Annotated in this window: 123 protein-coding genes, 2 tRNA genes and 1 riboswitch (1 of these 126 cut by a window edge); of the genes, 79 read left to right on the top strand and 46 right to left on the bottom strand. The window is 47.4% G+C overall.

Features of this window, described 5'->3' with window-relative positions; genetic code table 11:
• Both K7B07_RS03250 and K7B07_RS03245 read left to right on the top strand, forming a co-directional pair.
• Positions 1-226, top strand: the final stretch of a protein-coding gene (locus K7B07_RS03250) for a PASTA domain-containing protein (protein ID WP_223707401.1). It extends 611 nt beyond the left edge of the window; only the last 226 of its 837 coding nucleotides appear in the window; the start codon falls outside the window, past its left edge; its stop codon occupies positions 224-226.
• A 30-nt stretch (positions 227-256) separates the two neighbouring features.
• Positions 257-565: a rhodanese-like domain-containing protein gene (locus K7B07_RS03245; protein ID WP_223707399.1), complete on the top strand. Its 309-nt coding sequence runs from the start codon at positions 257-259 to the stop codon at positions 563-565.
• 54 nt (positions 566-619) lie between these two features.
• On the opposite strand, the gene K7B07_RS03240 is transcribed toward K7B07_RS03245, so the two are convergent.
• Positions 620-1,267 carry a hypothetical protein gene (locus tag K7B07_RS03240; protein ID WP_223707397.1) on the bottom strand — a complete coding sequence of 216 codons (648 nt, stop codon included), beginning with the start codon at positions 1,265-1,267 and terminating at the stop codon, positions 620-622.
• A gap of 312 nt (positions 1,268-1,579) precedes the next feature.
• Here K7B07_RS03240 and K7B07_RS03235 point away from each other — a divergent pair, with 312 nt between their 5' ends.
• From K7B07_RS03235 to K7B07_RS03220, 4 genes are all read left to right on the top strand, one after another.
• Positions 1,580-3,223: a pyruvate dehydrogenase complex dihydrolipoamide acetyltransferase gene (locus tag K7B07_RS03235; RefSeq protein WP_223707395.1), complete on the top strand. Its 1,644-nt coding sequence runs from the start codon at positions 1,580-1,582 to the stop codon at positions 3,221-3,223.
• Between the two features lie 82 nt (positions 3,224-3,305).
• Entirely contained in the window at positions 3,306-3,668 is a 363-nt protein-coding gene (locus tag K7B07_RS03230) for a CoA-binding protein (protein ID WP_223707393.1), read from the top strand.
• A gap of 16 nt (positions 3,669-3,684) precedes the next feature.
• A complete protein-coding gene (locus K7B07_RS03225) occupies positions 3,685-4,224 on the top strand; it encodes a YceI family protein (RefSeq protein ID WP_223707391.1) in 540 nt (179 codons plus the stop codon).
• A 15-nt stretch (positions 4,225-4,239) separates the two neighbouring features.
• The gene (locus K7B07_RS03220; protein ID WP_223707389.1) at positions 4,240-5,427 is read left to right on the top strand and encodes a lipoprotein N-acyltransferase Lnb domain-containing protein; all 1,188 of its coding nucleotides are present in this window, start codon (positions 4,240-4,242) and stop codon (positions 5,425-5,427) included.
• Positions 5,428-5,433: 6 nt separating this feature from the next.
• Here K7B07_RS03220 and K7B07_RS03215 read toward each other — a convergent pair whose 3' ends face one another.
• Positions 5,434-6,435, bottom strand: coding sequence for a beta-ketoacyl-ACP synthase III (locus K7B07_RS03215; protein WP_223707387.1), 1,002 nt, complete (start codon positions 6,433-6,435; stop codon positions 5,434-5,436).
• 130 nt (positions 6,436-6,565) lie between these two features.
• Between K7B07_RS03215 and ruvA the strand changes: the two genes are divergently transcribed.
• Positions 6,566-7,150 carry a Holliday junction branch migration protein RuvA gene (ruvA, locus tag K7B07_RS03210; protein ID WP_223707385.1) on the top strand — a complete coding sequence of 195 codons (585 nt, stop codon included), beginning with the start codon at positions 6,566-6,568 and terminating at the stop codon, positions 7,148-7,150.
• Between the two features lie 53 nt (positions 7,151-7,203).
• Here the strand turns inward: ruvA and K7B07_RS03205 are convergent, their stop codons facing one another.
• The 6 genes from K7B07_RS03205 to mutS all read right to left on the bottom strand — a co-directional run bounded on the left by K7B07_RS03205 (position 7,204) and on the right by mutS (position 14,688).
• Positions 7,204-7,668 carry a VOC family protein gene (locus K7B07_RS03205; RefSeq protein ID WP_223707383.1) on the bottom strand — a complete coding sequence of 155 codons (465 nt, stop codon included), beginning with the start codon at positions 7,666-7,668 and terminating at the stop codon, positions 7,204-7,206.
• A gap of 99 nt (positions 7,669-7,767) precedes the next feature.
• Positions 7,768-8,838, bottom strand: coding sequence for a fatty acid desaturase family protein (locus K7B07_RS03200; RefSeq protein WP_223707381.1), 1,071 nt, complete (start codon positions 8,836-8,838; stop codon positions 7,768-7,770).
• A 105-nt stretch (positions 8,839-8,943) separates the two neighbouring features.
• Entirely contained in the window at positions 8,944-9,687 is a 744-nt protein-coding gene (bshB1, locus tag K7B07_RS03195; RefSeq protein WP_223707379.1) for a bacillithiol biosynthesis deacetylase BshB1, read from the bottom strand.
• A 240-nt stretch (positions 9,688-9,927) separates the two neighbouring features.
• Positions 9,928-10,971, bottom strand: coding sequence for a TlpA family protein disulfide reductase (locus K7B07_RS03190; RefSeq protein ID WP_223707377.1), 1,044 nt, complete (start codon positions 10,969-10,971; stop codon positions 9,928-9,930).
• A gap of 270 nt (positions 10,972-11,241) precedes the next feature.
• A complete protein-coding gene (locus K7B07_RS03185) occupies positions 11,242-11,967 on the bottom strand; it encodes a hypothetical protein (RefSeq protein ID WP_223707375.1) in 726 nt (241 codons plus the stop codon).
• A 96-nt stretch (positions 11,968-12,063) separates the two neighbouring features.
• Complete coding sequence (gene mutS / locus K7B07_RS03180) at positions 12,064-14,688, bottom strand: DNA mismatch repair protein MutS (protein ID WP_223707374.1); 2,625 nt, start codon at positions 14,686-14,688, stop codon at positions 12,064-12,066.
• A gap of 147 nt (positions 14,689-14,835) precedes the next feature.
• Between mutS and K7B07_RS03175 the strand changes: the two genes are divergently transcribed.
• The 7 genes from K7B07_RS03175 (at position 14,836) to K7B07_RS03145 (ending at position 20,364) form a co-directional block, all read left to right on the top strand.
• A complete protein-coding gene (locus tag K7B07_RS03175) occupies positions 14,836-15,441 on the top strand; it encodes an outer membrane beta-barrel protein (RefSeq protein ID WP_223707372.1) in 606 nt (201 codons plus the stop codon).
• Positions 15,442-15,535: 94 nt separating this feature from the next.
• On the top strand, positions 15,536-16,063 hold the full coding sequence (locus tag K7B07_RS03170; protein ID WP_223707370.1) for an RNA methyltransferase: 528 nt from the start codon (positions 15,536-15,538) through the stop codon (positions 16,061-16,063).
• A 29-nt stretch (positions 16,064-16,092) separates the two neighbouring features.
• Positions 16,093-17,025: a UbiA-like polyprenyltransferase gene (locus K7B07_RS03165; RefSeq protein WP_223707369.1), complete on the top strand. Its 933-nt coding sequence runs from the start codon at positions 16,093-16,095 to the stop codon at positions 17,023-17,025.
• Positions 17,026-17,091: 66 nt separating this feature from the next.
• Positions 17,092-17,505 (top strand): Holliday junction resolvase RuvX, encoded by a 414-nt coding sequence (ruvX, locus tag K7B07_RS03160; protein ID WP_223707367.1) that lies wholly within the window; start codon positions 17,092-17,094, stop codon positions 17,503-17,505.
• A gap of 125 nt (positions 17,506-17,630) precedes the next feature.
• The gene (locus tag K7B07_RS03155; RefSeq protein WP_223707365.1) at positions 17,631-18,866 is read left to right on the top strand and encodes a hypothetical protein; all 1,236 of its coding nucleotides are present in this window, start codon (positions 17,631-17,633) and stop codon (positions 18,864-18,866) included.
• A gap of 111 nt (positions 18,867-18,977) precedes the next feature.
• Entirely contained in the window at positions 18,978-19,553 is a 576-nt protein-coding gene (def, locus tag K7B07_RS03150) for a peptide deformylase (RefSeq protein WP_223707362.1), read from the top strand.
• 7 nt (positions 19,554-19,560) lie between these two features.
• Positions 19,561-20,364, top strand: a complete 804-nt coding sequence (locus K7B07_RS03145) for a phosphatidylinositol-specific phospholipase C/glycerophosphodiester phosphodiesterase family protein (RefSeq protein ID WP_223707361.1) — start codon at positions 19,561-19,563, stop codon at positions 20,362-20,364.
• 5 nt (positions 20,365-20,369) lie between these two features.
• Here K7B07_RS03145 and K7B07_RS03140 read toward each other — a convergent pair whose 3' ends face one another.
• Positions 20,370-20,990, bottom strand: coding sequence for a carboxypeptidase-like regulatory domain-containing protein (locus K7B07_RS03140; RefSeq protein ID WP_223707359.1), 621 nt, complete (start codon positions 20,988-20,990; stop codon positions 20,370-20,372).
• Positions 20,991-21,241: 251 nt separating this feature from the next.
• Between K7B07_RS03140 and rpsJ the strand changes: the two genes are divergently transcribed.
• The 24 genes from rpsJ (at position 21,242) to K7B07_RS03020 (ending at position 35,649) form a co-directional block, all read left to right on the top strand.
• On the top strand, positions 21,242-21,547 hold the full coding sequence (gene rpsJ / locus K7B07_RS03135) for a 30S ribosomal protein S10 (protein ID WP_008584585.1): 306 nt from the start codon (positions 21,242-21,244) through the stop codon (positions 21,545-21,547).
• 280 nt (positions 21,548-21,827) lie between these two features.
• Positions 21,828-22,445: a 50S ribosomal protein L3 gene (gene rplC, locus K7B07_RS03130; protein ID WP_223707357.1), complete on the top strand. Its 618-nt coding sequence runs from the start codon at positions 21,828-21,830 to the stop codon at positions 22,443-22,445.
• Between the two features lie 35 nt (positions 22,446-22,480).
• On the top strand, positions 22,481-23,119 hold the full coding sequence (gene rplD / locus K7B07_RS03125) for a 50S ribosomal protein L4 (RefSeq protein ID WP_223707355.1): 639 nt from the start codon (positions 22,481-22,483) through the stop codon (positions 23,117-23,119).
• A 28-nt stretch (positions 23,120-23,147) separates the two neighbouring features.
• Positions 23,148-23,447 (top strand): 50S ribosomal protein L23, encoded by a 300-nt coding sequence (gene rplW, locus K7B07_RS03120; RefSeq protein ID WP_090388148.1) that lies wholly within the window; start codon positions 23,148-23,150, stop codon positions 23,445-23,447.
• 160 nt (positions 23,448-23,607) lie between these two features.
• The gene (gene rplB / locus K7B07_RS03115) at positions 23,608-24,447 is read left to right on the top strand and encodes a 50S ribosomal protein L2 (protein WP_223707353.1); all 840 of its coding nucleotides are present in this window, start codon (positions 23,608-23,610) and stop codon (positions 24,445-24,447) included.
• A 43-nt stretch (positions 24,448-24,490) separates the two neighbouring features.
• Positions 24,491-24,760: a 30S ribosomal protein S19 gene (gene rpsS / locus K7B07_RS03110; protein ID WP_018630051.1), complete on the top strand. Its 270-nt coding sequence runs from the start codon at positions 24,491-24,493 to the stop codon at positions 24,758-24,760.
• A 38-nt stretch (positions 24,761-24,798) separates the two neighbouring features.
• Entirely contained in the window at positions 24,799-25,278 is a 480-nt protein-coding gene (gene rplV, locus K7B07_RS03105) for a 50S ribosomal protein L22 (protein ID WP_223707351.1), read from the top strand.
• A gap of 9 nt (positions 25,279-25,287) precedes the next feature.
• Positions 25,288-26,046, top strand: coding sequence for a 30S ribosomal protein S3 (gene rpsC / locus K7B07_RS03100; RefSeq protein ID WP_223707349.1), 759 nt, complete (start codon positions 25,288-25,290; stop codon positions 26,044-26,046).
• Between the two features lie 96 nt (positions 26,047-26,142).
• Positions 26,143-26,565, top strand: a complete 423-nt coding sequence (gene rplP / locus K7B07_RS03095; protein WP_223707347.1) for a 50S ribosomal protein L16 — start codon at positions 26,143-26,145, stop codon at positions 26,563-26,565.
• Between the two features lie 14 nt (positions 26,566-26,579).
• Entirely contained in the window at positions 26,580-26,801 is a 222-nt protein-coding gene (gene rpmC, locus K7B07_RS03090; protein ID WP_223707345.1) for a 50S ribosomal protein L29, read from the top strand.
• 33 nt (positions 26,802-26,834) lie between these two features.
• On the top strand, positions 26,835-27,092 hold the full coding sequence (rpsQ, locus tag K7B07_RS03085; RefSeq protein WP_223707343.1) for a 30S ribosomal protein S17: 258 nt from the start codon (positions 26,835-26,837) through the stop codon (positions 27,090-27,092).
• Positions 27,093-27,219: 127 nt separating this feature from the next.
• The gene (gene rplN / locus K7B07_RS03080) at positions 27,220-27,588 is read left to right on the top strand and encodes a 50S ribosomal protein L14 (RefSeq protein WP_223707341.1); all 369 of its coding nucleotides are present in this window, start codon (positions 27,220-27,222) and stop codon (positions 27,586-27,588) included.
• 71 nt (positions 27,589-27,659) lie between these two features.
• Positions 27,660-28,019 (top strand): 50S ribosomal protein L24, encoded by a 360-nt coding sequence (gene rplX, locus K7B07_RS03075; RefSeq protein ID WP_223707340.1) that lies wholly within the window; start codon positions 27,660-27,662, stop codon positions 28,017-28,019.
• A 32-nt stretch (positions 28,020-28,051) separates the two neighbouring features.
• On the top strand, positions 28,052-28,621 hold the full coding sequence (gene rplE, locus K7B07_RS03070; protein WP_262903493.1) for a 50S ribosomal protein L5: 570 nt from the start codon (positions 28,052-28,054) through the stop codon (positions 28,619-28,621).
• Positions 28,622-28,709: 88 nt separating this feature from the next.
• Complete coding sequence (gene rpsN, locus K7B07_RS03065) at positions 28,710-28,979, top strand: 30S ribosomal protein S14 (RefSeq protein WP_223707338.1); 270 nt, start codon at positions 28,710-28,712, stop codon at positions 28,977-28,979.
• An 89-nt stretch (positions 28,980-29,068) separates the two neighbouring features.
• Complete coding sequence (rpsH, locus tag K7B07_RS03060) at positions 29,069-29,467, top strand: 30S ribosomal protein S8 (protein WP_223707336.1); 399 nt, start codon at positions 29,069-29,071, stop codon at positions 29,465-29,467.
• A 93-nt stretch (positions 29,468-29,560) separates the two neighbouring features.
• Entirely contained in the window at positions 29,561-30,115 is a 555-nt protein-coding gene (rplF, locus tag K7B07_RS03055) for a 50S ribosomal protein L6 (protein ID WP_223707334.1), read from the top strand.
• A gap of 120 nt (positions 30,116-30,235) precedes the next feature.
• Positions 30,236-30,592, top strand: coding sequence for a 50S ribosomal protein L18 (gene rplR / locus K7B07_RS03050; RefSeq protein WP_223707332.1), 357 nt, complete (start codon positions 30,236-30,238; stop codon positions 30,590-30,592).
• A gap of 26 nt (positions 30,593-30,618) precedes the next feature.
• A complete protein-coding gene (rpsE, locus tag K7B07_RS03045) occupies positions 30,619-31,137 on the top strand; it encodes a 30S ribosomal protein S5 (protein ID WP_223707330.1) in 519 nt (172 codons plus the stop codon).
• A gap of 81 nt (positions 31,138-31,218) precedes the next feature.
• Positions 31,219-31,398, top strand: coding sequence for a 50S ribosomal protein L30 (gene rpmD, locus K7B07_RS03040; RefSeq protein WP_223707328.1), 180 nt, complete (start codon positions 31,219-31,221; stop codon positions 31,396-31,398).
• Between the two features lie 116 nt (positions 31,399-31,514).
• The gene (gene rplO / locus K7B07_RS03035; RefSeq protein WP_223707326.1) at positions 31,515-31,964 is read left to right on the top strand and encodes a 50S ribosomal protein L15; all 450 of its coding nucleotides are present in this window, start codon (positions 31,515-31,517) and stop codon (positions 31,962-31,964) included.
• 74 nt (positions 31,965-32,038) lie between these two features.
• Positions 32,039-33,379, top strand: a complete 1,341-nt coding sequence (gene secY, locus K7B07_RS03030) for a preprotein translocase subunit SecY (RefSeq protein WP_223707324.1) — start codon at positions 32,039-32,041, stop codon at positions 33,377-33,379.
• A gap of 69 nt (positions 33,380-33,448) precedes the next feature.
• Complete coding sequence (map, locus tag K7B07_RS03025; protein ID WP_223707322.1) at positions 33,449-34,258, top strand: type I methionyl aminopeptidase; 810 nt, start codon at positions 33,449-33,451, stop codon at positions 34,256-34,258.
• A 47-nt stretch (positions 34,259-34,305) separates the two neighbouring features.
• The gene (locus tag K7B07_RS03020; RefSeq protein ID WP_223707321.1) at positions 34,306-35,649 is read left to right on the top strand and encodes a UDP-glucose dehydrogenase family protein; all 1,344 of its coding nucleotides are present in this window, start codon (positions 34,306-34,308) and stop codon (positions 35,647-35,649) included.
• Here K7B07_RS03020 and K7B07_RS03015 read toward each other — a convergent pair.
• Complete coding sequence (locus K7B07_RS03015; RefSeq protein WP_223707320.1) at positions 35,646-36,848, bottom strand: NAD(P)/FAD-dependent oxidoreductase; 1,203 nt, start codon at positions 36,846-36,848, stop codon at positions 35,646-35,648. The two genes, K7B07_RS03020 and K7B07_RS03015, sit on opposite strands and share 4 nt — an antisense overlap.
• An 84-nt stretch (positions 36,849-36,932) precedes the next feature.
• Here K7B07_RS03015 and K7B07_RS03010 point away from each other — a divergent pair, with 84 nt between their 5' ends.
• Positions 36,933-39,404 (top strand): ligase-associated DNA damage response DEXH box helicase, encoded by a 2,472-nt coding sequence (locus K7B07_RS03010; protein ID WP_223707319.1) that lies wholly within the window; start codon positions 36,933-36,935, stop codon positions 39,402-39,404.
• A complete protein-coding gene (gene pdeM, locus K7B07_RS03005) occupies positions 39,388-40,044 on the top strand; it encodes a ligase-associated DNA damage response endonuclease PdeM (RefSeq protein WP_223707316.1) in 657 nt (218 codons plus the stop codon). The genes K7B07_RS03010 and pdeM overlap by 17 nt, the downstream gene beginning before the upstream one ends.
• A 14-nt stretch (positions 40,045-40,058) precedes the next feature.
• Here the strand turns inward: pdeM and K7B07_RS03000 are convergent, their stop codons facing one another.
• The 3 genes from K7B07_RS03000 to K7B07_RS02990 form a co-directional block, all read right to left on the bottom strand.
• Positions 40,059-40,412, bottom strand: coding sequence for a hypothetical protein (locus tag K7B07_RS03000; RefSeq protein ID WP_223707315.1), 354 nt, complete (start codon positions 40,410-40,412; stop codon positions 40,059-40,061).
• Between the two features lie 83 nt (positions 40,413-40,495).
• Positions 40,496-41,794 carry a hypothetical protein gene (locus K7B07_RS02995; RefSeq protein WP_223707313.1) on the bottom strand — a complete coding sequence of 433 codons (1,299 nt, stop codon included), beginning with the start codon at positions 41,792-41,794 and terminating at the stop codon, positions 40,496-40,498.
• 161 nt (positions 41,795-41,955) lie between these two features.
• Complete coding sequence (locus K7B07_RS02990; RefSeq protein WP_223707311.1) at positions 41,956-42,399, bottom strand: Hsp20/alpha crystallin family protein; 444 nt, start codon at positions 42,397-42,399, stop codon at positions 41,956-41,958.
• Between the two features lie 238 nt (positions 42,400-42,637).
• On the opposite strand from K7B07_RS02990, the gene K7B07_RS02985 reads away from it, so the two are divergent.
• The 4 genes from K7B07_RS02985 to K7B07_RS02970 all read left to right on the top strand — a co-directional run bounded on the left by K7B07_RS02985 (position 42,638) and on the right by K7B07_RS02970 (position 46,479).
• On the top strand, positions 42,638-43,054 hold the full coding sequence (locus K7B07_RS02985; RefSeq protein ID WP_223707310.1) for a BrxA/BrxB family bacilliredoxin: 417 nt from the start codon (positions 42,638-42,640) through the stop codon (positions 43,052-43,054).
• 154 nt (positions 43,055-43,208) lie between these two features.
• Positions 43,209-44,495, top strand: a complete 1,287-nt coding sequence (locus tag K7B07_RS02980) for a prolipoprotein diacylglyceryl transferase (RefSeq protein WP_223707308.1) — start codon at positions 43,209-43,211, stop codon at positions 44,493-44,495.
• A 171-nt stretch (positions 44,496-44,666) separates the two neighbouring features.
• Entirely contained in the window at positions 44,667-45,524 is an 858-nt protein-coding gene (locus K7B07_RS02975; RefSeq protein WP_008585204.1) for a sigma-70 family RNA polymerase sigma factor, read from the top strand.
• A 67-nt stretch (positions 45,525-45,591) separates the two neighbouring features.
• Entirely contained in the window at positions 45,592-46,479 is an 888-nt protein-coding gene (locus K7B07_RS02970) for an SDR family oxidoreductase (protein WP_223707306.1), read from the top strand.
• Positions 46,480-46,482: 3 nt separating this feature from the next.
• On the opposite strand, the gene K7B07_RS02965 is transcribed toward K7B07_RS02970, so the two are convergent.
• Genes K7B07_RS02965 through K7B07_RS02955 form a run of 3 tightly spaced genes read right to left on the bottom strand, consistent with a single transcriptional unit; the run spans position 46,483 to position 49,479 of the window.
• Positions 46,483-47,076 carry a DUF1684 domain-containing protein gene (locus K7B07_RS02965; RefSeq protein ID WP_223707304.1) on the bottom strand — a complete coding sequence of 198 codons (594 nt, stop codon included), beginning with the start codon at positions 47,074-47,076 and terminating at the stop codon, positions 46,483-46,485.
• Positions 47,077-47,085: 9 nt separating this feature from the next.
• Entirely contained in the window at positions 47,086-48,015 is a 930-nt protein-coding gene (gene ctlX, locus K7B07_RS02960; RefSeq protein WP_223707302.1) for a citrulline utilization hydrolase CtlX, read from the bottom strand.
• Between the two features lie 33 nt (positions 48,016-48,048).
• Positions 48,049-49,479 (bottom strand): arginine deiminase family protein, encoded by a 1,431-nt coding sequence (locus K7B07_RS02955; protein ID WP_223707300.1) that lies wholly within the window; start codon positions 49,477-49,479, stop codon positions 48,049-48,051.
• Positions 49,480-49,585: 106 nt separating this feature from the next.
• Here K7B07_RS02955 and K7B07_RS02950 point away from each other — a divergent pair, with 106 nt between their 5' ends.
• The 12 genes from K7B07_RS02950 (at position 49,586) to K7B07_RS02895 (ending at position 60,806) form a co-directional block, all read left to right on the top strand.
• Positions 49,586-50,464 carry a DMT family transporter gene (locus tag K7B07_RS02950; RefSeq protein ID WP_223707298.1) on the top strand — a complete coding sequence of 293 codons (879 nt, stop codon included), beginning with the start codon at positions 49,586-49,588 and terminating at the stop codon, positions 50,462-50,464.
• An 89-nt stretch (positions 50,465-50,553) separates the two neighbouring features.
• The gene (locus K7B07_RS02945) at positions 50,554-51,432 is read left to right on the top strand and encodes a PPK2 family polyphosphate kinase (protein WP_223707296.1); all 879 of its coding nucleotides are present in this window, start codon (positions 50,554-50,556) and stop codon (positions 51,430-51,432) included.
• Between the two features lie 154 nt (positions 51,433-51,586).
• Positions 51,587-52,597, top strand: a complete 1,011-nt coding sequence (locus K7B07_RS02940) for a c-type cytochrome (protein ID WP_223707294.1) — start codon at positions 51,587-51,589, stop codon at positions 52,595-52,597.
• Between the two features lie 23 nt (positions 52,598-52,620).
• Complete coding sequence (locus tag K7B07_RS02935; protein WP_223707292.1) at positions 52,621-53,085, top strand: DsrE family protein; 465 nt, start codon at positions 52,621-52,623, stop codon at positions 53,083-53,085.
• A gap of 26 nt (positions 53,086-53,111) precedes the next feature.
• Positions 53,112-54,023, top strand: coding sequence for a molybdate ABC transporter substrate-binding protein (locus K7B07_RS02930; protein WP_223707290.1), 912 nt, complete (start codon positions 53,112-53,114; stop codon positions 54,021-54,023).
• Positions 54,024-54,099: 76 nt separating this feature from the next.
• Positions 54,100-54,693 carry a TetR/AcrR family transcriptional regulator gene (locus K7B07_RS02925; protein ID WP_223707288.1) on the top strand — a complete coding sequence of 198 codons (594 nt, stop codon included), beginning with the start codon at positions 54,100-54,102 and terminating at the stop codon, positions 54,691-54,693.
• Positions 54,694-54,754: 61 nt separating this feature from the next.
• A complete protein-coding gene (locus K7B07_RS02920) occupies positions 54,755-56,023 on the top strand; it encodes a TolC family protein (RefSeq protein ID WP_223707286.1) in 1,269 nt (422 codons plus the stop codon).
• Between the two features lie 12 nt (positions 56,024-56,035).
• Complete coding sequence (locus tag K7B07_RS02915; protein ID WP_223707284.1) at positions 56,036-56,929, top strand: HlyD family secretion protein; 894 nt, start codon at positions 56,036-56,038, stop codon at positions 56,927-56,929.
• 2 nt (positions 56,930-56,931) lie between these two features.
• A complete protein-coding gene (locus K7B07_RS02910) occupies positions 56,932-57,846 on the top strand; it encodes an ABC transporter ATP-binding protein (protein WP_223707282.1) in 915 nt (304 codons plus the stop codon).
• The gene (locus K7B07_RS02905) at positions 57,843-58,583 is read left to right on the top strand and encodes an ABC transporter ATP-binding protein (RefSeq protein WP_223707281.1); all 741 of its coding nucleotides are present in this window, start codon (positions 57,843-57,845) and stop codon (positions 58,581-58,583) included. Before K7B07_RS02910 ends, K7B07_RS02905 begins: the two co-directional genes overlap by 4 nt.
• 1 nt (position 58,584) lies before the next feature.
• Positions 58,585-59,691, top strand: coding sequence for an ABC transporter permease (locus tag K7B07_RS02900; RefSeq protein ID WP_223707279.1), 1,107 nt, complete (start codon positions 58,585-58,587; stop codon positions 59,689-59,691).
• The gene (locus tag K7B07_RS02895; protein ID WP_223707277.1) at positions 59,688-60,806 is read left to right on the top strand and encodes an ABC transporter permease; all 1,119 of its coding nucleotides are present in this window, start codon (positions 59,688-59,690) and stop codon (positions 60,804-60,806) included. Before K7B07_RS02900 ends, K7B07_RS02895 begins: the two co-directional genes overlap by 4 nt.
• 423 nt (positions 60,807-61,229) lie before the next feature.
• Here the strand turns inward: K7B07_RS02895 and K7B07_RS02890 are convergent, their stop codons facing one another.
• The 5 genes from K7B07_RS02890 to K7B07_RS02870 all read right to left on the bottom strand — a co-directional run bounded on the left by K7B07_RS02890 (position 61,230) and on the right by K7B07_RS02870 (position 64,715).
• Positions 61,230-62,498 (bottom strand): MFS transporter, encoded by a 1,269-nt coding sequence (locus K7B07_RS02890; RefSeq protein WP_223707275.1) that lies wholly within the window; start codon positions 62,496-62,498, stop codon positions 61,230-61,232.
• Between the two features lie 15 nt (positions 62,499-62,513).
• Entirely contained in the window at positions 62,514-62,741 is a 228-nt protein-coding gene (locus tag K7B07_RS02885) for a hypothetical protein (RefSeq protein WP_223707274.1), read from the bottom strand.
• Positions 62,742-62,781: 40 nt separating this feature from the next.
• A complete protein-coding gene (locus K7B07_RS02880) occupies positions 62,782-63,372 on the bottom strand; it encodes a TetR/AcrR family transcriptional regulator (RefSeq protein ID WP_223707272.1) in 591 nt (196 codons plus the stop codon).
• Positions 63,373-63,460: 88 nt separating this feature from the next.
• A complete protein-coding gene (locus K7B07_RS02875; RefSeq protein WP_223707270.1) occupies positions 63,461-64,081 on the bottom strand; it encodes an FMN-dependent NADH-azoreductase in 621 nt (206 codons plus the stop codon).
• A gap of 61 nt (positions 64,082-64,142) precedes the next feature.
• The gene (locus K7B07_RS02870; protein ID WP_223707269.1) at positions 64,143-64,715 is read right to left on the bottom strand and encodes a Crp/Fnr family transcriptional regulator; all 573 of its coding nucleotides are present in this window, start codon (positions 64,713-64,715) and stop codon (positions 64,143-64,145) included.
• Positions 64,716-65,396: 681 nt separating this feature from the next.
• On the opposite strand from K7B07_RS02870, the gene K7B07_RS02865 reads away from it, so the two are divergent.
• Both K7B07_RS02865 and K7B07_RS02860 read left to right on the top strand, forming a co-directional pair.
• Positions 65,397-66,284, top strand: a complete 888-nt coding sequence (locus K7B07_RS02865) for a helix-turn-helix domain-containing protein (RefSeq protein WP_223707267.1) — start codon at positions 65,397-65,399, stop codon at positions 66,282-66,284.
• A gap of 455 nt (positions 66,285-66,739) precedes the next feature.
• Positions 66,740-67,003, top strand: a complete 264-nt coding sequence (locus K7B07_RS02860; RefSeq protein WP_223707265.1) for a hypothetical protein — start codon at positions 66,740-66,742, stop codon at positions 67,001-67,003.
• Positions 67,004-67,071: 68 nt separating this feature from the next.
• On the opposite strand, the gene K7B07_RS02855 is transcribed toward K7B07_RS02860, so the two are convergent.
• Both K7B07_RS02855 and K7B07_RS02850 read right to left on the bottom strand, forming a co-directional pair.
• Positions 67,072-67,701 (bottom strand): NAD(P)-dependent oxidoreductase, encoded by a 630-nt coding sequence (locus K7B07_RS02855; RefSeq protein WP_223707263.1) that lies wholly within the window; start codon positions 67,699-67,701, stop codon positions 67,072-67,074.
• Positions 67,702-67,767: 66 nt separating this feature from the next.
• Positions 67,768-68,544 carry a helix-turn-helix domain-containing protein gene (locus K7B07_RS02850; RefSeq protein ID WP_223707261.1) on the bottom strand — a complete coding sequence of 259 codons (777 nt, stop codon included), beginning with the start codon at positions 68,542-68,544 and terminating at the stop codon, positions 67,768-67,770.
• A 681-nt stretch (positions 68,545-69,225) separates the two neighbouring features.
• On the opposite strand from K7B07_RS02850, the gene K7B07_RS02845 reads away from it, so the two are divergent.
• Positions 69,226-69,747 (top strand): hypothetical protein, encoded by a 522-nt coding sequence (locus tag K7B07_RS02845; RefSeq protein ID WP_223707260.1) that lies wholly within the window; start codon positions 69,226-69,228, stop codon positions 69,745-69,747.
• A gap of 43 nt (positions 69,748-69,790) precedes the next feature.
• On the top strand, positions 69,791-70,336 hold the full coding sequence (locus tag K7B07_RS02840; protein ID WP_223707258.1) for an SMI1/KNR4 family protein: 546 nt from the start codon (positions 69,791-69,793) through the stop codon (positions 70,334-70,336).
• Between the two features lie 135 nt (positions 70,337-70,471).
• Here the strand turns inward: K7B07_RS02840 and K7B07_RS02835 are convergent, their stop codons facing one another.
• On the bottom strand, positions 70,472-70,573 hold the full coding sequence (locus K7B07_RS02835) for a helix-turn-helix domain-containing protein (protein ID WP_223707257.1): 102 nt from the start codon (positions 70,571-70,573) through the stop codon (positions 70,472-70,474).
• 138 nt (positions 70,574-70,711) lie between these two features.
• Here K7B07_RS02835 and K7B07_RS02830 point away from each other — a divergent pair, with 138 nt between their 5' ends.
• On the top strand, positions 70,712-71,131 hold the full coding sequence (locus tag K7B07_RS02830; RefSeq protein WP_223707255.1) for a contact-dependent growth inhibition system immunity protein: 420 nt from the start codon (positions 70,712-70,714) through the stop codon (positions 71,129-71,131).
• Between the two features lie 266 nt (positions 71,132-71,397).
• Positions 71,398-71,485: transfer RNA gene (locus tag K7B07_RS02825), tRNA-Ser, on the top strand.
• 81 nt (positions 71,486-71,566) lie between these two features.
• On the opposite strand, the gene K7B07_RS02820 is transcribed toward K7B07_RS02825, so the two are convergent.
• The gene (locus K7B07_RS02820; RefSeq protein WP_223707254.1) at positions 71,567-72,700 is read right to left on the bottom strand and encodes an FAD-dependent oxidoreductase; all 1,134 of its coding nucleotides are present in this window, start codon (positions 72,698-72,700) and stop codon (positions 71,567-71,569) included.
• Positions 72,701-72,792: 92 nt separating this feature from the next.
• On the opposite strand from K7B07_RS02820, the gene K7B07_RS02815 reads away from it, so the two are divergent.
• Together K7B07_RS02815 and K7B07_RS02810 are read left to right on the top strand one after the other, a co-directional pair.
• Positions 72,793-73,746: a helix-turn-helix transcriptional regulator gene (locus K7B07_RS02815; protein ID WP_223707252.1), complete on the top strand. Its 954-nt coding sequence runs from the start codon at positions 72,793-72,795 to the stop codon at positions 73,744-73,746.
• A 25-nt stretch (positions 73,747-73,771) separates the two neighbouring features.
• A complete protein-coding gene (locus K7B07_RS02810) occupies positions 73,772-73,960 on the top strand; it encodes a hypothetical protein (protein ID WP_223707250.1) in 189 nt (62 codons plus the stop codon).
• Positions 73,961-74,278: 318 nt separating this feature from the next.
• Here the strand turns inward: K7B07_RS02810 and K7B07_RS02805 are convergent, their stop codons facing one another.
• Positions 74,279-74,770 carry a MarR family winged helix-turn-helix transcriptional regulator gene (locus K7B07_RS02805; RefSeq protein ID WP_223707248.1) on the bottom strand — a complete coding sequence of 164 codons (492 nt, stop codon included), beginning with the start codon at positions 74,768-74,770 and terminating at the stop codon, positions 74,279-74,281.
• An 11-nt stretch (positions 74,771-74,781) separates the two neighbouring features.
• Positions 74,782-75,264 (bottom strand): GNAT family N-acetyltransferase, encoded by a 483-nt coding sequence (locus K7B07_RS02800; RefSeq protein ID WP_223707246.1) that lies wholly within the window; start codon positions 75,262-75,264, stop codon positions 74,782-74,784.
• A 141-nt stretch (positions 75,265-75,405) separates the two neighbouring features.
• On the opposite strand from K7B07_RS02800, the gene K7B07_RS02795 reads away from it, so the two are divergent.
• Both K7B07_RS02795 and tsaD read left to right on the top strand, forming a co-directional pair.
• On the top strand, positions 75,406-76,653 hold the full coding sequence (locus tag K7B07_RS02795) for an ABC transporter permease (RefSeq protein WP_223707244.1): 1,248 nt from the start codon (positions 75,406-75,408) through the stop codon (positions 76,651-76,653).
• Between the two features lie 23 nt (positions 76,654-76,676).
• Positions 76,677-77,723: a tRNA (adenosine(37)-N6)-threonylcarbamoyltransferase complex transferase subunit TsaD gene (gene tsaD / locus K7B07_RS02790; protein ID WP_223707242.1), complete on the top strand. Its 1,047-nt coding sequence runs from the start codon at positions 76,677-76,679 to the stop codon at positions 77,721-77,723.
• 59 nt (positions 77,724-77,782) lie between these two features.
• Here the strand turns inward: tsaD and K7B07_RS02785 are convergent, their stop codons facing one another.
• The 3 genes from K7B07_RS02785 to K7B07_RS02775 form a co-directional block, all read right to left on the bottom strand.
• Positions 77,783-79,039: a homoserine dehydrogenase gene (locus K7B07_RS02785; protein ID WP_223707240.1), complete on the bottom strand. Its 1,257-nt coding sequence runs from the start codon at positions 79,037-79,039 to the stop codon at positions 77,783-77,785.
• 13 nt (positions 79,040-79,052) lie between these two features.
• Positions 79,053-80,108: a homoserine O-acetyltransferase family protein gene (locus K7B07_RS02780; protein WP_223707238.1), complete on the bottom strand. Its 1,056-nt coding sequence runs from the start codon at positions 80,106-80,108 to the stop codon at positions 79,053-79,055.
• A 103-nt stretch (positions 80,109-80,211) separates the two neighbouring features.
• Positions 80,212-81,525, bottom strand: coding sequence for an O-acetylhomoserine aminocarboxypropyltransferase/cysteine synthase family protein (locus K7B07_RS02775; protein ID WP_223707236.1), 1,314 nt, complete (start codon positions 81,523-81,525; stop codon positions 80,212-80,214).
• A gap of 304 nt (positions 81,526-81,829) precedes the next feature.
• A riboswitch (SAM riboswitch) is annotated at positions 81,830-81,931 on the bottom strand.
• Positions 81,932-82,217: 286 nt separating this feature from the next.
• Between K7B07_RS02775 and pckA the strand changes: the two genes are divergently transcribed.
• Positions 82,218-83,822, top strand: coding sequence for a phosphoenolpyruvate carboxykinase (ATP) (pckA, locus tag K7B07_RS02770; RefSeq protein ID WP_223707234.1), 1,605 nt, complete (start codon positions 82,218-82,220; stop codon positions 83,820-83,822).
• An 84-nt stretch (positions 83,823-83,906) separates the two neighbouring features.
• On the opposite strand, the gene K7B07_RS02765 is transcribed toward pckA, so the two are convergent.
• On the bottom strand, positions 83,907-85,388 hold the full coding sequence (locus K7B07_RS02765) for an arylsulfatase (RefSeq protein WP_223707233.1): 1,482 nt from the start codon (positions 85,386-85,388) through the stop codon (positions 83,907-83,909).
• Between the two features lie 289 nt (positions 85,389-85,677).
• Between K7B07_RS02765 and K7B07_RS02760 the strand changes: the two genes are divergently transcribed.
• Entirely contained in the window at positions 85,678-87,210 is a 1,533-nt protein-coding gene (locus K7B07_RS02760) for a sulfatase family protein (protein WP_223707231.1), read from the top strand.
• Positions 87,211-87,341: 131 nt separating this feature from the next.
• Here the strand turns inward: K7B07_RS02760 and K7B07_RS02755 are convergent, their stop codons facing one another.
• A complete protein-coding gene (locus K7B07_RS02755) occupies positions 87,342-88,082 on the bottom strand; it encodes a hypothetical protein (protein ID WP_223707229.1) in 741 nt (246 codons plus the stop codon).
• Positions 88,083-88,116: 34 nt separating this feature from the next.
• Here K7B07_RS02755 and K7B07_RS02750 point away from each other — a divergent pair, with 34 nt between their 5' ends.
• Positions 88,117-88,302: a hypothetical protein gene (locus K7B07_RS02750; protein WP_223707228.1), complete on the top strand. Its 186-nt coding sequence runs from the start codon at positions 88,117-88,119 to the stop codon at positions 88,300-88,302.
• Between the two features lie 76 nt (positions 88,303-88,378).
• On the opposite strand, the gene K7B07_RS02745 is transcribed toward K7B07_RS02750, so the two are convergent.
• The 3 genes from K7B07_RS02745 to K7B07_RS02735 all read right to left on the bottom strand — a co-directional run bounded on the left by K7B07_RS02745 (position 88,379) and on the right by K7B07_RS02735 (position 89,117).
• Complete coding sequence (locus tag K7B07_RS02745) at positions 88,379-88,666, bottom strand: GIY-YIG nuclease family protein (RefSeq protein ID WP_223707226.1); 288 nt, start codon at positions 88,664-88,666, stop codon at positions 88,379-88,381.
• Between the two features lie 63 nt (positions 88,667-88,729).
• A complete protein-coding gene (locus K7B07_RS02740) occupies positions 88,730-89,017 on the bottom strand; it encodes a GIY-YIG nuclease family protein (RefSeq protein ID WP_223707224.1) in 288 nt (95 codons plus the stop codon).
• Positions 89,018-89,039: 22 nt separating this feature from the next.
• A tRNA-Val gene (locus tag K7B07_RS02735) sits at positions 89,040-89,117 on the bottom strand.
• 144 nt (positions 89,118-89,261) lie between these two features.
• Here K7B07_RS02735 and K7B07_RS02730 point away from each other — a divergent pair.
• Positions 89,262-89,810: a DNA-3-methyladenine glycosylase I gene (locus K7B07_RS02730; RefSeq protein ID WP_223707222.1), complete on the top strand. Its 549-nt coding sequence runs from the start codon at positions 89,262-89,264 to the stop codon at positions 89,808-89,810.
• A 33-nt stretch (positions 89,811-89,843) separates the two neighbouring features.
• On the opposite strand, the gene dnaG is transcribed toward K7B07_RS02730, so the two are convergent.
• The 3 genes from dnaG to K7B07_RS02715 form a co-directional block, all read right to left on the bottom strand.
• A complete protein-coding gene (gene dnaG / locus K7B07_RS02725; protein ID WP_223707220.1) occupies positions 89,844-91,871 on the bottom strand; it encodes a DNA primase in 2,028 nt (675 codons plus the stop codon).
• A gap of 111 nt (positions 91,872-91,982) precedes the next feature.
• Positions 91,983-92,651 carry a gluconate 2-dehydrogenase subunit 3 family protein gene (locus K7B07_RS02720; RefSeq protein WP_223707218.1) on the bottom strand — a complete coding sequence of 223 codons (669 nt, stop codon included), beginning with the start codon at positions 92,649-92,651 and terminating at the stop codon, positions 91,983-91,985.
• Positions 92,652-92,691: 40 nt separating this feature from the next.
• Positions 92,692-94,431, bottom strand: a complete 1,740-nt coding sequence (locus K7B07_RS02715; protein WP_223707216.1) for a GMC family oxidoreductase — start codon at positions 94,429-94,431, stop codon at positions 92,692-92,694.
• A gap of 158 nt (positions 94,432-94,589) precedes the next feature.
• On the opposite strand from K7B07_RS02715, the gene K7B07_RS02710 reads away from it, so the two are divergent.
• From K7B07_RS02710 to K7B07_RS02700, 3 genes are all read left to right on the top strand, one after another.
• On the top strand, positions 94,590-95,219 hold the full coding sequence (locus tag K7B07_RS02710) for a DUF4230 domain-containing protein (RefSeq protein WP_223707214.1): 630 nt from the start codon (positions 94,590-94,592) through the stop codon (positions 95,217-95,219).
• Positions 95,220-95,324: 105 nt separating this feature from the next.
• On the top strand, positions 95,325-96,770 hold the full coding sequence (locus K7B07_RS02705; RefSeq protein ID WP_223707212.1) for a Gfo/Idh/MocA family protein: 1,446 nt from the start codon (positions 95,325-95,327) through the stop codon (positions 96,768-96,770).
• Positions 96,771-96,822: 52 nt separating this feature from the next.
• Complete coding sequence (locus K7B07_RS02700; protein WP_223707210.1) at positions 96,823-98,268, top strand: Gfo/Idh/MocA family protein; 1,446 nt, start codon at positions 96,823-96,825, stop codon at positions 98,266-98,268.
• A gap of 82 nt (positions 98,269-98,350) precedes the next feature.
• On the opposite strand, the gene K7B07_RS02695 is transcribed toward K7B07_RS02700, so the two are convergent.
• The 7 genes from K7B07_RS02695 to ung form a co-directional block, all read right to left on the bottom strand.
• The gene (locus tag K7B07_RS02695; protein ID WP_223707209.1) at positions 98,351-99,202 is read right to left on the bottom strand and encodes a type 1 glutamine amidotransferase; all 852 of its coding nucleotides are present in this window, start codon (positions 99,200-99,202) and stop codon (positions 98,351-98,353) included.
• Between the two features lie 84 nt (positions 99,203-99,286).
• A complete protein-coding gene (locus K7B07_RS02690; RefSeq protein ID WP_223707208.1) occupies positions 99,287-99,898 on the bottom strand; it encodes a hypothetical protein in 612 nt (203 codons plus the stop codon).
• Entirely contained in the window at positions 99,895-100,821 is a 927-nt protein-coding gene (locus K7B07_RS02685; RefSeq protein WP_223707207.1) for a hypothetical protein, read from the bottom strand. Before K7B07_RS02685 ends, K7B07_RS02690 begins: the two co-directional genes overlap by 4 nt.
• A gap of 166 nt (positions 100,822-100,987) precedes the next feature.
• Positions 100,988-101,509 (bottom strand): DUF4251 domain-containing protein, encoded by a 522-nt coding sequence (locus K7B07_RS02680; protein ID WP_223707205.1) that lies wholly within the window; start codon positions 101,507-101,509, stop codon positions 100,988-100,990.
• A 127-nt stretch (positions 101,510-101,636) separates the two neighbouring features.
• Positions 101,637-102,464: a TerC family protein gene (locus tag K7B07_RS02675; protein ID WP_223707204.1), complete on the bottom strand. Its 828-nt coding sequence runs from the start codon at positions 102,462-102,464 to the stop codon at positions 101,637-101,639.
• A 12-nt stretch (positions 102,465-102,476) separates the two neighbouring features.
• Positions 102,477-103,517: a quinone-dependent dihydroorotate dehydrogenase gene (locus K7B07_RS02670; protein ID WP_223707203.1), complete on the bottom strand. Its 1,041-nt coding sequence runs from the start codon at positions 103,515-103,517 to the stop codon at positions 102,477-102,479.
• Between the two features lie 237 nt (positions 103,518-103,754).
• On the bottom strand, positions 103,755-104,465 hold the full coding sequence (gene ung / locus K7B07_RS02665) for a uracil-DNA glycosylase (RefSeq protein ID WP_338041118.1): 711 nt from the start codon (positions 104,463-104,465) through the stop codon (positions 103,755-103,757).
• Between the two features lie 175 nt (positions 104,466-104,640).
• On the opposite strand from ung, the gene K7B07_RS02660 reads away from it, so the two are divergent.
• The 5 genes from K7B07_RS02660 (at position 104,641) to K7B07_RS02640 (ending at position 108,559) form a co-directional block, all read left to right on the top strand.
• Positions 104,641-104,829 (top strand): hypothetical protein, encoded by a 189-nt coding sequence (locus K7B07_RS02660; protein ID WP_223707201.1) that lies wholly within the window; start codon positions 104,641-104,643, stop codon positions 104,827-104,829.
• Between the two features lie 66 nt (positions 104,830-104,895).
• The gene (locus K7B07_RS02655; protein ID WP_223707200.1) at positions 104,896-105,804 is read left to right on the top strand and encodes a DnaJ C-terminal domain-containing protein; all 909 of its coding nucleotides are present in this window, start codon (positions 104,896-104,898) and stop codon (positions 105,802-105,804) included.
• 2 nt (positions 105,805-105,806) lie between these two features.
• A complete protein-coding gene (locus K7B07_RS02650) occupies positions 105,807-106,094 on the top strand; it encodes a chaperone modulator CbpM (protein ID WP_223707198.1) in 288 nt (95 codons plus the stop codon).
• A gap of 46 nt (positions 106,095-106,140) precedes the next feature.
• Positions 106,141-106,629, top strand: coding sequence for a hypothetical protein (locus K7B07_RS02645; protein ID WP_223707196.1), 489 nt, complete (start codon positions 106,141-106,143; stop codon positions 106,627-106,629).
• A 76-nt stretch (positions 106,630-106,705) separates the two neighbouring features.
• Positions 106,706-108,559: a M1 family metallopeptidase gene (locus tag K7B07_RS02640; RefSeq protein WP_223707195.1), complete on the top strand. Its 1,854-nt coding sequence runs from the start codon at positions 106,706-106,708 to the stop codon at positions 108,557-108,559.
• Positions 108,560-108,589: 30 nt separating this feature from the next.
• On the opposite strand, the gene K7B07_RS02635 is transcribed toward K7B07_RS02640, so the two are convergent.
• Positions 108,590-110,158, bottom strand: a complete 1,569-nt coding sequence (locus tag K7B07_RS02635; protein ID WP_223707193.1) for a M20/M25/M40 family metallo-hydrolase — start codon at positions 110,156-110,158, stop codon at positions 108,590-108,592.
• 83 nt (positions 110,159-110,241) lie between these two features.
• Between K7B07_RS02635 and K7B07_RS02630 the strand changes: the two genes are divergently transcribed.
• A complete protein-coding gene (locus tag K7B07_RS02630; RefSeq protein WP_223707191.1) occupies positions 110,242-110,625 on the top strand; it encodes a hypothetical protein in 384 nt (127 codons plus the stop codon).
• Positions 110,626-110,710: the final 85 nt, after the last annotated feature.

The following is a 110,710-nucleotide window of genomic DNA, read 5'->3' as shown; positions in this document are numbered from 1 at the left end:
CATCGGGATCGGATCCGTTATTCTTTCCCCGGGTGTAACAGACACTGCCAGCGCATTTGTATACCGGCAGAATCCGGAACGGTTTGATGTGGACGGAAATCCAAGATCCATCCGGCCGGGTCAGATCGTGGATGTATGGCTGAGTCAGGAACGGCCGGTAGTGGATTCTACCGGAGGCGGAAGCAGCAGGGATTCGCTGAAGGAGGACTCTGGTACACAGGAATAGATTTCCGGATAACCAATAAAATAGAATGTTATGAATAGTATTACCGTTCAGGAACTTAAAAAAAGAATAGACAGCGGCGAAAAGATCAATCTGATTGATGTAAGAGAGCCGGCCGAGTATGAGGAATATAATATCGGTGGTAAACTGATCCCGCTTGGTACCATTCAGAATATGGAAACCGATGAGCTGGAACCACTGAAGGAGGAAGAAGTGATCATTCATTGCCGCAGCGGGAAAAGAAGTGCTGCAGCCTGCCTGCTGCTGGATTCAATGGGATTTAAGAACACCGTAAATGTGGAAGGCGGGGTACTTGCATGGCGGGACGCATTTGAGCAATAAACTAAGATACAGATCCATAAAAAAAGTGCCGGCCGGCACTTTTTTAGTTTATGTTCACTTTTTGCTTTTATCGGTATAAGGGATGATCCGGTAGCCGGATTCCGGAAGATCGAATTTTGACAACGGAACCGCACTAAAATCAATATTGGAAACCGTATAGGTAACTTTCGTTTTTCCGTCAGAGGCTCCGTATTCCATTACCAGGCCCGGCAGGTTCTTATTGAGGTACTGGAATTCGGTATTTACAGGTATCAGGTCCTTTGTAAAATAAACGGTAAATGTGGTACCGTCGGTCATTTTGCCGATCGCCTTCTGACAATTGTAGTTGGCAATGGTCTTAAACTCGTCTTCGATCGTATAGGTAATGTTCTCGTTCTTCTTGTTGTGGTTCTTCCAGTCGGCAGCGGAAAGTTTCATCATATATTTTTCGCCGTAATCCTTTAAAATGGTAGCGCCCCCGGTCTTTCCGTCAAGGATAACGGATTCGGTGCCCAGGGAGCTGATCATATCGGCCCGGCTGGCGTTCCCTTTCAGATAAATAACGCTGGTGGCACCATCCAGCATGTCTGCCTTGCTGGGCTTATCATTGCTGGTATTGATGACGATATCATAATAAATAGTGGCTTCTGTCAGTTTTTTTTGGCTCCAAACCACAGTACTCAGCAATAATCCGATTAATATTGTTAAAACTGCTTTTTTCATTTCGATTGAATACATGCTACAGACGCGCCAAATTAGCAAATTGGTTGCGTATAAAAAAAGGAAATCTGCAGGGTTACAGATAAGAACACTGCAAAGATAAATGCCAGAACTACAATTAATATTATAAATGCTGCTGTTTTCTGGAAATTAAAGGAAAAATAATCCTGTCCGGGGAAATCAGTAACGGAGCGGATCGCAGGCTCAGTGTCTTTCTAATGAAGCCGGTGCGTAAAAAATCTTCTCGGTCAAACCTCATGATCTTTTCCTGCAAATTCATCATTTTATCTTAATTTCGGCGAAAATAAATAGGTAATGGCTGAGAAGATATTAATGCCCCGTTTGAGTGATACCATGACAGAAGGGGTGATTGCAGACTGGCATAAAAAAGTGGGTGATCCTGTTAAAAAAGGCGATTTACTGGCAGAGATCGAGACTGATAAAGCCACTATGGAACTGGAAAGCTATAAAGACGGTGTGATCCTCCACCTGGGAGGGCCTAAAGGAAGTAAGCTGCAGGTAGATGATCTGTTAGCGATCGTTGGTGAAGCCGGGGAGGATATTTCCGGTTTGGTTGGCGGAAACGGGGGGGATGCAAAGAAAAGTGCCGCTCCGGCCGCAGAAACACCAAAAGAAGCACCGAAAGAAACTCCCAAAGAAGAACCGAAGGCCGCTGCTGCACCATTGGTGGATGTATCAAAGATGGAGGAAGTGGTACTGATGCCCCGTTTAAGTGATACCATGACAGAAGGGGTGATCGCCAGCTGGGCTAAAAATGTAGGCGATCCTGTTAAAAAAGGCGATTTACTGGCAGAGATCGAAACCGATAAAGCGACCATGGAACTGGAAAGCTATAAGAACGGAACATTGCTGTACCAGGGCGCCGCAAAAGGAGAAAAAATACAGGTGAACGACCTGCTTTGCATCATAGGAGAAGCATCCAAGGTAGATGTGGATGCCATCGTAGCTGCCGTAAAAGGCGGTGGCGCAGCTCCTTCTTCCGGAGATCAGCCGCAGCCCGAATCAAAAGCCGCTGAAGCGGCCGCTCCTGCGGCGCAGCAGGAAGAAGCCCCCGCAACGACTGCAGATGGCGGCCGTGTTAAAGCTTCTCCGCTGGCAAAAAAATTAGCTGCTGAAAAAGGGATTGACCTGGGCAGTGTTAAAGGAAGCGGCGACAACGGAAGGATCGTTAAATCCGATATTGATAATTATCAACCTGCCGCGAAGAGCGCAACTGCAGGCGCAGCCCCTGCAATGGCAGCAGTTCCTGCAGGGCAGGAGCAGTACGAGGACATCCCGGTTTCGCAAATGCGTAAAACCATCAGCCGCCGACTGTCTGAAGTGAAATTCTCTGCACCGGAGTTCTATCTTACGATGGAGATCAACATGGATAAGGCGGTTGCCAGCCGTGCCCAGCTGAACGAGATCTCCGCCAATAAGATCTCTTACAATGATATGGTGCTGAAAGCCTGTGCAGTGGCACTGAAAAAACATCCGGCCATCAACAGCAGCTGGATGGGCGAAAGCATCCGGGTTAACCACCACGTGAGCATCGGGGTGGCCGTGGCCGTGGAAGAAGGGCTGCTGGTACCTGTAGTGCGTTTTGCAGACACAAAATCCCTTTCACAGATCGCCGGTGAGGTAAAAGAATTTGCACAGAAAGCGAAAAATAAAAAACTGCAGCCAGCCGACTGGGAGGGGAATACATTCACCATTTCCAATCTGGGTATGTTCGGCATCGAAGAATTCACAGCCATCATCAACCCTCCCGCATCCTGCATCCTGGCAGTAGGGGCGATCAACGAGGTGCCGGTTGTTAAAAACGGACAGATCGGAATCGGCAATATCATGAAGGTAACACTGACCTGCGACCACCGGGTAGTGGACGGAGCTACCGGTGCTGCCTTCCTGCAAACATTAAAACAATTACTGGAAGAACCGCTGCGAATGTTGGTTTAGTCAGATAACCGTCAATTCATGGAACAGGCTGCAACCTTTTACAGGAGCAGCCTGTTCTACTATAACGGAGTGAAGAAAATATATGAATAAAAAGACAGTTGTCCTTGGAGCCTCTGAAAACCCCGCCCGCTACAGCAATATGGCGATCAGGCGGTTGCGTACCCATGGACATGAAGTGGTGGCCATCGGCAAACAGGCCGGACAGATCGGTGATGTGGTAATACAAAAAGAGCAGCCGGATGCGGAGGGCGTGGATACCGTAACCGTATACCTCAACCCGCTCCATCAGCAGCAATACGAGGAATATATCCTGAAATTACATCCCAAAAGGGTCATCTTTAATCCGGGAGCGGAAAACGATGCCCTTTCAGCAAAGATCAAAGCTGCCGGTATAGAGCCGGTGGAAGCATGCACTTTGGTGTTGTTAACAACCAGTCAGTATTAAATAAATCAAAAACGTTATGAGAAGAGTATTGCTTTTAACCGCGCTGATCCTTGTGTTCACAATCCCGTTAACAGCGCAGCAGCTAAAACCGGTTGATGCAGAAAGTAAGATAGTATTTGCGATCAAAAATATGGGAGCGGATGTGGAAGGAAGCCTTAAAGGGTTAAAAGGAGTGGTACAGTTGAACACCGCTGACCCGGGGAAAAGTCATTTTGATGTAACCGTTGATGTTGCAACCATCAGTACCGGCATCCAGCGCAGGGATAACCATCTGAAGCAACCTGACTTTTTTGATGCAGCACAATATCCCCAGCTCCGCATCCAGTCGAAACGCATCCTGCCCAAACAGGGAAATGTTTATTATGCGGAGGCTACGCTGACGATGCATGGTATTTCCAAGCCCATTCAGTTTGACTTTATCGCCAAACCTGTAGATGGCGGTTACCAGCTTACCGGTAATTTTTCCCTGAACCGGCTCGACTATAAAATCGGTGGCAGCAGCATTACCATGTCGGATAAAGTGGCCGTCAGCCTTTCTGTTGTTGCAAAAAAATAAGAAGCCGCAGCTCCTATGAAAAAATGGTTCTCCGGTCTGCTGTTTTTATTGATTGTTCCGGTTCTGTACGGGCAGCAAACAGCTACAGCAGGAGAAAGCCGGCAACAGATCAGTATCCTTACCTGCGGAACGGGCGGTGAGTTGTATGCATCATTCGGACATACGGCGATCCGGATTGTTGACAGTATTCAGGGTACCGATGAGGTCTATAATTACGGCACCTTCGATTTTAACGATCCGCAGTTCTATTCAAAATTCACATTGGGAAAGCTGTTGTATTTCCTGGATAAGGAACCGTTCTACAGTTTTTTGAAAACCTATGAACTGGAGGGGCGTAGTGTGACGGAACAGGTGCTTTACCTGGATGACGCCGGAAAAAAAAGGATCCGGGCCTTTCTGGAGCAAAACCTCCTGCCGGCGAACCGGGCGTACCGTTATGATTTCCTTTATGATAATTGTGCAACGCGCGTCCGTGATGTCTTCCCGCAGACCCTGGGCGCATCCTTCCGTTTCGGTCCTGCACTGGAAAACCGGCAGCTGAGCTTCAGAAGGGTAATTGACAGCTATCTTGCAGATAAGCCATGGGAGCGTTTTGGGATCGATATCATACTGGGAAGCCCGGTTGATGCTGCAATGGACGAGCACAGCGCTCTTTTTTTACCGGATTATCTTTACACGGCCTTTAAAAATGCCCGCTATAACGGAGCCGGCTTTGTTGAGACGCGGCTGATCCTGCCTGCAAAAAAAGGAGCAACGGCCCCGGGGCCCGACACACCATTCTGGATATTGCTGGCTGTGTTGCTGCTGGTGGCGGCCGTTCATTTTGTAAAAGGCCTGTACCGGTTCCGGAAGCCGGTGGATGGTATCGTACTTTTTGTTACAGGGCTGCTGGGACTGCAATTGCTGTTCATGTGGTTCCTGACCAACCATCATTCCTGTGCCTATAACTGGAATGTTTTGTGGGCCCTGCCATTCAATACGGTTATGGCATTTGTTATACACAAACACAGCCGGTTTACAATAGGGTATACCGTTTTTGCCGCAGCCTGCATCCTTGCAGCGCTGGTGATTCATTTTTCCGGGATTCAGCAGCTGCCGCTCCGGGAACTAATGCCCTTATTGCTTGCACTGCTGCTTATTTACGGGAAAGCCGGCACACAAAAAAGGGACCCCGTAAGATCCCGTACCAATGTTGTATCCTAAAGTTTTTTATTTGCCGTCGTAGGCCCATTCCACCAGGGTGGCCCCCCAGGTAAAACCGCCGCCAAATGCAGCAAGCACAAGCTTGTCTCCGGTACGCAGTTTGTTTTCCCATTCCCAAAGGCAAAGCGGAATGGTTGCGGCGGTAGTGTTGCCGAATTTCTGGATATTGATCATCACTTTTTCTTTTGGAAGACCGATCCGCTGCGCGGTAGCATCGATGATCCGGAGGTTGGCCTGATGAGGGGCCAGCCAGGCGATATCATTTCCGGTAAGCTGGTTGCGTTCCAGCAATTGAGCGCTGACATCCGCCATACCGGTAACTGCAAATTTGAAAACGGTTTTTCCTTCCTGGTAGGCATAGTGTTCGCGGGCAGCTACGGTTTCAGCGCTGGCAGGATACATGGAACCTCCGGCCTTCATGCGCAGGTACTGGGCACCGCTTCCGTCGCTTCTCAAAATGCTGTCTTTGATACCATGGCCGTTCTGGCTGGGTTCCAGCAATACTGCCGCAGCCCCGTCACCGAAGATGATACAGGTAGTACGATCGGTATAATCGATGATCGAACTCATTTTATCAGCTCCTACAACAACTACTTTTTTATAGCGCCCGCTTTCGATCATCGAGGCTCCAAGTGTTAGTGTATAAAGAAAGCCGGAGCAGGCAGCTGACACGTCAAAACCCCAGGCATTTTTTGCGCCGATCTTATCGCAGACGATATTCGCTGTGGCTGGAAAAACCATGTCGGGCGTTACCGTTGCAACAATTAAGCAATCGATCTCTGCCGGCTCGATACCGCGCTTCTCACACAGTTGTTTTACTGCAGGAACGATCATTTCAGATGTGCCCTTGCCTTCCCCTTTCAGTATCCGGCGCTCTTCAATGCCCGTCCGTGTGCGGATCCATTCATCCGTGGTATCCACTATTTTTTCCAGGTCGAAATTGGTCAGTTTGTCCTCAGGAACATATCCGCCCACTGCAGTGATCGCCGCTATAACTTTATTGCTCATCTGGTAAAAAAAATTTAGCGCCAAAGTTAGGGGATAAAGCACATGTATTAAAAATTGAGCCGGCAAATTTTCGGCGGCGGCAACGGTAACGGAGAGGGTGTATAAGACCGGAAACCGTTAAATTCGCGTCATGTATGCATATTTAAAAGGCCGTTTTATTGATAAAACACCATCTGCCGTTACTGTTGATGTGAACGGGGTAGGGTTTGAAGTGCACATCAGTTTAAACACCTATTCGAAGATAGAGCCACTGAATGAAGGGCTGCTGTTCACACATCTTATTATACGCGAGGATGCGCAGCTGCTGTATGGTTTTGCCGAAAGAACGGAAAAGGAGCTGTTCCTGGGATTGATCAGTGTATCCGGTATTGGTGCCGGTACGGCACGGCTGATGCTTTCTTATATGAAACCGGAAGAACTGATTAAAGCGATTGCCTACAGTGATGTAAAAACACTGGAACGCATCAAGGGGATCGGGAAAAAAACAGCCGAACGTGTGGTGCTGGAACTTAAAGATAAGCTGGGCAAACTCAACCAGGACCTGCCGGTAGCAACCGTATCGGCGCCCGCAGGGGTACGGCAGGATGCCACAGAAGCATTGCTGGCGCTTGGCATTCAACGGTCACAGGCGATGCAGGCGGTGGAAAAAGTACTTGCTGCGGAGCCGGGGATCGCCCTGGAGCTCCTGGTGAAAAAAGCACTGAAGGAATTATAAGCTAAACAAGCTATTGCTCCGCAACAACAGGAGGAGGGGCCGGGGAAATTTGCTTACCGGAATATGGCGGGATCATTATTGATCTCGATCCAGTAGTTGTCCGGATCCTGCAGCCAGATCTGCTTCACACCATCCACACGGTTGGTGATCGCGGAACGTTTTCCGTTTACATCTTCATAAGGGACCTGCTTCGCATCCAGCTTTTTTATAAAATCCTCCAGTGAAGGCACACTGAAGCACATGTGGTTGTTCTTAAAATATTCCCGGGGCTTATCGGCACCGAGTATAATGTGCAGGGTGGTCTTCGGGCCTGTCTTAAACCAGGCATGTTTGCCGATCTTGAAGGGCTCATCTACCTGCTCCAGCCCGATAATATCCGCGTAAAAAGCAGCAGCTTTTTTAAGATCGGTAACATAAATGGCCTGGTGATTGGATAGAACAACGGCTTTGTTCTGTTGGGCTTGTACATTCATAACGGCAATAAAAACAAAAACGAGGGGAATAAGAATTCTTTTCATGGCAAACGGGAACTTAAAATAATATCAAATGTATTGATTTTATTAATAGTGCTGCTGCTGCGCGGGAAAGAAAAACGGAATGTACCCGGCCCTGCGTGCTTAAGGCCGGCTGAGATCTTTCAGATAAGAAACGTGGGAGACAAAAGCATGCCGTACCCGGCGGTATTCAATATAATTGACATTGAATTCAGCGCAGGTGTTCTTGATGATCCTGTTGATCTTCGGGTAATGGATATGGGAGATCTTGGGAAACAGGTGGTGTTCTACCTGGAAGTTCAGTCCGCCCATGAACCAGCAGGCCAGCCGGTTCCTGGTGGCAAAATTTGCGGTTGTTTTCAGCTGATGAATGGCCCACTCATCGTCTACTTTATTGTTCTGGGAATTCACCACCGGAAAATGCGTGTCTTCCACCGTGTGTGCCAGCTGGAAAACAATGCTGAGCACGAAACCGGCGAAAAGCGTATAGATCAGGAACCCGGTAAGCCAGTCCTGAAAACCCAGGACATAGATCGGTAATGCCACGAATAAGAAAATATGAAGCAGTTTGAATCCCCAGAATGTCAGGTGATCCTTTGTTTTCATTTTTTTCAGGGGAATATCGCCTACTTTCCCGGTGAAATATTTCTTATAGTCGGAGAAAAAGATCCAGAACAGGTAGAGAAAGGAATAGGCCAGCCAGAAATAAAAATGCTGATAACGGTGCATCTTGTAAAATTTCTGGGATTCGCACAATCTTAAAAAAGGCTTGGCATCAAGGTCGTCATCGATGCCGTCGATATTGGTATAAGCATGATGAATGACATTGTGCTTCATTTTCCACATAAACGTATTGGCTCCAAGGAAATTGAGGGAGGATGCGGCGATGGTATTCACCCAGGGTTTGCTGCTAAAGCTGCCGTGCGCACCATCATGCATGATGTTAAAACCGATGGCAGAAGTGAACAAACCCAGGATCAGGCATTCCACAATGGCCCAGACAGCAGGGGGAGTAAAAAATACCAGGTGCACATAAGTGGCCAGGAAACCAGCTACCAAAAACAAGGCTTTTGAATACAGGCGGAAATTGCCCGTGCTGCGTACTCCTTTTGATTCAAAATAATCGTGTATCCGATTTTTAAGAACCGTATGAAACGAGGGAGGCGGAGGAGTTGCAAACTTTGGAAAAGCCATTGTTAGATTTTAAATATTTTTTTGCTGGGTTGCAAAGGTAGCTAAAATGCGCCAGCCTATTGTATCAAATTGTTGTAAAATATTTCCTTTTATTTTAACATTTCCTCAGGTCTCGTTAAGGATCACCGAAGAAAGGTTCTCCATCCCGATGATCTTATTGGTCATCAGGCCTTCAGCGTGCTTCACCCCGATCCTTTTGCCCAGCATCCGGCTCCGGGCCAGGATACTTTCCCGGAAATCCGGTGTGGAGATATAGGTCTGCGGCTCCGGGTCGTCGGGGGCTGCGCTGCCTGTATAAAACTGTGTGCGGTAGGCTTCTATGGCCTTCATTTTAACATCAATAACAGGTGTAATGTCAATCAGCACATCGGGTTCGTGATACCAGTCCTGCATGTACTGAAAAAAATAGGAGGGTCTCCATTTTTGCTGCGGGGTGCCATCATCGTCTGTGGTTTCGATTTTAGACAGGCCGGATAAAAAGCAGGCGTCGTTGATCAGGTGCCCGGCACGTCCGTGGTCCGGATGGCGGTCTTCCAGCACATTACCCAGGATGATATCCGGCTGGTACCGGCGGATCACTTTGATCAGCTGCAACTGGTGATCTTCGTCGTTACGGAAGAACCCGTCGCGCATCCGGAGGTTTTCCCGTATGCTCACACCCATAATTGCCGCGGCATCAGCTGCTTCCTTATAACGGGTTTCTTTGGTGCCCCTGGTGCCCAGTTCTCCCTGGGTGAGGTCGATGATACCGGCTTTTTTACCGGATTGGATCTCCTTCAGTAATGTTCCGGCACAGCAGAGCTCTACATCATCCGGGTGCACGCCAATTGCAAGTATGTCTAATTTCATGAACGAGTGTTTGTTTTTGTTTCGAGCTGTAAAAAGCCGCATTATTCGCAAAGAAACAAAAGAATCAGCAAGAAAGTTTAGAAGGTATTTGGATTTGAGTCCTGACGGCTATCGAGGAGCGTTGATCGTCGGAGTCGGTTATCGACCGTCTTTCAACCAATAGCGTAGCAACCGAATTTTTCTGAGTCTGATCAATGACGGCTGTAGCTGCAACCCATCATCTTTTTTGCTGGATTTTCGTCAAAGAAAAGCCTCGATGTCGTCCTCTGTGGGCACTGAGCTCAATATTTTTACAAGCTTCCTGTCCTTATTTAACAAAACTCGGAAAGGGACCCATTTAAGATTATAATATTTTGCTAGTTCCGAATCAAAGCCTTTTAGATCTGATACATTGATCCATTGTTCCATTCGATCCTCTTTGATGGTTGCCAGCCAATCTTCTTTGCGTTTATCAAGAGATACCGATATGATCTCAAAGCCTTTGCCGGCATATTTTTTATAAAGCCTGGTAAGCGTTGGATGTCCGGCCCGGCACCCGGGGCAGGTCCGGTAGCCGATATCGATCAGGATCAGCTTTTTGTTTTTGATGTCGGAGAGTTTAAAACCGGTATTGTCAATCGTTGTCATGGAAAAATCGTAAAACTGTTTTTCGCCGGTTAGTTTTTCCTTTCTTTTAAAGTCATCCTTTATCGCTATAATTGCTTCATGCCGTTGTTGTTTTTCATCAAGTAGACCGATATACTTTTGGATTTCCGCGTTATCTACATAGGAGTAGGATTGGGCAATAAGGGAGGGTGCCAGAAAATGATGCGGGTCACGGAGCAACACGCTATCCATATACCGGGTTATTTTTTGTTGTTTTTTCACTTCAGTAAAGGATGTGTCTGTCTTTTCATAAAGTCGCTCTATCAATCCGTCATACAACTTTGAATCCTGCGGACCATCAATTATTTTGCCCAAAAGCGCAATCAGCTTGTTGCCTGCAGCATCGGGGAATTCTGTTTCTTTACAGGTAATCGTATAAGTTCCGGGCTGTAACCAGATTGCATAAGCGATACTGCTATTCCCGGACCAGATTTGAGTATATCTGGAATCACTGATGGTGTCCCGGTATTCGAAGGAGCCATCCTTGTTGACCGGAATTTTCACTCCGTCGAAGCCAAACCTTATATAATGGTTGTTAGATAGTTGCTCAATTTTTCCATGCACAATGACGCTATTTTGCTGACCAAACAGTATAGCAGTGCTTAATAGTGAGAATAGAAGCAGATAATTTCTTTTCATCGGTGATTGTCGTTCTGAATTGCTATTAAAATTAGTTCTGAACATGAACATTCCAACAGTTTGTACAAAATAGTTATTTTTTGTAACATAAAAAAAGTTGAAGAATGCTATCGGATCACGACGAGGACAATGGGAGGATGCTACTGGATGTTTTTGTGCATATTGCAAGTTTTTGCGTTCCCTGCCTTTGAAACTTAAACGCAAGGAACCTATAAGATGCCTGAAAAACAGGTCTCTATAACCTGGATCTCAAATCTCATTGCTCACATCTCAGGGCGTTGCCTGTACAAGGGTCCTTATTTCCTGTAATGTGCCATCTTTGAACAGCAATGTGTTTCTGGTTACGCTTTTTTTGTCGGGTTGCCGGTAATTCAGATACCATTCCGAAGAGGCCGACATCCGGGTATCATAGGGTTTGCTGATGAATTTTGCAAAAGCAGCGATGGCTGAGAAATATTCCTTGTACTTGGGGCTTGATTGTAATTGCAGCAGTTTTGGATATACCAGGTCAACCGGATCCCCCACATTTATCGTGTAGCGGTATTGCCGGCCCGCCGGCCATTTCGGAAGCTGCCGGCCTTCCGGATCATAAATGGTCTTTATCCGGTCTTTTTCAATTTCAAAAAGTATGTATTCGGAAGGTTTCGACCGGTTACTGAGCCGCAGGTCAGAATAATACCCCAGTTTGCCTTTAAGGACTTCGATTCCCTCAAATTGCGGGTTGGTCACCCAGAGTATATCAATATTCTTGTCAAGCGCAATCGTTTTGATCGTTTCGTATACCTCCTCGTAAGGATCCCCGATCTGCATCCCCAGGAGGCCGCCCGACCGCAGGGTGTCTGTTGCAAGAATACGTCCTTCCACGGGGTCGATGATGGGCCCAGGTTGGAGGTCCTCCTTCTGGCAAGAAGGGAGGATAAAGCAGCACAGAAAGAGCACCGCCCAGAAAATACGGACAGGCAGGCAGGGTTGCAAGGCAGGGTTGATCCGGGTCATTGGCAATAGTTTGTACTGTATAAGACGTATCTGTATCCAAATCCGCAACACCATCTGCTGTTTTATCAGGGGCCGGGACAGCAGGTCCGTGTTAGGCTATTTGATCTTTTCCTTGATCTCCTGTAATTTCAACAGTGCTTCTACAGGGGTAAGACGGTTGACGTCGATATCCGTAAGCGCCTTCCGTATTTCATCAAAGGTTTCGCTGTGGGCATCAAAAATCGACAGCTGGAACTTCGGGGCGTTCACCTCCTTTATTTTTTCTTTGAGGGAAGGCTGTGCCTGCTCGTCCGTTACATGTTTGGTCTCCAGCTGCGTGAGTATTTCGTTGGCGCGCTGGATAAGGGCCGGGGGCATACCGGCCATTTTGGCTACATGGATGCCAAAGCTGTGGGTGCTTCCGCCACGGGCAAGTTTGCGCAGAAATATGATCTTATTGCCGATCTCCTTGTTGGTGACATGATAATTCTTTACCCTGTTCAGCTTTTCTTCCAGTTCATTGAGCTCATGATAATGCGTTGCAAACAGTGTTTTCGGCTGATGCGGCGACTGGTGCAGGTATTCTGCAATGCTCCAGGCAATGGAGATCCCATCGTAGGTGGAAGTACCTCTTCCGATTTCATCCAGCAATACCAGGCTTTTGTCGGTGATATTGTTGATGATCGAAGCGGTTTCGTTCATCTCCACCATGAAGGTACTTTCCCCGCCGCTCAGATTATCGGAGGCACCTACGCGGGTAAAGATCTTGTCGGTAAGCGGAATATAGGCTTCCGTGGCCGGAACAAAGCTGCCCATATGCGCCATAAGGGTGATAAGGGCGGTTTGCCGCAGCAGTGCCGATTTACCACTCATATTTGGTCCGGTGAGGATAATAATCTGCTGTTCGGTCTTATTCAGTTCCAGGTCGTTGTGTATATAGCTCTCACCCACCGGGAGGTTCCGTTCTATTACAGGATGCCGCCCTTCCTTCACGTTCCAGGAGGCTTCTTCATGAACAACCGGCTTTTTATAATGGTATTGAACAGCGTTGTGGGCAAAGCATCCCAGACAATCGAGTAGGGCCACCAGGTTACCATTGGCCTGAACAGGAGCCAGGTATTCAAACAACTGGTTGAGCAGCTGGTCGTACAGTTGCTGCTCGAGCTGTAAGATCTTTTCTTCCGCGCCGGTTATCTTTTCTTCGTATTCCTTTAATTCGGGTGTGATATAACGCTCGGCATTGGCCAGGGTCTGTTTCCGGATCCAGTTTTCGGGCACTTTGCTCTTATGTACATTGGTCACTTCCAGGTAGTAGCCGAATACATTATTAAAGCCCACCTTAAGGGAGCTGATACCGGTCTGTTCAGCTTCTTTTACCTGCAATTGGGTCAGATAGGCCTTTCCGTCCCGGGAGATGGTCCGCAGCTCATCCAGCTCATCCAGTATACCGTTCTGGATCACTCCGCCTTTGGCGATGGTAGCCGGTGGCTGCTCAATGATCTCGGCGAATATTTTTTCTGCAATGACCGGGCAGGGATTTAAGGCATCGCCTATCCGTTTCAGATAGGGATCCGTTTGTGCCAGGCAGACCTCTTTGATTAGGGCCACCTGCTGTAGTCCCCTTGCAAGCTGCAGTACTTCCCGGGGATTGATCTTTTTGGTAGGAATCTTTGCCACCAGCCGTTCAATATCACCACAGGCTTTAATCGCCTGTGTTAATGTCTGGCGCAGTTCCGGGTCCTTGATCAGGTTCTCTACCACGTTCAGCCGTTCATTGATCCTGTGAAGGTCGATCAGGGGGAAGATGATCCACCGTTTCAGCAGGCGGGCACCCATGGGCGAAACGGTATTGTCCAGGACCTTCAGCAACGTATGCTGATCCGTCGGCCCGCCCGCCAGTTCCAGGTTGCGGATGGTGAACTTATCCATCCACAAAAAATCATTTTTATGAATGCTGCCGATCGAGGTGATGTGTTGCAGGTTGGGATGTTCTGTATCTTTCAGGTAGTGGATGACGGCGCCTGCCGCTGTAATACCCTGGTGCATTTCCTCCGTCCCAAAGCCCTTTAGGGAGTGGGTCTGGAAGTGTTTCAGCAGCACCTCCTGTGCATAATTCTCATCAAAGATCCATTCGTCCAGGGTATAGATATAAACCTTGCTGCCAAAGTATTCCTTGTATTTTTTTTGCTGATGACGCTGGAACACCACTTCTGCGGGCCGGAAACTCTGCAACAGTTTATCGGCATATTCCCGGTCGCCCTCGGCAACAAAGAATTCCCCCGTTGATAAATCGAGAAAGGCGAGACCAAACTGGTCATTATCGGCGAAATGGATCCCTGCCAGGAAATTATTGCTGTTATGCTCCAGTAATTTGTCATTGATCGCCGTACCCGGGGTCAGCATTTCGGTCACCCCTCTTTTTACAATACCCTTTGCCTGTTTGGGGTCTTCCAGCTGATCGCAGATCGCTACCCGGTAACCGGCCTTTACCAGCTTGTGCAGGTAGGTGTCCAGTGAATGGTGAGGAAAACCGGCAAGGTCCAGTGAGGCCGCTGCCCCGTTATTTCTTTTTGTAAGGGTGATACCCAGTACCTGTGAGGCAATAACGGCATCCTGACCGAAGGTCTCATAAAAATCCCCCACACGGAACAGAAGAACGGCATCCGGGTATTTTTGTTTGATCGCCCGGTGCTGCTGCATCAGCGGGGTGTCCTGCGGGTTGTTATTTTTTGCCTTTGCCATGGAGCGCAAATATAGAGCAAAACAACCTTTTCCGACTTTTGTACGTCATGGTGTTATAAATTTGTTATAGCGTCATTTATATGATTATGAATGAGTTTTGACAGGTATGGCACAATTGTTGAGTTTTTAATCTTAAAATTATAATTTATGAAGAAAATCATGCTCTCTGCCCTCGTTCTAGCAGCTACGGCTCTCGGAGCCAGTGCGCAAACGCAGAAGGGGTACTATCTGATTGGAGGAAACATTGGAAACATCAGTGCGGATCTTCAAAAAAGCGGTTCAAAGTTTGGAATTGGTATTACCCCCAAGGTTGCCTGGTTTGTGCAGGATAATCTGGCAATTGGTGGTCAGGTTGGGCTGGGATATACCACACAGAAAAATGCCGGTAATACGTTTACCTATAGCATTGGTCCCTTGGCCCGTTACTATTTCGGCGATGCCGAGATGGAAAAAGTGAAGATCAATGCCCCGAAACCGGTACGGTTTTTTGCTGAAGCAAATGCCGGTCTTGCCGGATCCAATTACAATCCCAAAGAAGGCGCATCCTCTTCAACAAATGGTTTTAATGTCGGTATCGGACCAGGTGTGGCGTTCTTTTTAAATGAAAATATAGCCCTTGAAGCACTGGCAAAATATGATTTAACGCTGGGCTTTGGCAGCACACCGGCGCTCAACAAAATAAACGTAGGAGTAGGCTTCCAGATCTACCTTCCCGGTTCAAAATTGAAAGCGCTGCGGAATGATATGAAATAGTAGAACATGATATAGCAAAAAGTTTGAGCCGTCCCGGGAAACCGGGGCGGTTTTTTATTACGGGTGGTTTTCCGGATCCTTCTATTTTTGCACCATGCGTAAACTTAGCATGGAAGAACTGGGCCGGAAATCGGTGGATGAATTCAGGAGATCCGAAAAGATGCCGATTGTGGTGGTGTTGGAAAATATCCGCAGTGCTTATAATGTGGGGAGTGTTTTCCGCACGAGTGATGCTTTTTTGGTGGAAGCAATCTATGTGACCGGTTATTCGGCAAAACCGCCGCATAAGGAGGTCCGGAAAACAGCACTCGGGGCCGAGGAAACGGTCCGCTGGAGCCATTTTGCGAACGCTGCAGCTGCCATCGGTGTTTTGAGGGAGGAAGGATACCGGGTTTTTGCGGTAGAGCAGGTGCAGGACAGCATCAAGCTGCACCAGCTGGAATGGGACGGACAGTCAAAAATTGCGGTGGTCTTGGGGAATGAGGTGGTGGGAGTGGAGCAGTCCACCATCGCCCTGTGCGACGGCTGCATCGAGATCCCGCAACTGGGTATGAAGCATTCGCTGAATATCGCCACCGCAGCCGGAGTGGTTTTATGGGAATTAGTACGAAAAAGTGTTTGATAAATGCAGTAAGAGGTTACATTTGCCGAATGTCTGTCACAAAGAATTACCTGAGCCTGGTAAAGTTCTCACACACCATCTTTGCCATGCCCTTTGCCCTCATCGGCTTTTGCCTGGGAATCCGTAACCTCGATATCAGCGATCAATCACCCAACGCCACGGGTATTATGCCAACCATGTGGAACAAGACCATCTATCTTTTCCGGGAAAAAGGCTGGCTCTTTCTGCTGGTGTTATTGTGTATGGTCTTTGCCCGCAATGCGGCAATGTCATTCAACCGGTATCTTGACCGGAAATATGACGCCCTAAATCCGCGTACGGCAGTGCGTGAGATACCGGCAGGGGTCCTTTCATCTAAAAATGTGCTTTGGTTTACGGTGCTTAATGGCGTGCTGTTTGTTGTGGCTACGTACTTTATCAACAATATTTGTTTTTATCTGTCACCGGTGGCCTTGCTGGTGGTGCTGGGGTACAGCTATACCAAACGGTTTACCGCGCTTTGTCACCTGGTGCTCGGCCTGGGCCTTTCGCTGGCACCCATCGGAGCTTACCTGGCTGTAACCGGCGTATTTGACACCCTGCCCATCCTTTTTTCTTTTGCCGTGCTTTTCTGGGTAAGCGGTTTTGACATTATTTATGCTTTACAGGATGAGGGGTTCGACCGTTCCCAGCAACTATATTCCATTCCTTCGGTATTGGGGGGGAGGAAAGCCCTGCGGGTATCTGAGCTGCTGCATTTATTAAGTGCCACTGCTGTTGTTGCGGCTGCCTTCAAGGGTGCCTTTGGCGGACTGTATTGGGCTGGTGTTGCGGTTTTTATCGGTATGCTGGTATATCAGCACAGTATCGTAAAAGCCAGTGACCTCAGGAGAGTGAACCTGGCCTTTATGACCGCTAACGGCATCGCCTCAGTGGTATTCGCTGTTTTTGTAATAGCTGACATGTTTGTGTTTGGAAGATAGTTCACGGTTTATAGTTATAATAGTTGTTCACCTTCCCACAATTGTTTATTTAAAATTTACATCCTCATGCCCCGCATACTGGCCATCGACTATGGGTTAAAACGCACCGGCATTGCGGTAACAGATCCTTTGCAGATCATTGCCACAGGGTTAACCACTATCGAGTCACGCGAACTCATCCCGTTCCTCAAAACCTATTTTGCGCAGGAGGCCGTGGAAAGGATCATTATCGGTGAGCCCAAGAACTGGGACGATTCGGATACGCATGCCACGCCGCTTGTACGAAAAGCGATCAAAGAGCTGAAAAAACACTTCCCTTTAGTACCACTTGAAACCGTGGATGAGCGCTATACCTCCAAAATGGCAAAGGATGCTATGCTGGAGATGGGGTTAAAGAAGATGCAGCGGCGGAATAAGGCGCTGGTGGATGAAATTGCCGCGACAATCATGCTGCAGGAATACCTGGGGAGAAATGCCTGAAGGAGCGCATAAATAAGATCTTTATGGTGGTGGCTTCCCCAATGATATAGTGATAATATATAAATTTTTTCACGATCTATATAAGTTATTGACTATATTTGGATTCAATCAGTCCATCAACCAAAATGCGAAAAAATTATATCCTCTTAACAGTACTTAGTGCTTTTTTATGCTCCCTGACCCAGAAATCCATCGCTCAGACAATATTAGCCCCAGGTGATATCGCTTTTACCGGCTATAACGCCTATGATAATGTAAAATCCTCCTTTTCCTTTGTTATTTTAAGACCGGGAGGAATAGCAGCGAATACCATAATCAATTTTACCGACAACGGCTGGAACACGGCCGCATCCCCTGCAGGGTTTGGTACAGCCGAAGGTACGCTTACCTGGACGGCTCCTGCATTACCGGCATTCTCTGAAGTATCGGTAACCGTAACCGGTGCAGTGGTGAACATAACCGGTGGTGGCAGTGCCAGTTCCGCGGGCGACTTTATATTATCACAGGCAGGAGACCAGGTACTGGCCTACCAGGGCAGCACTGCCGCGCCCGTTTTTATCAGTGGTATCCATATGAACAGTGAGATCTCTTCCTTCGGGCAGTCGGCCAGCAGCTATGCCACCTGGGATGTTGTTGGCGGTACTTCGTGGACCTATACCCAGAACCGGTCTGCACTTCCTCCGGGACTGACCACCGGCACGAACGCTGTAATGGGTGTATTAACTCCCGGCGTGCTCAATTCAGAAAGGGACAATGGGATCTATATGTGTGCCAACAGCAGCGCCGTTTCGATAGCTGAGTTAAGAACAAAGCTGAACACACCGGCCAACTGGCAGCTGGAAAATCAGGCATTAACGCCGTTTCCATTGCCTACAGGCTGCAGTTACGGCCTTAGTCTGCCGGTGACCTTCGGCCCGGTGCAGGCTGCTGTCAGTGATGGCTCCCTGCTGGTACAATGGAGCACGGTAAGCGAACAAAACTGTGATCACTTTGATGTGGAGATCTCAGGAGACGGTGTTGAATTCACCAGGGCCGGAACGGTGGCTTCCAGATCGGCAGAAGGACATTCGTCGGCAGTAATAAACTATGAACTGAGCATCCGTCAACCAGCTGCCAACCGGGCACTGGCGCTAAGTGCCGCCGCATTTCTCGGATTTTTACTGCTCATCAGACGCCGTAACAGGCAGCAGCTCCTCCTGACGATGATTGCCGGAAGCACAATGTTATCACTGGTTTCCTGTCAGAAAGGAGATGCAGCGGTGGATGTGCCGGAAGGCAGCGTTCTTTATGTACGTATTGCGCAGGTGGATACGGATGGTACAGTGGCCTACTCCAGGATAGTAAAAGTAACAGGAGAATAAATTTTTTTCCGTTTGCACGGATCATAATCGCAGGCCTTGCAGGGGCGCGCAGCCGGCAAATGCCTGCCTGCTCTGTCTGATTCTTCCCTGTCAAATCTGTACCTTTGCAAAATGATATTACCAATCGTTGCCTATGGCAACCCTGTTTTAAGAAAAGTAGCAGAAGACATTGATCCGCAGTACCCTGGGTTAGCATCACTGATCGATTCCATGTGGGAAACCATGTATGCCAGCAATGGGGTAGGACTGGCTGCACCCCAGGTAAACCGCCCCATCCGCCTGTTTGTGGTGGATAGTGCCCAGATCATTGAAAATCTTGATGAGGATGAAAAGGACCTGTACCCCGGAGATGAAGGGATCAAGCAAACCTTTATCAATGCCCATATAAAAACACTCGAAGGGGAGCTCTGGAGCTATAATGAAGGCTGTCTCAGCATTCCCAAGATCCGGGAGGATGTGATGCGTAATGAAACGGTTACCATTACCTACCAGGATGAAACCTTTCAGCAGCATACCCGTACCTTTAACGGCATCACCGCCCGGGTGATCCTTCATGAATACGATCATATTGAGGGGAAGCTGTTTATCGACTACCTGCCTTCGCTCAGAAAAAAGCTGATCAAGGGGAAGCTGAATGATATTTCCAACGGGAAAATAAAGGTGGATTATAAAATGTCTTTTAATTAAATGACCAATGGTATTTAAAGGAGCTTATACCGGACTGAAATGGATCTCAGGGCTCGCCATCGGGCTTTTGATCTCCCTGTCGGTTATGGCGCAGCCTGCTGCGTATACGGTTCAGAATGCCCATTCCCATAACGACTATGAGCAGCAGCGCCCGTTCCGGGCAGCTTTTGAGCAGGAATTCGGCTCCATTGAGGCGGACGTGTTCTTTGTTAATGATGACCTGCCTGTAGCACACAATGCACGGGACATCCGCCCGGAGCGCAACCTGAAGCAGCTTTATCTGGATCCGATCCGGCAGCTGATCCGGGAAAATAACGGAACCATCTATAAAGATCCCGGAAAAAAGCTGTTGCTGCTTATAGATTGTAAAACAGAAGGAAAGGCCACGCTGGACGCCATTATAAAACAGCTGGAACATTACCCGGAAATCACCGGGAATAAGACCGTCCGTATCGTGATCACGGGAAACCAGCCCGATAAGGATTCTTTAGCTGCCTATCCCGGGTTTATCTGGTTTGACGGGGACCTGGCCTATCATTATAAGCCGGAAAATCTGGAAAAAGTCGCTTTGTTCAGCGCCAACTTCAGGCAATACAGCTCCTGGAACGGTTCAGGTCAGGCGGACGCTGCATCCACAAAAGCACTTGAGGCGGCTATCCGGCACGCGCATGAGGCAGGAAAACCCATACGTTTCTGGGGCGCGCCCGATAATACGGTGGCCTGGACGTATTTTAAAAAGCTGGGAACAGATTATATCAATACCGATAAGATCCCGGAACTGGCCCGTTTTTTAAGAGAAGGAGCCCGCTGAACCGGTTATTTGAGCCTGACCTCTAAGACTTCCCCGTCGGATTTTATTTCTACAAATTTCTCCAGCGGTTCGCTGTAATCATTCCGGTACGGCCGGTTTTCGTAATAATCGACCCTGCCTCCATAGGAGCCATATCCCGAACCGGTATATTTATTATAGGTGCCGGTCTGGTACCACGGCAAACTCCCCGTCAGATAATACCTGCCCGGTTTCATCTGCGGAAATGTGAATTCACCCGCACTATTGGTAACTGCGGTAAGGCGGTAATGAAAAAAAGCGGGTGTTACATAGGCAAATTTCAGCTTTTTATAATTTTCCTTTTTCTTAAGAGCCAGGTATTCCGTTAAATAGGGGGTTACCGGGAAAAGCGTGATGGTGATCTTGTTGGCGTATATTTTTTTTCCGGTCTTGATGCCGAAGCCCTGGTCGGTAGGGCGGGTAAAAGCCACCCCTTTTATGGTGGCTTTCCCCAATGCCAGTGCCGTTTTTGCCGAGCTGGTGTCGAAGACCGCTTTGGGATACATCCGTATGGTATCGTCCCGCTCCGGCTGAACATATTGGGCGGAAGCCTGACCGGTGAACAGGCATATACTAAGGAATAAAATAGCTATCTTGCTGATTTTCATGGTACATTTTTTTAGTGCCGGGAGAAGAGACAAATGTAATATTCGGTTCCAGCATCTTAAATACCGGTTTTCGGGTAATTTTTCCGGGATCGGAAGTGAGGAGCGGATGGCCGTTAAAAGCCGATATCCCGGCCCCGGTTGGTAATTTGCCGGTTATTTTTCTGTAATTCCGGAAATTAATCGCCAAAAATTAGTTTATTTCAAAAGGAGACTGTACATTTGCACTCCCAAATAAAATTGGGATTTATCCAATGTCACAGAGAATCAGAATTAAATTACAGTCTTACGATCACAACCTGGTTGATAAATCAGCAGAGAAAATCGTAAAAACAGTGCGCAGCACTGGTGCAGTTGTTACGGGGCCCATTCCTTTGCCCACTCACCGTAAAATCTTTACGGTTCTTCGTTCTCCTCACGTGAACAAAAAGAGCCGTGAGCAGTTTCAGCTGGCAACGCACAAGAGATTATTGGATATTTATACTTCTTCTTCCCGTACTGTGGATGCGCTTTCCAAGCTGGATCTGCCAAGCGGTGTGGAAGTAGAGATCAAGGCCTAAGTCCCGGCCGGCATCAAGCCTGTGGCGTCAGTTCTTTTTTAAAATTATTTTTCACCTCTCAATTTCCGCAAGCGGGAAGAAAAGAGCTCTGAAATCCAGCTTCTTAAGAAATTAAACGAAGTAAAACATAAAAACAAGCCATTCAGGGTTTGTTTACTACCGGTACTTCCCAATTCCGCTAAAGCGGAAAACAACGGAAAAGGTCGGTAGCAAACGGGGATCGATTCCGGCATATTGCCGGAAGTCCCAATAATCCTGCAGGGCGTAAAACTACATAACAATGAAAGGTATTATTGGGAAAAAATTGGGAATGACCAGTATCTATGATCCCTCAGGTAAACAAACAGCCTGCACGATCATTGAGGCAGGTCCATGTGTTGTAACGCAGGTAAAAACATCAGAATCAGACGGTTACAATGCGCTTCAGATCTCTTTCGGCGATAAAAAAGAAAATCGCGTTTCACAACCAGAGAAAAACCACTTCGCCAAAGCTAACACTTCCGCAAAAAAATTCTCAAAAGAGTTCAGAGATTATTCCTTAGAAAAGAATCTTGGTGATACCATTACTGTTGACATCTTCGAAGAAGGTGAAAAAGTAGATGTAGTAGGTACTACAAAAGGTAAAGGTTTCCAGGGTGTTGTAAAACGTCATGGTTTCCACGGGGTAGGAGAGCAGTCGCACGGTCAGCACGATCGTCAGCGTGCTCCCGGTTCTTTGGGTAACTCCTCTGATGCCAGCCGTGTAATGAAAGGTATGCGCATGGCAGGCCGCATGGGTGGCGACCGCGTAAAACTGAAAGGGTTGAAAGTGGTGAAGATCTTCCCGGAAAAAAATTACATCCTGGTGAGCGGTTCAGTACCGGGCCATATCGGTTCTATAGTTTTCATTCAAAAATAAGATCCGGTTTACTGTAACACATAAAATCATAGAAAATGCAAATTGAAGTTTTAAATATAGAAGGTAAAGGCACTGGCCGTTCTGTTGAATTGCCTGATGATATTTTTGGTGCAGAACCCAATGATCATGTAATTTATCTGGCGGTAAAACAATACCTGGCCGCACAGCGTCAGGGTACCCATAAAGTAAAGACCCGTGCTGAAGTACAGGGTGCCAGCCGTAAACTGCACAAACAAAAAGGAACCGGAGGAAGCCGTAAAGGTAATATCCGTAACCCGCTGTACAAAGGTGGTGGTACCATCTTCGGACCCAAGCCCCGCGACTACAGTTTCAAACTGAATAAGAAAGTAAAGGACCTGGCAAAGATCTCTGCGCTTTCCTATAAAGCAAAGGCCAATGCCATTGTAGTGGTGGAGGACATCAACCTGGATGCGCCCAAAACAAAAACACTGACCGCTGCCCTGGGCAAATGGAATGTGAGCGAAAAGAAATCCATGTTCATCCTGGCCGAGCCTAATGACAATGTTGAACTGTCCCTGCGTAATGTGCCTTCTGTGCTGGCATTGCCGCTGAGCGATATCAATACCTATGATATTGTGAACTCGGAAGTACTGGTACTTTCTGAAGGTGCTGCAAAAATATTTTCTGAAGATTTAGAGGCTGTAGAAGCTTAAGAGTTTAACCCCGAAAAAAGATCTGGTCATGAAACCATCTGAAATATTAATCAAACCGATTTTAACCGAAAAGGCAAACGCACAGCAGGAAAAACTGCGTCGCTATGCATTTAAGGTGGCAAAAAAATCAAACAAGCTGGAAATAAAAAAAGCAATTGAAACTTTTTACGGTGTTACCGTTACCAGCGTCAATACAGTTGTTGCACCTGCAAAGAACAAGACCCGCTATACAAAAGCCGGTTTTATCCAGGGCCGCAAATCCGGTTACAAAAAAGCATATGTAACCGTGGCAGAAGGCGAGGAGATCGACCTGTATGCGAATATCTAAGTTCATGAATGAATAATGAACGATTAACAAAAAAAGAAAGGCAATCAACCGCCGCGAAGTGTTGGAATTAATAAAAATAACAAGAGCCAAATAACAAAAAGCAAATAGCAGAAGATCTGGGATCGAGATTTGACTTTTGGAATTTGAAATTTTTAAAAAGATGTCAGTAAGAAAGTTTAAACCGGTAACTGCCGGTACGCGTTGGAGAATCGGAAATTCATTTTCTGAGGTGACTACAAACCAGCCTGAAAAGAGCCTGGTGGAAACCAAGAAGAGCACCGGCGGACGGAACTCTTCCGGTCGTTTAACCATGCGCTACCGCGGTGGTGGTCATAAGAAGAAATATCGTGTTGTAGATTTTAAAAGAGACAAACATGATGTGGTTGCAAAAGTAGCCAGCATTGAATACGATCCGAACCGCACGGCCTTTATCGCGCTGCTGGAATATGCTGATGGTGAAAAGCGTTACATCCTTGCCCCTCAGGGCCTGGCAGTTGGAACAGAAGTGATCAGCGGAAACGCGGTGGCTCCTGAGATCGGTAATGCACTGCAGTTAAAGAACATGCCGTTGGGTACCAACGTACACAATATTGAACTGAACCCCGGACAGGGCGGTAAGATCTCCCGTAGTGCCGGTGCTTCTGCTCAGCTGACCAACAAGGAAGAAAAATACGCGGTATTGAAAATGCCTTCCGGTGAGCTGAGAAAAGTACTGATCAACTGTTTTGCAACGGTGGGTGTGGTAAGCAACAGCGATCACAGCCTGCAAAGCATGGGTAAGGCCGGTAGAAACAGATGGAGAGGCATCCGCCCGAGAAACCGTGGTGTGGCAATGAACCCTGTTGATCACCCGATGGGAGGTGGTGAAGGTAGAGCTTCCGGTGGTCACCCGCGCAGCCGTACCGGTAAATACGCCAAAGGTGAAAAAACAAGAACCGTTGGTAAAGCAAGCGATAAACTCATTATCCAGCGTAAGAACGGTAGCAAACTGGCTAAATAATTTGACATTTAGAATTTTGAAATTTAGAATTTAAAAAATAAATATGGCTCGTTCGATAAAAAAAGGTCCTTATGTAGCAACCCACTTGGAAAAGAAAGTGCTGGCTATTAATGAAGGAAAAGGAAAAAAGGCTGTAATCAAAACCTGGAGCCGTCGCTCTACCATTACACCCGATTTTGTAGGCCACACTTTTGCAGTACATAATGGTAATAAATTCATTCCTGTATATGTTACTGAGTTTATGGTAGGGCATAAACTGGGTGAGTTTGCACCAACCCGCAACTTTAAAGGACACGCGGGCGATAAGAAATAAATTATAAAAAGAACGCATACGTTAAGAAATTAATTATAATGGAAGCAGTAGCAAAACTTAGAAATTATCCGACTTCTCCTCGTAAAATGAGGTTGTTGGCTGATTTGATTCGTGGCCAAAGAGTGGATTTGGTATTGGCCGAACTGGAGCACAATCCCAAACACCCCGCAGTACCGTTGCGCAAACTGGTATTAAGCGCCATTGTAAACTGGAAACAGGCCAATGAAGGGGAAGACGAATCCGGTCTGGTGGTAAAAACCATTTTCGTGGATGGTGGCAGAACATTAAAACGCATGCGTCCTGCTCCGCAAGGTCGTGGCTACCGTGTTCGCAAACGCAGCAACCATGTAACGCTGGTGGTGGATGTAGCCGGTACAACCGATAAGAAAGCCGCAAAGAAAGCAGCTGCTGCAGAAAAAGCTGCTCCTGTTGAAGAAGTGAAGGAAGTAAGTGCAAAAGCTCCGGCTAAGAAAAAAGCTGCTGCTAAAAAGTCAACTAAAGAATCTAAAAAAGCATAACCAATAAATATGGGTCAAAAAGCAAATCCAATTGGTAACAGGTTAGGCATCATCCGCGGATGGGAATCTAACTGGTATGGAAGCAAAAAAGATTTTGCTTCTAAGTTAATCGAAGACAATAAAATCAGAACCTACCTGAATGCCCGTATCAATAAGGGAGGGATCTCTAAAATTGTTATCGAAAGAACCTTAGGTAAATTAATTATTACTATTCATACCTCCAAGCCAGGAATCATTATTGGTAAAGGTGGTGGTGAGGTTGACCGCATCAAAGAAGAGCTGAAGAAGCTGACGCAGAACGATGATGTGCAGATCAATATCCTGGAGATCCGCCGTCCTGAAACAGATGCGATGATCGTTGGGGATACTATTGCCCGTCAGATCGAAAACCGTATCAACTTTAAGCGTGCTACCAAAATGGCCATTGCTTCTGCGTTGCGTATGGGTGCTGAAGGGATCAAAGTGAAACTGAGCGGTCGTTTGGGTGGAGCTGAAATTGCGCGGAGCGAAGAGTTCAAACAAGGCCGTGTGCCCCTGCATACGTTCCGGATGGATATTGATTATGCCAACGTATTTGCTCAGACCGTTTACGGAAAGATCGGTATCAAGGTATGGATCTGTAAAGGAGAGGTACTGGCCAAGCGTGACCTGAACCCGAACTTTATTTCGGGTAACGATAAGAATGTAGGTGGTGGTGAAAGAAGAGAACATCGCAGAGACGACCGGAGAGGTGATCGCCGCGGTGGTGGAAGAGAAAAAAGAAATTAATTTATTTAATTTGAAAATTTGAAAATGAGTCAATTTGAACGTGGCTCAGTTTAATTCTCAAATTTTCAAATTCTCAAATTTTCAAATTATTGTAGAATGTTACAACCGAAGAGAACAAAGCACAGGAAAATGCAAAAAGGTCGCATGAAAGGCGACGCGAAAAGAGGTACAACTATTTCGTTTGGTTCTTATGCTTTAAAAGCCCAGGATTCTCACTGGATTACAGACCGCCAGATTGAGGCTGCCCGTCAGGCCCTTACCCGTAGCATGAAGCGGGAGGGGAACGTATGGATCCGCATCTTCCCGGATAAACCCATCACCAAGAAGCCTGCAGAGGTTCGTATGGGTAAAGGTAAAGGTAACCTGGAATATTGGGCTGCCGTTGTACAACCCGGGCGTATCATTTTTGAAGTGGACGGGGTAAGCGAGGAAGTGGCACGCAGGGCGCTGGCTTTAGCATCCGGTAAGCTGCCGATCAAGACTAAGTTCACCATGCGTAGGGATTTAGTTACTAACTAATAAATCAAATTAAGATGTCAAAGAAAAAAGAATTTGTAGACAGCATAAAAGGATTAGGCGCTGAGGATTTAAAAGTTCAGCTGGAGCAATCCAAACAACGTCTTAAAAAGTTAGAGTTCGCACATGCGATTTCTCCGCTCGAGAATCCGATGTCTATCCGTGCACTGCGCAAAGATATCGCCCGGATTGAAACGTTTTTGAAAGATAAACAAGCCAGCGAAGCTCAGAACGCTTAATAGCAATTTAGTACAAGCCAAAAGGTAAATAAAATGTCTGAAAGAAATTTAAGAAAAACAAGAATAGGCGTGGTTACCAGCAACAAAATGACAAAGACCATTACTGTTGCGGTTGAAAGGAAAGTAAAGCACCCTATTTACGGTAAGTTCCTTAAAAAAACGTCCAAGTTTCATGCACACGATGAAAAGAATGAGTGCAGCATTGGTGATACCGTAAAAATTATGGAAACCCGCCCCTTGAGCAAATTAAAGCGCTGGAGACTGGTTGAGGTGATTGAAAAAGTAAAATAGTACCGGATATAGCACCGATGGCTATCGGGGCCGTATTTGGAATTTTGAAAAATATATTTTTTTATAAATTGATTTTGAAGAACGAGGATCACAAATCTCATATCTCAAATCTCAAATCTTTAATAAAATGATACAGCAAGAAAGCCGGTTGAACGTGGCTGATAACAGTGGAGCAAAAGAGGTTCTTTGTATCCGCGTACTGGGTAACAGCGGACAGCGTTACGCAAAAATTGGCGATAAAATCGTTGTAACGGTAAAGGATGCCACTCCGGCGGGAGGTATTAAAAAAGGAACGGTAGCAAAGGCGGTTATCGTACGCACAACCAACAAATTACGCCGGAAGGACGGTTCTTATATTCGTTTTGATGACAATGCTGTTGTTATTTTGAACGCGTCTGATGAGCCCAGAGGTACCCGTATCTTCGGGCCTGTAGCCCGTGAGCTTCGTGATAAAGGATACATGAGGATTGTTTCATTAGCTCCGGAAGTTTTATAATTGAGGCTAAAAAGCAAACTGATTATATAAAAGACATTAAGCATTCAGCTTCTTGTATTAAGCATAAAAAAATGAGCAAAAGATTTAAACCCAAGTACAATATTAAAAAAGGCGATTTGGTTATTGTTATCAGCGGCGCTGCAAAACCCCGTAAAGATGATAGCGGTAAGTTTGAATATAAACCCCGTTTGGTAAAAGAGGTGTTGGTGGACGAAGAGAAAGTGCTGGTGGAAGGGGTAAACGTAAAAACCAAACATACCAAGCCTTCTGCCCAGAATACAAAGGGTGGTATTGTAAAAGTAGAGGCTCCGATTCATATCAGTAATGTGATGCTGTGGGACGCGAAAGCCAAAGCACCTTCTAAAGTGAAGCGTGTACGTGAAGCCGGTAAAACACAGCGCATCTTTAAAAAATCCGGAGAAAAAATCTAATCTTTTGTGTATCGCAAATAAAGTAATAGACCATGAGTACTAAAACATATATCCCCAGGTTGGCCACAAAATATAAAACAGAAGTGGCACCGGCATTAGTGAAGAAGTTTGCTTACAAATCGGTAATGCAGGCTCCTAAACTGGAAAAAATCTGCATCAACCGTGGTGTAAATGGCGCGGTAACCGACAAGAAACTGGTAGATGTGGCAGTAGAAGAACTGAGCACCATTACCGGGCAGAAAGCCGTGGTTACCAACTCTAAAAAAGATATTTCCAACTTTAAGCTGCGTAAGAACATGCCCATCGGTGCGCGTGTTACCCTTCGCGGTGAAAAAATGTACGAGTTCCTGGATCGCCTGATCGCCGTAGCACTGCCACGTGTACGTGACTTTAAAGGGGTGAATGAAAAATCCTTTGATGGCCGCGGGAATTATACCATGGGTGTTACAGAGCAGATCATTTTCCCTGAGATCGATATCGATAAGGTAAATAAGATCACCGGTATGGATATCACTTTTGTTACAACAGCTCAAACAGATGAAGAAGCGTACGAACTGTTGAAAGAACTGGGAATGCCTTTCAAAAACGCAAAGAAACAATAATTTAAATAGCAAACACAAATAGCCGGATCCGGTAAAGCGGTCATCCTCTTTCATTTTCCCGGTTATTTGAAATAAGAATTCATAAATTATGGCAAAAACTTCAATTAAAGCCCGTCAGAAAAAAAGAGAAAAAATGGTGGAGCAATACGCCGCTAAAAGAGAGGAGCTGAAAAAAGCCGGAGATTATGCCGCTTTGGACAAGCTGCCCAAAAACTCTTCTAAAGTGCGTTTGAAAAACCGTTGCCAGTTAACGGGCCGTCCTAAAGGTTATGTGCGTTACTTCGGTATCTCAAGGGTAGCCTTAAGAGACATGGCATTGAATGGTAAGATCCCCGGATTGAAAAAGGCAAGCTGGTAATTCCCGGTTGCATCAAAGCCGTAAGACAGGGTATGGGCTTTTAAAATAAACCACCCACTAAATTAAGAACTGATATAATTCAAATAAAAATGGTAACAGATCCAATTGCAGATTTTTTAACAAGAATACGTAACGCTCAGATGGCAGGACATCGCATTGTGGATATTCCCGCATCTAATTTAAAGAAACGTATGACGGAGATCTTATACAGTCAGGGATATATCCTGAAATATAAGTTTGAAGAAGATAATAAGCAAGGGGTAATTAAAATCGCTCTCAAGTACGACGCCAACACAAAGCAGCCGGCCATCCAAAGCCTGGAGCGGGTAAGCCGCCCGGGGCTGCGCCAGTATGCAAAACCTGCGGATATCCGTCGTGTTAAAAATGGTTTGGGTATCGCTATCCTGTCTACTTCAAAAGGAGTGATGACCGATAAGGACGCCAGGTCTCAGAATGTTGGCGGTGAAGTACTTTGCCACATCTATTAATGCAAGAAGGTCGCCGATACATTAAGCCGATACCTAACAGGCTGACCGGTTGGCGATGATAACAATAAACAAGAAAATAATAAACTGATTTTTATGTCTCGTATAGGTAAACAAATAATTACAGTTCCTGCCGGTGTTACCGTAACAGTGGATAGCGACAACGTTGTTACCGTTAAAGGTAAAAAAGGGGAGTTGAAACAGGCGGTTAAGCCCGATATTAAAGTAGAGGTGAAAGAGAATGAAGTGACCATCACCCGGCCTTCTGATCAGATCCACCACCGTGCCCTGCACGGATTGACCCGCGCCCTGGTGGCAAACCTGGTGGAAGGGGTTACCAACGGATTTGAAAAGAAAATGGAACTGGTAGGTGTGGGTTATAAAGCCACCAACCAGGGCAATGTACTGGATCTTTCCCTGGGATATTCGCACAATATCATTTTTGATATCCCTAAAGAACTGAGCGTGGCAACAGAAACTGTAAAGGGGCAGAACCCGACGATCACCATCAGCGGAAGCGACAAGCAACTGGTAGGTGCCGTATGCGCTAAGATCCGTAGCCTGCGCAAACCTGAGCCCTACAAAGGAAAAGGGGTGCGTTTTGTAGGAGAAGTGGTACGTAAGAAAGCAGGTAAGTCTGCAGGTAAATAACTAATTTGAAGATTTGAAAATGTATTAATCTGAAAATTCAGTCATTAATCGTTCTCAAATATTCAAACCCTCAAATTTTCAAATTATCCCTGGCAGTATCAGGGAGCAAAATAAAAAGCAATGTCAAACGCAAAAGTTAAAAGAAGAACCAGTATCCGCCGCTCTATCCGTCAGAAAATCAGCGGTACCTCTGAGAAGCCGAGACTGGCTATATTCCGCAGTAATACCGACATCTACGCTCAGTTGATTGATGATGCACAGGGGGTAACCATTGCTGCAGCTTCTACAAAAGACAAGGATATCAAAGCTCAGGCCGGTACAAAATCTGAAAAGAGCAAGCTGGTAGGTGCGGCTATCGCCCGGAAAGCAACCGATCTGAATGTAAAGGCGGTGGTTTTTGACAGAGGCGGTTATCTGTACCACGGACGTGTAAAAGCAGTGGCAGAAGGTGCAAGAGAAGGTGGTTTGCAATTTTAAAAAGTTATTCAATCTAAAAAGAAATAATGTCAACAGTTAATTTCAACAATGTTAAAGCCGGCGACCTTGAATTAAAAGACAAGGTGGTAGCTATTAATCGTGTAGTAAAAACAACTAAAGGGGGCCGTGCATTCAGCTTTTCCGCATTGGTTGTTGTAGGAGATGGCAATGGTGTTGTAGGGCATGGTCTGGGAAAGGCAAAAGAAGTTCAGGAAGCAATTACAAAAGGAATAGAAGACGCCAAGAAAAACCTTATTAAAGTTCCCATTATGAAAGGAACCATTCCTCACGATCAGTGGGCGAAGGAAGGTGCTGCTAAAGTAATGGTGAAACCTGCTTCTGCCGGTACCGGTGTAATCGCAGGAGGCTCTATGCGCGCTGTTCTGGAAGCTGCAGGGCTTACAGACGTTCTGGCAAAGAATCTGGGTTCTGCCAATCCGCACAACGTGGTTAAAGCTACCTTTAAAGCGTTGGCAATGCTGAGAGAGCCGGTTCATATTGCGAAGACCCGCTCTTTAGGTTTAAAGAAAGTATTTAACGGATAAAAAGTTTAAAGTTTGATGTTTAAAGTTCAACGTGCTGATCCAAACTTTAAACCTGAAACCTTGAACCTGAAACATATTGATATGAAAAAGATAAAAGTTACTTTAGTAAAAAGCCCTATCGATCGCCCGGAGCGCCAGAAGTTGACATTAAAGGCATTAGGTTTAAATAAAACCAACAGCAGCCGGGAAGTGGAAGCAACTCCCCAGATCCTGGGTATGATCCGTAAAGTGGAGCATATGGTAAAAGTGGAAGAGTTATAAATTTTCCGTTCAGAGGGTTATATTTGCACCATCTTAAAAATAACCAACCTGCTTTTAGCAGGAATTATTAAAACAAGCGAGCTCCCGCTTTTGGAGCGTAAGTAAAAAATAAAGCAATGAAATTACATGAATTAAAGCCTGCAAAAGGTGCGGTACACAAAGAAAAAAGAATTGGTCGTGGTGAAGGAAGCGGTTATGGCGGTACTTCAACAAAAGGTAATAAAGGTGGACAAAGCCGCGCGGGTTATAAGCGCAAACTGGGACACGAAGGTGGCCAGATGCCGATCCAGCGCCGTACACCAAAAAGAGGGTTCAAAAATCCTGATAAGATTGTTTACAAGATCATTAATATCGGCCAGGTAGATCAGTGGGCTGAAACACATAACATTTCTGATTTTTCTGCTGAAAATCTTTACAATATGGGCTTTATCGGTAAAACAGATAAAGTAAAGGTTTTGGGTAACGGAGAAATTAAAGGAAAATTCACTTTTAAAGTTCACGCCATCAGCGAAAAGGCCAAGGCCGCGATCGAAAGCGCTGAGGGATCCGTTGAAATTTTAAAATAATTTCTCAAAAATAAATTTTGACGCACGTAGTGCGTCTTTTAATTTTGGAGAATTGACAATTTAAGAAGAATCAGGTGAAAAAACTAATTACTACACTTAAGAATATATGGAGCATCGATGAGCTGAGGAGTAAAATTCTTTTCACTTTGTTGCTTGTCTTCATTTACCGGGTAGGAAAGTACATTCCTTTACCCGGTATCAACCCCGTTACTCTGGAAGCCATTCAGAAGAATAACGCCCAGAACGGGATCCTGGATCTGATTAATACATTTGCAGGAGGCGCTTTTGAGCAGGCCTCTATTTTTGCATTGGGGGTAATGCCTTATATCACCGCATCTATTTTTATGCAGCTGATGACGGTACTGGTCCCTTCCTTTCAAAAAATGCAGAAAGAAGGAGAAAGCGGACGTAAGAAGATCAACCAGATCACCCGCTACCTGACGGTGGTGGTGACCTTTGTTCAGGCGTTTGCCTACCTGGCCTATCTGCAGCAAACCTCAGGGCCGGCCATCATGCCCGGATACGGCAGTTTCTATTTTTCATTAACTACCATCATCCTGCTTACTACAGGTACATTGTTCGTAATGTGGCTGGGTGAGAAGATCACCGATAAGGGATTGGGTAATGGTACTTCACTGATCATCATGGTAGGGATCCTCGGCCGTCTTCCGCAATCCGTTGCACAGGAGCTGACCTTCCGTTCTACCCGTACCGGTGATATCCTGATATTCATCATCGAGATCGCTTTGTTCATTGCCATTATCATGGGTTCCATCCTGCTGGTACAGGGCGTGCGCAAGGTTCCGGTGAATTATGCAAAACAGATCGTTGGAAACCGTCAGTTTGGCGGCGCCCGGCAGTTTCTGCCGCTGAAGGTGAACAGTGCCGGTGTAATGCCCATCATCTTCGCACAGGCAATCATGTTTGTTCCCACTTTGTTTACAATGGGCAGCAAAAATGCAGACCTGGGCCGGATGTTTACCGATCATACCAATGGCTGGTACATGCTGATCTATGCAGCAGTGGTGATCGGCTTTACGTTTTTGTATACAGCGCTTATCTTTAATCCTAAACAGATCTCTGATAACCTGAAACAGAACAACGGTTTTATCCCCGGTGTTAAGCCCGGTCAGCCTACCACCGATTATATCGGTACGATCATGGACCGTATCACCTTCCCGGGAGCGGTACTGCTGGCGCTTGTGGGTATTTTACCCGGTGTGATCCAGAAACTTTTTGGTATGACCCAGGGATTCTCCATGTTCTTTGGAGGTACTTCACTGCTGATCATGGTTGGGGTAGTGCTGGATACACTGCAGCAAATTGAAACCCAGCTGATGATGCGTCAATACGACGGACTGATGAAAAGCGGCCGTATCCAGGGACGCCAGAGCTCATCGGCGATTCAGATTTAATTCGTTATAAGAAATTCAATAACTTTGCAGTCCCGCAACGCAAGTTGCGGGACTTTTTTAATGAATCATATGGTAAAAATTAAAACAGATGATCAGGTAGAACTGATGCGCAAAAGTGCATTACTGGTAAGCAAAACGCTGACAGAGATCGCGGGGATTTTGAAACCGGGTGTGGCTACCCTGCGTCTGGATGAAATTATCGGAGCGTTTATCAGGGACCACAATGCGGTACCTTCTTTTCTGAATTATAACGGGTACCCGTTCAATTCCTGTATTTCCGTAAATGATGTGGTCGTACACGGGTTTCCTAATGAGAGTGAGTTAAAGGATGGCGATATCGTGTCGATTGATGTAGGCGTTATCCTGGACAAATGGCACGGAGACCATGCCTATACCTTTGCCATCGGCGAACCTGCACCCGAGGTACAGCAACTGGTCGCCGTTACAAAGGAATCGCTGTATAAAGGAATTGAAAAAGCCACCACGGGCCACCGGATCGGGGACATCGGCTTTGCCATTCAGGATTATACAGAAAAGGCGCATGGCTATGGCGTGGTAAGGGAGCTGGTAGGGCATGGCCTTGGGCAAAAGATGCACGAGGACCCGCAGGTTCCCAATTATGGAAAAAGAGGCACCGGTATGAAACTGCAGAATGGCATGGTGCTGGCTATAGAACCAATGATCAATCTTGGTAAAAAAGAGGTTTTTACAGAAAGCGATGGCTGGACCGTACGTACCAAGGATGGGAAACCCTCGGTGCATTTTGAACATGATGTATGTATACGGCAGGGAAAAGCAGACGTGCTTTCGAACTATGCTGCCATCGAGGAAGCAGAGCAGAAGAACCCGGAATTATTTGTTTGTACGTTGAAAGCCTGATGAACAGGCGGTGATCATCCGTCTATCTTTAAACTTATTGAACTGATATGAAAATCGCGGTTATTGGTACAGGATATGTAGGATTGGTAACGGGCACCTGTTTTGCCGAAACCGGCAACCAGGTGGTTTGTGTGGATGTGGACCGGGAAAAGATCGCAGCACTGCAACGGGGGGAAACACCGATCTATGAACCCGGCCTGGAAGTATTGCTGGCGCGCAATATCAGGGAGCAGCGGATCTCATTCACTGATGATCTTGCAGCAGCTGTAAAAGAGGCCCTGGTTGTTTTTCTGGCGCTGCCCACCCCGTCAGATGAAGATGGCGCTGCAGACCTGAAATATGTACTGAATGTGGCAGAACAGCTTGCAGACCTGATCACTTCCTATAAGGTTATCGTCAACAAAAGCACCGTGCCCGTGGGTACTGCAGAGAAGGTGACCGGCGCTCTATCAGAGAAATTACCACCGGAGCTGTTCGATGTGGTATCCAACCCCGAATTTCTGAGGGAAGGAGTGGCAGTGGATGATTTCCTGAAACCCGAACGGGTAGTGGTGGGTACGCAGTCGGACCGGGCCATCCGGATCATGACCGACCTTTACAGTCCGTTCGTACGGCAGGGGAATCCTGTTTATTTTATGGATGCCCGCAGCGCCGAGATGACCAAGTATGCGGCTAATTCATTCCTGGCCATGAAGATCTCTTTTATGAATGAGATCGCCAACCTGTGCGAGCTTACCGGTGCCAATGTAGACTGGGTACGGATAGGGATCGGTAGTGACCAGCGGATCGGGAAGCGGTTCCTTTTCCCCGGGATCGGCTACGGCGGAAGTTGTTTTCCCAAGGATGTCCTGGCCCTCAATCTTACTGCGCGCGACCATGCTTATAATTTCAAATTGCTCGATTCTGTTCTGGAAGTGAACCGGCTTCAGAAGAAAAAGATCATTGATAAACTGACCCGGTATTTTAACGGAAACCTGGCAGGACAGCGGTTTGCTGTATGGGGACTGGCCTTTAAACCGGAAACGGATGATATACGGGATGCACCCTCCATCGACATACTGGAGGCCCTCCTGGAAGTGGGAGCTATTGTAAAAGTATACGATCCGGTAGCGATGGAAAACATCCGGAAAAAATTCGGTGACCGGCTGAACTATGCTACCAGCCAGTATGAAGCACTCAACGATGCCGCTGCGTTGCTGATCCTGACCGAGTGGAGCGAATTCCGTAACCCGGACTTTGAAAAGATAAGGGGAAGCCTGAAAGCACCGGTTATTTTTGACGGGAGAAATGTTTACTCACTGGAAAAAATGAGGGAGCTGGGGTTCCATTACGAAAGTATCGGGCGCAGCACGGTAAAGGGATCCGGTCACAGAAGCGATCCCGGATATTAACGTCCGAAGCGATAGAGTTCCAGAAGCGGGTCCTGCTCACCCCGCAGTAATTTCAGGATCAGCTCCATTCCCTGTATTGAGAATGTGATACCATTTCCACCGAAACCCAGCACAAAAAGGGCATTCGGATATTTATCATGCTTACCTATAAAAGGCAGCCCGTCCCTGGTAGCACCAAAACAACCGGCCCATGAAAAGTCGTCAATAAAACGGACTCCGGGAAGGAAGTTCCCCAGCTTTTTAAGCAACGCTGCTGTTTTTTTCTCCTTGACCCGTTCCCGGAAAGAACCGGAATTAAACGGACTGTCCGCCCCGCCGATCAACAGCCTTCCGTCATCCGTAGTGCGCATGTAGATATAAGGTTTTTCGGTGTTCCATATTAATACTTCCCGCAGCTCTTGCGGAATACGGATGCCGGTTTCGCTCACACAGGCAAACGTACTGAAAAGCCGCGCTGTTTTTTCGGGGAAAAAAGAAACAGTTTCATAGCCGGAGCAGAACACGATCTTTTTACAATGAGCTTTATGACCATTCGCCAGTTGCAGCGCCACCCCGTCCTTATGATAATCGATGGCTGCAATTTCAGTCTGATCATAGACCTGCAACCCCTTTTGCCGGTTCCGCTGCAGGAGCTCATGTGTAAATTTATAGGCGTCCATACTGGCGGCTTTGGCGGAACGTATGCCTCCGGAGGTTTGTAATTGGTATTGCGCCGCAACCCCGGCTGCAGGAAGCCATTCCACGCCCAGCTGATGCCGGTCGCGGATCTCATATTCACGCCGGAGCCATTCAGCGGCCTTATCATCGTGTGCGAAATAAAGAGATTGTTTTTCTTTGAAACCGCAGTCGAGCTTTTCTAAAGCAACAAGCCGGGACAGCTCATCTATTGCACGGATGCCTGCCTTGTAACAGCGCACGGCAGCTGCTTCGCCGATAAGATCTGCCAGCTGGTACAGGGGCACATCGATCTCGTATTGAAGCATGGAGGTAGTTGCGGCAGTGCTTCCCTGTCCGATATCCCTTTTATCGAGCAGTGTTACTTCATACCCTTCCTTCAGCAACGCATGGCTGATCAGTGCGCCCGTGATGCCTCCGCCGATTACAATGATCTCCGACTGCAGATCTTCCTGGAGGGAGGGGTAACTGTGCAAGAGTCCGTTCTTTACGAGCCAGAATGATTCAAATGTTCTCAAACGCATTTTTATAAGTAATTTTACCTGTTTCATCCTCAATTTAAGAAGAATCCTTAAGTGGCTGGAACTATAAGGATAAAAAGAACACAGGTGGCAGCTTTTGAACGGTCAGACGGGTATAAGATCATTGAAGAATGGATGCAACGCATATCCATGCGGCCGTTTCGTTTTCAGAAGGATACCTGGAAAAAATTTGAGGAGGGGTATTCCGGGATCGTGATCGCTCCCACGGGGTTTGGCAAAACATTCTCGGTCTTCCTGGCACTGGTCATCCACTACCTGAATCATCCGGATCGCTATAGCAATGGGTTGAAATTATTATGGGTCACTCCGCTGCGCTCACTGGCAAAAGACCTCGGCCGCGCGATGCAGGCTGCACTGGAAGGCATCGGGCTCGACTGGGAAGTGGGCGTCCGGAATGGGGATACTCCTGTGGCAGAGCGGCAGCGGCAGAAGAAAAAAATGCCGGAAGTGCTCATCATAACTCCCGAAAGTCTGCACCTGCTGTTTGCTCAGAAAAATAACTCCGTTCTTTTTAAATCACTGCAGTGTATCGTAGTGGATGAATGGCACGAATTGCTGGGAAGCAAAAGAGGAGTGCTTACCGAGCTGGCCATTGCGCATTTAAAGCACATCGCTTCCGGATTGAAAATATGGGGGATCTCTGCCACGATCGGGAATGTGGAGGAAGCAATGGAAGTATTGCTGCCCGATCCGCAGTGTATCAAAGTAAAAATACAGGCAAAGGAGGAAAAGAAAACCTCCATCATCTCCATTATACCCGACCATATTGAAGAGCTGCCCTGGGCCGGCCATTTAGGCACCAAACTGGCCGCACGCCTGTTGCCCATTATCCGGGAAAGCAGGACCACCCTGCTTTTCACCAATACGCGCGGACAATCGGAACTCTGGTACCAGGTGCTGCTGGGCGCTGCACCGGAGCTTGCGGGCCAGCTGGCCCTGCATCATGGTTCTGTGGATGCGGAGCTGCGGTCCTGGATTGAAGAGCGGCTGCATACGGGTTTGCTGAAAGTGGTGATCTGCACTTCCTCCCTTGATCTTGGTGTGGATTTTAAACCGGTGGATACGGTGGTCCAGATCGGCTCTCCAAAAGGTGTGGCGCGTTTTTTACAACGGGCGGGTCGCAGCGGCCATTCTCCTTTTGAAACGTCGCGGATCTATTTTCTTCCCACCCATTCCCTGGAACTGGTAGAGGCGGCCGCACTTAAAGAAGCTGCAAAAGAAAAGATCATTGAAAGCCGTGTACCGCTGGTACTTACATTTGATGTACTGGTACAGTACCTGGTAACACTGGCCGTGGGTGAAGGGTTCAGGGAGAAAGAATTGTTTGAGGAAGTAAAACAGACCTACTGTTTCGGGGCACTGGAGCCGGATGAATGGCAATGGCTGCTGCGGTTTATAACCCAGGGCGGAGAGGTATTGCAGGCCTACGATGAATTTCAGAAAGTAGTGGTGGAAGAGGGGCGTTATATCGTGCGCAGCAGGCGGATTGCGATGATGCACCGGATGAACCTGGGCGTGATCGTAAGCGATCCGATGCTGAAAGTGAAATACCTGTTCGGCGGTTATATCGGCATGGTGGAAGAATACTTTATAGCCCGGCTGCTGCCGGGGGATACCTTTGGCCTGGCCGGTAAGGTAGTGGAGTTTGTGATGATTAAAGAAATGACCGTACTGGTGCGCCACAGTAAGGCCAAACGGGCCATTACTCCCAGCTGGATGGGAGGACGGCTGCCACTCTCCTCCAACCTGAGCGCGCTGCTGCGGCATAAATATACAGAAGCATTAAACCCCCGTACAAGAGACCGGGAGCTGAAAGCACTGTACCCGTTGTTTGTACTACAGCAGGAGGTATCTCATGTTCCCAGAGAAGATGAGTTCCTGATAGAACTTATCGAAACAAAGGACGGGCATCATATTTACATGTATCCTTTTGAAGGAAGGCTGGTACATGAAGTGATGGCGGCACTGATTGCCTACCGCTTCAGCAGGATACAGCCGATCAGTTTTTCCATGGCCATGAATGACTATGGCTTTGAACTGCTGAGCGATCAGCCGCTGGAATTTACCCGGGAGCAGCTGAATGCCGTTTTCTCCACGGATAACCTTACCGCGGATATTGGAAAAAGCATCAACGCCGCAGAGATGGCGGGCCGTAAATTCAGGGATATATCGGTGATCGCCGGGCTGGTAATGCGTAACTACGCAGGCCATCTTAAGAACAATAAAAACCTTCAGTCTTCATCGGGAATTATTTTCAGGATCTTTGAACAATACGATCCGAAAAACCTTTTATTACGACAGGCATTTGATGAAGTATTTTACCAGCAGCTGGAAGAACCCAGGCTGCAGGCCGCACTGGAACGGATATTAAGAAGCCGGATCGTTATCATCAATGCAAAGGCATTTACCCCGTTGAGTTTTCCCATAAAAGTAGACAGTCTCCGTCAGGATCTCAGCAGTGAGGAACTGGATACCAGGATCCGGCGGATGCAGGAAGAGGCTTTAAAAAACAAAGGAAGACATGCCGGGAAAAGATAAGATCGAAATCATGTGTGAAGGAGAGCTGCTGATCCTGTCGGCGGCAAGGGCCATCTACTGGCCGGCACAACGGCTGTTGGTACTGGCGGACCTGCATCTCGGCAAGACCGGCTATTTCCGTGCGCATGGCATTCCTGTTTCTACCGGTGTGGTCAATGATGACCTGGAACGGCTTTCGGGTCTGATCCGGGAATTCCGACCCCTTCAGGTACTGGTTGCCGGCGACCTGTTTCACCACCGCTATAACAGCGAAGTGGAGCTGTTCCGGGATTGGAGAAAGGAGCATGAAACGCTTTCCTTTTTGCTGGTTCCCGGAAATCACGACCGGCATATGAATTCCGGCCACGACAGTCTGGGCATTACCATGACCCGTGAAACGCACCAGGTTGGTCCCTTTCGTTTTATACATGAAATGACCGAAATAAAAAGCGATTGTTTCACGATCTCCGGTCATCTCCATCCCGGCTATACCATCAGTGGAAAGGCCCGCCAGTCCTTGTGCCTGCCCTGTTTTATAAAAAGTGAACAACACCTGGTATTACCCGCCTTTAGTCAGTTCGCAGGCATGTACACCGGTGCTTCCGGACTGCCCGGTCAGACCCATTATGTGATCAGCGAGCGGAAACTTTTCGAGTTTTAACTGCGGAAGTGATGCTACTCTGAGTCAAATAATTCCTGGTCTTCCCGTTCTGCCATCGGGATCTTTTTAATAAAATCATCAAATTCGGGCCCCTCATGATTACTGTAAGGACCGTAAATATCCAGGATAAATGCGCGGTTGCCCTGCTGGTCGCGGGTTACATAAAGAATGGAATTATTATCCGGGTCTGATTCATCTTCAAAACGGAAGGTCCGTATGATCAGCAGCTCCCCGGGCTGGTAACCGCGTTGCTGTTTTTCCGAGACCATCTGCTTTTCATCGTTCATGGTAATTTCCTGATCGATGCCTCTCTGTTTCAGCTTTTCCAACACCTGGGTAAGGGTGGTCATTTCTGTTTTTTGCTGCATATGATGACGGTTTAGGATGCCAGAAAATGATGTTTACCTGATCCTGTAAAACAGAAATTGAGCCAGAAAAAATTAACAGGGTGTTATTTCAGCCGGTATTTACGTTGCACCTTCGGGCTGTCAAAATACTTATTGATCTGTTCTTCAGTCATGGTTTCCGCCATTTCCGTAGGTACTTCCGCCAGCTGGGTCTGACTCTGACGCAGTTCTTTTCTCAGCGCATCGGTTTTGGCCGCAATATTGGGATCGCGGTCGCCGGACAGCTTATTGTCAAATGTTACGTATTCCAGACGTTTGATATTTGCCCGGAGCAGGCTGGCCTGGTTCTGCTCCACGCTCTTTACGGGCGCTGCCGCTTCTTTTACCGGCAAGGCAACCACACCAATACTGGGTAAAATTTTCCCCGTGTTCGCTTTGCCTTTGTCTTTATCATCTTTGGGATCAGCCGTGGTGGCCAATACCGTACCCGTAAGGGTGGTAGTGGCAGTGGTAATATCGAAACCGGACCGCCAGCTTTTTGTGCTTTTCAGTTTTTTATCCAGCTGCAAAAACGTGTATTTGTAACGGAGGAGCCACCGGTTCATATTTTCCACTGCATCATTATATTCACGGGTGGCAATGTCAAAATTCAGGGCATTCCGTACCACCACTTTTATCCGTGCGGTATCCGTAAAGTTAAACTGCGTGGTACCGATGAACAACAGGTTCACGATCTTTACCTGGGCAGAATCTTTTTCGTTTACAAAATCATAACCAGGGGTCCATTCAAAAGTATCGTCACAGGTCTTGGGCAGTTTAAAATTTCCGATGGAAATATTGCTGGATACCAGGATCCGGTCGATCGCAAAATTTCCGTTGTCGCAAAGGATATTAAAACCCAGCTTATTGCCTTCTTCAACATATACAGGACTTACAACGGAAGGTTTTACCCGTGGAAAAATAATATCGGTACTGTAAAATGAAATGGTAAAGGAGGTATCCACCCGGTCGCTCGGATCCGACAGGTTCTGTACACCGATCTGTACCGGGTACTTGGTATCGTATTTCAGCCGCCCGGCCATAAACAGGGATTTATTGGCCTTAAAGGAGAGTGTTCCGTTGTCCTTGTCTACTCTCAGTCCTGTCGGGGCATCTTTAAGGAACCAGTAATAATTCTTTACCGGTTTATTGATCTGCAACTGGTAAGAAAGACTGGAATCCACGTGCAGCGAAAAAAACGGGTTCAGGTTGATGATCCGCAGGGAAGTGTCTGTATGACGATAGATATTATTGGGATTGATATGGGGCAGGGTTATGGAATCATTTGTAACCTGGGCATTCACTGCTCCGAAGCTAACAACTAAAAGAGCTGCAAAAATTACAGTTTTTTTAAGTACAGGCATAATGAACGGTTAAAATGATTCGCGAATTTACTGCTTTATGACGAACTATCCGGGAATATGGTTTACCCGCCGCTGGAGAATATAAAAAAGCCCATTGTAGAAACAACGGGCTCTAAACCAAAACTAACTGCTTATGAGAAAAATTTATGTACTTTATATCATTAAAGAACTTCTATATCCTTTGACGCCGTTTTTATGTTTTCCTTTTTCTGAATGGTAACTATTAAGATTCCGTTAACATATTTGGCCTCTATTTTATCCGTGTCCACCTTGTCGTTTACAGTAAAGGTCCTTTTGAAAGATCTGGTCCTGAATTCCTTCCGGATGTTTTTTTCAGCAGCTGCAGTTTCTTCTTCTTTCTTATCAACAGCTATGGAAAGAATTTGTTGATCCAGGCTGATCTTAAAATCACTTTTTTCAAATCCGGGAGCCACCACTTCTATCTGGTACGCGTTCTCTTTCTCCGTGATGTTTACCGGAACAAATCCGTAAGCAGGTTTTTTTACTTCATTTTTAAACAGCGCAGGTATATCTGTAATAAAATCATCCACCAGGCTGGTCAGTGTTCTCTCGAAGGGGGTTCCGTTGAATTTTACGTTTGTCATTGCTATTCGTTTTTAAAAGTTATCAATTTGATTAGCAAAGGAGCAAATCCAAAACCAAATCAAAAAACAGGAAATAATGACATGTTTACTTATTTTAAAATGACTAAATGTCATATTTTGGAGTGTTTTGGCTGTTGGGTTGACATTCCGGATCTGTATCCAGGTATCCGGGAGGAATGTTTCGTCTGACCAACTTTTTGGTTATTTTTGCGTTATCCTAAAAAATAAACAAAAGAATATGTATCCACAAGAAATAGTGATTCCCATGATGGAGGAATTAACGGATAATGGGTTTGAGAACCTCTCCACACCGGAAGAGGTGGAAACGGCCCTTACAAAAAAAGGAACCAACCTGCTGGTAATTAATTCTGTATGCGGATGTTCGGCTGGTACCGCCCGCCCCGGTGTGTTAATGGCAGTAGCAAATTCCGAGAAAAAACCGGATCATCTGACCACCAGCTTCGCAGGGTTCGATATTGATGCGGTGAGCAAGGTAAGAGAGCATTTGCTGCCTTACCCGCCTTCATCCCCGTCCATTGCTTTATTCAAGGATGGAGAACTGGTGCACTTTATTGAGCGTCATCAGATCGAAGGCCGTTCCGCACAGATGATCGCTCAGAACCTGATCGCTGCTTTTGAAGAATATTGCAACTAATCATATCCCTGAAATAAAAGGTCCCGCATGAAAAGTGCGGGACCTTTTTTTGTTCCTGTGTAAACATCCTTACCCGGCTGCAACAAAGAAAACTTTTGAGCGTTCGAACCTTAAACCTGCCTTATATTTGTAATATTCTGCTCAATTTTAACGCATGTATCCAAATCTGTATTACGTATTTAGTGATTTTTTCGGTGTTAAATGGAACTTTCTGCATTTTGTAAATTCCTTTGGTTTTTTTGTAGCACTGGCATTTATCATCTGCTCCATTGTATTGGCAAAGGAGCTGCGCCGGAAGGGGAAAGAGGGCTTGCTGGGACCAGTAGAGGAAAAGGTGCTGGTAGGCAGACCGGCTACCTTGGGAGAGCTGGCAACTAATTTTATACTCGGCTTTCTGCTGGGATATAAGATCGTCGGGCTGTTCCTGGCTAATGGTGACGCCGTGAACCCCCAGGAATATATTTTTTCTTCCAAAGGCAACTGGCTTGCAGGCATCGGTTTGGGGTTGCTGTTCACGTTTGTGAAATGGCGTGAAAAAAATAAACAGAAACTGGCCACCCCTGAAACCCGTACCATCCGGGTATGGCCGCATGACCGGGTGGGGGAGATCACCATGATCGCCATTATCTTCGGGCTGTTGGGGGCCAAACTGTTCGATACTTTTGAGAACTGGGATTCGTTCATAAAGGATCCTTCCTCGATTTTTTCCATGTCGGGGCTCACCTTTTATGGCGGGCTCATCTGTGCCGGTATCGCCCTTTGGTGGTATACCCGCAAACACCAGATCAATTTTTTACACTTCCTGGATGTGATGGCGCCGGTGATGATGCTGGCATACGGACTGGGGCGTATCGGTTGCCAGGTATCCGGCGATGGGGACTGGGGTGTTTACAATGCGGCATTTAAAACAGGTCCGCAGGGAGGCATCACACCCGGTACGCTGAACGACTTTCAGGCCGCGGTCACCGCCAATGCCGATTTCTTTGCGCATAACTCCACCCATCATGCATTTTTCTCCAAGCCCGGATTTTTAAGTTTCCTGCCCGATTGGTTTTTTGCCTATGATTTCCCCCATAATGTGAATGAAGCCGGTGTACAGCTCGCCGGTTGCACCGGCAAATACTGTAATCATCTTCCGGTACCCGTATTCCCCACTTCGCTGTATGAGATCATTATGGGGCTGATCCTTTTTGGTATCTTATGGGCCATCCGGAAACGGTTTAAAGTGCCGGGTGTCTTTTTTGGCATCTATCTGATATTGAATGGATTGGAGCGGTTCTTTATCGAGAAGATCCGCGTGAACGTAAAAATGAGCGTACTGGGGATGCAGATCACCCAGGCCGAACTGATCTCTTTTCTGATGATCATCGCAGGCATTGTAATGATAGTTATACTAAAACGCACCTATAAAGCAGGAAACAGCCCTTTAAAAACGTCTTAACCAGGGTATAACTATCTTTCAAAAAAACTGTTATATTACATAGAAGTTTGCGGAGCCGGATGGTTTTTCGTGAATTCTGTTGTATCTTTGAATGTTTTTAAAAAAACTGTTAATATTGTTAGGGAGAAGGTCCGGGTTTGTTCCGGACTGTTATCATAATTAAATTCTATTATGCGCCAGCTAAAAATTGCTACACAAATTACTAACCGTGATTCTCAGGCGGTGGAGAAGTATCTGCAGGAGATCTCAAAGATCTCTATGATCACACCCGAAGAGGAAACAACACTGGCCCAGAAAATTAAAATGGGCGACCAACGTGCACTGGACAAACTGGTTCAGGCCAACCTGCGTTTTGTGGTATCTGTGGCCAAACAATACCAACACCAGGGGCTTTCACTCAGCGACCTGATCAATGAAGGGAACCTGGGTCTGATTAAAGCAGCGCAGCGTTTTGACGAAACAAAAGGATTTAAGTTCATTTCTTACGCAGTATGGTGGATCCGTCAGTCGATCCTTCAGGCTTTGGCGGAGCAGGGAAGACTGGTGCGGTTGCCACAGAATAAGATTGGTACCTATAACAAGGCGAACAAAGCTTATATGGCGTTTGAGCAGGAGCATGAGCGGGAACCGTCTACAGAAGAGCTGTCCGAGCTGCTGGAGATGAGCGAGACCGAGATCAACAATATCTTCCAGAGCAATACCCGTCATACTTCGCTGGATGCACCCGTACATGAGGCCGAGGATGTGGCTATGGGCGACCTGCTGGAAGGCGGCTCTGATACGGATGACGATGTGATGAAGGATTCGCTGCGTAATGAGATCCGCAGGGTGCTGAAATCACTGTCTCCCCGTGAAGCTGAAATTGTGAACGCCTATTTTGGTCTGGATGGCGAGAATGGGGTTACCATCGAACAGATCGGACAGAAGTATGACCTGACCAAAGAACGCATCCGCCAGATTAAGGAACGTGCTATTAAAAGATTGCAGAAAGCACGGTACAGCAGTGCGCTGAAATCCTATCTGGGATAATAATATTTTGAATTCGCTGAAAACTCCGGTATTTTGCCGGAGTTTTTTTTATATACAAACAACCGATATGAAAATTTTGGTAACGGGCTCGAACGGATTGGTGGGAAGTTATGTGGTACAACAATTACTGGAAGCAGGTCACCAGGTATTCGCCACATCAAGAACACCGGACCAATCTGATTTTAATGCCCCGAATTACCGGTTTATCCAGCTGGATTTCACGGATCCCTATACCCTGAGCGCTGTTTTTGAAGCTGTTCAGCCGGAAGCTGTGATACATAGCGGCGCCATGAGCAAGCCCGATGATTGTGAAGGCGACAAGGCCCTGGCTTATACTATCAATACTGCCGCAACGGTGCAGTTATTGCTGAATGCTGCGGAATATAAAAGCTTTTTTATTTTCTTATCCACCGATTTTATCTTTAACGGCAGGGAGGGTATGCACCGGGAGGAGGATCCTGCAGATCCGGTTAACTATTACGGTCGTACCAAGCTGGAGGCCGAGGAGGCCGTAAAAGAATATGCATACGGCTGGGCGATCGTCCGTACCGTGTTTGTTTACGGGAAACCGCTGTACGGCCGGGATTGCTTTATGACGATGATCTCGAAAAAACTCCGGAACAATGAAGCCTACCGGCTGGCAGATGACCAGGAGCGCACACCTACTTATGCTGCGGATCTGGCAAAAGGTATTGCTGCCATTATTGAACGGCAGGCCACGGGCGTATTTCATCTCTGCGGAAAGGACATCCTTTCACCTTACCAGATGGCGATGGAGGCTGCCGCATTTCTGGGTATTCACACCCATCAGCTAAAACCCGTGTCCACTGCGGATTTACCGGCGCTGGCAAACCGGCCGTTAAAAAGCGGACTGAACATTTCCAGGGCCATGGAAGTACTTGGTTATGCACCGCTGCCGTTCCGGGAGGGGATGCGCCATACACTGGAAGGATAGAGCTTAATGTTCCCGGGCAAACTGTTTTTCCCCGGCATTAACGGCGATCTTCAGATGATTTTCCTTTGGCGGAACCGGACAGCTGTAACCGGTGCTTACATAGGCACAATAAGGATTATAAGCTTTGTTGAAATCCAGCACTACTGTACCCTCTTTAATATCCGAAGTCTTCAGGTCCAGGTACCTGCCCGTCTGATAGCTGTCTTTGCCATTGGTAGCGTCCTTAAACGGTAAGAACAGGTAATCGGAATATTCCTTTTGCTGCAACAGGAATTGCGACTGGTAAACGGCCAGTTTCTGATCGCTTCCGTGGAGCTTGAATTCCAGCCATCCGTAAATGCGGTATTGCTTGGTTTTACCGCTGGAGGTCGGGAACGCCGTCCAGGGACTGTTCTCTTCTTTCCGGAACCGGGCCGTCACGCGGTAGGTTTCGTCAACCGGAAAAAAACGGAAGTATTGTTTATCGGCCCCGGTTACCACCTGGTGGTCCTTTACATAGTTTTCCAGGAATAGATCCAGGCTGTCTTTGTAGGAATGCTGCGCCTGTGCTGTAACAGCAACAAAAAGGAACAAACCATAGAAAAGAAATTGTTTCATTGTTTTCTTTTAATCAGTAACAGGAATGTGTTGCGGTGGCAGAAAGATCTCTGCGATCATACAGCGGGCACTGCCGCCGCCGTTTTGCTCAATGGTGTCCAGCGGCGCATGAAGGATGGGATTGAATTTTTCCAGCTGTTTCCGCTGGTCAGGTGAAAGCGATCCGAATGCGGCATCCGACATCACCAGAAATCGCTGTCCTGCTGTATTCCTTACCTGAAGGGCATTTCCGGCGAAATGTTCCATCTGCCCGATACTGATGGGAATGACTTCCTTTCCCGTTTCTGAGAGGGAGCGGAGTACCAGGTCACGCTGCGTTTTATCGGTGATGGTATCGGTCGCCAGGATAGCGTAATCCTCGCCAATGCTCATCATTACATTGGTATGATAAACCGGGGTGCCGTTAGCATCAGCTGCATGAAACAATACGGGAGTGAAATCCAGTACACCACAAAAGTCATACAGCACGCGCGTATCTGTACGGGGAGAGATGCAGGCATAGGCCTTCTGATGTACGCGGTCCAGCACCATGCTGCCCGTTCCTTCCAGGAAGCGTTGTTCCTTTTCATAACCGGTAAGGTCTACGGTGGAGTAGATCACAAACTGTTCTTTCAGGGCATCCACCACCCCCTTGGCACGCTCCGGTCTCCTGTTGGGTGCAAACATCGGGTAGAGAACGATCTGTCCGTCGTTGTGCATCGAGATCCAGTTATTGGGAAAAATAGAGTCCGGTGTATAGGGCTGAGGCCGGTCCTGTATCACCTGTACCTTGATATTATGATGTTGAAGAAGTGCCACCAGCTGATCAAATTCCTGTTGCGCCTTTTCATTCACATCCCAATTGCCGTTTTGTTTTTGAAACGCGTTGTTTACCGCGGTTTCGGCATTAAAGCCGAAAGCGATGGGCCGGATCATCAGTAAATGCGAGGTTGTTTGCATATGGGTACGGTTATTCCTGTAGGGTTTTAAAATTTAAATATCGGCACGCAGCAGCGGCATGCTCATGCAATGAAAACCGCCGCGGGCCCTGGAAAGTTCTGCCGAAGGGATGGTGATAAAAACATTGTTCAGCTTTTCGGGTTTCAGGGTACCGTTTTCCATCAGGGGCAGTAATTCCTTTACGTCGATGATCCTGAATCCCGCCCGGCGGAAGGCTTCGAGGGTCTTGTCATTCCGGTCGTATCCTACAACCACCCCGTCTTTTAAAGCCAGCAGGTTACAGCTGTCGGTCCATTGTTCGCGCAGGTCAAAAGGGAATTCATCGTTACCCGAATGAATGATTTCTATCTTTCCTTTTACCTTCAGGTCTTTCCGGCTGATGTCGGTAAGCAGGTCCTCGAGGCTGGAGAAGCGAACGGGTTTTGCAATATTGTTTTTTCTGAACTGCAGGATCGAAACGGTCGTTTCCGGTTTCTGATCTTCGATCTGTTGCAGGATCACATCACCCAGTTCTTTTTTTGTACGTTTCTTTGAGAAAGCGCCCAGCAATACCCAGGTGTTTTTCTTTACCTGGGTAAAAATGGTGTCGATGTGCATATATTCCCGCTTTTGCGGGATCTGTACCAGCGTTACCTTACTAACGATATTCTTTTTAAAAAGGATCGTGGCTACCTGCTGTGCGGCGGCCATGCTGGTACGCTCGCTGATGCCGATCACCACATGTTCCCGGCTTACTACCATTACATCACCACCTTCCAGTGTTACATTGTATTCGTCCGCATCCACCGGCAGCAGGAAGTGGTAAGGACTGTCGGCCAGTTCAATGATGCGGGAACGGTATTGCTTAAACAGGGGATGGTTAAAGAAAATATACTTCATCAGCAAGGCTTCCCGTAACCGCGCTTTTTTGGCCGGTTTATTCAGCAGGATGTGGTCGTTTATAACGATACCGATGTCTCTTGTAAAAATAAAATTAGGCACGGGAGGAAACAGCATGTCCAGGTTGTTGCCGGTGCCGCTGATAAAGATCTTGGCCAGCTCATCCGGCTGTTGCTTCAGCAACAGTTCCTGGGTACGGTAGGAGCAGTTTTCGATCGCGCACACCGAAGCCACCAGTTTTTTCCGGATCGCGGAATCCTGCAGGATGTCTGCCAGCAGCTCCTGTATCTCAATAACGTTTTTGGAATTATGGAACCCTGGTTTCCCCGGTTTGTAAAAATGGAAATTGTTTTTAGGGTCGTCAACCGATTTCAGCCGGCCCTTTATTAATGACGGGTCTAAGAAATACAACAGGAGCTTTGTATAATAATCGTATTCCTTTCTCCGGATGGTATCCAGGTGCACAATGTCTTCAAAAAGCCAGTCCTGCGCTTTTGAAGGAATGACCTTGCCGATGCCGCTGTCCGGACTGTGCACCAATACCTTTTTCAACAATCCGATCTCTGAGTTTACTTTTATCTGCATATAGAATAGTTGACTGCTAACACTTGTTAATAACAAAAATAAGGGAATGAATGTTTGCGATCAAAGTTCTTTGATTAGCTTGCAGCCTGGAATGAAAAAAGCGTTTTTGCAGTTACATATCGCTGTATTACTTGCCGGGTTCACCGGCATCCTGGGAGAGCTGATCACCCTGAACGAAGGACTGCTGGTATGGTACCGCCTGATGATTGCCGCAGTAACACTCTGGATATTGATGTGGCTGACCGGCAAACTGCAGCGGCTGTCGTTCAAGGAGGCATTGAAGATCTCCGGAATCGGCTTTTTATCGGCCCTGCACTGGGTCTTTTTTTATGCATCTATCAAATACGGTAATGTATCCATCGGGCTGGTATGTCTTTCTGCGGTAGGCTTTTTTTCCGCCATCCTCGAACCCCTGCTGAACCGTGTGCCGATAAAGAAAACAGAACTGATCCTGGGTATCTGTTCGGTATTCGGCATCTATCTTATTTTCCACTTCGATGCGCAATACAAGCTGGGGATCATCCTGGGGTTCATCTCTTCCTTTTTTGCCGCACTGTTCCCGATACTTCTGAAGTTTTCCATGAAACGGGTGAATATGCAAACCGTGCTCACCTGGCAGATGACCGGCGGGTTTATAACGCTTTCCCTGGTAATGCCTTTTTATCTGCGGCTGTTTCCCGTAACCACCCTGCTGCCTTCCCTGGGTGATTTTCTGTGGCTGCTGGTACTGGCCTGGCTTTGTTCGGTAGTGGCTTTCCAGTTTTCCATGAGTGCCTTAAGAAAACTGTCGGCCTTTACAGTAAGCCTGTCTTATAACCTGGAACCGCTCTACGGCATCCTGATGGCCTTTATTATCCTCAAAGAGAACAAGTCGCTGAACAACGGGTTCTATCTGGGCTTTACCATTATCAGTCTCACACTGATCCTTCATGCGGTGATCTTGAAGCGCACGAACCGGAAAGCGATAGAAGAACCCGGCAGCTAGCCGCTCCCGCCCGTCACGGAATTTAGTGCCGGGACCCGGGTTTGCTGCCCGGTATTTTGTATCTTCCCTGTTCATCTAAAAAGGTAGTTATGAAAGCCGGATTCGAAAAGAAATTTAAAGCGGCCAGGGATTTTAAGCTCCGCAAACACCCCACAGATATTTCTTCCGCTGTCAATGCAGCGGATGCCAAGGAAGAACTGAAGCGCATCCGTAAGGAGCTGAGTGCTTTCCAGGAGAAAATGTATGCCCATAACCGTTATAGCGTACTGGTCTGTTTACAGGGAATGGATACCTCGGGCAAGGACAGCCTGATACGGGAAGTATTTGAAGAGTTCAATGCAAGAGGGGTGGTGGTCAGCAGCTTTAAAACCCCTTCTGCGCTTGAATTGCAGCACGATTATTTATGGCGTCATGCCGTTGCGCTCCCCGAACGCGGAAAGTTCGGTGTGTTCAACCGCACACATTATGAAAACGTGTTGGTAACACGGGTGCATCCCGAATACCTGCTCAACGAGCGCCTGCCCGGAATAGAAAAAGTGGAGGACCTGCCCGGGGATTTCTGGCAACAACGTTTTGAACAGATCAACCATTTTGAATCACAACTTATCGGGAACGGAACGATCCTTTTTAAATTCTTTCTGCATCTCAGTAAAAATGAGCAGAAGGACCGGCTGTTGCGGCGACTGGAAAAAGAGAAGCATCAGTGGAAGTTTTCGCCGGGAGACCTTGCGGAGCGGAAATTATGGGACCATTATATGGAGTGTTATGAAGACGCTATCCGGCATACCGGCTCCGGAAAAGCACCCTGGTATGTCATTCCGGCGGATGATAAAGATATCTGCCGTTACCTCGTGGCCTCCATCCTGCTGGAGGAACTGAAGAAATATAAAGACATCCGCTATCCCGAACCGGATAAAGCCATAAAAGAACATATACAGCAATACAAGCACCAGCTGGAACAGGAATGACACCTGCTTTTAATCGGGATAAGCTACTGGATGCTATATCCTATTTGAATGATAGACTGATATTGCTATAACTTAAAGTTATAGGCGATCCGATTTATTGATTTCTTTCTTCATTGTGTACCAGCTAGTTTTGTTACATAAACGAAGATCGCAAATGAAGGCTTTTTTGATACCCGCTATTATTTTCCTGATTATGACCCTACTGGTACTTCTGGAAAACGGATGTACAGAAAATACAGACCGGGACCGGAAACAACCTGCGGCGACGGCGGGGGCAGATGCGGAGCAGGTCTGGACGGGCTGGAACCATTACCAGATCCCGGATTATACCGAAGAAGGACGGCTGATACGCTACGGGTATGAGCTGATCGCCAACACAGCTGCTTACCTGGGACCCAGAGGAAGTGTTGCTGCAATCACCAACGGCATGAACTGCCAGAACTGTCATTTGAAAGGGGGAACGGTCCCTTATGGAAATAACTTTGGAAAAGTGGCGGCCACCTATCCGTTATACCGGGCGCGCAACAACGGGATCCAGGATATCTATGCACGGGTGAATGATTGCTTTCAACGCAGTCTTAACGGGAAGAAGCTGGACACCGCTTCGAAAGAAATGCAGGCCATTTCTGCCTACATCAAATGGCTGGGCGATGGTGTTCCTAAAGGAAAAATATTTGCAGGCACTTCCCTGATGAAACTGAAGTTCATGGACCGGGCGGCGGACCCGCAACGGGGACGCGCAGCGTATCACACAAAGTGCATCAGCTGTCACGGAACAGATGGTGCGGGGATGATCAATGCGGAAGGCACCGGCTATACCTACCCGCCGTTATGGGGAAACAACAGTTTTAATGACGGCGCCGGACTGTTCCGGCTGCGCAGCATGGCCGGTTTTATAAAGAACAACATGCCGCTGGGCGCTACTTACCGCAATCCGCAGCTTACCGACGAAGAAGCATGGGATATTGCCGCCTACATCAACAGCGGGCAACGCCCCGGGTTTGATCAGCAGGACGACTGGCAATTACTGAACAAAAAACCGCTGGATATGCCGTACGGACCTTATATCGACAGCTTCTCCCAGCAGCAGCATAAATACGGACCTTACGGACCGATCGAGATCGCACAGGCAGCAGCAAAACGGACTATTGCAAAAACAGAATGATCCATTAATTAAAAATAAAAATGATGAAGCAGATTTTACTGATCGGATGCAGCCTGCTGGTTACCCTCATGGTTAACGCGCAGCAGCTGACAAAAGCAGAGGAAAAGAACCGGGCTTTTACGGGTGCGGTTGCAACACAAAAGCAGTACCGGGTTATTTACCAGATGGACAGCGGAGACCCGAAGATCATCGAGAAAGTGCTCCGGAACCTGAACAACGCATTGAATGATCCGCGGCTGAAGGGAAAGCTGCAGGCAGAGTTGGTAGCGTTCAGCGGCGGCACCGATGCATACCTGAAAGGAAGCAAGTACGAAGCCACTTTAAAAGCGCTTGTGGAAAAGGGCGTGATCATTGCGCAATGTGCCAATACGCTCCACGAACGGAAGATCGGACGCGATGCGATCTATGATTTCATCGGCCTGGTACCCAGTGGCAATGGAGAGCTGATCCTGCGTCAGACGGAAGGCTGGCCGGTTATTAAACCCTGATCGGGGAAACAGATAAAACGACAAGAATGAAACGGAATTTTATACTACTGGCATGCTGCCAGGTAATGGCATGCCTCGTAATGGCGCAGGATCACCGGTTTGATCCCCCCTGGAATACACCACCGCAAAGCAGTGTTATGTTCACGGTGCCGGGCATTAACAATACACCGGACCTGTTCGGAGACATCAACGACCCGCAGCTGGTGGTTTTTTTTGCAGGCAACCAGTTCATGTGTATTGATGAATTGATCCATGCTTTTAAAACAGCCCATCCGCAGTATACCCGGGTATTTGCCGAAACATTGCCCCCCGGCATCCTTGCCCGGCAGATCGAAGGTGGTTCTTTAACCATGGGCAACCTGCGCATTACCCTGAAGCCGGATGTATATACGGCTGGTAAAACACGGATCGACGCGATGGCACCGTTATTTGAAGATACAGTGGCCTATGCGTATAATAAACTGGCCATTATGGTGCGGGAAGGGAATCCGAAAAATATAAAAGGACTTAAAGACCTGGGGAAAAAAGAAGTGCGGGTGGCCATGCCCAACCCGGAATTCGAAGGGATCGGGAAACGGATCGAAGCCGCATATGTAAAGGCGGGCGGAGAAGCCCTGAAAAATACGATCATGAATCGGAAAGTACAGGATAGCACCACACTGCTCACGCAGATCCACCACCGGCAGACACCGCTCTGGGTCTTATACAACAGGGCAGATGCCGGCCCGGTATGGTATTCAGAAGCTTTTTATCAGAAACTGATCCATCACCCGGTGGCGCTGATCCCCATCCCGGACCAGGAGAATATACAGGCCACCTATATGGCGGGAAGCCTGAAGAAGGCACCACATCCGCAGGCAGCAAAGGACTTTATGCAGTTTTTACAAACGGTGACTGCAAAAGCGATCTATAAGAAGTACGGCTTTGACACACCCTGATCCATTCGGGGTGTTTTTTAAATATTTGATTTAATCATTTGTTTAAATTAAATCGGTTTGCTATCTTTGCGGTACAATGAAAACAAAAAATGCTTCAACAGAAGAGAAGATCAAGGAAGCGGCACGGGTGGTGTTTACAAAAAAGGGGTATGCTGCTACCAAAACGCGGGATATTGCGGAAGAAGCAGGACTGAACCTGGCGTTGCTGAATTATTATTTCCGCAGTAAGGAAAAGTTATTTGAGATCGTGATGATCGAAAACCTGCAGCGGCTTTTTTCCTTTCTGGCGCCCACACTCAACAATAAGAAGCTGACGCTGGAGGAAAAGATCGAAGCGATTGCCACCAACTATATCGACATGCTTTTTCAGAATCCTGATCTGCCCCTGTTTGTGCTCAGTGAGATCCGGACACATCCGGAGCGGTTTGCGGCCATCATCCAGCTGGATACCCTTGTATTGAAATCGCATTTTATGCAGCAGATCCAGCAGCGAAAGAAAAAGATCCACCCGCTGCAGTTCCTGATCTCTTTTATGGGAATGCTTATTTTCCCGTTCATCAGCCGCCCCGTATTTCAGACCAGCAACGCTTTTAAGGAAGAAGCATTTATACAACTGATCGAAGAGCGTAAGAAGCTGGTGCCGGAATGGATGAATTGTATGCTGGAATAAATTTTTTTTGATCCGGATTTAATCAAATGAATAAATCAATATTTTAATAAAATTGTTTAAAATGAGAAAGCGGGTCTTGTTTTTAATATTCCTGTTCGCGGGTGTTGGTTACTGCCACGGACAGCCGGACGGTCTTACCCTGCCGGAATGTTACCATCTTGCGGAACAGAATTATCCGTTGATCAAGCGGTACGAGCTGATTCGCAAAGCCACCGGCTATACAATCGATAACCTGCAGAAGGGGTATCTGCCACAGCTTTCTGTTTATGCCCAGGCGTCTTATCAGTCTGCTGTAACCGAGCTGCCGGTCCGGTTACCAGGCATGTCCGTTCCCTCACTCAGTAAAGATCAATACAAAGCATACGCCCAGGTCGATCAGGTGTTGTATGATGGCGGCGCCATCCGGTTGCAAAAAGAGCTGGCACAAAGTAGCGCAGCTGCAACAGAGCAGCAAGTGGCAGCGGATCTTTATCAGGTCAGGGCGCGCATCAATCAGCTGTTTTTCGGCATTTTACTGACGGATGCCCGGTTAAAGCAAAATGAATTGTTGCTGAGCGATCTGCAGCTGGGACTAAAAAAGATGCAGGCGGCGATAAAGAATGGCACTGCATTCCGCAGCAATGCAGATCTGATCAGTGCCGATATACTTACTGCGGGACAGCATACCACAGAACTGCTGGCAGCGCGCAATGCTTTTGCCGACATGCTGGGCCAGTTTATCGGGAAGCCGGTTGATGAAGCTACCGTACTGCAGAAACCGCCGCCGGCGATAACAGACAGCAGTATCAAACGGCCGGAACTAAAGGTGTTTGATGCGCAGCAAAAAAATCTGGAGATCCAGAACCGGTTACTGACGAACAGCACGCGGCCCCGGGTCGGGTTGTTCTTGCAGGGCGGACTGGGGCGTCCGGCGCTGAATATGCTGAGCAACGAATTCCAGGGCTACTACCTGGGAGGTATTCGCCTGTCCTGGTCGCCCTCTTCGTTCTACACGCTCAAAAAAAAGCGGGCGGCGATCGATATCAGCCGCCAGGAGATCACGGTGCAGGAAGAAGCATTTCGTTTTAATACCGGACTCAGTGTAAAACAACAAACCAGGGAAATGGGCAAATACCGGCAGTTGCTGGCTTCCGACCAGGAGATCATCCGCCTTCGCCGGCAGGTGAAAACGGCAGCCATGGCCCAGCTGGAGAACGGCGTTATTACAAGCACTGATTTTCTGAAACAGGTGCACGACGAAGACCGCGCCCGGCAGAACCAGCTGCAGCATGAGCTGGAACTACTGCTGTCGCAATACGACCTGCAAACCATAACCGGCAACCAACCATAAAAGAACAGGAATATGAAAACAAAGATACCAGCGATCGCATTGATCAGTATTGTCCTGGCGGCCTGCCAGAACAAAAAAAAGGCATATGATGCTTCCGGCACCTTTGAAGCAGTAGAGACCATTGTGTCGTCAGAAGCGGCGGGCATCATCCGGGTGCTTGATCTTGAAGAAGGTCAGGTGGTCGATTCCGGCCGTATCGTGGGCTATATCGACAGCACTCAGCTTTATTTAAAAAAGAGACAACTTAGGGCGCAGATCGGAACGGTGCGCAGCGGCAAGCCGGATATTACGGCACAGACAGCGGCCCTGAAAGAACAGCTGCACCAGGCGGAACGCGAACAGCAACGGACTGCCCGGCTGGTGGCCGCTGATGCAGCCACACAAAAACAACTGGACGATGCCGGCACGCAGGTACTTGTGGTAAAGAAGCAGCTTGCAGCGCTGCAATCCTCACTAGGTATTACCTCCGGCAACCTGGAAGAACAGGTGGTGCCGCTGGATGTACAGATCCGTCAGGTGGACGACCAGTTGAGCAAGTGCCGCCTGGTAAACCCGGTCGGCGGAACCGTACTGACCAAGTATGCCGAAGCCAATGAAGTAACTGCTCCCGGTAAACCGGTGTATAAAATTGCAGCGCTCAACAGCATCCTGCTCCGCGCCTATATCACCGGTGACCAGCTGCCGCATGTAAAACCAGGTCAGACGGTAAAGGTACTGGTAGATGATACAGGAAGCTCGTACAAAACCTACAGCGGCACCGTCTCCTGGATCAGCGATAAAGCGGAATTTACTCCAAAGACCATTCAGACAAAAGAAGAAAGGGCCAACCTTGTATATGCCGTAAAGATCCGTGTGAAAAATGACGGCTACCTGAAGATCGGTATGTATGGTGAAGTAAAATTTTAAAAATGGAAGCTGTAGTAGCAGACAGGATCAAAAAGACCTACAAGGGTAAAATCGCTGTGGACGCAAGCTCGTTTACCGTTGCACGCGGCGAACTGTTCGGGCTGATCGGGCCCGACGGTGCAGGGAAGACCAGTATTTTCAGGATGCTGACAACCCTGCTGCTCCCCGACGGAGGCACTGCAACCGTGGATGGGTTTGATATTGTAAAAGACTACCGGCAGATACGGAAGCGTGTCGGCTATATGCCGGGAAAATTTTCCCTGTATCCGGATCTCAGTATCGAAGAGAACCTTCATTTTTTTGCAACCGTTTTCAATACCACCGTAGCTGCGAACTATGAACTGATCCGGGATATCTATGTGCAGATCGAACCTTTTAAAAAACGCCGCGCCGGTAAGTTGTCCGGAGGGATGAAGCAAAAGCTGGCCCTGTGTTGTGCTCTCATCCATAAACCTTCGGTACTCTTCCTGGATGAACCTACAACAGGAGTGGACCCTGTGTCGCGCAAGGAATTCTGGGAAATGCTTCAACAGCTGAAGGAGCAGCAGATTACCATTGTGGTTTCAACACCGTATATGGATGAAGCCGGCCGCTGCGACCGGATCGCACTGATGCAGGAAGGACGGCTGCTTTCTGTTGACACGCCGCAAGGCATTATAAAAGCGTATCCCCAGCCGATCTATGCGGTAAGAGCTGCGGAAATGCACCGGCTGCTTAAAGTATTGCAGACATTCCCGGGTATCAGTGCCAGCTACGCGTTTGGAGAAGATGTCCATGTGAACTTTTATGAAGAGAAAGCAGATATAGCCGCTTTCCGGCGGCAACTGGAGGAAATGGGACTCACCGGGGTGGAGATCGGGATAACACCGGCAACCATCGAGGATTGTTTTATCCGGTTTTTAAAAAAAACATCATGAAAGAAGCGGTTATCATCACCGACAAGCTGACAAAACGCTTTGGCGATTTTATTGCGACCGATGCCATCACGTTTGAAGTGGGCAGGGGAGAGATCTTTGGTTTTCTCGGAGCGAATGGTGCCGGAAAGACCACGGCCATGCGGATGCTGTGCGGTCTTTCCATTCCTTCTTCCGGCACCGCTACCATCGCGGGGTTTGATGTGTACCGGCAAACAGAACAAATCAAAAAAAATATCGGCTACATGAGCCAGAAATTTTCACTTTATGAAGACCTGACCGTGATGGAGAACATCCGTTTTTTTGGCGGGATCTACGGATTGACCCGCCGGCAGATCCGGGAGAAAGGAGCCGCCCTGGTTCAGGATCTTGATCTGCAAAATGAGGCACACCAGCTAGTGGGTGCATTGCCCCTCGGCTGGAAACAAAAGCTGGCATTTTCTGTAGCGGTATTGCATGACCCGCAGATCGTATTCCTGGATGAGCCTACCGGCGGGGTTGATCCGGTTACACGACGGCAGTTCTGGAGCATGATCTATGATGCAGCCGACCGGGGGGTAACTGTTTTTGTAACCACCCATTATATGGATGAAGCCGCGTACTGCAACCGGATCTCGATTATGGTGGATGGCCGCATCCAGGCACTGGACACCCCCCATAACCTCCAAAAGGCATTCGGTGCGGCATCCATGGACGAGGTATTTTATACACTGGCAAGAGGCGCCAAACGTAACGAATAATATGAAGCAGTTCATTACATTTATACGGAAGGAGTTCGCACACGTGCTGCGCGACAGAAAGACCCTGCTCATTCTTTTCGGAATGCCGGTAGTGCAGATCCTTATCTTCGGTTTTGCCCTTACTAATGAAGTAAAGAACGCACGGATCATGGTAATGGACCTGGCCCGGGACGCAGCAACGCAACAGATTATCGGCAAGATCGAAGCCAGCAGGTATTTTGAGATCGGTGCTTTCGCTTCAGACCGGAGCGATCTTGAAGCGGCTTTTAAAAAAGGAACGGCCCGCCTGGCAATTGTTTTCCCGCAGGGGTTTAATGAACAGCTGCAGCACCTCCACCGGGCACAGATCGAGGTGATCGCTGATGCATCGGATCCCAATTATGCCACCACGCTCACCAGTTATATCAGCTCGGTTGTACAGGACTACCAGTCGGAGATTGCCGGACCTGCTCAGCCGCCTTACCAGGTGGTGCCGCAGCTCCGTTTTTTGTATAACCCGCAACTGAAGGGCGCCCCCAATTTTGTACCAGGCGTGATGGCGCTGGTGCTGATGCTGGTTTGCGTAATGATGACGGCCGTATCCATCGTAAGGGAAAAAGAGAGTGGTACCATGGAGGTGCTGCTGGTTGCACCCTTCAGTCCGCTCGTAGTCATTGTTTCCAAAGCGGTACCTTATCTGCTGCTCTCTCTTGTTAATGTAATTACCATCCTGCTGCTGAGTGTGTTCGTACTGGAATTGCCGGTGAAAGGCAGTCTGCTGCTGCTGTTTGCGGAGAGCACCTTGTTCATCATCACCTGTCTTACACTTGGGATCTTTATATCGGTAAAAACGAGCTCACAGCAGGTTGCCATGCTGATATCACTTATGGGAATGCTGTTGCCCACCATTCTGTTCAGCGGGTTTATGTTTCCCATTGAGAATATGCCGGTGCCGCTTCAGATGATCAGCAATATCGTTCCTTCCAAATGGTACTACAATATCGTTAAGGCCATTATGATCAAAGGTCTGGGTTTTTCATCCATATGGAAAGAAACGCTGATCCTTGCGGGGATCACCCTGGTGCTGCTGGTCGTCAGTCTGAAGAGCTTTAAAATACGTTTATCATGAGAACGATCCTTTTTTTACTGGAGAAGGAATTCCGGCAGATCTTCCGCAACCGGTCGATACTGGCCCTGGTGCTGGCGATGCCGTTGATACAACTGGTATTGCTGCCGCTGGCCGCCAACTATGAAGTGAAGAACATAAATATTGCTGTTATTGATAACGACCATTCTTCTTACTCCCGCAAACTGATCTCCAAAATAACGGCGTCCGGCTATTTCCGGCTTTCCGGTTACAATTTTTCTTTTAAGGAAGCCCTGCAACTGATCGAAAGCGACCAGGCAGACCTGATACTGGAGATCCCGCAGGGCTTTGAACGCAATCTTGTAAGGGAGAACAGACAACAACTCTTTGTGGCAGTAAATGCCATCAACGGTACAAAAGCCAACCTGGGAGGGGTATACCTGGCAAGTGTGATAAAAGCCGATAATGACGACATTCGCCTGGATCTGATGCAGCAGGAACGGTTCCCTGCGCAACCGGCTATCGGGATCGCTTCGTCGAACTGGTACAATCCGTTATTGAATTACCAGATGTATATGGTTCCCGGTATCCTGGCGATCCTGGTTACGATGATCGGCGGTTTTTTAACGGCACTGAATATTGTTAAGGAAAAAGAAGTGGGCACCATCGAGCAGATCAATGTAACGCCCATCCGGAAACATCATTTTATCCTGGGCAAACTGATCCCCTTCTGGGTGCTGGGGAATGTGGTATTTACATTAGGACTGCTGGTAGCCCGCGTTCTCTATGATATTATTCCCCTGGGCAGTATTTTTTTGCTGTATGGCTTTATCTGGGTATATCTTTTGGCGGTACTGGGTTTTGGTCTGCTCGTATCCACTTTCTGCGATTCGCAGCAGCAGGCAATGTTCATCATGTTCTTCTTTATCATGATTTTTATATTGATGGGTGGTCTGTTCACTTCGGTTGACAGCATGCCGGAATGGGCAAAAATGCTGAGCCGGCTGAATCCGGTGACCTACCTGATCGAAGTGATGCGGATGGTGATCCTTAAAGGGAGTGGTATTAAAGACATAGCAGGACGGCTTGGCATCATTCTGTTGTTTGGTGTGCTGCTGAATGCACTTGCTGTGTTGAATTACAAAAAGACAAGCTAGTGAACCCCGGTACGCTACCGTTGGCCCGGTCTGCGGGAAATAGGATATTGGTTTAACTGGCGTGTTGGCAACGGCCGTTGAGCGATTATGTGATGCACTATTATTGACGGGCATCCGGGTCTGTTGTGCATTTTTTTATATAACCGGGCTCTGGTGATAAAAAATTACGGTAATAAAACTAATTGATGAGCCGGTTTCTGTATTTCAATATGCATTCAGATTTATTGAACAATTTCTTCTTTTTTTAATGACTAAGGGAATAAGAATGAAAGAGGCGGAGTATAAAGTATCCTCATGCTGCATCCCGATGGTGTTTTTACTATAAGAGAGGTTTTTTTGTTTTGTATAAATGTTGCTTTTTGTTGGCACTATTATTTGAACGCTCCGCTCAGCAGATTGAACAATCCGGTCCTGAGGCTGTCGTCAATGCCGGACTTCCCGGTCCTGTCCGCCGGTGGCTGCGGCATTTCCGGCCGGTTTTGCTTTTACGATCCTGCTTACGCGGTACACCAGTCCGATACACAGCAGGGTAATTGCGGACACTACCCATCCCAGGTTATCATAATGTTCCAGCGGACTGAATTTATCTTTCTGAACCACGATCATCCCGGCAATTACCGCCGCAATCCCTCCTGCGATCTGTTGCAGCGATGCATTCATGCTCATGAAAGCACCGCGGTCCTGCAGATCAGGTACTCCGGTGGTCAGTGCGGTAAAAGGGATCATGCGTCCCATAATGCCTGCCATCATCATTATATTCAGACCCATGATCATCCAGAGGGGAATGGGAGAGAGGTGGGTGTAGATCACAGTGATCAGTATCATAAATAATGCACCTATGGTAAAGAGTTTGAACTTATCCATACGGTCGCTCAATCTGCCCATGAGCGGCATAATAAATAGCGAGCCGATACCGCTCACCATAAATAGTAAAGGCAGCTGTTCCTGCGATACGGCCAGATTATTGACGGCAAAAGCACTGCCAAAAGGCATCATCATAAAACCCCCGACGGACATAAGTGCTGTTGCAGTAAAACCGACCCGGTAATCGCGTTTCCGGATGGTGTGCCACAGGTGCAGCAGCGCATTTTTGTTGCGCTGTACGGCCAGGTGTGCTGTTACCGGTTCCATTTTCAGGAGGAGCGCCAGCATTACCAGGATGGCCATCGCGGCGATCAGGAAGAAAGGTGCTTCCCAGCCCCAGTGATTGGCAAGATAAAGACCGATCGGGATGCCCAGTACCTGGCTGGCCCCGAATCCCATCTGCACAAATCCCATAACACGGCCGCGCTGCGATAACTCAAAAAGATCGGTAATGATAGCGAGCGAGATAGAGCCGATGACACCTCCGAACAACCCGGTTACGATACGGGCGGCCACCATGGTAGTATAGCTGCTGGCCCATCCGCAGCACAGGGTGCCCAGGATAAACCCTGAATAAAAGAATACCAGCAGTTTTTTACGGTCGAACCGGTCTGCAAACCCCGCTGTGAGCATGCCTGATATCCCGGCGCTGAAAGCGTATGCTGATACAATGATGCCGAATTGCGAAGGGATGACGTTCATGGATTTCATCAGCATGTCACCCAGCGGCGACATCACCATGAAGTCGAGCACTACGGTAAACTGCGTAAGTGCCAGTAAGGCAACGATCAGTTTCTGATGCGCAGAAAAAGCGGGAGCTTGTTTCATTATAGGCGGTTTTAGTCATGCTTCCAGTTCGGCACAGTAATAGCCGCTGGCTGTAATAAGGTTGGTGATCAGCGCCGGCTCCGGTTGTAGCGATACTACCCGCAGCACACGGTCCACATCTTCCATGTCAATGCTCCACTGGCGGATATACGGCTGCTCATCCAGTACCAATGCTGCATTTTTCCTGTCCCGTACTGTAGCGATATTGGTTTTGAAAATCAGAATATGGTATACCGGTTCCATTTTTATAAGCAAGCGCTCATTTATTAAATAAGAAAAAAAATTATTTTGTAAATGCCTTTATTACACACTCGAACGTTTCTTTCATTAATTTTTCTGTAAATCTGAATTTCCGCCCGTTGAGGCTCTGCCCTTCATTGTGAAATTTGATCAGTGAATACAATGGTGCAAAGGCCACCGACCAGTATACCTCCAGCGGCATGCGGCTGATCTCGCCGCGCTTTACGGCGTTCTCTACATAGCTGCCCATGGTTGTATGAAATTCACGGCTGATGGTTTGTAACATTTTCTCCCGGTAGGTGGAATTACGCAACTGCTCAAAAAAAGCGGCGGATTGGTGATTGTTGAGGGCATAAGCGGCGCGGTTCTTCCATTGCACCCATAGTCCCTCACGGAATGACATCGCAGGGTCAAAGTCCCTTAGGGTGGCCCGGGTCATTTTCAACGCCTCTTCCTTGCTGATGCTGGTGAGCAGGTCTTCCTTATCCTTATAATAAATATAAATGGTAGCCGGTGATACTCCTGCAGCCTTTGCCAGCCGGTTGATGCCGAAGTTTTCCAGTCCGTCGGCGGCCACCATTGCAATAGCCGAATCCCGGATCGCCTGAATCTTATTTTCATCTCGGTAACGCATGCTGCTGCAAAAATAAGTGAGCGATCATTCATTTTAAAATTTATTTTTCCCAGCTTGTTTTTACGCATTACCGGATCACAGACAAACCTTATTCAATGCAACTGATGCGTTTGAAGACCGCCTGCCTGGAATGCTCAAACTTCAGGCCGCCATACTCTTCATTGTCCAATGAAAGTGTTGTAACATCATGAACCCCCATGATACCAAAGATAAAATGCAGATAAGTGGTTTGAAAATTCATATGTGCGTTCTTTTCGTTTTCACCATATCCTGCATCACCCCTGCTTGAAAGGATGAATAATTTCTTATTTTCCAGCAATCCGACGTAATCCCCGTCCGGTTTGCCGGAACGGAACCTCCAGGTTTCATTGATCCGCATGACCTGGTCGATGTATGATTTTAAGCCGCTGGGTATGGACCAGTTATACATGGGCGTTCCGATTACAATGATATCGTTTTCTTTCAGCTCTTTTACCAGTTCGTTGCTAAGTTGCAGCGCTGCCTGGTTGGTGCTGGTTTTATCCTCCGGTTTTGTAAATGCGCCTGCAATCCATTGTTCGGTGATGGGTGGAATCGTTCCGGTTTCCCTGTAGGTAAACAGATCGCGAGGATGTTTTTCAGACCAGTTTTCGACAAAAAGTTGTGTCAGTTTCCGGCTGTGTGACCTTTCTCCCCGGGCGCTTGCGTTAATGATCAGGACTTTTTTCATTTGCTGTAACTATTCTTTCAGCAAAAATCAGCAGGGAAAAAATAAAAAATATTGATCTGGTTCAACGCGAATTGTTTTTTCTGCGGATCCTGCTTAGGAATTCAGCGGAAATTCCCAGGTAAGAAGCAATGAGGTACTGAGGGATCCTGCCCGGGAACTCGGGGTAGGTTGCCAGGAAATCAGCGTAACGTTGCCTGGCTGTATGCGCATTGTTAAAAACAATTCTTCGTTGCAGGGCAGCTGTATATCCTTCCAGGATGATCCGGAAATATCTTTCAAGGACAGGTATTGCGGCCAGTAATTTTTGAAAGGAGCGGTGATCGATTTGCAGCAGCGTTGTTTTTTTTAATGCCTGAATATCGTAAATAGACGGTTGCTGATTGCGGAAGCTTTCAATATCTGTAGCCCACCAGCCTTCTATTGCAAAATAGAGGATCTCCGTTGCGCCCGTCTCTGCATTGATATAAAAAGCTTTTAGTGCACCGGAAACAACATAGTTGTCAGTGCGGCAGATCGCCCCGTTGCGCAGCAGGTAATCGCCTTTTTCCAGGGTTTTAGGCGTCCAGAAAGTAGAAAAAAGGGCTTGCTCTTCAGGGGTGAGCCGGACATGTTTTAAGATATTGCTGATGAGCATTTTTTTGCTGTTGCTTTATATTGTTATTATAACGCCGCTGTCTTATGCGGACAGGACAGCGTTAAACGACCGGTGATCCGCAAGGCTGTAATAACGTGTTATGTTGATTTTTCGGCGTCTGTTCCGCCGGTTATCCGGCCATTTTTAAGCCTGATCCGGCAACGCAAATGTATAACAGAATATCCGGTTACCGGGAAGGGCTTTTAACAGCGAGGATCTATCGGATGCCGCTGTTGAATTGCAGAACAGGATCGATCTGTAAGGATGAAAGCTGCTGAAGAGCAAGGGCCGGTTCATGAAGAATGACCGGGAACGATATGATTTCATATAAAAGATTCACTGTTTACACAAATGTTTGACAAAGACGCACCGGCAAATATTGTGTACTATTGTAGAATAACTATTTCTACTTGATGAACAAACATCAAGACAACAGGAATGATTTTTTAGCCGGATCGTTGAACAGCAGAATTGTCAGAATAGCGTTTTCCGATCCAACCTATTCTTACCGGGTGGTAAGAAGTGCCAGATATACTTTAAACAGTACTACACGTTTTCGATAATTTATCGTGACTGGTAACCGTATGCTGAACCAGTTCATCTGTAAGAGGAACAGACTTTAATTAAACCTGTGTAAATCATTCGTTGAAACTATTTAAAACAAACTGAGAACAGCGCTTTATGGAAGCCCCGCAGAATCATTCGGTCACTACTATTGAAACATTGCAAAAAGAAAATGAGATCAAAGATGATATTGCTTTTAAACGGGTTGAAGGAGCCAGCCGGGTTGAAAATTTCAGAGCTCCGGATTGTTATGTGATCCTGTTATTTGAAAAGTGCAGCGGACTCCATTCCATCGATTTCAGGGAGTATGCAGAACGGGATCTGCAGGTACACATTTCATTCCCCGGACAGATTCATTCCTGGAATACCAATGCCGATACTTCCGGGTATAAGCTCTATATCAGCAAACGGCTGATGGATACCTTTATACGGTTTGAGACACATCTGTCGCAGGGCCGGCCCAATGGTTTTCCGGTACTGGACCTCAATGAAAAAACCTTTGCGAAGCTAAAGAGTGAATTTATCGCCATCGAGCGCGACCTTAATTCCCGCTCATCCGATACGCCGTTGTCCATCATCATTACAAGAGCGCAGTTGATTGTACTGATGGTAAGTCATCTGATAGAAGTGCGGAAAGGAGAAGAGATGAGGCAGGCGCGGGTGAACCCCGTCGTGCTGAAATTCCAGGCGCTTATCGAAAACAATTATATGCGGCGGCGGAGCGTAAATTATTATGCGGATCAGCTGACGGTCAGTTCCAACTATCTGAACATCCTCTGCCGGAAATATTATAAACTTTCGGCAAAGGAAGTGATCATGAAACGGGTTTTCCTGGAAGCCAAACGGTTGCTTTGGGGTACGAACATGTCGATCAAGGAAATTACTTTTAAACTGGGATTTTCTGATCAGGCTCATTTTAGCAGTTTTATCAAAAGAATAACCGGCCTCACTCCCAAGACCTATAAGAATTCCGTTTTTTTTTCTGCCAGGGTAAACAGTAGTTAGGAATGCAGGTTTATTAAAGCCTGTCATCGAAAAACAGCAGATGCCTGCGGCTGACAGGGGCTGAAGTGGACGGCCTGGTTGATCGCATATGACCTGGCTGCTTTATAGCTGTGCCGGAATCCTGTATTTGTTGCAATAAAAAAATCCCCGGAGGGATTTTCTTATTTAGTATAAAACCCAAGGTTGTTGATCCTGCAGGGGTTAATAATAATTGCAAATCTATAAACTATACCCGGTAGCTCCAAGCCAATTGTTTGCGGATTTCCACTCTTTTCTTTATTGAATTATTCTTCCTGCCGGATAACAGGGCATATCCAGTGACTGTTTGAAAGTAGCAAAAACTATAAGATTTTATGCATTTCGTTATTAAAAAAATGACAGTAAAACCGAATCTCTTTGATCCGTTGTATTTTAGGCCAGAGATGCTTGATTTTTTCCTAAACCAAAATTCTACTATGAAGTATATGCTGACGGGGGCAGGTCTTCTCCTGGATGTATGCTGTATCCTGTTGTTGTGTAATACCTTCCGGCTGGATCATGTCGGTATCCGGTCCGGTCAGCAATTGGGAGTGATCTTCCTTATTATCATTATTGTTATCGGATCCATGATTTTTTTCTACCTGGGCAGAAGATCACTACCGGGAATCCTGCTTTTTATAATCAATCTTGTTTTCCTCTTATTATTTATTCTTTTCATCGGGATCGTGGTCTGGTGCTGAATGCCGCAGGCATCGGTACCGCCATGCATTACATAACCACCATGCAGCGCTTGAGCGGGCAGCGGTGGTTAGTTGGAAATGCTTACCGCCTTTCTGGAATTCTCCGGAGTGGCATTTAGCTCCGATAAAATATAGTAAGCGATGTCTGCCGTGGCGATCTTCAGGCGGAGGCCTTTCTCTGCCGGACCAAAACCCGTCCTGAAACTTCCGGTCACCGGGCCTTTTGCAAAAGCGCTGGGTCGGACGATGGTCCATTGCAGGTTGCTGCTCATCACCGCCTCCTCCTGTAATACATGGTCATAATAAGCGTCCTTTAAGAGCCAGCCAAACATGATATGGCGCCATAAAAAATTAAGGTTGCCACGGCTGCTGCCACATCCCAGTGTTGTCTGACAGATCAGGCGCCCGGCTTTCTTTTCCTCCATTGCTTTAATAATATTACGGGTGCCGGCGGAACGCGTGTTCCCGTGTTTCCCGTTTCCAAGTGTGTTGACAACGATCGCATCCGGATCCAACGCGTTCAATACATCGGCATAGTTCAATACATCGCCTTCAAAAACAGAAAGGTATTCGCTTTGGAATGATGCAAGCCGGGAGGCGTTCCTGGTAAATGCTTTTACATGGATTTTTTTTGCGATTGCCTGTTCGATCAGTTGTTGTCCCACGGAGCCGGTTGCTCCAAAAATAATGAGTTGCATAGTTGTTTATTTTAAAACAAAATTACCTGACCATACGGGTGTGAAATTGGATAAAAACGACAATCGCTACAACAGGATCGGCTGCATATGTATCAGTGCCCTGGGTGTTTTGCCGCTGTATTTTTTAATGATCCGGATAAAATGCGACTGGTCATTGAAACCGTTCTCCAGTGCCACGTGGGTAAGGGCGCCCAGGTCCTTTCCGCCCATGTCCGCTACGCTGTTCTGGAACTGGATGATCAGGGCAAATTGCTTTGGAGTGATACCGACACGTGTCAGGAACTGCCGCTGGAAGGTGCGCTCTGTGAGATAAGCTTCCGCGCTGGCATCTTTGATCTTTACATTACCATTGCGATCAATAATATATTTTATGGCCTGCAGCAACTGGTGGTTTATAGCGTGCGTGGAATTTCCGTAGTGCAGCAGGAAATCATTAATAATATCGGTCTGCTGTTCCGGTTGCGCAGCCTCCTTTAACCGGAGAAAGGCGGCTGGGGAAATAAGATGTTCTAAATTGTAGCAATCGTCATTGATCATTGCCGGGTCCAGTCCGAAAAGATCATAGGCAACCGAAGGGTAGAGCTGGTAGATAAGCATTGTAAAAGGGCTGCCCATCCGCAGCTCAATAGGGGTCAGCGTCTGACCATACAAAAAGAAGGGGGTTAGTTTTTTATTTTTCAGACTGTACAAACCATCACTGGCGGTATGATAAATGATACCGGGATAACCGTCGGGATAAAACGGCAGTATGGTTTGCAAGGCCTCTTTTTCTTCAAAGTGGTACACTTTTTTTATAAAGGACCGGAGTTGCGGTGCCGGGTTATATTCCTGTATACGCAGCATACTGACAATGATTACTAAAAGATTTTTTACGGTAGGGGTTTTTCCGGAACTATTGCCCGACGCCCGGCAGATAAATATACGGCAATTTTCAAAATGGTGCCGGTTGACGATACCGGGGCCTCAGCCTGTCATGAATTTTAATGACGACGACGGGTAACGGGGCGGCTCCGGACCCTGTTTTAAAGCGTGTTGATAATTTTTTCTTGAAAATGCGGTCCGGTGTTGTACATTTACGTCAGAATAAAAGCTAGACTGAAGTATGTAAAACGATAAGACCTGAAAACCGCTGTTTATGAAAGTTGTGAGTCAACCCCGAACCTGCTGAAAAGATGACTTGGCGACCAAAAGGAAATTGCTGAAACAACCTCATAATTGATCACTAATAGCAATATAGAAAACTGCCCAAAGCCACAAAAGAACACAGAGAGAATAGTGAAGTTTGGGAGAGCCAATTAATAAGATTTATTTGTGACTTTGATGATCAGGTATTTTTAGCGCTAGCGGATGAAGGATTTTATCCCTGGCCTAAGCTGGAGTGCCAAAAGTCAGATGTGGTCCCAATTATTGCTGATTAAGTTTTTTTTGAATATTTTATTTTGATTCTGCAATGAATAAAATCGTTTTCGACACTGACCATAATACTTTATTGCAATGTATCGCTTCTGAAGATTAAAAAATGTATTGGCAGAGAAAATGAACCAACTGGACTTGTTTTTTAGAAGAAAGAAATACCCCTATTCAGAATTGCATGATCCCGGTATTTGCTGGTCGCAAATTGCCTTGGCTGTTACATCACGGAAAGGAAGGATAATTAGAGTGCTATTTGATTGGGAATGGGATTTGAGATGCCTCCTTGGTTGGCTAAAAGTAAATAAAATAAATTTATTGGAGCAGGAATGCCCATTAGAGAATATCAACGGTGAGCATTCAATTGCTGCTTTGATTTTTCATTTTTATGATAGTGACGAAGAGTATGACGATGACTTGATAGATAAAATTTTTAATTATCGAGCGGCTCACGGAATAAGATTTGCTTTAAGTGGAACAGATGTGCCAAATATATATTTAGGCAAAAATAATGGAAGACATGAAGTCTCATTTTTTGATGGTGTTATTTCGTGGAGCTATGAAATTGATATGAAAGATTTTTTTAATAAAATAGAAAGTAATCAACAGTTAAGTGAAATTCCAATTGAGGAGTGAAGAATCACCCAAACAAATCAAGGCCCTCTAAAATAGAAAAAAAATGATTCGCAAAGAAGAAAATATTAACAAAAGGAGTTTCCGAGAAGGTAATAATATTGTTATGAAACTGGAGCCTATATTAAAAGAGTTGTCAAAATTTTCCACAGCAATTGCTACAAGCGGCGGAAGCTTGGAAAATACCAAAATAATAGAGTGTGAAAATAGACTTGGATTAATGTTGCCTTTAGATTATAAAGCCTTTCTAAGGGAACATAATGGATTTGATATAATGGGGAATTCCGTTTTTGGCATAGATGATTCTGCCAGTTCGTTAGAGAATGTCTACAAATTTGAGCATTCTGAAGTTGCAAATCCTATGCCCTTATATTTGATCCCTTTTTCGCCGGATGGGCAAGGCAATCACTATTGCTTTGATACGAGATCCAATAATACCGTGTCGTGTGATATCGTGTTTTGGCAGCATGATTATGAATATTCAGAGGGAGATGGCCCCGAGATTGTTAATAACAGTTTTTTAGATTGGTTTCAAGAAGTAATTATTGATTGGACATTAGAGGAATATGACTATAATGGGAATGAAAGATAGCTGCCACCCTGTTTGATTTTTAGAAATATGAAATCAATAACTTGTCTGATGACTGGAACGTGTATTACATTGTCACGACTAATGATACGTGGACATAGAAGTCTTAATAAAGCGCTGAATTTAATTCAGGAAAGATTAGATATTTACTTCAATAGAGGGCGTTACCTTATTACGTTCATATCGTCTGATTACAGGAGCATGCACACCAATGGCTTTAGCCGGTTTAGCTCGCTGCATTAAACAAGGTTATTAATTCAGAAGGTTTGGAGGATGATGCTCTTGAAAAGGCTCAGGATATACGCAGTCAGCTTCAGAATATTACAGATGTATTAAATAGAGCAAGAGAGAAAGCCAGGAAATTGCAAAATTCACAAAATGAAAACCAATAGAAGTATAGAAGAACTTGAAGGAAATGTTTGGAAGAATCGTGAATTTCCGACCGAACTGGTAAAACGAAGTTTTGAACTTCGGAAGATCCCTGTTAATAACCTTGATATAGATGATTTACGATTATTAATTGGTCAGCAAATTGGCTTAAAATATGTTGTGCCATTGGCTTTAAATGTACTCTCTAATGATATTCTCGCGGGAGGTAATTATTATCCGGGCGATCTGCTTAAAAGTGTCTTAGAAATCCCAATGGACTTTTGGGAACTAAATGAGTCAGAGTTAGTCAAGCTCTCTTCCATTCTTAGTACAAAAGTTTTGGAGATTAAAAATTCTAATACTATTGATGACAGCATAAAGGCAATGCTATTACACGGGATAGCTGCCCTAGATATAGCGCAGAATTGAATTAAAGATATTATGATAATACAAGCCCGGCGTGCCGGGCTTCACTATCTCACGGTATAAAAGTGTTTAACTTTATAATCTCAGGAGAAAGCGTTCATAAGGAGGAACAGATGACCCTGTTTATCTTCGGCAATTGCTGGATATCAAATGAGCGCTGCCATTGAAAAGCTCGCCCGGCGGCCGCCTTTACCTGGTCCCGGAAGTGATCCATAAAAAAATCAATCACATTTTTTTGTCATCAATCCGCCAACCCTTACTTTTGCCGCGGAGAGCTGGCAGAGTGGTCGAATGCGGCGGTCTTGAAAACCGTTGACTGTAACAGGTCCGGGGGTTCGAATCCCTCGCTCTCCGCCAAAAAATACTCAAAGAGCACCGGTTTCGGCGCTTTTTTTTCAGCTATACCATTAAACCCTAATTCTCCTTTATCAGCTTCACTTAATGAATAAATTCCCGGAAAGAAAAGCCGGGATGCAGCATGGCCGTTTCATTGGTGCAGGAGGCCAGCTGTGCCTCCCCGGCATAGCGGAACATTTGTTGTTCGTAGTTGCCGACAGCAGCAGTCAGGGTTTTAAAAGTGCCCCCGGTAAGATTATTGGATAGGATCAATGCATCCATCAGCCCTGTATTTACACCCTGGCCTGCAAAAGGCGGCATCAGGTGGGCAGCGTCCCCGATAAGCGTTATGGGCAGGGGCCGGTCTTTCTTCCAGGGTTTTTCCAATGGCAGTTTTCTGATCGGCAGACCCCAGAGGGCTGTTGTGGAACGCAACAACTGGCTGTACCGTTCGTTCCAATGGGCGAAACGGTCAAGCAGCAGCGCGCGGAGGCTGCTGGTATCCTGGAGATCCGGCCCCTGGCCCGGATTCCACTCAGCAGGTTTTTTAAAGATCACACCATAGGTTAATGCACCATTATTATACGGGTTGGCAACGAGTAAATGACCCCCGTGGGCAGTCATCAGCCTGTTGCCGTTGCAAAGTGCGAGAAACTCCGGGCAATTTATTTCAGGCCGGGGTACATCTCCCTGTATGATAAGCGTGCCGGTTTCTTCCGCCGCAGTCTCCGTAACATAACTTCTTATTGCAGATCTTCCGCCATTTGCAACAATGACAAGATCCGCTGTTGTGTGCGTCCCGTTTTCAAAATACAGCAGCCATTTCCCGCTGCGCACTTCCAGCCCTGTACATTTACTGTCCCAGGCAACCGTGCCGGTCTTCAGACTGTCCAGTAATATTTTCCTCAGACTGTTCCTGTTGATTTCGGGATTGTCGTATTGATTTTCGGGGGTCGGTTGTTTCGTGTACAACACCCTTCCCTGTTCATCGGTCATAATAATGCCCATTGGTAATGCGGTGGCGTAGTAATGCTCTAATAATCCGGCCTTTTTCAGGGTTTCCTGACCTGAATTTTTATGCAGGTCGAGTGTGCCGCCCCGGATTCTTGCCGCAGGATCTTTGTCTCTTTCGAAAACGGTTACATCAGCGCCTTGTTGCTGAAGCAGTCTGGCCATGGTTAGTCCGGCCGGTCCGGCACCGATGATGGCTGTTCGTTTATCTTTTAGTAACATCATATTGTGTTTTATTTACAAACACAAAATTGAAAGTCATTTTAGAAATAAAATAACTAAATTAGACTTAAAAATAGTCGTAAAGGACCATTCTTGTGAAAAAGGATAACCCGACCGTTCCCGAAGTGCTGAAATCGCTTGCCCAGTTACTGGGCACTGCTGTCAATGGCCGGCGATTAGAGATCCCGCGCAGATTCGGCCGGGGATATTGTACCGGATTTGTTTTTAACGAGGACATCCGGATGCTCATCAGCAATTACGAGCTGAAGCAGGATGTACATGTTAAAAATGTAGCTGCTAATACTGCTAAAAGAATGTTGGTTTTCAAATTCCGGAATATTTTCCCGCAGAGAGCAATGCCACTCACTGAAAAAGATAGAATGCCGTCTGTTCTCATTGCCACCAGCCGTATAAATACGGATGATGTCATTTCTATTCATACGAACACCGCCACGATCAATATTGAAGTGGATGCCGGCTACCTGAGCAGGCTGTTTGATCCGTCAGACAGGTCACCGCTTTTGCAAAGCCTGTTACAGAATACGCAGCCCTTTCTTTTCGAACAAATGATCTATCCTTCTTTACAGAAAATTGTGGATGAAATGCTGACGGAGCCAATCAATGAATCATTTGAACTGTTTTTTTTGCGGGTAAAAGCAGAAGAGCTGATCTGCCGGTTATTGATGGAACTGGACAAGCGGGATGAAGGACGCCTTTATGCATTGAACACTGAGGACATAGCAACCATATACAGGATAAAAGCACAGCTCCTGGAGCACCTGGAGATACCTCCGGTGATTAAAACACTGGCTGTTGATGCCGGTATGAGCCCGACCAAACTAAAGCGTTTGTTCAAACAGATTTTTGGCAACAGTATTTTTAGTTATTACCAGGAATTCAGAATGAAAGAAGCGGCCCTTTTACTGAGGGAAAAAAAGTATACCGTTTCCGATGTAGGGTACCGGCTGGGCTTTAGCAATCTGAGCCATTTTTCGAGAGTGTTCGAGGCGCATATCGGGATGAAGCCCAAGCAATACTCGATGCTGTAACCGGATTCAGCGGTTTAAAGGCAGTATGGTTTTGGTCCGGCCACGGGAAATAGCGATCGGTGCGGAGCTGCTTTCAATCAGGGTAGCATTTTTATTTATAAATGTAATGAATGGTCAGAAAGATCCATCGCCATCAAAAGTGCCGGTAGCGGAAGTGCAAAAAAAATGGACATACCTTTGGGAGCAGAGCATATCCATTGTGATCAACCCGTAAAAACATCACATTTCTCAAAAGCATTCTTAGCTGGCCTGTTTAACTAGCAACGGCACATTTGCGGACAGAAGCAGGGTACGTAATTTTCTTTACACGCCTGCAATTTTGCAAAGGCAAAGGTAGGGCAATCTTATTATAAGTCAATGTGGTACCGCGTTTTGGCGATCACAGTTGCAGCAGAAATATATAAAATATCGGTCTGACAGCAGGCGGACACATGAAATTTAAAAATCCCTGTTAATCGTTTTGGATTTTTTAATGTTCTTTAGAAATATTTTTAATATATCTAATCGTGCCGGCGGTAATAGCAGCTATGTATTAGCGTGCAGTTCCGGGTCTTTTCATCAGCCTGTGGGCGGCATCAAGCAGTGCGCCCTGTTCGATCCGTTCTTCCACTTCATCAATGGCGCGGAACAGATTATTAGGGGTATCGGTTACCTGTGTTATGGCCTGTACCAGCAGCTCCCACACAGGCTGCATCTGTTCTACAAGCGTTTTTCCCCTGGCTGAGAGGCAGAGCTGCCGTTTCCGGTCGTCGCTGGGATGCTTTTTCGACAATACCAGCTTTTCACGGGTAAGCTCTTTTAACAGGCTGATGGTGGAAGGATGGGTGTAGCCGATCTCCTGGGCCAGTTCCATTACACCCAGTTCCGATTTTTTGTGAAGCGCATAGATCACCGGAAACCATTTCGGATCAAAATCGATACCACAATGCCTGTAAATTTCCGTACCCTGTTTGCGGATGCGCTCGCTCAGACGCTGCAGCCTTGTTGCCAGTGCCAGGATGCCTGCTTCATCAATGCTGTTCATTACAATCTCTTTTAAAGCGAAAGATAATAAAATGTATTGTCTGCCATCATCCGGGGAAAAAAAGAAGGAAGCTCCGCCGGGGTTATTTTCACAAACCCGTTTTTTTCATAAAACCGCTGGGCGGCCTTAAGCGTATCGATCGTACCAAGATAAATCGATCCGATATCCTGCTGCCTGCAGTAGTTGATAAGTGTGGTCAGCAATGCCTGCGCCACCCCGTGCTGTGCCCCGCGATGATCTTTGTGTACAAACATCTTCCTGATAACGCCTGTCCGGTGCCCGGTATGGATCAGTGCGATGGTGCCGATAAGGATATCACCGGCATAGGCCCCCCAGAATTTTCCACCCGGTTGTATATAGAAGGATTCGATGTCCAGGAGGTCGGGCTGGCCTTCGAGCGTAACCGGAACATTAAATTCCACCTGCTGGATGTACAGGATCAGGTCAATGATCTCCCTGCCATGGGTATTGTCCAGTTCTTTAATTATAAACATAAAAAAACAATTGATCCTGCAAATATAAGTAGTTAACTACGTATTTAACTACTTTATTTTTGCCCGGCCGGGAAAACAGGAATGGCCCTGATCTGTTGTTATTTGCAAAAGGCAAGCAAAACGTAAGTATCTTTGTGTTTTATGTTGAGGCGCACACTGGAAATTGTAGGCAATAGTTTTCGCATGGCGATGCAGGAGCTTTGGAAAAACAAGCTGCGTACCTTCCTGTCGCTTTTCGGGGTCACCATCGGTATCTTTTGTATTATCGGGGTGCTGGCCACGGTAAACAGCTTACAACAGAACATACAAAATGAGATAAAAACACTTGGCTCCAATACCATTTATGTGGATAAATGGGATTATGGCGGTGGGCCGGACTATCCCTGGTGGAAATATATAAACCGTCCTGTGCCCCGGTACGACGAGGTGAAGCCGATCAAAGAACGCACTCCCGATGCCCGGTATGTGGCCTTTACTTTGCAGGGGCGGGGAAATGTGGAGTTTTCAGGATATATGCTGAACAGTGTGAATGTTTACAGCGTTAGCGAGGACTTTATCCGGATCCAGCCGCTTACAATGAGTGATGGCCGCTACGTATCAGACGCAGAGTTCAGCTATGGCACTAACGTGGCAGTAGTGGGAAATGAGATCGCCGAAAAACTGTTCAATGAGCCGGAGCTGGCCGTTAATAAAACCATTACCATCGGCGGAAAAAAGATCCTGGTGGCAGGTGTTATTGAAAAGCAGGGGAAACAAATGATCGGCGGCTGGGGGTTTGACCAGAGCGTTATCCTTCCGTTCCAGTTCGGGAGAACGATCTTCAATGAAGAAAAAACAGACCCGGTGATCATGGTGCAGGGAATGCCGCATATCACCAGCAAGGGGCTAAAGGATGAACTGATGGTGACCATGCGCAGTCTGCATAAACTGAGCCCGAAACAGGAAGATAATTTTGCACTGAATGACATTAATGATATCGGGGACCAGGTAGCCGAGGCATTTGCGGGATTGAATATCGGAGGTGCCGTGATCGGCGGGATCAGTCTGATCGTTGGACTGTTCGGCGTGGCGAATATTATGTTTGTGACCGTAAAGGAACGGACCTCTCAGATCGGGTTGAAAAAAGCACTGGGTGCGAAACGGCAGATCATACTGACCGAATTCCTGCTGGAGTCGGCATTCCTTTGTATGCTGGGCGGACTGATCGGCCTGTTCCTGGTATATGTGCTGGCGCAGATTCTCAGCAAGGCCCTCGACTTCCCGGTGTTCATATCGGTTGCCAATATGGTCTGGACCTTTCTTATCTGTGTGATCGTAGGAGTGGTGGCCGGCATCATACCGGCAGTACAGGCGGCAAAGATGGATCCGGTGGTGGCGATCCGGAGTTAATGAGGTGTATAACGATAAATTAAATGAACAGAATAAATATACTGGCGATCGAATCGAGTTGTGATGAAACCTCTGCTGCGGTTTGCAGCGGGGGAAGGATATTGTCCAACCGCATTGCCACCCAGGCAGTACATGCGGCGCATGGAGGGGTGGTGCCGGAGCTGGCGTCCCGGGCACACATGCAGAACATCGTTCCCGTGGTGGATGTGGCTTTGAAAGAAAGCGGCCTGCAATTGAATGATATGGATGCGATCGCCTATACCCAGGCGCCGGGGTTGATCGGAAGTCTGCTGGTAGGCGGGCAGTTTGCCAAATCATTATCACTGGCGCTGGACAAACCCCTGATCGCTGTGAATCACATGCAGGCGCATGTACTGGCCAACCTGATACCGGATGCCAAACCGTCTTTTCCTTTTCTTTGCCTGACGGTAAGCGGCGGGCATACACAGATCGTAAGATGTGATGCACCGACCTCGCTGACCGTTATCGGTGAAACGATCGACGATGCCGCGGGGGAAGCTTTTGATAAAGCGGCCAAGATGCTGGGACTGCCTTATCCCGGAGGTCCGCTGATCGATAAACATGCAAAGGAGGGCGACGCCGGCCGTTTCCGCTTTCCGGAGCCGCGGATACCGGGCTATGATTTCAGCTTCAGCGGTCTGAAGACGGCCATCCTTTATTTTCTAAGGAATGCCGGCACCGCGCAGATCTACAAAGAAGAATTTACAGCAAGCGCAGCGGAGCAGCAGCGGTTTATTCAGGAAAACCTGAACGATATCTGTGCTTCCATACAGGGCCGGATTATTTCCATTCTTTTGAACAAATTAAGCAAAGCGGCGGCAGATCTGGGTATCCGCGATCTTTGTATTGCGGGTGGCGTGTCGGCCAACAGCGGTCTTCGTGCAGCGTTTAAGGCAATGGGGGCGGAAAAGGGATGGAACACCTTCATCCCCGATTTTCAATACTGTACCGATAATGCCGGCATGATCGCCATCACGGGGTATTACAAGTACCTGGAACAGGATTTTGCTGATCTGTCAGCACCTTCTATGGCTAGAGGATTCAACTAACAAGGGTTTAATGCTGGTACTACCAACATTAAACCCTCATAACTTAGGATCCGCCGGTATTACAGTAATCCTGCGAGTTCCAGGCTTTTCTTTTTTAACTTCCGTTCTTCAATATCTTCAATAATGCCATCGGTTTCCACGATCAGTGAAGTGCCGTTCTCCTTCCACCAGGAATGTTGTTTTAATTTCTGAAGTGCGATCACCCCGGAAAGATACTTACGGCTCTCCTGTGCATGCCATTCCTCGATCCATTCAAAATCATCTTTGGGAATAAAGGCCAGGTCGGTAAAGCTGACGAATACTTTAAGGTAGATGGCATCGTTCAGCTGATGCGGACGGTGATGGTACAGCTTTTTATATTCATAGCGGTACTCATAACGCAGGGCGGAGATATCACTGAGAACGGCCGATGCGGTAGGAAAACTGCCCGCGCCTTTCCCGTAAAAGAACTGCTGGTCCGCAAATCCGCTTTCGATCACCACTCCGTTGTATTCATTCTTTACAAAGGACAGGGGGCTGTCGGCTGCAACAAACTGCGGCAGCACATAAGCGCCCACACCGCCATTGATCAGTTTCTTGGCCTGTGCCACCAGCTTGATCTGCTGGCCGCGTGCCTTGGCCACCTGGGCGTCCGACTTCGCGATATTCTGGATACCGTTGAACAGGATCTGGTCCGGATGTGCCACAATCCCGTATGCATGCAGCAGCAGGATGGTCCATTTATTCAGGGCATCATAACCTTCCACGTCCAGGGTGGGATCGCTTTCTGCAAAACCAAGCTGCTGTGCCAGGAGCAATGCATCCCTGAATGCAAGGTTTTCTTCAAAGATTTTTGTGAGGATGAAGTTGGTGCTCCCGTTCACAATGGCCCGTATGCTGTGAAGCAGGTCATTGTCGTAATATTCTTCAAGGTTACGGATCACGGGAATGGAGGCACAGGCGGAAGATTCATATAACAGGGACCTGCCGGTTGCCTGCTGCAGTTCCAGCAACGCGGGCAGGTTCTCTGCGATCATCTTCTTGGATGAGCTCACCACATCCTTTCCGTTCTTTAATGCCGTGCTTACAATTTCAAAACCGGCTACCGCATCGTCGATCACTTCCACAATGAGATTGATCTCATTATCGTTTAGCAGTTCTTCCCGCTCGGTGGTAAACAGTTCTTCCGGGGCATTTCTTTTTTTCCCGGGGTGCTTGATGCACACCTTTTTAATGCTTGCTTTGAGGGACGGCGTTTGCTGCAATACCTTGTAAAGCCCTTCACCCACCACTCCAAATCCAAACAAGCCGATCACTAACTCTTTATGTTCGCCCATGCTGTGTTTTATTTTAATTGCCTGTCTTTTCCTGCCCGATGGCAGCCGGTGACAGGCGGGTTATAAATTTTTTTATTGCTTCTGATATCTGTTCAAATTCCAGGAGGAAACCATCGTGCCCGTAGTCGGAGCGGATGTATTTTTCAATCGCCCCGGGTATATGCTCGGCCAGGAATTCCTGCTCTTCAGGAGGAAACAAAAGATCACCTTCCAGGGCCAGCGCCAGTGTTTTGGCCCGGATCCTGCCCAGTGCTTTGATCACTCCGCCACGGCCGCGGCCAAGGTTATGACTGTCCATGCTTTTGCTGAGTGCATAATAGCTGAATGCATTAAAACGTGCGGATAACTTGCTGCCCTGGTAGCGCTGATAGCTTTCGCTGCGGAAAGCTTCGAGCTGCTCTTCCGATGTTTCCGACTGCGTTTTATTATAGGCCGTAGCATTGCGGTAGGAGAGCAAAGCGATGCCGCGCGCCACTTCCAGTCCTTTGCGGCCTGCGTCCGGGTTTTTCGTATGCCAGGTCTGGTCTGCTTCGATGGCAAACCGCTGGGAAGCGTTAAAGGCTTTTCCCCAGGGCGAATGCACGGCATTGGTGGCCAGCGGTATGATATAGTCAAAAAGATCCGGATCCTGTACCGCCCACTCCAGCAGCTGCTGGCCGCCGGTGCTGCCGCCGATACCGATCTTTATTTTTTTTATTCCCAGTTTCTGTTGCAGCAGCTGGTAGGCCCGGGCCATATCCCTGATAGTAAAGAAGGGAAAGTCGTGATAGTAGGGCTCCCCGCTGGCAGGATTCACATCCAGGGGACTGCTGCTGCCGTAACAGCTGCCGGGCATATTTACACAGATGATAAAATCTTTTTCCGGATCAAATACCTTACCGGCTCCGATCATTTCCGGCCACCATTCATGCGGGTTGCTGTTGGCAGTCAGTGCATGAAAGATCCAGATGACATTGGTCTGGTCCTTGCGGATGGCACCGTAAGTGGTATAAGCCAGTCGCAGGTTATGAAAGACGGCGCCGCTCTCCAATACAAAAGGTGCCGGGTATGTAAATGTTTTTTGTTGCATTCTCTGTTCGGTGGCCCTGCCGGTTTTATTGCGGAAGGCCGGAGCATTTTTCTTATAAACGTCCTGTAAGCGGACACTTACAGGACGTAATGGGTAATTAATTTTACTGGTTAAAAACTGCGGCAAAGGCCTGCTCAAAATCAGCTTTTATATCATCGATGTGCTCAATGCCTGAACTGATGCGGATGAGATTGTCCAGTACGCCTGCACTTGCCCGTTCTGCTTCGCTCAATTGCTCGTGCGTGGTGGATGCCGGATGTATGGCGAGTGTTTTTGCGTCACCCACATTTGCCAGGTGACTTACCAGCTTCAGGCTGTTGATGAATGTTTTCCCGTTCTCCAGTCCGCCTTTTATACCAAACTGCAGTACGCCGCCAAAGCCGTTGGTAAGGTATTTTTTTGCCAGTGTATGATAGGGGCTGCTTTCAAGGCCGGGGTACCATACAAAGTCCACCTTATCGTGCTGCTCCAGCCATTGTGCAAGGGCCAGTGCATTGTCCACCGTACGCTGTACACGCAGGGAAAGGGTTTCGATGCCCTGCAGTAGCAGGAAGGCATTGAAGGGGCTGAGTGCCGGACCGAAATCGCGGAGCCCTTCCACGCGGGCGCGGATGGCAAAGGCAATATTGGGCAGTCCGAGCGGATTCCCCTCTCCAAATACCTGCCAGAAGTTCAATCCGTGGTATCCCTCGGAAGGCTCGGAGAATTGCGGGAATTTTCCATTTCCCCAGTTGTAATTTCCTCCGTCTACGATAACGCCTCCGATGCTGTTGCCATGTCCGCCGATCCATTTGGTGGCGGCTTCCACCACGATGTTGGCGCCATGCCGGATCGGCTGGAACAGGTATCCGCCCGCACCGAAGGTGTTGTCTACAATCAGCGGCAGGTCAAATTCTTTGGCCAGGGCTGCAAATTTTTCAAAGTCGGGAACATTCAGCCGCGGATTGCCCAGTGTTTCTATGTAAATGGCTTTTGTCTTGTCATCGATCAGGGGGCGGAAACTGTCCGGGTTATCATCTGCTGCAAAACGTACATCGATGCCCAGTCGTTTAAAGGATACTTTGAACTGGTTAAAAGTGCCTCCGTATAAAAAGGGAGAGGTCACAAAGTTCTCACCTGCCTGCAGCAGGTTGGTGATTGCAAGAAACTGGGCTGCCTGACCGGAGGAAGTGGCAAGTGCGGCAACACCTCCTTCCAGTGCGGCAATGCGTTGTTCAAAAACATCGGTGGTCGGGTTCATGATCCGGGTATAGATATTCCCGAACTCCTTCAATCCAAAAAGATTGGCAGCATGGTCCGCGTTCTTAAAAACATAAGAAGTGGTTTGGTAAATAGGTACGGCGCGGCTTCCGGTAGTGGGATCTGCCTGCTGGCCGGCGTGCACCTGTAACGTGTCAAAATGTAATTGATCGCTCATAAGAATGATGAATTTAATGAAGTGAAAAAGATGTGCTGAATAAATAGAGGGTCATAAAGACCCGTTGGGGTAGATGAAGATAGTATATGCCTGCTAAGGCATACAGCAAATACAGCAACACATTACGGGGGTAATGCAAGAAAAAGTATATGTTGCTTTCTGTGTCATGCGGACTACGAATTTAGTAGCGTTTTGTTTCATATTCAAAAAAAAATTATGACAGCTGCCGGTGGCACATAAAAAAAGCCCATCCGATAAACCAGATGAGCTGTCCTATTAAAATTTCTTAATACACTACTGATCCGACTTATCTTTCCTTGCTGCTGCACGGTTGGAATTGGCACCTTGTCCCAGACAGGTTGCCAAGGCTTCACAGGGCCACACCCTCTGCCTTTCTTGATAAGGTCCCGGCCGGAGCCAGGGAATTAAAGAACTTTTCTGCAGTTGCAGAACGGCGCAAAGCTACGAAACTATTCCCAAAGAAAAAAGCCCGGACCTGCTGCCCGCAACAAGTGGCTGAGTAACAACTGTTTTTACGAACAATTGTTAGTACAGCAATTAATAATTGAAATTAATTCAATTATGTGATGTATACTTTTTAAAATATTTAAAAACAGGCATTAAAATATTATTTTTTTAGATTTTTTCTAAACTCTATTTTTGCTGCTTCAACAAAAGAAGAAAGAAACCATATGCTTACAAAGCCATTCGAGATGCCGGTGCAGCAATTAAAGGCTGCCGGATTGAATTTAACGAATCGGGTGCATTACCAGCTAACTCCTGAAGAATTAGTGGAAGATACCCTCAGGAACAACCAGGGGCGGTTAAGCGATACCGGCGCCCTGGTGATCAACACCGGGAAATTTACAGGAAGGTCGCCCAGGGACAAATTTATTGTAAAGGATGAGCTGACGGCCACCTCTGTTGACTGGGGTAATTTTAACAATCCCCTGGAGGAGCATTTTTTTGAACGGATCCTGGAAGATGTCCGCAGCCACCTGAACGGAAGACCGGAACTCTGGATAAGAGATGCGTATGCCTGTGCGGCGCCGGAATACCGGCTGAACATAAGGGTGATAAACGAGCTGCCTTCCATGAACCTGTTTTCGCATCATCTTTTCTTACGTCCGTCGGAAGAAATACTCGAACAGTTTGAACCCGACTGGCATATTCTTTCCGCACCCGGACTGGAACTGGATCCGGAGCGTTGCGGCACCCGCCAGGGCAATGCAACAGTTGTCAGCTTTAAACACAGGATGATCCTGATAGCCGGCAGCGCTTACACAGGAGAAATAAAGAAAAGTGTTTTTTCGATCCTGAATTACCTGCTGCCCCAGGCAAAGGAAGTGCTCAGCATGCATTGTTCGGCCAACCTGGGACCCACAGGAGATACCGCGCTGTTCTTTGGACTGAGCGGTACCGGCAAAACAACATTGAGCACGGACCCCTGCCGCAAACTGATCGGGGATGATGAACATGGATGGGACAATGAAAAGGTGTTCAATTTTGAAGGCGGCTGCTATGCGAAATGCATCAACCTTTCAGAAGAAAAAGAACCTGAAATCTTTCATGCCATCCGGCCGCATGCCCTGGTTGAAAATGTAACTTTCTATCCCGGCACCAACCGGATCAACTTTGATGACGCTTCCCTTACCGAGAATACAAGGGTTGCCTACCCCATCCATTTTGTTGAAAATATTGTTCCTGATGAAACAGGAGGGGTGCCCAAAAATATTTTCTTTCTGACCTGTGATGCCTATGGTGTATTGCCCCCGATCTCCCGCCTGACCCGGGAGCAGGCGCTTTATTATTTTATCAGCGGTTATACCGCCAAGGTTGCGGGTACCGAAGCCGGTGTTACCGAACCGAAGGCTACTTTCAGCGCCTGTTTTGGAGCGCCCTTCATTCCTTTGCATCCCGGACGGTATGCGGCGATGCTCGGTGACCGGATCGCAACGCACGGCGTGAAAGTGTGGATGGTGAACACCGGCTGGACGGGCGGCGCATACGGCACCGGCTCCCGTATAAAGCTTTCTTATTCCCGGGCAATGATACAGGCTGCCTTGAACGGCCATCTTGATGAAGTGGAATATCATAAGGATCCTGTTTTTGGTCTTATGGTGCCGGACCATTGCCCCGGCGTTGATTCAAAGCTGCTCACTCCGCGTAATACATGGGAAAATGGCGCGGCATACGACCAGCAGGCAGGTGAACTGGCCGGACAATTTATCAGGAACTTTGAAATCTATTCCGGCATGGTAGCTCCAGCTGTAAAGGCCGCAGGCCCCAGTGCCTAAACACACCTCTTAGTGTTTGTTTTATGAAGGCGGTCACCGGAAACGGTGACCTTTTTTATGAAAGATATTTCCTGAAGTGGCTGACTACGGTCGTTTCTGTTCTGTTTTCGGATCAATAAATTCCCATTCCCTCAAGTGCGGATGCTGGTGCTGCATGGTTGCGATTTCACGCATGCGCTGAATAATATCCGGGTGCTGGGATGCTACGTCGCGGGTTTCCTGCAGATCAGTTTGCAGGTCATATAACTGCCAGGGGCTGTTCCTGTTTTTGAGAATGCCTGTTCTTACGCCCTTCCAGTTTCCGATACGGACAGCGATCTGTCCTCCTTTTTCAGGATATTCAAAATAAAGAAAAGGATGCTGCTGCTGATTTTTTTGTCCCAGTAATTCGGGTAGCAGCGAGATGCCGTCTGTGGAAGCGGGAAGCGGTTGCCTGACGAGTTCGGCAAAAGTAGGCATCATATCATATTGTACCGAAAGCAGCGTACTGGTCTTTCCAGCAGGGATCCTGCCCGGCCAGCGGGCAATGAACGGCTCACGGAAGCCCCCTTCATAAACATCCATTTTTAACCCCCGTAATCCCTGTACACTGTTAAAGAAAGCCGCATCCACACCGCCGTTAAAGGTGGCACCGTTGTCGCTTGAAAAAAAGATCAGCGTGTTATCATCCAGCCCCAGTTTTTTTATCTCATGCAGGATCAGTCCTACCTGGTCGTCGAGGCAGGTGATCATACCGGCATAAGTAGAGAGCGGGTATTTTGATGCCGCATAGCCCTTCCCGCCATAGTAAGGTTTTTCGTCAAACTGCCCTTTATACATATTGATGTATTTCTCCGGTACCTGCAGTGATACATGGGGAATGGTGTACGGCAGGTAAAGAAAGAACGGCTGGTTTTTGTGTGTATTGATAAAGGCCAGTGCCTTTTCCGTCATTTTATCAACCGAATAAACATTCCCCTTGAAATAATCGAAGTCCCGGTCGGTAGCCTTTTCCGGATTTAATGCGCGGTGTACATAAATATCGGGGTTGTTCAGCCCGTCCCGGGTGCGGTTCTCCCAGAGATGCGAAGGATAATAATTGTGCGCCTGTTTCTGATCGAGATAGCCGTAGAAATAATCAAAGCCCTGGGATAACGGATGGCCGGTGGTATTGATATGTCCCAGTCCCCATTTACCGATCGCTGCGGTGGCATAACCCGCCTTTTTAAAAAGATGCCCCAGGGTGAAAGTGCCTTCCGGAAGCGGCATCTGACCGCCTTCCAGGCTGTCAGGGAAACCTCCCATTTCATAATTGCCTCTTATGTAAGAATGCCCGCCATTCTTCCCGGTAAGCAGCATACAACGCGCAGGAGCACATACGGGCGTACCGGAATAGTGCTGGGTGAACCGCATGCCCTCTGCTGCCATGCGGTCCAGGTTGGGCGTTTTGATCTTTTTCTGACCATAGCATCCCAGTTCACCGTATCCCAGGTCGTCTGCGTAAATATAAATAACATTGGGTCGTTGCTGGGCGAAAACGGATCCGTAAAGAAAGAGACAGCCGATAGCGAAGGCGATTGTTTTCATCAGAAGATCATTTTTATTTTTTGACAGCGGTTGATGGAACCGGGAAATTGCTTCCGGACAAGCAGGGATAAAGTTAAACTTTTTGATAACGGGAGCTACCGACTGTGCGGTGTACTGTGCAATCGGATGCACAGTTGCCGTGTTTTTCTCAACGTTGCTGCCGGGAATCCGTTATTTTAAGCTTATTTTGTAGCGGGTGCGAAACAGTATTATCCGCACCATTATTGCCGCCGGTTGTCGATATGCAGGTAGGTGATTAGAGACAGAACATAAACAAGCTGATTTTATTATGAAACGAAACTGGATCTTAACGGTTGTATTATCCTGCTTTTTCTTTAATGGGTTTGCGCAGTCCGCCGGCCGGCCCAATGTGCTGATCATTTATACGGATGACCTGGGGTATGGCGATCTGGGTTGCAATGGCGCAACAATCGTAGGCACCCCCAATATTGATCGCCTTGCACAGAACGGGATCAATTTTTCCAATGCACATGCAACCGCATCCACCTGTACGCCTTCCCGGTATTCGCTGCTTTCCGGGAGATACGCCTGGCGGAAGAAAGGAACCAATATCCTTCCCGGTGATGCCAACCTGGTGATCCCTACAAATGGCACCACATTACCCAAAGTATTTCAACAGGCAGGATATCGCACCGGAGTGGTAGGAAAATGGCATCTGGGGCTGGGGAATCAATCGCCCGTGGACTGGAACAGGGAAGTGTCGCCGGGACCCAGGGAAGTGGGATTTGATTATTCGTTTATTTTTCCTGCTACAGCCGACCGCGTGCCTACTATTTTTATGGAGAACCAGCGGGCACTTGGGCTCGAGCCGGAAGACCCGATCTCGGTAAATTATCAGCAGGCATTTCCGGGTGAGCTAACCGGGAAGGCGCATCCGGAATTATTAAAACAGCATAATGATCCCCGGCAGGGGCATGACGGGCATATTGTGAACGGCATCGGCCGTATCGGTTTTATGAAAGGAGGGAAGCGCAGCGAATGGACGGACGAGGAGCTGGGCTATGTATTCAATAATAAGGTATTGGAATTTATTGACAGCAGCAGGAAAGACGCAAAGCCTTTTTTCCTTTACTATGCCATTCATAATATTCATGTGCCACGTATGCCGGGTACCGAATTCAAGGGGAAAAGCAAACTGGGCTATAGGGGGGATGTGATCCTTGAAATGGATCACAGCGTAGGTGTTATCATGAACGGTCTCCGGGAAAGAGGACTGCTTGAAAATACGCTGGTCGTTTTCAGCAGTGATAACGGACCGGTATTGAATGACGGGTATATGGATCGGTCTGCGGAAACCGCTGCAGCCCTGGGCCACCAGCCAGGAGGTATTTACCGTGGCGGAAAATACAGCGCTTTTGAGGCAGGCACAAGAGTACCGTTTATTGTTCATTGGCCCGGACATATCAGGGGCGGCGCGCGATCGGATGCACTGGTCAGCCAGGTCGACCTGATGGCTTCTTTTGCTTCCCTGCTGCAGGTAAAACTGCCGGACGGGGAGTTTACAGACAGCCGTGATTATCTTTCAACCTTCCTGGGTAAAGCAAAACGCGACCGTGATTTCATCGTTGAGCAACCTGCCAACAGCGCCTTGTGTATTGTAAAGGATGGATGGAAGTATATGACGCCGTCAAAAGGACCGGCGCTGATGACTGCTGTAAATATTGAAACCGGATATAGTGCACAGGAACAATTGTACGATCTGAAAAATGATCCGGGAGAGCGTAGCAACCTGGCGGGTAAATATCCGCAACGGGTGGCGGCATTAAAACTGCTGTTAAAAAAAGTAACGGAAGCGGAATAACCCTTTTAAAGATAAATCCAATAGCTCGGTGCAGGCTGCCCGATTTTTGAGGAGGAACAATGAATAACGGACCGGGCTTATTTCAATTGATATTCACGGTAGTGCGGTCCTGCTTGTATTTTGAAGTATCGTTATTCATATGATTTGGGATACAGCATTTCGAAGAGCTGTAGCATCGTAAGTGAGCCGACATCGAGCGCACCCGGTATTTTTGTTTTGATACGTGTTCCTGCTTTTACCAGTGTTAATCTTGTATCGGTATAGGGTACATTATTTTTTGCGGCTGCCTGCTGTTGTGTCAGGAACAGCCAGGCATCGCTCTTTTTCGCATTCCAGAAATAAACGGTCCCATTGCTGGCCGTGCCTCTCTTTTCCGGTATACCGTATTTTTTCTTTAAATGATCCAGCAGCTTTTTGCCCTCCTCTTTCTTTACTGTTTTCAGCATGAACCCGGTATAATGATTAGCGTTATAATCATCCACATAGAGAGAAATGGTATTACGCGAATTATCGTATCCCGAGGGAACGCTGTATGCTGAGAATGTTATTGCTCCAAACTTGTATTCTTGCAGTGCTGCCGACTGATAGGATAATAATCCGCTAAGCGGATCTTTTTTCCTCTCGGTTTTTCCGTCTGTGATTGTTTTGGGAAGCACTGTTCCGAATTGCAGCGCTTCCAGGTTTGTTTGCCCGATCCCCTTACCGCACAGCAATAAAAAAAGACCGGTTAAAAAAAGGAGTTGTTTTATAAAGCGGTTATGGAAGATGAATCTGTAAACAAATCCGGAGTTATTAAGTGTGTGGTGTTTCTGATACCGTGTGATCATATACCCCGAAGGCTCTTTTTTATTAAAGCGGTCTGGTCGTTTCATAATTGAGATATTAACTTGGTGTTGTGTTGAAAATTTGCAGAGAATAATTTTCCATCCGAAACGGTTATTTGCGTTGCTGATAAAGGTAGCACTAAAAAGTATTTCTGTAAACTCCCGTTCCCTCCGGACGGGTAATAAAGTTGAATTAACCGTTGCTTATGCCGCAGGATCTTTAAAGGAAGAACAGCTGTTTAAAATGTATGGCAAATCCTGGAAATAAAAAAGGGTTCCAGTGCCTGAAACCCTTTATGGTGTTGGTGGGAGTTGACGGGTTCGAACCGCCGACCACTCCCGGCTTATGGGCCGGGATGCTCAGCACCAGCGATGAGTTTTTCAATATATATGCTGCTTTTTTTGTTTTTGATTTCTTTTTCCCGCTTCATTGCGGACCGTTTATTTTCAAAAGTTTCGTAATAAACAATGGTCCAGTCGGCTGACTGCCCTGTGAATCCTTTATGATTCGAATTGTGTTTTCTCAAACGCTCTTTGAGGCTGTCACCGGTGTATCCGATATAATATTTGTTTTTGGCAGGAGAATATAATATGTAGACATAGAACATAGGCAAAATAAAAAAGGGTTTCATTGCCTGAAACCCTTTATGGTGTTGGTGGGAGTTGACGGGTTCGAACCGCCGACCACTCCCGGCTCATGGGCCGGGATGCTCAGCACCAGCGATGAGTTTTTCAATATATATGCTGCTTTTTTTGTTTTTGATTTCTTTTTCCCGCTTCATTGCAGACCGTTTATTTTCAAAAGTTTCGTGATAAACAATGGTCCAGTCGGCTGACTGCCCTGTGAATCCTTTATGATTCGAATTGTGTTTTCTCAAACGCTCTTTGAGGCTGTCACCGGTGTATCCGATATAATATTTGTTTTTGGCAGGAGAATATAATATGTAGACATAGAACATAGGCAAAATAAAAAAGGGTTTCATTGCCTGAAACCCTTTATGGTGTTGGTGGGAGTTGACGGGTTCGAACCGCCGACCCTCTGCTTGTAAGGCAGATGCTCTGAACCAGCTGAGCTAAACTCCCGATATGTCAAATGCTTTTTTAGAGCTTCTGGTTTACTTTTTCCGGCTTTTTTACTGCCGTCGTTCCGTAAACGGATTGCAAAGATAAGGGGAAGTTTGATTAACTTCAAAATATTTTTCAAAAAAAATTAGTGCATTTTGCAGCATGTCATTTTACTGCACATTTGTTAAGGAAAAGGGTAAGGGTACCGTTCATGAAAAGTACCATGATACGGAGTACGGGTTCCCGCTTGAGTCGGATAATGAGTTATTTGCCCGGCTGGTACTGGAGATCAACCAGGCCGGATTGAGCTGGGAAACGATCCTGAAAAAGAAGGACGCTTTTTATAAGGCATTTGATCAGTTTGATATAAAAAAAGTAAGCCGGTACACCCAAAAGAAATTCGATGCACTGATGCTGGATGCGGGCATTATCCGCAACCGTTTAAAAATAAATGCGGCCATCGAAAATGCCAAAGTAATCCTGCAGCTTCAGAAAGAATTCGGCTCTTTTAAAGACTGGCTGGATCATCATCACCCCAAAACAAAAGAGGCGTGGGTGAAATTGTTTAAAAAGCAGTTCAAATTTACAGGTGGTGAGATCGTTAATGAATTCCTGATGAGTACCGGCTATCTGCCGGGTTGCCACTCAGAGGATTGCCCGGTCTATAAAAAGATCCTGAAAAAGAAACCCCGGTGGATGACCCGGCAATAATAGGCGCCCGGTGCCGCACACCGCTTGCCAGTGCTAGTTTACGATCACCATACCCAGGATATTGGTGATCTCCCGCTCCATATCCTTTAATGATTTATGGATAAAATGGAGCTCTTTAAATTTATGATCGCTTAAGGGGCCGGACATGTCATCCTGGTTCTGCAATAACATGCGGCGGATCTTTTTGAGTTTCAGGTACTGGATGGCGGACTCCACTTTTTGATTGGTACGGTCCTCCGAGATCAGTTTGTATCTGTTGAGATCCGTTTCATTGCCTTTGCTGATCACTCTTGAAAATGCCTCAAAGCTTTGCCGGAACAGGTCTTTCTGGTAACCGGTATTGGGACTGAAATCTGCGGCCCAGCGTTCACTTTCTTCATAAGGATGATTGAGCAGCGACACGGCAAAAGCACTCAGCTTTTTGTCTTCATTATAAATAAAATATTTATCGGTCAGCTGTTCCGGGTTGCTGCGCAGCAGCAGCTTTATCGTCGTGATCAAACGGTTGACTTCGGGGTCTTCAATTTCGAGCTCGTCCACCTCGTCAAACACATGCTGGGCGATGAGGGTGTGCTCATCCCATAGCCGGTTGCCGTATTCCAGCAGGATACGTGCCAGCTCTTTTTCCTGCAGCTGGTCTTTAAACAGGAGATCAAAAGTGGCGTCATCATAATTGGACACTGCCGCTTCCATCGCATTTTGTTCCGTATCCGCAGCGTTGTTCATGGCTTTGCGCTCCAGGGCAGTTACCTTATCACGGATGTATTTGTTCACCAGCGCATGCAGCCCTGCTTCGTCGATCTTTAAAATAGCTGCCGACTCTTTGATATAATCCTGTTGTTTGGTAAAATCCTCCGCTTTGTTGATCCGGCTGATGGATTCGGCGATCTTGTTGACCAGCTCCGATTTTTTTGCAGGATCTTCGCCGATATCATTTAACGAGGATTCCAGCTGGAACAGGATAAAATCCTTTTTATTTTTTTTGATGAATTCGGTAAAGGCACCGGCGCCAACCTTATTTACATAACTGTCGGGGTCTTCCTTGTCCGGAATCAGTACCAGCTTTACGTTCAGGCTTTCTTCAAGAGCCAGGTCCAGTCCGCGCAGGGCGGCCTTAATACCCGCGGCATCCCCGTCATATATAATGGTAAGGTTGCTGGTGTATTTTTTTATCAGGCGTAACTGGTCCACGGTAAGCGAGGTGCCACCGGAGGCTACTACGTTTTCGATGCCGGCCTGATGCAGCGAGACCACATCCGTATAACCTTCCACAAGCAGGCATTCGTCGGCTTTTTCAATGGCCGTTCGGGCAAAATACGACCCATAAAGGATCTTGCTCTTAACATAGATCTCGTTCTCGGGTGTATTGATGTATTTCGGGGCCCTGTCTGTTGTTTTTAAGATACGGGCACCAAATCCCATTACTTTTCCGCTGTGGTTGTGCACGGGGAATATCACCCGTCCCCGGTAATTATCCTGCAGGGTTCCGTTGCGCTCGGCTACAAGTCCCGTTTTCAGCAGCAGGTCCTTATTGTATTGCTTGGCCAGTGCTTCTTTTGTAAAAGCATCCCGTTCCATGGGTGCGTAACCAAGACGGAATTTTTCGATGATGCCTTCGCGGAAGCCGCGTTCTTTAAAATAGCTGAGGCCGATGGCCCGGCCTTCTTCCGATTCTTTCAGTGCAGCGGAAAAAAACTGTTCAGCAAAATTGTTAATGATAAAAAGACTGTCTGCGGTCTGGTATTGTTCCCGCTGCTCGGCACTGGCAAAGGTTTCTTCCACCTCGATACCATATTTATGAGCCAGCCATTTCAGCGATTCCACATAGCTGTATTTCTCATGCTCCATGATAAAGCTGATGGAGTTGCCGCTCTTTCCGCATCCGAAGCATTTGTAAATTTCCTTGGAGGGAGAGACGGTGAAGGAGGGGGTTTTTTCGTTATGGAAGGGGCAGAGGCCCAGGTAGTTGGCGCCTCTTTTCTTTAGCTTTACAAATTCACCCACCACATCCAGGATGTCGATGCGGGATAAAATTTCCTGTATGGTGTTCTGAGAAATCACGGGCCGAAATTACGATTTTTTAATGTTGCGGGGAGGCCGGACGGCAAAGGCAGGGGCGAAAAAAAAGCTGTCATCATTGATAACAGCTTAAACAGGTACTGAATGCCGTGCTTATACTGTCGGAAAGCTCAGACATTCTTTTAATTCCTTATCCGTATAGGCGAGTCCGTATTGTTTCAGTACATCATCCGGTACGCCATTCCACTGGTTGGGACGGTTGCCGGCATAGCCGAGGTCCTTTACCCCGATCTCCGAGGTGTAAAACCCGGTGGAGCTGAGGTTGCGCATCAGGGTAAAGAAAGAGACTCCCTGGCTCAGTTCGGGTTTCCCTTTTGCCCGCTCGGGGTAGGCAATGAGATCCACCATTTCGATCTGCTGCTGTGCCGTACAGTCTTTAAAGGCCTTGCTGTATTTATTCAGGCATTGCATATCCAGCCAGCGGAGACCACCTCTTAACGGTGTTTGCAGGCCGGGCTGGTCCTTTACCGTAAAATGGATGAAATCCGGAACTTTTGCATCACTGGCGCTGCCGCTGATCTCATCCTTGGGGATAATGATGTCGGCCAGTACGGTAATGGTGGCCATTTCATGCGCATTGAAAAAGTCCGGCATTTTTTCCACTTCTTCTTCATGCTTCTTCTCATCCTCATAACGGTGAAGCCCTGTTTTCTTATCGGGGGTAGCGTCTTTTTTTTGCTCACCCGGCTTGCAGCCGATGGCCAGGGTTCCGGTGGCAAGTGCACCGGCTGCTATAAATTTAAGGGAATCGCGTCTTTTCATTGCTGTGCATTTAAAATTTCTGAATACTGGATACTCGATCCTATAAATTCTGTTTTTTCATTTCGTCAATAATGTATTCACTGGCACGCATACTTAATGCCAGGATGGTCCAGGTGATGTTTTTGTTGGCCTGGGAAGTGAACTGGCTTCCGTCCACGCAAAACAGGTTCTTACAATCATGCGCCTGGCTCCATTTATTGAGGGCCGAGGTTTTGGCGTCGTCGCCCATACGTGCGGTTCCCGCTTCATGTATGATGTACCCCGGCTTATCAAGGCCGTAGTTGTTTTCAGGGCCGTCGTCTCCCCAGGTGATCACGGCTCCCATATTGTGCATGATCTCTTTAAAGGTCTCTTTCATGTGTTTGGCCTGTTTCACTTCATAGTCACTGTATTTTACATTGAATTTTAAAACAGGGATGCCGTACTTGTCCACTACATTGGGGTCGATCTCGCAGCGGTTGTGCTCAAATGCAATGGCTTCTCCGCGTCCGGCCATACCTACGGTAGCACCATAAAAGAACCGCTGGTCCTGTTTCAGTGACTTCCCGTAGCCGCCGGCCTCTTTCTTCTGGCCGTTTACCGGATATTTGCCGTTAAACGATTCAATGCCCATTCCAAACCCATAAGCGGGCTGGCCGAATCCGCCCCAGTATTCGATGTGATAACCACGCGGAAAGCCCAGCTTTTTATCGTCGCCCCACCAGGGAGAATATACGTGCATACCGCCTACACCATCTTCGTTGTATCTTTTTCTGCCAAAAAGTTCAGGAATATAACCTCCCATAGCCGCACCGGTACTGTCCTGCAGGTATTTGCCCACTACATTGCTGCTGTTGGCCAGGCCATTCGGATGACGCTGCGATTTGGAGTTTAATAAAAGCCGTGCGGTTTCGCAGGCACTGGCTGCCAGGATCACTACCCGGCCTTCCACCTGGTATTCGAGCAGGTCGTCTTTATTAATATAAGAAACACCTGTTGCCACGCCTTCGGAATTGGTCAGTACCTCGCGCGCCATGGCATTTGCAATTACCTCCAGTTTGCCGGTCTTCAGCGCCGGGTAGATGAGTACATTGGAGGAAGAGAAGTCGGCCTTGGCCATGCTGCAGTTTCTGCCACATTGTGCGCAAAAAAAACAGGAGCCCCGGTCATCATTTAATTTTTTGGTGAGTATGGATAAGCGCGAGGGAATGACAGGAACCCCTGCTTTCTGTGCGCCTTTTTTTATAAAGAGTTCATGGAGCCGTGGTTTGGGTGGTGGTAGGAAAATCCCGTCCGGTTCATTGGGCAGGTTTTCCACGCTTCCGAATATCCCGATCAGCTGATCTACTTTATCGTAATAGGGTTTTATATCATCATAACTGATCGGCCAGTCGGCGCCGACCCCGTCATGGCTGTACCCTTTAAAATCTTTCGGACCGAAACGCAGCGAAATACGTCCCCAGTGATTGGTCCGTCCTCCCAGCATACGCGCCCTGAACCATTCCCATTCGGTTCCGTTTTCCCGGGTATAGGGCTCCCCTTCAATGTCCCATCCGCCGTAGCAGGCATCAAAATCCCCGAAGGGGCGATATTTTGTCGCCCGGCCCCTGCGCGGGGATTCCCAGGGGCTTTTCAGCTGAAAGATCTCCTTCTGCGGATCGTACATCGGACCTGCTTCCAGCATACATACACTGAGTCCGGCCTTTGAAAGTGTATAAGCTGCCATACCACCCCCGGCTCCCGAGCCAACAATTACCACATCATATTTCTTGCCTTGTTTCTTTATTTGTAATTCTTTCATTTCAGATGGCCTGTTTTAGGTTTTAAAATGGTGACCCAAGATAAATGAAATATTTATAATTTTTTCCCTGAATTTTTTAAGTGCGGTCATATGCAGGGGTTTTACATGATTTTCAGTTAATTTTAGGGTGGAATTCTTACAAATACAAATCATTTGTTATGCAAAGAGGCTGTTTGCCGGTTGTTGTTCTTGTATGTGTTATTGTTATAGGGGTGCTGGCTTATCTGCTCGGAAAACGGAATGGTACGAAGACCATTGATAATATTGCGCTGAACGCGGCATTCGTACAGGAAGTGGCAGAACTTTCGTCACTGGAAGTGCAGGGCACGGCCAGCATCAAGACAACGAATGTAGCCAATGACGGCAGCATCACCGACGGAATCCGGAAAATGCTTGCGGAACAGACGCTGAACATCTCCGTCCCTTATATCGCAAAATATGGTGTGGACCTGCAGCAGCAGCAGCTGACCGTGGAAGAAAAGAACCGGCAGGTGTATATCGTGATCCCGACCCCGAAACTGCTGAGCTACGAATTGCGCATGGACCGGGCCGATGCAATAACAAAAAAGGGCCTGCTCACCACCTTTGATGAAACGGCTTATAACACCGTGGAGAAAAAACTGTATACAGATTCCCGGAAACAGCTGGAAGGGCATCCTGCTTATACGGAACAGGCCAAGGAAAAGATCCGGAAAGTGCTGGCGCAGTATTATGCTCCCATGCAGTATAAAGTGAATGTGGTGTTCAAAGACGAGATAAAAAGTAAGGTAAACAGCCCCCTAAATTAAATAATTTTTAAAAAAGCCGAAAAACTACCGGTTGTTTATATTCTGTTTAGATGAAATTTATTATTTTGAAAGCTTTCTAAATCTAATTTAAAATTTTTCGCCATTATGAATCAGAAAAAACCAAATTCCAGGAGGAAGTTTATTAAAAATTCGGCGCTCGCAGGCAGTGCCTTTTTTATTGTACCCCGTCATGTTTTGGGAAAGGGCTATGTAGCTCCCAGCGATAAACTGAACATTGCCGGAATTGGTGCTGGCGGAAAGGGGGAGAGTGATCTGGCATCTTTTGCAAAAAGCCCCAATGTGAACATTGTGGCGCTTTGCGACGTGGACGACCGCCAGGCAGTGAATTCAAGGAAAAGTTTTCCCAAAGCCAACTATTATAAGGACTTCCGTGAGATGTTGCAGAAGGAAGCCAAAAATATTGATGCCTGCAGCATCAGTACGCCCGATCATACCCATGCGGTAGCCACACTGGCTGCCATGCAGCTGGGAAAACATGTATACACGCAGAAGCCGCTTACACACGATATTTACGAGGCCCGCATCCTGGCCGATGCTGCAAAAAAATATAAGGTGGTCACCCAGATGGGCAACCAGGGAGGCTCCGGTGATGGTGTAAGAAGAATGAAAGAATTGTACGATGCAGGTCTGATCGGTGATATTGTGGAAGCGCAGGCCTGGACCAACCGTCCCATCTGGCCGCAGGGAGTTCCCAAACCTTCCGGAAGCCATGCCGTTCCCAGTGAACTGAACTGGGATCTGTGGCTGGGCACCGCTCCTAAGGATGATTACAACCCTGCATATGTACCCTTTAACTGGAGGGGCTTCTGGGCCTATGGTACCGGGGCGCTGGGGGATATGGCCTGTCATATTATGGATCCCATTTACCGGATCCTGCCCATTGATTATCCCACATCGGCAGAGTGCAGCATTGCCAACCAATGGACCGGCATGAACCAGGAAGCCAATAATGTTGACAGCTGTCCCGTTGCCTCGATCATTCATCTGGAATACCCGAGAAAAGATAAGAAAGCCACACTGAAAGTTTCCTGGTATGACGGGGGATTGCTTCCCAAGCGTCCGGATGAGCTGCAACCCGAGGAGTCGTTTGGTAACTGGGATGGCGGTGTGTTGTTTATCGGAACGAAAGGCAAGCTGCTGGCGGATTGCTACGGAGCAAATCCCCGGTTGCTGCCACTGTCGAAGAACGATAGCGCAAAGGCGGTTAAGGAAACCATTGCACGCGTACCGGGCGGAGAAGGCGGGCACTACCTGCAATGGGTAAATGCCTGTATCGCCGGTTATGGCAAGGGGGTTACCAGTTCGCCGTTCGAATATGCAGGACCTTTTACGGAAAGTATCCTGATGGGGAACCTGGCTATCAGAAGCGCACTGTATATGGATCCAAGCATATCCGGCTGGGGTAAAAGCAAATTTACCGGTCGTAAAAAACTGCTGTGGGATGCCAAAAACATGAAGATCACAAATTTTGATGAGGCCAATCGGTTTGTAAAAAGGACCTACAGGGAAGGCTGGAGCCTGAACCTGTAACAGGATCTTTATTCTAAGACTATTTTAAATCTGTTCAACTATTAACGCTATTATGGATCAAAAAAAAGATTACTCAAGGAGGAAGTTCATCCGGAACTCTGCACTTGCAGGCAGCGCGTTCTTTATTGTACCACGTCATGTTCTGGGAAGAGGCTATGTAGCCCCCAGTGATAAACTGCTGATCGCCGGTGTGGGTGCCGGAGGAAAAGGCGGTGATGATATCCGGAAATTTGCGGAAAGTCCCAACGCAACGATCGCGTTCCTGTGCGATGTGGACGACCGCCAGGCGGTTAAGAACCGGCAGCAGTTTCCCAAGGCAAAATATTATAACGATTGGAGAGAACTGCTGGATAAAGAAAGCAAAAATTTTGATGCCGTGAGTGTGGGTACCCCGGATCACACCCATGCCATTGTTGCCTTTCATGCCATGCAACTGAAAAAACATGTGTATGTTCAAAAGCCGCTGACCCATGATATATGGGAATCGCGGATGCTGGGAGACGCTGCACAACGTTATAAAGTAGTTACCCAGATGGGAGATCAGGGATCTTCCAACGATGGGGTAAGGGATCTTAAAGAATGGTATGAAGCCGGTCTGATCGGCGATGTGGAAACCGTTCATTGCTGGACGAACCGTCCCGTTTGGCCGCAGGGAGTAGCCTGGCCGGATGAAAAACCGGCGGTGCCGCAGGGCCTCAACTGGGACCTGTGGCTGGGAACGGCACCTTACCGGGAATATGAAGGTAATGTGGTGCCGTTCAACTGGCGCGGCTGGTGGGATTATGGCACCGGCGCCCTGGGCGATATGGCCTGTCATATTGTTGGGCCGGTATTTAAAGTACTGGAACTGGGATTTCCGACAGAAGTAACCTGCAGTACCAGCACCATCTATACCGGGAACTTTAAACAAGGTTTGTATCCCGACAGTCCTCCTGTTTCTTCTTCGGTGCATTTTAAATACAAGGGAAAAAACGGAAAGGATATCAAGCTGCACTGGATGGACGGTGGTATTCAGCCCGAGCGTCCGGATGAACTGGGTCCTAATGAGATCATGGGCGGCAAAGGCGATGTGGGCAACGGAGTGATCTTTGTGGGAACAAAAGGGAAAATGATGTGCGGCGTGTACGGTCAGGACCCCATGCTGTTGCCGACTTCAAAGATGAATGGGCTGAAGGTGGCGCGCAAATATCCCCGGATACCGGGTGGCGCCAATGGTCATTACAAACAATGGGTGGACGCCTGTATCGCGGGATATGAGAAGGGACATAAAATGGTCGATTCTCCCTTCATCGGTTATGCAGTACCATTAACGGAAAGTATCCTGATGGGGAACCTCGCGATCCGCAGTTTTAATTATAAAGACGCAGATGGCAAATTCCCCGGTCGTGGTATTACCCTGCAATGGGATGGCGACAATATGAAGGTGACCAACTTCGAAGCGGCAAACCAGTATGTAAAACGTACCTACCGCGAAGGCTGGCCGGAGCTGAAGTTCTAAAAGAAACGTTTTCTGAATAGAAAGGTGAAGCATTGCTTCACCTTTATTAATTTAAAGAAATCTGATGTTGACCGTCCGGGCATCAATGCTGGGAAGAAACAACGCTTACCGATACGATATGGTCGTATGCTTCATTTAAAAAGTTGGGGATCAGGTGACGGTTGGTCCACAGGATCTTATCCGGATCTTTCAGCTGATCGATCATGCTGTTCAGCTTTTCTTCCCCATGATTTTCGATCACTGTTTTCCGCTTGTCCTCCGACTGAAAATGCTGCAGCATCCCCTCTGCATCGGCTTCGGGATGGAACTGTGTACCGAACATATACGGATTGAAGGAAATGCCCATCACCGCCCGTTCATAGGGCACATGCGGGCGCTCTTTTTCGATACAGGTAATATAGGCGCCCATGTCGTTCAATAATCCCAGGTTGGGCTGTATCAGCTGAAAATCCCTGCTGTCTACAGCATAAAAGGGATCCCTTAAGTTTTCAAATACCGGGTTCGACCGGGCTTCCGGAAGCAGGTGCACCGGAAAGACGCCAAAGGAGGTAGACTTGCGTTTGCAGATCAGTCCTGCATTAAAATACCTGCTGGCCAGCTGGAAAGAATGACAGATAAAAAATACATATTTTTTCTGTTCATTTCCGGGGTTATCATTCCAGCGCAATAATTCATTCAGCCACTTGTTCCAGTTAATATCCCAGTCGTCAAAACGGCTGCTCAGGGGATCTCCGGGGCCGCCACTCGAAATATAGATGTCATAAGACATGTCCGGCAGTTCGTTCTTAACGCGAACATCGAAGATATCATAAGTCAGGTCAATTTGTTTTTCGTCGGCCCACCGGTGCACAATCTCCCTGATACAACGCATGCCCTGATTGGGCTGCCCGTCATTGAGATCCAGTATTGCAAAACGAACACATTCTTTTTCCATCACCATCCTGCAAAAATAGCGATTGAAGCCTTAACGGTACTTAATCCGGGTCAAGAATTACTAACAGGTGTGTATATCAGGCAGCTACCGGTACTGTTTGTTGATAGCGAATCCTACATGATCGTTTACCCGTTTCAGTATATTCCCGTTGATCTGCCGGCGTCTTTTTTTATCGGACCGGTCCAGGAAAATACCTTTATCATTAAAAGGTTGCGGCGTCTCAAAAAAGACAAGGATGCAGTAACTTTCTCCTTTGATCCTGCTGTTGAGTGCTTTATTTCTTACGGAGAGCTGCACCAGTTTACGCGCCTGCAACCCCTCATAATAGTCTACATTGGTGATCCAGGTGCATTGGATGGCCCGCATATCATCTACCAGCTTTTTTACCGCAGCAACATCATAGTGCCGCGCCTGAAGACTGTCGGCAAAGGCCGGCTCATTCAGGTTGAAATGATAAATATATTTTACCGAATCCTCATTAAACTCAAAAGAAATATTCGTAAATGTTTTTTCCTCAAAAAGCAACGAGAAGGCATGTTGCTCATACAGCCGGGCAAACTGATCTTTTATAGACTCCAGCTTCTGCTCGTGACGGGAGTAGAAATCACGCGTGAAATTTTTGGGATAGGAGCAAGCCGTCAGCAACAGGATGCTTCCGTAAAAAAGAAGGGGCGATATGCAGCGGTTCTTTTTCATTTCGGAGTTTTGGGATTCCAAACGCTGATCCCGTAAATAATATTCCTTAAAAATGCAGGCGACAATTGTTGTATGGCCCTTGCCCCGTAATCCCAGTATTCAAATTCGATAAGGTCATCCGACAGTTTGCGGATATTGGTAAGCAACACATAATGTGTGGGCGTACTGATCAGGGATTGCCGGTGTGATTTCCGGTATAATTTTTTATTGTTCAGATAAAGAAAAACCAGCCCTTTTTGCATTTGTGTTTCCAGGAAACCGGGCAGGTCTTTTACAGAAGGACGAAAGAGGTCGGACCCTTTTGCCTTTACCGTACCATTGAACAGCCGGCGGAGCATGCGGTTGAATTTAGCATAATTGGTAGAGGACCAGAACGTATTTTCGTCGCCTTTCTGGAACCGGCGGTTAAAGAAGTTCAGATACCCTTTATAATGATCTGCCAGCGTGAGGAACCACATCTGGCCTGCGGGATTAATGTCTAGTGTTCCCTTGTACCGCAACAGGCCGGCTTCCAATCGTACCGGCTTGCTGGGACGGAACTGATCCTTGCCGATATTTGCCTGCCCGTTTTTATAAAGATTGATCATAAACCGCGCAAACCCAAGCGGATCATAGGTGAGCGGGATATAGGTGAGTGCGGAATAGGCGCAGAAATTGGTTGTTTTTCCTTCAAAGAATGCAAATGGTTTTATGGTAAAGGTTTTCAGGTTGCTCAGCAACAGGGCGGGTGCAACATTGGGCCACCACCTGCTTTGCTGAAGATCTTTTATGCTGTTCAGGTATTGCAGCGCCTGCTCCGGTGTACTTTTTTTAACGGTATCTGGTGCCGGTAATGCTGCCCGCACGGGTAAAAAGCAGCAAAACAGGAACGCCATAAAAAGCAGTCTTCCCCCACAGGGTATTTTACGGACCGGGATCGTCATGATCCCGAAAATAATGATTTTTTTAAAATAGTCTTATTCCTGAACAGGAAAATAAAAAGCGGTATCAACAGCTATTTATATTATATCGAACCGGACACAGAACGATGGTATGCTGTAAAAGGCTTTTGATACTGGCTTGTTCCTCTTGTTCGGGGAGGGGGCTGTTTTATTGATTGGCTTCCACATTCCCGTTAAAGGAAATCGGCGTTTTATTCATGCTCAGCACCCGGAGGGACGCAAATCCGGAAGGGGAAACCGTAAGATAAAGCGAACGCACTTCGTTGTTGTCTTTAGGCGTGATCTCGATCTCATAATTGTTTTTCCGCTGCGACTTTTTGTAATCGAATTTTGTTGAAGTGAATTTAATGCCGCCCTTGGTCGGATCCACCGGTGCGGTAAAGGACCTTCCGAAGAAGGGGAGATAGGCGATCACGGAGTCCGGCGTCACCCGCACATCGTACCGCGATGTAAGCTGATAAAGGTTGCTGGCATTGGGGAACAGGAAGCGCGGATTGAAGCGGCTGTCTTCTGTGGGAAAGACACTGGTGGCCACAAATGTATACTGCTGGCCGGTTACGGCGTCTGTAATTGCGGTGGACGACCCGGTGGTTTGTTTTTGTGAGGAGCAGGAAAAGAAAAAGAACAGTACCGGCAGTAAGAGCAGCGATGAATAAGTTATTGTTTTCATAAAAAATCTGTTTTATTCATGATGCGATCGTACTGTAATTTACACAATTTTTCCCGTACAGGCATTGTTAATGTCCTGCAAAGAACAGGGGTAAAAAAGCAGTGGCGGAGTTTGTGGCCCGATCCGGTTACTTGTCTTTTTCTTCATTTCCGGCCTCCTTTTTGGGAAGCACGGGGCTGTTCAGCTGCACCACATGTTGCTGCTGGCGTTTGCGCATGAACAGGTTCAGCAGCTCTACAATGAAGGAAAAGGCCATGGCAAAATAAATATAGTTTTTAAGATGCAGCTCATGGGCCATATCCGCATTCCATCCTTCCACGATCAGGCTTACCCCGATCATTACCAGGAAGGACAGGGCCAGCATTTTTATTGTCGGATGCTTCAGGATAAAGTCGGAGATCCTGGCACTGAAGGAGAACATAACGATCATGGCAACGATCACCGCCGCGATCATGATCTCAATATGTTTGGCCGTACCTCCCGCGGTGATCACGCTGTCGAATGAAAAAACGGCGTCGATGACCAGGATCTGGCCGATCGCCTGCCCGAAGCTGAGCGGTTTCTGGTTTTGGGCAGCAGCAGAAGGATCTTCACCTTCCAGTTTATGATGGATCTCTTTTACTGATTTATAAATAAGAAAAAGCCCTCCCGCCAGCATCACGATGCTGGCAAGATCAAATCCTTTTCCAAACCAGGATTCAGGAATGATGTATTTCCCTTTTTGTCCCAGCAGCCAGCTTAATGCCATCAACAACAGGCAGCGCGACAGGATCCCGGTGACCATCCACACACGCCGGGCCTTCCCTTGAGATTCTTTGCGCAGCCGGTTCAGGATGATGCTGACAAAGATCACGTTGTCGATCCCCAGCACGATCTCGAGTATGGCAAGGATTAGGAAACTGATCAATGAATCAACGGTGAAAATTTCCGCAGTAGAGATAAATAAGAGGTCCATGTATTTTTTGGTTTATAGATTGTTACAGATATTCCGCACAATTGCAGGACCTTCATAGATAAAGCCGGTCCAGAGTTGTACCAGCGAGGCGCCTGCTTCCAGTTTTTCTTTTGCATCTTCCGCAGTAAAAATGCCGCCGGATGCAATGATGGGGATGGCCCCGTTCGTTTGTTCTGTAATGTATTTTACAATGGCAGTGCTTTTCTGTTGTACCGGTTTTCCGCTTAGTCCGCCCGCTCCGATGGCTGCTACCTGGTCTGCCGGGGTTTTTAAATGACTCCGGTCGATGGTGGTATTGGTCGCTACAAGTCCGTCCAGTTTTATTTCCAGTGCAAGGGAAATGACATCATCGATCTGCTCCTGGCTCAGATCGGGGGCTATCTTCAGCAGGATGGGTTTGGCAAATGCCTTCCCATTGTTGATCATCGCGAGGTTCAGCAGGATCTTCCGCAAAGCTTCTTTATCCTGGAGCTCGCGCAGTCCCGGTGTATTGGGGCTGCTTACATTTACCACAAAATAGTCGACGAACGGATGCAACCGGGTAAAACAGGTGGCATAGTCCTGCCAGGCATTCTCATTGGGAGTTATTTTGTTCTTGCCAATATTCCCGCCGATGATCAGCGGGTATTTTTCCCTGCTGCCGGATGTTTTTGTTCTCCATGCTTCCAGGCGCTGCGCGATTTTTTCCACCCCGTCATTATTAAACCCCATGCGGTTGATCAATGCCTTATCTGCAGGCAGACGGAACAGCCGTGGGCCTTCGTTACCGTCCTGGGGCAGCGGGGTAACGGTCCCGATCTCCACAAATCCGAATCCCAGGGCTTCCAGTTCATTAAGAAAAACAGCATTTTTGTCAAACCCGGCTCCCAGGCCAACGGGGTTTTTAAAAGTGAGGTTTAAAAAATGGGTTTCTTTGAGTGGTGCGCTGGTGAAGGAACGGACGATGGCCTTGCCCAACTTATTACCGGTAAACAGTTGCAGGTGGTGCATGGCCATATAATGGACCCGTTCAGGGGGAAAACTGAAATAGAATTTTCTTAAAAGACGGTACATACAGCGCAAATATAAACCAGAAATGAGAATGAGGATCCAGATTTGAGTATTGAGATTTGAGCGTTCAGATCTGAGCATTGAGAAATACGTATCCGGAACCGGGATTACGGGATTCGAAATCGGGACCGGGTATGGGTTTCCGGTGCTCCGGTTCTGACGCGGATTGCGGGACAGTGCACAGATCGCTGAAAGCTGATATTTGAATTCTCAACTCTCAATTCTCACGTCGCGCTCCCTCTATCCGTCAATTTTCCAGTCGATGGGGTCAATGCCATGTGCCGCAAGGTATTCATTGGTCTTTGAAAAGGGCTTGCTGCCAAAGAACCCGTTATGTGCGGAAAGCGGGGAAGGGTGCGCGGATTTCAGGATCAGGTGTTTGGCGGTATCGATCAGTGCCGCCTTTTCCTGGGCGAACTTTCCCCACAGGATAAAAACCACATTTGATTTATCCTCAGAAACTTTCCGGATAACCGCGTCTGTAAAAGTGGCCCATCCGATCTTGGCATGACTCATGGGCTCACCGGCGCGTACTGTTAAGGAGGCGTTCAGCATAAAAACACCCTGCTGTGCCCATTTGGTAAGGTCACCGGTTGCGGGTACCGGCACGCCAAGGTCGGCATGCAGCTCCTTGTAGATATTCACCAGGGAGGGCGGTGGAGGTACGCCCTTTTGTACCGAGAAGCAAAGGCCATGAGCCTGCCCCGGCCCGTGGTAGGGATCCTGCCCCAGTAGTAATACTTTTACATCAGCGAACGGGGTGGTGTTAAATGCATTAAAAATGTTTTTACCGGCGGGGTAAATGGTTTTTCCCAGTTGTTTTTCGGCTTTCAGATGCTGCACCAGCGAACTAAAATAAGGCTGCTGAAATTCTTCCTGCAATTCCTGTTTCCAGGAGGGATCAATGGCTACTTCCATCCGTGCTGTTTTGGGTAAAAATAACAACTTCATCCAGAAGCACAAAGATTTCTTGAAGGCTATTAGATGGCTGGTTTGTAGTGTGCTAGATATAGCGATTATTTTCAGGGTAAACCAAGGCTGATAGCAGGTATCGATAATTTAACATTTCCCGGGGAGCTTGCTGTTTGATTTTGGCTACTTTTATCGAAACACTAAAGCACTTTAAATGAATCCGTACATCTTATTTCCTGTAGTTTGGATTGTTGCTAATGGTATTTATTCGGTCATCATGTATGTCTTTCTGAAGGACCGGTTATACAAGGAAAAATATGTAACCATACTTAAAGTGTCGCTTGCCAGTTTATGGATCATCTCATTCCTGGGAATATTTGCGGCCTGTCTGATCTTTTTCTGATAAACGGCAGCTGCGATTGTTGGAATTGTTCCGGTTATGTTTTAAATTGAAATATATTTTGAATAAATGGAGTATATCGACTATTATAAGGTCCTGGGAATATCCAAAGATGCTTCTGCGGATGATATAAAGAAGGCCTACCGGAAGCTGGCCCGAAAACATCACCCCGATCTGAATCCCGATGATAAAGAAGCTGTAAAATTATTCCAGCAGATCAATGAAGCGCATGAGGTATTGAGCGATCCGGAAAAGCGGAAAAAATACGATCAGTACGGTGCCGACTGGAAGCATGCCGATCAGTTTGAAGAAGCGCGCCGGCAGCGGACTTCCGGCCAGCAAGGTCATCCTTTTGAAGGTGGACAATATACTTATAGCAGTGGTGAGGAAGGTGATTTTTCCGATTTCTTTTCTTCGCTTTTCGGTAATGCCCGCAGTGAGGGGCGCTCCGGTACCCGGTTCAAAGGTCAGGACTACCGGGCGGCCGTAACGCTGAACCTTTCCGATGCCTACCGCACACATCAGCAAACGTTTACCGTCAATGGAAAAAATATCCGGATCACCGTTCCTGCAGGAATTGAAAACGGACAGGAGATCCGGATTGCCGGTTATGGCGCGCCCGGCGTGAACGGAGGACCCAACGGAGACCTGTATATCACATTCGATATAAAAAATGATACGGGCTTTGTGCGGAAGGGGAATGATCTGTATACCCATGTATCCCTGGACCTCTACAAGGCGATGCTGGGAGGAGAGGAAACCATCGATACCATGGGAGGCAAAGTAAAACTATCCGTAGCGCCGGAAACACAGAACGAAACAAAAGTGCGCCTGAAAGGCAAGGGGTTCCCCGTGTACAAACAGGAAGGCGTTTTTGGTGATCTGTATGTTACCTACCAGGTGCAGTTGCCGAAGAACCTGTCGGAGAAAGAAAAAACATTGTTTAAAGAGCTGGCTCAGGAAGCCGAAAAAAAATAAAGATGGAGCGTCATACAAACAGCATATCGGTAGAGCAGTGTTGCTCCTATTACAGGATCGAAACCACATTTGTGCAATCACTGAATGATCATGGACTGATTGAGCTGGTGCAGCAGAATGAAAGTTATTTTATTGCATTTGAACAGCTGGCGGATCTTGAAAAGTACATGCATATGCATTACGATCTGGATATTAATATGGAAGGCCTGGAGGCAATAGCGCACCTGCTCAATAAAGTGCAGCGGTTGCAAACAGAGATCCGGGGGCTGAAAAATGAACTGGGGCACTGATGCCGCTCTATGCGATCCGCAGCTTAATGGCATGTGGTTGTTAAAAATGAGATTATTTCCTTTATACGGAAGGGGGCCTGCTATTGGGTACCGGCACATAAAAAAAGGGTTGTTGCTTTTTTTTATGTGGTGTTCCTGCTGTGTCAATGCCCAGGAACAGGGGTTGCCGGCGGCTATTGCAGACCAGTTTTATATGCAGTACCCATATGCCACTGATCTCAGATGTAAGGTAGACGGACGAAAGGCCGTTGTTGATTTTCTGATGAAAAAAGAAAAATACCAGGCCATTTATAAAAAAAATGAATGGGAATACACGGTAATGGATTTTAGTTTTGACCGGTTGCCGGAAAAAATAAAGGAACGCTTCAGAAAGTCCCGTTCAGGAGTGATAGCCGTTGCCGATGTGGATGTAATATACGTTCCAAGCGGGTTTGAAGCGTATCGCATCCGGATCGGGGAACCCCGTGATCTCAAAAAATACATTTATTTCAGTGAATCGGGGAAAATCTTTCATACTGCTCCATACCAGGACTGACCGTACGTCCATCGCTTTTTAACCCCGTCTTTTCTGTTTTTTTGTTTATTTTCCGCGTGAATTAAACTTTTTAATCATGCGTACCTCAAAAGGTTTATTATTTTTTTGGGTTGTTTTTTGGGTAATGAAGACCGATGCCCAAAACGGTTACTGGCAGCAGCGGGTGAAATATGTCATGAATATCGATATGGATGTATCTTCCAACCGGTTCAAAGGAAGACAGCAACTGGAATACTGGAACAATTCACCGGATACGCTGGATAAAGTTTATTATCATTTGTTCTGGAATGCCTTTCAGCCGGGAAGTATGATGGATGAACGGAGTAAGCGACAGGGTACGATTGAGATCGGAAATAAGTCAGACTGGGATCCGCGTGTGAAGGACCGCATCAGCAATCTGAAGCCGGACGAGATCGGATACCAGAAGGTCAGCCGGCTTACCATGAACGGGACTTCTCAGCCCTATGAAGTACAGGGCACCATCCTGATCGTAAAACTGACCCGTCCCATTCTGCCCAAACAGAAAGTGACATTTGCAATGGACTTTGAAGCGCAGGTGCCGTTGCAGATCCGGCGAAGCGGAAGGGACAACCCAAATACCAAAGTACGGTATTCCATGAGCCAGTGGTATCCCAAATTAAGCGTTTATGATAAAGACGGCTGGCACCCTACACCCTATGTGGGGCGGGAGTTTTACGGGAATTTCGGCGACTTTGACGTGAACATCACCATTGATAAAAACTACATCCTGGGTGGTACCGGTTACCTGACCAATGCCAACCAGATCGGGTATGGGTATGAAGCGGAAGGTGCCGCCGTGACCCGTCCGGCAGGAGACAAGCTTACCTGGAAATTTACGGCACCGGAAGTGCATGATTTCATGTGGGCTGCGGACCCGGAATTTGTTCACCGGTCGAAAAAGATACGGGAGGATCTTACCTTACACCTGCTGTATAAACCAGCTAAATCAACGCCTGAAAAATGGGAAAAGATATTATCGGATGCAGCGCAGGCCCTGCCTTATATTGAAAAGACATTCGGTCATTATCCATATAAACAATATTCTTTTATTACCGGTGGCGATGGCGGCATGGAATACCCGATGGCCACGCTGCTGGCCGCTCCGGGCGCCTGGCTGCATGAATGGATGCACGAATGGTTCTACGGACGGCTGGCAACGGATGAAACCCATTATCCGTGGATGGATGAAGGAGGGGCTGATTATGCAGATACGCGGGTCTCTGCATGGCTCAACCGGCAGGGGGTACCGGGATATGAGCGGCCCGATTCCACCTACTTCCAGTACCTGGATCTTGTTAAGAGCGGAAAGGAAGAGCCGCTAAGCACACCCGCTGATCATTTTAATACGAATTTCGCCTACAGTCGTGCCAGCTATATCAAGGGTTCCCTGTTCTTATCGCAACTCGGTTATATCCTGGGGGATTCGGTAAGGGACCGGGTGCTGCTGAATTATTATAACCAGTGGAAGTTCAAACATCCTGATGCGAATGATTTTATCCGCGTGGCACAAAAAACAAGCGGCACAAAGCTGGATTGGTACCGGGATTACTGGATCTACAGTACAAAGACCATTGATTATGCCATCGACAGTCTTTGGGAGGAAGGAGGAAAGACAAAGATCCGCCTTCGCAATGATGGCCTGATGCCGATGCCGGTTGATTTCCTGATCCGCTTTAAAGATGGTACGCAGGAGCTGCATAATGTTCCGCTGGATCTGATGTACAATGCCAAACCCCCTGAGGATGCCGGTATGCGGTGGAAGGTTTACCCGCCCTGGCCCTGGACCAATAAATTTTACACCATAGAAACCGGTCACCGCCTGATGGAAATAGATACCGGAGAGATCGATCCTGGTTTGCGGATGGCTGATATCAACCGCCGGAACAACAAGATCCAGCTGCGGTACTAAGTGCTGTGTAAGGAGGATATTGCCTGGATATTATTGATCTGCTCCGCCTTTGCGCTCGGGCTCCTTCACTTCGGGCCATTTGGCTGGTTGCCCGTTTATCGCCGGCAGCACGCGTTTTTCACGGCTGGCGAGCTCAGGGTCTTCTGATGCCATATAAGCCAGTATCGCTGTGAGGATAACATTATTCCGGACTTCGTCAAACACGATTTTATCGTAAGTATCGCGGTTGGTATGCCAGGTGTATCCGCCATAACCCCAGCTAAGCGAGCCGAGCATAAAGCTGGGTACGCCTGCTGCCACAAAAGAAGCATGATCCGATCCGCCGCCGCCCGGCATGCCGGGAAAACTGGTTTCAATACCGGAGGTTATTTTTTTGGGCGCCGCTGTCAGCCATCTGCCCAGGTAATCGTAGGCATTTACAAAGCCCTGTCCGCTGATACTGGCAATACGCCCGGTTCCGTTATCCTGGTTAAACACCGCCTGGATGTTTTTTACGATTTCCGGGTTGTCCTTTACAAAAGCCCGGGATCCATTGAGTCCCTGTTCTTCGCTGCCCCATAAACAAACCAGTATCGTACGCTTGTTGTTGGGATAAAGCTTTTTAAGGATGCGCAGGGTCTCCATCATGGTAATGGTGCCGGTGCCATTATCGGTAGCGCCCTGGGCGCCGTCCCATGAATCGAAATGTGCGGAAAGAATAACGTATTCATTGGGTTTTTCTTTTCCTTCGATCCGCCCGATCGTATTAAAGGTCTTGACCATTCCAAGTTCTTTTGATTGTACATTGATCCGGATACGGGGCTTTTGCCCGTTCACGGCCATACGGTATAGCATACCATAGTCTTCTACAGAAATATCAATGGTCGGGATTTTTTTAGTACGCGCGCCGAAGATCCGGTTGGCGCCCATGATGCCGGTCCAGTTTGAAATGGCAATGGCCGCAGCACCCGCTTTCTCCAGCGCTTCAGGAAGGGTGCTGTTGTTGTAGCCGGTATTGGCGATCCGTTTGCGGAAGGCTTCCGTATCGTCTGCGCGTTCTTTCATCATCTTTTCGTAAAGCTCGGGTGTGGCAAATTCCTTGATCTGATAATCCGGCCGGCCGGACCTCTGATATTGTGCCATCAATACGATCTTGCCTTTAATGCCGGCGAGCCAGCTGGTAAATTCCTGCGGGCTAGTTACATACGGCAGCACGATTACTTCACCCTGCACCGGAGTTTTGGTAGCCGGGCTCCAGGCAAGTTGTGTGGCTTCCAGGCTTTTGATACGGGGGGCGGTCAGCTCTACCTGTGAGCTGCCGCGCTGCCATCCCCGCCATTCACCAAACTGCTGCCTGCTGCCGCTTATGCCCCATTTTTCAAAGGAGGCAATAGCCCAGTCGCTGGCTTTCTCCATTTCCGGGGTGCCAACCAGCCGCGGCCCGATCCCATCCAGAAGTTCGCTTGCCAGCTTCTCCAGCTGGGAATTACCGGTGGCCTCATTAATGATTTTTTCCACAACAGGCAGTAGGTGCTCTTCAGAAGCCGGTGCCGGTTGTGCTGCGACAAACTGATTACCAAGAAAAAGCACGGCCAGGGCCATTTTTGAACGCAAACGCATAAGGTTATATTTGTTTTTCTACAATATAACCACTTTAGGGCAAAAAGCAAAAAGGTGTATCTTTAACCGACATTATTAAGGCAATGGAAACGTTATTGATAACCGGTACTGCCTTGTGGTGTTTTAAACATGAGGTCATTACGCGCAGCAAAAAACGCGACGCGGGATTTTACATATCCGCCGCCAAACCCTTTCACCAGCATTTAACAGATATCGCACTTACCGACAGGGCCATTGAGCTTTCGGGTAACGAATATTATTCCATACCGCTGGAGCTGATCTCCCAGCTTTATATCGGCTTTGATGAATGCTATACACGGGCGCTTATATGGAACTTCGGCCTGGGCGGCCAGCCGTTACGCATTATCACCAGCAACGGGCAGGTGATGTATTTTTTTATCGACTATAACCTGCTGGGAACTGCCAATAAAATCTGGTTTGAACAGATCCGTGAACGGATCGCCTGAAAGTGTCTTTTTGCGGGATATACTATCCCGGTTTATCCTATTATTGTATGGGCACCAATAAGACTTGTTATACTTATTGAACGTA

Source organism: Niabella beijingensis (assembly GCF_020034665.1).
GTDB lineage: Bacteria > Bacteroidota > Bacteroidia > Chitinophagales > Chitinophagaceae > Niabella > Niabella beijingensis.
This window is presented reverse-complemented; position numbering and strand designations above follow the sequence as displayed.

What these genes read in the sequence shown, in the direction of transcription:
- K7B07_RS03245 (WP_223707399.1), top strand. Translation starts at nt 257, where the DNA reads ATGAATAGTATTACCGTTCAGGAACTTAAAAAAAGAATAGACAGCGGC.
- K7B07_RS03240 (WP_223707397.1), bottom strand. Translation starts at nt 1,267, where the DNA reads ATGAAAAAAGCAGTTTTAACAATATTAATCGGATTATTGCTGAGTACT.
- K7B07_RS03235 (WP_223707395.1), top strand. Translation starts at nt 1,580, where the DNA reads ATGGCTGAGAAGATATTAATGCCCCGTTTGAGTGATACCATGACAGAA.
- K7B07_RS03230 (WP_223707393.1), top strand. Translation starts at nt 3,306, where the DNA reads ATGAATAAAAAGACAGTTGTCCTTGGAGCCTCTGAAAACCCCGCCCGC.
- K7B07_RS03225 (WP_223707391.1), top strand. Translation starts at nt 3,685, where the DNA reads ATGAGAAGAGTATTGCTTTTAACCGCGCTGATCCTTGTGTTCACAATC.
- K7B07_RS03220 (WP_223707389.1), top strand. Translation starts at nt 4,240, where the DNA reads ATGAAAAAATGGTTCTCCGGTCTGCTGTTTTTATTGATTGTTCCGGTT.
- K7B07_RS03215 (WP_223707387.1), bottom strand. Translation starts at nt 6,435, where the DNA reads ATGAGCAATAAAGTTATAGCGGCGATCACTGCAGTGGGCGGATATGTT.
- ruvA (WP_223707385.1), top strand. Translation starts at nt 6,566, where the DNA reads ATGTATGCATATTTAAAAGGCCGTTTTATTGATAAAACACCATCTGCC.
- K7B07_RS03205 (WP_223707383.1), bottom strand. Translation starts at nt 7,668, where the DNA reads ATGAAAAGAATTCTTATTCCCCTCGTTTTTGTTTTTATTGCCGTTATG.
- K7B07_RS03200 (WP_223707381.1), bottom strand. Translation starts at nt 8,838, where the DNA reads ATGGCTTTTCCAAAGTTTGCAACTCCTCCGCCTCCCTCGTTTCATACG.
- bshB1 (WP_223707379.1), bottom strand. Translation starts at nt 9,687, where the DNA reads ATGAAATTAGACATACTTGCAATTGGCGTGCACCCGGATGATGTAGAG.
- K7B07_RS03190 (WP_223707377.1), bottom strand. Translation starts at nt 10,971, where the DNA reads ATGAAAAGAAATTATCTGCTTCTATTCTCACTATTAAGCACTGCTATA.
- K7B07_RS03185 (WP_223707375.1), bottom strand. Translation starts at nt 11,967, where the DNA reads ATGACCCGGATCAACCCTGCCTTGCAACCCTGCCTGCCTGTCCGTATT.
- mutS (WP_223707374.1), bottom strand. Translation starts at nt 14,688, where the DNA reads ATGGCAAAGGCAAAAAATAACAACCCGCAGGACACCCCGCTGATGCAG.
- K7B07_RS03175 (WP_223707372.1), top strand. Translation starts at nt 14,836, where the DNA reads ATGAAGAAAATCATGCTCTCTGCCCTCGTTCTAGCAGCTACGGCTCTC.
- K7B07_RS03170 (WP_223707370.1), top strand. Translation starts at nt 15,536, where the DNA reads ATGCGTAAACTTAGCATGGAAGAACTGGGCCGGAAATCGGTGGATGAA.
- K7B07_RS03165 (WP_223707369.1), top strand. Translation starts at nt 16,093, where the DNA reads ATGTCTGTCACAAAGAATTACCTGAGCCTGGTAAAGTTCTCACACACC.
- ruvX (WP_223707367.1), top strand. Translation starts at nt 17,092, where the DNA reads ATGCCCCGCATACTGGCCATCGACTATGGGTTAAAACGCACCGGCATT.
- K7B07_RS03155 (WP_223707365.1), top strand. Translation starts at nt 17,631, where the DNA reads ATGCGAAAAAATTATATCCTCTTAACAGTACTTAGTGCTTTTTTATGC.
- def (WP_223707362.1), top strand. Translation starts at nt 18,978, where the DNA reads ATGATATTACCAATCGTTGCCTATGGCAACCCTGTTTTAAGAAAAGTA.
- K7B07_RS03145 (WP_223707361.1), top strand. Translation starts at nt 19,561, where the DNA reads ATGGTATTTAAAGGAGCTTATACCGGACTGAAATGGATCTCAGGGCTC.
- K7B07_RS03140 (WP_223707359.1), bottom strand. Translation starts at nt 20,990, where the DNA reads ATGAAAATCAGCAAGATAGCTATTTTATTCCTTAGTATATGCCTGTTC.
- rpsJ (WP_008584585.1), top strand. Translation starts at nt 21,242, where the DNA reads ATGTCACAGAGAATCAGAATTAAATTACAGTCTTACGATCACAACCTG.
- rplC (WP_223707357.1), top strand. Translation starts at nt 21,828, where the DNA reads ATGAAAGGTATTATTGGGAAAAAATTGGGAATGACCAGTATCTATGAT.
- rplD (WP_223707355.1), top strand. Translation starts at nt 22,481, where the DNA reads ATGCAAATTGAAGTTTTAAATATAGAAGGTAAAGGCACTGGCCGTTCT.
- rplW (WP_090388148.1), top strand. Translation starts at nt 23,148, where the DNA reads ATGAAACCATCTGAAATATTAATCAAACCGATTTTAACCGAAAAGGCA.
- rplB (WP_223707353.1), top strand. Translation starts at nt 23,608, where the DNA reads ATGTCAGTAAGAAAGTTTAAACCGGTAACTGCCGGTACGCGTTGGAGA.
- rpsS (WP_018630051.1), top strand. Translation starts at nt 24,491, where the DNA reads ATGGCTCGTTCGATAAAAAAAGGTCCTTATGTAGCAACCCACTTGGAA.
- rplV (WP_223707351.1), top strand. Translation starts at nt 24,799, where the DNA reads ATGGAAGCAGTAGCAAAACTTAGAAATTATCCGACTTCTCCTCGTAAA.
- rpsC (WP_223707349.1), top strand. Translation starts at nt 25,288, where the DNA reads ATGGGTCAAAAAGCAAATCCAATTGGTAACAGGTTAGGCATCATCCGC.
- rplP (WP_223707347.1), top strand. Translation starts at nt 26,143, where the DNA reads ATGTTACAACCGAAGAGAACAAAGCACAGGAAAATGCAAAAAGGTCGC.
- rpmC (WP_223707345.1), top strand. Translation starts at nt 26,580, where the DNA reads ATGTCAAAGAAAAAAGAATTTGTAGACAGCATAAAAGGATTAGGCGCT.
- rpsQ (WP_223707343.1), top strand. Translation starts at nt 26,835, where the DNA reads ATGTCTGAAAGAAATTTAAGAAAAACAAGAATAGGCGTGGTTACCAGC.
- rplN (WP_223707341.1), top strand. Translation starts at nt 27,220, where the DNA reads ATGATACAGCAAGAAAGCCGGTTGAACGTGGCTGATAACAGTGGAGCA.
- rplX (WP_223707340.1), top strand. Translation starts at nt 27,660, where the DNA reads ATGAGCAAAAGATTTAAACCCAAGTACAATATTAAAAAAGGCGATTTG.
- rplE (WP_262903493.1), top strand. Translation starts at nt 28,052, where the DNA reads ATGAGTACTAAAACATATATCCCCAGGTTGGCCACAAAATATAAAACA.
- rpsN (WP_223707338.1), top strand. Translation starts at nt 28,710, where the DNA reads ATGGCAAAAACTTCAATTAAAGCCCGTCAGAAAAAAAGAGAAAAAATG.
- rpsH (WP_223707336.1), top strand. Translation starts at nt 29,069, where the DNA reads ATGGTAACAGATCCAATTGCAGATTTTTTAACAAGAATACGTAACGCT.
- rplF (WP_223707334.1), top strand. Translation starts at nt 29,561, where the DNA reads ATGTCTCGTATAGGTAAACAAATAATTACAGTTCCTGCCGGTGTTACC.
- rplR (WP_223707332.1), top strand. Translation starts at nt 30,236, where the DNA reads ATGTCAAACGCAAAAGTTAAAAGAAGAACCAGTATCCGCCGCTCTATC.
- rpsE (WP_223707330.1), top strand. Translation starts at nt 30,619, where the DNA reads ATGTCAACAGTTAATTTCAACAATGTTAAAGCCGGCGACCTTGAATTA.
- rpmD (WP_223707328.1), top strand. Translation starts at nt 31,219, where the DNA reads ATGAAAAAGATAAAAGTTACTTTAGTAAAAAGCCCTATCGATCGCCCG.
- rplO (WP_223707326.1), top strand. Translation starts at nt 31,515, where the DNA reads ATGAAATTACATGAATTAAAGCCTGCAAAAGGTGCGGTACACAAAGAA.
- map (WP_223707322.1), top strand. Translation starts at nt 33,449, where the DNA reads ATGGTAAAAATTAAAACAGATGATCAGGTAGAACTGATGCGCAAAAGT.
- K7B07_RS03020 (WP_223707321.1), top strand. Translation starts at nt 34,306, where the DNA reads ATGAAAATCGCGGTTATTGGTACAGGATATGTAGGATTGGTAACGGGC.
- K7B07_RS03015 (WP_223707320.1), bottom strand. Translation starts at nt 36,848, where the DNA reads ATGCGTTTGAGAACATTTGAATCATTCTGGCTCGTAAAGAACGGACTC.
- pdeM (WP_223707316.1), top strand. Translation starts at nt 39,388, where the DNA reads ATGCCGGGAAAAGATAAGATCGAAATCATGTGTGAAGGAGAGCTGCTG.
- K7B07_RS03000 (WP_223707315.1), bottom strand. Translation starts at nt 40,412, where the DNA reads ATGCAGCAAAAAACAGAAATGACCACCCTTACCCAGGTGTTGGAAAAG.
- K7B07_RS02995 (WP_223707313.1), bottom strand. Translation starts at nt 41,794, where the DNA reads ATGCCTGTACTTAAAAAAACTGTAATTTTTGCAGCTCTTTTAGTTGTT.
- K7B07_RS02990 (WP_223707311.1), bottom strand. Translation starts at nt 42,399, where the DNA reads ATGACAAACGTAAAATTCAACGGAACCCCCTTCGAGAGAACACTGACC.
- K7B07_RS02985 (WP_223707310.1), top strand. Translation starts at nt 42,638, where the DNA reads ATGTATCCACAAGAAATAGTGATTCCCATGATGGAGGAATTAACGGAT.
- K7B07_RS02980 (WP_223707308.1), top strand. Translation starts at nt 43,209, where the DNA reads ATGTATCCAAATCTGTATTACGTATTTAGTGATTTTTTCGGTGTTAAA.
- K7B07_RS02975 (WP_008585204.1), top strand. Translation starts at nt 44,667, where the DNA reads ATGCGCCAGCTAAAAATTGCTACACAAATTACTAACCGTGATTCTCAG.
- K7B07_RS02970 (WP_223707306.1), top strand. Translation starts at nt 45,592, where the DNA reads ATGAAAATTTTGGTAACGGGCTCGAACGGATTGGTGGGAAGTTATGTG.
- K7B07_RS02965 (WP_223707304.1), bottom strand. Translation starts at nt 47,076, where the DNA reads ATGAAACAATTTCTTTTCTATGGTTTGTTCCTTTTTGTTGCTGTTACA.
- ctlX (WP_223707302.1), bottom strand. Translation starts at nt 48,015, where the DNA reads ATGCAAACAACCTCGCATTTACTGATGATCCGGCCCATCGCTTTCGGC.
- K7B07_RS02955 (WP_223707300.1), bottom strand. Translation starts at nt 49,479, where the DNA reads ATGCAGATAAAAGTAAACTCAGAGATCGGATTGTTGAAAAAGGTATTG.
- K7B07_RS02945 (WP_223707296.1), top strand. Translation starts at nt 50,554, where the DNA reads ATGAAAGCCGGATTCGAAAAGAAATTTAAAGCGGCCAGGGATTTTAAG.
- K7B07_RS02940 (WP_223707294.1), top strand. Translation starts at nt 51,587, where the DNA reads ATGAAGGCTTTTTTGATACCCGCTATTATTTTCCTGATTATGACCCTA.
- K7B07_RS02935 (WP_223707292.1), top strand. Translation starts at nt 52,621, where the DNA reads ATGAAGCAGATTTTACTGATCGGATGCAGCCTGCTGGTTACCCTCATG.
- K7B07_RS02930 (WP_223707290.1), top strand. Translation starts at nt 53,112, where the DNA reads ATGAAACGGAATTTTATACTACTGGCATGCTGCCAGGTAATGGCATGC.
- K7B07_RS02925 (WP_223707288.1), top strand. Translation starts at nt 54,100, where the DNA reads ATGAAAACAAAAAATGCTTCAACAGAAGAGAAGATCAAGGAAGCGGCA.
- K7B07_RS02920 (WP_223707286.1), top strand. Translation starts at nt 54,755, where the DNA reads ATGAGAAAGCGGGTCTTGTTTTTAATATTCCTGTTCGCGGGTGTTGGT.
- K7B07_RS02915 (WP_223707284.1), top strand. Translation starts at nt 56,036, where the DNA reads ATGAAAACAAAGATACCAGCGATCGCATTGATCAGTATTGTCCTGGCG.
- K7B07_RS02910 (WP_223707282.1), top strand. Translation starts at nt 56,932, where the DNA reads ATGGAAGCTGTAGTAGCAGACAGGATCAAAAAGACCTACAAGGGTAAA.
- K7B07_RS02905 (WP_223707281.1), top strand. Translation starts at nt 57,843, where the DNA reads ATGAAAGAAGCGGTTATCATCACCGACAAGCTGACAAAACGCTTTGGC.
- K7B07_RS02900 (WP_223707279.1), top strand. Translation starts at nt 58,585, where the DNA reads ATGAAGCAGTTCATTACATTTATACGGAAGGAGTTCGCACACGTGCTG.
- K7B07_RS02895 (WP_223707277.1), top strand. Translation starts at nt 59,688, where the DNA reads ATGAGAACGATCCTTTTTTTACTGGAGAAGGAATTCCGGCAGATCTTC.
- K7B07_RS02890 (WP_223707275.1), bottom strand. Translation starts at nt 62,498, where the DNA reads ATGAAACAAGCTCCCGCTTTTTCTGCGCATCAGAAACTGATCGTTGCC.
- K7B07_RS02885 (WP_223707274.1), bottom strand. Translation starts at nt 62,741, where the DNA reads ATGGAACCGGTATACCATATTCTGATTTTCAAAACCAATATCGCTACA.
- K7B07_RS02880 (WP_223707272.1), bottom strand. Translation starts at nt 63,372, where the DNA reads ATGCGTTACCGAGATGAAAATAAGATTCAGGCGATCCGGGATTCGGCT.
- K7B07_RS02875 (WP_223707270.1), bottom strand. Translation starts at nt 64,081, where the DNA reads ATGAAAAAAGTCCTGATCATTAACGCAAGCGCCCGGGGAGAAAGGTCA.
- K7B07_RS02870 (WP_223707269.1), bottom strand. Translation starts at nt 64,715, where the DNA reads ATGCTCATCAGCAATATCTTAAAACATGTCCGGCTCACCCCTGAAGAG.
- K7B07_RS02865 (WP_223707267.1), top strand. Translation starts at nt 65,397, where the DNA reads ATGGAAGCCCCGCAGAATCATTCGGTCACTACTATTGAAACATTGCAA.
- K7B07_RS02860 (WP_223707265.1), top strand. Translation starts at nt 66,740, where the DNA reads ATGAAGTATATGCTGACGGGGGCAGGTCTTCTCCTGGATGTATGCTGT.
- K7B07_RS02855 (WP_223707263.1), bottom strand. Translation starts at nt 67,701, where the DNA reads ATGCAACTCATTATTTTTGGAGCAACCGGCTCCGTGGGACAACAACTG.
- K7B07_RS02850 (WP_223707261.1), bottom strand. Translation starts at nt 68,544, where the DNA reads ATGCTGCGTATACAGGAATATAACCCGGCACCGCAACTCCGGTCCTTT.
- K7B07_RS02840 (WP_223707258.1), top strand. Translation starts at nt 69,791, where the DNA reads ATGATTCGCAAAGAAGAAAATATTAACAAAAGGAGTTTCCGAGAAGGT.
- K7B07_RS02835 (WP_223707257.1), bottom strand. Translation starts at nt 70,573, where the DNA reads ATGCAGCGAGCTAAACCGGCTAAAGCCATTGGTGTGCATGCTCCTGTA.
- K7B07_RS02830 (WP_223707255.1), top strand. Translation starts at nt 70,712, where the DNA reads ATGAAAACCAATAGAAGTATAGAAGAACTTGAAGGAAATGTTTGGAAG.
- K7B07_RS02820 (WP_223707254.1), bottom strand. Translation starts at nt 72,700, where the DNA reads ATGATGTTACTAAAAGATAAACGAACAGCCATCATCGGTGCCGGACCG.
- K7B07_RS02810 (WP_223707250.1), top strand. Translation starts at nt 73,772, where the DNA reads ATGGTTTTGGTCCGGCCACGGGAAATAGCGATCGGTGCGGAGCTGCTT.
- K7B07_RS02805 (WP_223707248.1), bottom strand. Translation starts at nt 74,770, where the DNA reads ATGAACAGCATTGATGAAGCAGGCATCCTGGCACTGGCAACAAGGCTG.
- K7B07_RS02800 (WP_223707246.1), bottom strand. Translation starts at nt 75,264, where the DNA reads ATGTTTATAATTAAAGAACTGGACAATACCCATGGCAGGGAGATCATT.
- K7B07_RS02795 (WP_223707244.1), top strand. Translation starts at nt 75,406, where the DNA reads ATGTTGAGGCGCACACTGGAAATTGTAGGCAATAGTTTTCGCATGGCG.
- tsaD (WP_223707242.1), top strand. Translation starts at nt 76,677, where the DNA reads ATGAACAGAATAAATATACTGGCGATCGAATCGAGTTGTGATGAAACC.
- K7B07_RS02785 (WP_223707240.1), bottom strand. Translation starts at nt 79,039, where the DNA reads ATGGGCGAACATAAAGAGTTAGTGATCGGCTTGTTTGGATTTGGAGTG.
- K7B07_RS02780 (WP_223707238.1), bottom strand. Translation starts at nt 80,108, where the DNA reads ATGCAACAAAAAACATTTACATACCCGGCACCTTTTGTATTGGAGAGC.
- K7B07_RS02775 (WP_223707236.1), bottom strand. Translation starts at nt 81,525, where the DNA reads ATGAGCGATCAATTACATTTTGACACGTTACAGGTGCACGCCGGCCAG.
- pckA (WP_223707234.1), top strand. Translation starts at nt 82,218, where the DNA reads ATGCTTACAAAGCCATTCGAGATGCCGGTGCAGCAATTAAAGGCTGCC.
- K7B07_RS02765 (WP_223707233.1), bottom strand. Translation starts at nt 85,388, where the DNA reads ATGAAAACAATCGCCTTCGCTATCGGCTGTCTCTTTCTTTACGGATCC.
- K7B07_RS02760 (WP_223707231.1), top strand. Translation starts at nt 85,678, where the DNA reads ATGAAACGAAACTGGATCTTAACGGTTGTATTATCCTGCTTTTTCTTT.
- K7B07_RS02755 (WP_223707229.1), bottom strand. Translation starts at nt 88,082, where the DNA reads ATGAAACGACCAGACCGCTTTAATAAAAAAGAGCCTTCGGGGTATATG.
- K7B07_RS02745 (WP_223707226.1), bottom strand. Translation starts at nt 88,666, where the DNA reads ATGAAACCCTTTTTTATTTTGCCTATGTTCTATGTCTACATATTATAT.
- K7B07_RS02740 (WP_223707224.1), bottom strand. Translation starts at nt 89,017, where the DNA reads ATGAAACCCTTTTTTATTTTGCCTATGTTCTATGTCTACATATTATAT.
- K7B07_RS02730 (WP_223707222.1), top strand. Translation starts at nt 89,262, where the DNA reads ATGTCATTTTACTGCACATTTGTTAAGGAAAAGGGTAAGGGTACCGTT.
- K7B07_RS02720 (WP_223707218.1), bottom strand. Translation starts at nt 92,651, where the DNA reads ATGAAAAGACGCGATTCCCTTAAATTTATAGCAGCCGGTGCACTTGCC.
- K7B07_RS02715 (WP_223707216.1), bottom strand. Translation starts at nt 94,431, where the DNA reads ATGAAAGAATTACAAATAAAGAAACAAGGCAAGAAATATGATGTGGTA.
- K7B07_RS02710 (WP_223707214.1), top strand. Translation starts at nt 94,590, where the DNA reads ATGCAAAGAGGCTGTTTGCCGGTTGTTGTTCTTGTATGTGTTATTGTT.
- K7B07_RS02705 (WP_223707212.1), top strand. Translation starts at nt 95,325, where the DNA reads ATGAATCAGAAAAAACCAAATTCCAGGAGGAAGTTTATTAAAAATTCG.
- K7B07_RS02700 (WP_223707210.1), top strand. Translation starts at nt 96,823, where the DNA reads ATGGATCAAAAAAAAGATTACTCAAGGAGGAAGTTCATCCGGAACTCT.
- K7B07_RS02695 (WP_223707209.1), bottom strand. Translation starts at nt 99,202, where the DNA reads ATGGAAAAAGAATGTGTTCGTTTTGCAATACTGGATCTCAATGACGGG.
- K7B07_RS02690 (WP_223707208.1), bottom strand. Translation starts at nt 99,898, where the DNA reads ATGAAAAAGAACCGCTGCATATCGCCCCTTCTTTTTTACGGAAGCATC.
- K7B07_RS02685 (WP_223707207.1), bottom strand. Translation starts at nt 100,821, where the DNA reads ATGACGATCCCGGTCCGTAAAATACCCTGTGGGGGAAGACTGCTTTTT.
- K7B07_RS02680 (WP_223707205.1), bottom strand. Translation starts at nt 101,509, where the DNA reads ATGAAAACAATAACTTATTCATCGCTGCTCTTACTGCCGGTACTGTTC.
- K7B07_RS02675 (WP_223707204.1), bottom strand. Translation starts at nt 102,464, where the DNA reads ATGGACCTCTTATTTATCTCTACTGCGGAAATTTTCACCGTTGATTCA.
- K7B07_RS02670 (WP_223707203.1), bottom strand. Translation starts at nt 103,517, where the DNA reads ATGTACCGTCTTTTAAGAAAATTCTATTTCAGTTTTCCCCCTGAACGG.
- ung (WP_338041118.1), bottom strand. Translation starts at nt 104,465, where the DNA reads ATGAAGTTGTTATTTTTACCCAAAACAGCACGGATGGAAGTAGCCATT.
- K7B07_RS02660 (WP_223707201.1), top strand. Translation starts at nt 104,641, where the DNA reads ATGAATCCGTACATCTTATTTCCTGTAGTTTGGATTGTTGCTAATGGT.
- K7B07_RS02655 (WP_223707200.1), top strand. Translation starts at nt 104,896, where the DNA reads ATGGAGTATATCGACTATTATAAGGTCCTGGGAATATCCAAAGATGCT.
- K7B07_RS02650 (WP_223707198.1), top strand. Translation starts at nt 105,807, where the DNA reads ATGGAGCGTCATACAAACAGCATATCGGTAGAGCAGTGTTGCTCCTAT.
- K7B07_RS02645 (WP_223707196.1), top strand. Translation starts at nt 106,141, where the DNA reads ATGAGATTATTTCCTTTATACGGAAGGGGGCCTGCTATTGGGTACCGG.
- K7B07_RS02640 (WP_223707195.1), top strand. Translation starts at nt 106,706, where the DNA reads ATGCGTACCTCAAAAGGTTTATTATTTTTTTGGGTTGTTTTTTGGGTA.
- K7B07_RS02635 (WP_223707193.1), bottom strand. Translation starts at nt 110,158, where the DNA reads ATGCGTTTGCGTTCAAAAATGGCCCTGGCCGTGCTTTTTCTTGGTAAT.
- K7B07_RS02630 (WP_223707191.1), top strand. Translation starts at nt 110,242, where the DNA reads ATGGAAACGTTATTGATAACCGGTACTGCCTTGTGGTGTTTTAAACAT.